Raw genomic sequence first — 115343 nt, 5'->3', positions numbered from 1 at the left:
CGAAGGAGATCTGCGAGGGCTGGGTGGCGACGACGTCGGCGACGCGTCCGGAGGCGGCGATGCGGCCCTCGTGCATGATCGCGAGGCGGTCGGCGAGCTGCTCGGCCTCCTCCAGGTAGTGCGTGGTGAGCAGCACGGTGGTGCCGTTGTCGCGCAGGGCGCGCACCAACTCCCAGGTCTCGCGGCGGCCTTCGGCGTCGAGTCCGGTGGTCGGCTCGTCGAGGAACAGCACCTCGGGGTCGCCCATGAGCGCCATCGCGAGGTCGAGCCGGCGCTTCTCGCCGCCGGAGAGCTGTTTCACGCGGGTCTCGCCGCGCCTGCTGAGCCCGACGGCCTCCAGGGCCTCGCCGACGGGACGTGCCCCGCTGGTGCACCCGGCCCACATGCGCGCGGTCTCGGTGACGGTCAGCTCGGAGGGGAAGCCGCCCTCCTGGAGCATCACGCCGATGCGCGGGCGCACCACGGCCCGGTCGCGGTAGGGGTCGTGCCCGAGGACGCGGATCTCGCCCGCGGCCGGTTCGGTGAGGCCTTCCAGGAGTTCGACGGTGGAGGTCTTGCCCGCGCCGTTCGTCCCCAGGAGGGCGAACAGCTCGCCCCGCCCCACGGTGAACGAGATCCCCCGGACCGCTTCGTAGCCGCCCGCGTAGGTCCGCCGCAGGTCGGTGACGTCGATCACGTGCTCAGTCATGACTCAAGCGTTCCGTGGCCGGGGGCGGTCCGGCAGTGCGGCCTGTCATCGGCACCCATGACAAATGTCAGATCGCCGCGCCGCGGGCCGTGGTCCGGAATCGGCCTGTGGACTGGAATCGGCCCGTGATCCGGAAGCGTCCGGGGAACAGCAAGAAGCCCGGTACCTGGGGTACCGGGCTTCTCCTTGTGGAGCGAACGACGAGGTTCGAACTCGCGACCTCAACCTTGGCAAGGTTGCGCTCTACCAACTGAGCTACGTTCGCATCTTGCTCCCGACCGGCTTTCACCGATCGGTGCGAGCACCAGCCTACCGCACCCGGAAGGGTGGTCGGTCACTGGTGTGGAGCGGGTGACAGGGATCGCACACTGCGCCTTCCCCCTGGAAGGGGGATGTTCTACTACTGAACTACACCCGCACGCTGCTGTGGGATTCGGCCTTTCGGCCTGGCCCCTCGGCGTGCTCCAGACTTTAGCTGATCACCAGGGGTGCCGCGCAAGTCGGCTGCGCAGCACCCCTGGAGAGGCCGGCCGGCCGGGGTCGGCGGGGACCCGGCCGGAGGTCAGTTGGCGGCTTCGAAGGCCTCGTACACCTTCTTCGGGATGCGCCCCCGGGGCGGCACGTCGAGCTGGTGGGAGCGGGCCCAGGCGCGCACGGCGGCGGGGTCGGCCGTCACCGCCGTGTGCCGGTAGACCTTGCCGGACTTCGACTTCTTGCGGGCCGCCTGCAGGTAGGGAGCCAGCACCTTGCGAAGTTTCTCGGCATTGGTTTCGTTGAGGTCGATCTCGTACGACCTTCCGTCGAGACCGAAGGCGACCGTTTCCGCCGCTTCTGAGCCGTCGATGTCGTCATAGAGAGTGACCACGACACGCTGCGCCACGAATATCGGTCCTTTCGTGCGACGCCACCGCATATGACATGCGCTGATGCCGACTGTCCGGCAGTTTTGGGACAAAGTATCGGCTATTGCCAATTCCTTTGTACAGGGCCCGGCAATGAAGGGGGAAGTCGGCTAAATCTCACCGCGTGTTCCGGCGCCGTGGAGCCGGGAATGTCGCCCCTGGGCGCACGTCAGCAGACTGTCCGGGCGGGGGCGCCCGGCGCAATGGTGAACTGTGATCTTTTCCGGGATTTTTCGCGCACGCGACGGCCGCGACACCCGGATGACCAGCCGAGCCCCGCGTCGAAGTGACTGGCGTCACGTATGTTGCTACGAATCTACGCGGGTAGAAATTTTGTGCGGGTAGTCTGAAGGAACCTGCTGAGCACCACGCCTGGCAGCACACGCAAGCACCACACACCGGGAGTGCCAGTGGCACGCGTCGTAGTCGACGTCATGCTCAAGCCGGAGATCCTCGACCCCCAGGGACAGGCGGTGCAGCGTGCACTGCCGCGCCTCGGATTCCAGGGCATCTCCGATGTACGTCAGGGAAAGCGCTTCGAACTCGAAGTGGACGGGCCGGTGGACGACGCCGCGCTCGCCCGTATCCACGAGATGGCGGAAACCTTCCTCGCCAACACGGTGATCGAGGACTTCGTCGTAAAGGTGGAAGCCGCCGAGGGATCCGCGGGGGCCCAGAAGTGACTGCCCGAATCGGAGTCGTCACATTTCCGGGAACCCTGGACGACCGTGACACGCAGCGCGCGGTGCGCCTTGCGGGCGCGGAGGCGGTGCCGCTGTGGCACCGGGACAAGGACCTCAAGCAGGTCGACGCCGTGGTGCTGCCCGGCGGTTTCAGTTACGGCGACTATCTGCGGGCCGGCGCGATCTCGCGTTTCTCGCCCGTCATGGAGTCGGTCATCGACCAGGCCAAGGCGGGAATGCCGGTCCTCGGGATCTGCAACGGCTTCCAGGTCCTGACCGAGACGCACCTGCTGCCCGGCGCGATGCTGCGCAACAACCACCTGCACTTCATCTGCCGCGACCAGAAGCTGCGGGTCGAGACGGACAAGACCGCCTGGACGGCCGACTACGAGCCGGGCCAGGAGATCTCCATCCCGCTGAAGAACATCGACGGACGCTACGTCGCGGACGAGCGCACCCTCGACATGCTGGAGGCCGAGGGCCGCGTCGCCTTCCGCTATCTGGACATGAACCCGAACGGCTCGCTGCGCGACATCGCGGGCATCACGAACGAGGCCGGGAACGTGGTCGGCCTCATGCCGCACCCCGAGCACGCGGTCGAGCCGCTGATCGGGACCGGCCGCACGGACGGCCTGGGGTTCTTCACCTCGATCCTGAAGAAGCTGGTGGACGCCCGATGACCCTCGACACCGTCAAGCACGCGACGGAGAACCCCGAGGCCGCGCAGCCCTGGAAGGAACTCGGCCTCAAGGAGGACGAGTACGCGCGGATCAGGGAGATCCTCGGCCGCCGCCCGACCGGCGCCGAGCTCGCCATGTACTCCGTCATGTGGTCCGAGCACTGCTCGTACAAGAGCAGCAAGGTCCATCTGAAGCAGTTCGGCGAGAAGGTCCCCGAGAACGACGCCATGCTCGTCGGCATCGGCGAGAACGCGGGCGTGGTCGACGTCGGCCAGGGCTACGCGGTCACCTTCAAGGTCGAGTCGCACAACCACCCCTCGTACATCGAGCCGTACCAGGGCGCCGCGACCGGCGTCGGCGGCATCGTGCGCGACATCCTCGCGATGGGCGCGCGCCCGGTCGCGGTCGTGGACCCGCTGCGCTTCGGTGCCGCCGACCACCCCGACACCAAGCGCGTGCTTCCCGGCGTGGTCGCGGGCATCGGCGGCTACGGCAACTGCCTCGGCCTGCCGAACATCGGCGGCGAGGTCGTCTTCGACCCCTGCTACCAGGGCAACCCGCTGGTCAACGCCGGGTGCATCGGCGTGATGAAGCACGAGGACATCCACCTCGCGAAGGCCTCGGGCGCGGGCAACAAGGTCATCCTGTACGGCGCCCGCACGGGCGGCGACGGCATCGGCGGAGTCTCCGTGCTCGCGTCCGAGACCTTCGAGTCGACCGGTCCGGCGAAGCGCCCGGCCGTGCAGGTCGGCGACCCCTTCCAGGAGAAGCTCCTCATCGAGTGCACCCTGGAGATCTTCAAGGAGAAGCTGGTCGACGGCATCCAGGACCTCGGCGGCGCCGGGCTCTCCTGTGCGACCAGCGAGCTGGCATCCGCCGGTTCCGGCGGCATGCGCGTCGAGCTCGACACCGTGCCGCTGCGCGACGCGACCCTCTCGCCCGAGGAAATCCTCATGAGCGAGTCGCAGGAACGCATGTGCGCGATCGTCGAGCCCGGCAAGGTCGAGCGCTTCCTGGAGATCTGCGAGAAGTGGGACGTCATCGCGACCGTCATCGGTGAGGTGACGGACGGCGAGCGCCTGGAGATCTTCTGGCACGGCGAGCAGATCGTGGACGTGCCGCCGCGCACGGTCGCGCACGAGGGCCCGGTCTACCACCGCCCCTACGCGCGCCCCAGCTGGCAGGACGCCCTCCAGGCCGACGACGCGGCGAAGCTGCCGCGCCCGGCGACCGCCGAGGAGCTGAAGGACCAGGTCCTGAAGGTCGTGGCGTCCCCGAACCAGGCCTCCAAGGCGTGGATCACCGACCAGTACGACCGCTTCGTGCAGGGCAACACGATCCTCGCGCAGCCCGAGGACGCGGGCATGGTCCGCGTCGACGAGGACACCAACCTCGGCGTCGCCATGGCCACCGACGGCAACGGCCGGTACGCGAAGCTCGACCCGTACGCGGGCGCGCAGCTCGCGCTCGCCGAGTCGTACCGCAACGTCGCGGCCTCCGGCGCCAAGCCGCTCGCCATCTCCAACTGCCTGAACTTCGGCTCGCCCGAGGACCCGGACGTGATGTGGCAGTTCGCCGAGGCCACCCGCGGCCTCGCGGACGGCTGCCTCCAGCTCGGCACCCCGGTCACCGGCGGCAACGTCTCGCTGTACAACCAGACCGGCGAGACGGCGATCCACCCGACCCCGGTCGTGGCCGTGCTCGGCGTCATCGACGACGTCACGCGCCGCACGCCGATCGCGTTCAAGGAAGAGGGCCAGCTCCTCTACCTGCTCGGCGACACGGCCGAGGAGTTCGGCGGCTCGGCCTGGTCGGGGGTCGTCCACGACCACCTCGGCGGCCTGCCGCCCAAGGTCGACCTGGAGCGCGAGCGGCTGCTCGCCGAGATCCTGATCTCGGCCTCGCGCGACGGCATGATCGACGCCGCGCACGACCTGTCGGACGGCGGCCTGGTCCAGGCGGTCGTGGAGTCCTGTCTGCGCGGCGGCAACGGCGCACGCCTCGTCGTGCCGGACGGCCTCGACGCGTTCACGTTCCTCCTCTCCGAGTCGGCGGGCCGCGCGGTCGTGGCCGTGCCGCGCAGTGAGGAGCTCCGCTTCACCGACATGTGCGGCGCCCGGGGCCTCCCGGTCACGCGGATCGGTGTCGTGGACGGCGACGCCGTGGAGGTGCAGGGCCAGTTCGCGCTGCCCCTGAGCGAGCTGCGCACGGCCCACACGGAGACGATCCCCGGGCTCTTCGCCTAGGACGTCACTTCGCTCGCGGAGCCCCCGCCCGGACCTGGTCCGGGCGGGGGCTCCGGCGTTTCCGGACGCGGCCGCGGCTTCTCCACTTGTTTGGAGTTACGTAATTACGTAACCTACGATCATGGAGTTGGAGGAGCGCGTCGCCGAGCTCGAACGGCGCATGGCGGCACTGGAGAGCGCGGGCCGTGACCGCGAAGGGGCCGCGCCCGTCGTGAGCGAGAGCGACTTCTGGGCCCTGGAGGGCCTGAAGGCGCAGCTCGCCGAGCACGGGGCCGCCGACGGCGGTGTCCTGTACACGGGGGCGGTGCGGCTGCCGACCGGGGAGCGCTACGACTGGCAGACCGGCCAGTTCACCGAGGTGCTCCTCGACGGCGACTGGTCCGAAGCCGCCGAGTCCTTCGCCGCGCTCGGCCACGCCGTACGGCTCCGGCTGCTGCGCGAGATCCTCGGCGGCCGCCGCACCGCCGCGGAGCTCGCCGCGCTCGACGGCGTCGGCACGACCGGCCAGATCTACCACCACCTGCGCCAACTGACCGGCGCGGGCTGGCTGCACACCACGGCCCGGGGCCGCTACCAGGTGCCCGCGGACCGGGTGGTGCCGCTGCTCGTCTTCGTCGCGGCCGCCCGGCCCTGACCGCACCGCATCCGCCAGGGGGAAACCACCGTGTCCATACGCAAGTTCGCCGCCGTCCTCGGCCGCTTCCTGTGGCTGGTCTTCATCGTGCAGGCGACCGCCGGGTTCTTCGTGGACCTGCCGTACAACTACTGGCTGGGCTGGCTCCCGGCCGTCGCCGCCATCGGCCTGCGCCTGCTGCCGGGGCGCAAGGCGCGGCAGCAGATCGTGAGCGACCCGCCGGAGCCCGTCGAGGTGGAGGCGCCGGTCACCGGCCGCTGGTCCGCGCTCAACAGCCCGGCCGACAAGGTGCCGAGCCACGGCACGCACAGCCTCGGCCAGACGTACGCCATCGACATCACGGCCGAGGGCGACGAGTCCGGCAAGGACGCCCGGCCCGGCTTCTCCTGGCTCTGGCCCGTGGCCCGGCGCAACCGCGCCTACCCCGCCTTCGGCGCCCCGCTGCTCGCCGTCGCCGACGCGACCGTCGTGCACGCGGAGGACGGCCAGCGCGACCACCTCAGCCGCACCTCCCTCCTCGGGCTCCTCTACTTCTTCTTCGTCGAGGCCGCGGTGCGCGGCGCGGGCCCGGTCCGCCGCGTCGTCGGCAACCACGTCGTCCTGGACCTCGGCGACGGCACCCACGCCATGTACGCGCACGTGCGGCGTGGCTCCCTCGCCGTGCGCGTCGGCGACCGGGTGCGCGTGGGCCAGGCCATCGGACAGTGCGGGAACTCCGGCAACACCACGGAGCCGCACGTCCACTTCCAGCTGATGGACGGCCCCGACATCGACACGGCGCGCGGCGTCCCGTTCCGGTGGCGCGGGGTGGGTGTGCCCGCCAACAGGGAGGTGTTCACGGTGGCTCCCGAAGGGGCACCTGCGGCCAGCAAATCCCTGACCCGGTAAATCTTTGATCTCAGCCAAAAATCATCCGCATACAATGCGGAGCATGGCACAGAGAGACGCGCTGGCCGCCGCTGAGGCGCCCCAGGCCCGTCGGCCCGGGTTGCGCGAGCGCAAGAAGCGGCAGACCGCCGAGCGCATTTGGCGGGCCGCGGTGGACCTCTTCGTCGAGCGCGGCTTCGACAAGGTGTCCGTCGCCGAGATCGCGGAGGCCGCCGACGTATCGAAGATGACCGTCTTCAACTACTTCGGTACGAAGGAGGACCTGGTCCTCGGGCCGATGGAGGAGCACGTCGCCGACGCCGCCGACGCGGTGCGCGGCCGTGCCCCCGGCGAGTCCGCCGTGGACGCCCTGCGCCGCCAGCTGCTCGGCGCGATCGCGGAGCGCTCCCCGGCCGTCGGGCTCAGCGACGACCAGCGCTCGCTCCGGACGCTGCGCCTCGTCCTGGAGACACCCGTCCTTCTCAAGCGGGCGCACGACTTCCACCTGCGCGGCCAGACCCTGCTCGCCGACGTCCTCGCCGAGGAGATCGACGAGCCGGTGCTCGCCCACGTCGCCGCCGCCCAGCTCATCGCCGTACGCAACGCCGTCTGCTCGGACGCCATGCGCCGCCGCATGGCGGGAGAACCCCTTGAGGCGATCGCGGCGGACGCCGAGCGGCATGCCCGAGCGGCCTTCGACCTCCTGGAAAAAGGACTCAGCGAGTTCGCGGTGAAGGCTTAGGCTCCCGCTATGCCACCGGCCAAGAAGCGTGCGCGCGCCTACGACCCGACGAAGATCCGCACCGCCGTCCTCGCCCAGTACGCGACCGTGCGGGAAGCGGTCGCGGGCCTCACGGACGAGCAACTGGCCCGGCCCACACGGCTCGGCGACTGGACCGTGTGCGAACTGGCCGCGCATTTGACGATGTCGCTCGGCGCGGTCGCCCGCTCCCTGGCCGCGCCCGAGCCGGACAAGGCCGATGTCACCCTGCGGAACTGGGCGTTCCAGACCTCCGCGGCCGCGGGCCAGGTCGACGAGGACGTCCGTGCCGTCGTGAGCGGGGGCGCGGACCTCGACGCCCTGTTCGGCCAGGCCGCCGACCGGCTCGCGGAGGCGCTGCCCGGCGTCCCCGGCACCCGGCTCGTCCAGATGCGGTTCGGCGGCATGACCCTCGCCGACTTCATGGTCACGCGCACCGTCGAACTCGTCGTCCACACCGACGACCTGAACGACGCCGTGCCCGGCCTCGACGTCCCGTACGATCGCCAGGCCCTGGCCGCCTGCACCCGGCTCCTGGCCGACACCTTGGCCCTCAAGGCCCCCGGCGGCTCGGTGGAGGTGCGGATTCCGCCGTACGCCGTGGTGCAGTGCGTCGAGGGGCCCCGGCACACCCGCGGCACCCCGCCGAACGTCGTCGAGACCGACCCGCTGACGTGGATCCGGCTCGCGACCGGGCGGACGACGTGGGCCGCCGCGCTCGACGCGGCGAAGGTCGGCGCGAGCGGCGAACGGGCGGACCTGGGCGGGCTCCTGCCGCTGATGTCGTAGCCGCTGCGGGGAGGGAACCGGTCCGCTCGTCGCCCCGTCACAGTGACATGTACAAGCAGCGCGTTACCCAGACCCTCACCGTCCTCGCCGCCGCCGGTCTGCTCGCCGCCTGCGGCTCGGAGTCCGGCTCCGGCGACTCCGACACGTCAGGCAAGAAGGACTCCGGCTCCGTCGGTTCCAAGACGTCCCTGACCGGCGTGCGCTGGAACGTCGAGAGCCTCACCGTCGACGGCAAGAAACAGAAGGCGCCCGACGACGTCTACGTACGGCTCGGCGGAAAGGGCGGCACCGGCGGCCACTTCGGCTGCAACGGCTACGGCGCCGACGTCTCCGTGAAGGGCGACACCGTCCGCTTCAAGCCCGGCGTGCACACCCAGATGGCCTGCGAGGCGCTCGACTTCGAGAACAGCCTCGCCCGCGCCATCGACGGCAAGCTCAAGGCCAGCGTCGACGACGACCGCCTCACCCTCACCAACGCCAAGGGCGACCGGATCGCCCTGACCTCAAGGCCCGTGGCCCCCGGCGCCCCGCTCCAGGGCACCACCTGGACCGTGGACTCCGTGGGTACGGGCGACTCGGCGCGGCCCCTGCCGAAGCAGGTGGCGGGCAAGGCCAAGCTGATCTTCGGCAAGGACGGCACCGTCCGCGGCAACCTCGGCTGCAACGACGTCACCGGCAAGGCCGAGGCGCACGACGGCGCCCTCGCCCTCGGCGCGCCGAAGCTGACCCGCATGATGTGCGTGGGTCCCAAGGCGAAGACCGAGAGCGACCTGCTCAAACTGTTCGACGGCAAGGCCGAGTACGAGGTCAAGGACGACGGCCTCACGCTCACGGCCGAGGACGGCACCGTGGTCAGCGCGACCGCGACCCTGTCCGCCGACGCGAAGAAGTAGCCCGCCCGCTCCGCGCCGCGGCCGCCCGGCAGCGGCCCGCCGCACCCCCGCGCGGAGCCGGCCCTCACGCCGTCGGATACGGCAGCAGTCCCGCGTCCGTCCGCTCCCACGCCGTCCGCAGCTCCGCGAGGAGCGCCGGCTCCCGGCGCGCCAGGTCCGCCTGTTCCCGCTGGTCGCGGCCCAGGTGGAAGAGCTGGTCCGCGCCGCCCTTGCCGCGGTAGTACTTCCACGGCCCGCGCCGCAGCGCACGCTCGCCGCGCACCCGCCAGAACAGGTCCCGCTCGCCCGGCTCCGTACCGCGCAGCAGATAGCGGGCGAGGCTCGTGCCGTCCAGCGGACGGGCCGGGTCCGGCCGGGCCCCGGCGAGTTCGAGCAGCGTCGCCGTCCAGTCGGGCGTGTACACCGGCTCCTCGCTGACCTGCCCGCCGTCCAGTCGGGCGGGCCAGCGCAGGATCGTCGGCACCCGGATGCCGCCCTCCCGCAGCGAGCCCTTGTTCCCGGAAAGCGGCCAGTTGTAGGAGAAGCGTTCGCCGCCGTTGTCGGAGGCGAAGAAGACGAGGGTGTCGCGCTCCTGGCCGGACTTCTTCAGGGCGTGCAGCACGTGCCCGATCGACCGGTCCAGGTCCTGCACCATCTCCGTGTACTTGGCGATCGACCCGCCGTCCTGGTGCCTCAGGGCGCCGCGGTCCCCGGCCTTGATCCGCCGCACGACCTCCGCGCTCGCCTCGGTGTCGCCGTCGGCGATCCACGGCCAGTGCGGCGTCGTGAAGTTGAGGTTGAGCAGCCACGGCCGGTCGTGCTCGCGCCGCACGTAGTCGCTGGCCCGCTCGGTCAGGATGCGGGTGTAGTAGCGCAGGTCCTTGTGGGTCGCGTCGCCCTCGTACAGGTCGTACTCGCCGCCGAGGCCGAGCTTGGAGTAGTACTCCAGGGCCCCGCCGAAGTTCCCGAAGAACTCGTCCCAGCCCGACCTGGTGGGCGAGTAGTCCGGCAGGTAGCCGCAGTGCCACTTGCCGATCAGGGCGGTCGCGTACCCGGCGTCGCGCAGCAGCGAGGCGAGCGTGGGGTGGGTGGGCTCCAGGCCCACTGACTTGTCCGCGATGGGCTCGGCGAGCCCGCCCTTCGTCCGCCCGGGGAAGCGCCCGGTGTACAGGCTGAAGCGGGTCGGGGAGCAGGTCGCGGAGCCGGAGTAGGCCTGGGTGAAGCGCACGCCCTGGCGGGCGAGGCGGTCCAGGTGCGGGGTTCTGATGTGCGGCGAGCCGTAGGACGACAGATCGGCCCAGCCGAGGTCGTCGCCGAGGACGAAGAGGATGTTGGGCCGTCGGCCGGCCTTGCCGTCGTGCCGCTCGCGCGCCGCGAAGGGCCGCTCGGCGGGTCGCTCGGCGGGCCGCTCGAAGGGCGCGGCGACGGCCTCGCCCGCCCCGACCCCGACGGCAGCGGCGGCCCCCGCCACCCCTCCTGCGAAGGCACGCCGGGACAGTGGACTCTCGTACGAAGACACAAAGGGCTCCAGGAGCGGAGAAGGCCCCCGTCGCGGGGGCGTGCGGATGCCTCCGCGACGAAGCGGCGGGGCACGGCCCGCGGGGGCGGAGGAGCGCCCCGGGCGGGGCGGAAGAAGCGCGGAGGAAGCCGGACGACCCGGGCGGAGAGGCACCGAAGTGACCCGAAGGGGGAACGTTTCAGCGTGACAAACGTCCCATGGGCCAGTGGGGCAAACCGCCCTGAAACAGGGCAAAGTAAAAGACCGGCTCAGACGCCGAAACGACAGATCGCGCTCGCGACGCGGGCCAGATCGACATGGCGGCGCCACACGAGCGGGACCGTCAGCGGGTCACCGAAGGGCTGCATGAACCAGGAGCCTCACGGAGCCCGCTGAGGCCTGTCAATGCACTGTCGTGCCTGTTCACGAGCCGTTCGCACGGTCGAAGCAACCCGGCCGGGACACGATCGGGAAGGGCCTCGCCAGGAGATCCGCAACCGGGCTCCTTGGCGGAACGTACATATTCAGCCGCGGCCCTCCGAGCCCCCGTAAAGGCCGCGCCTACGCTCCGTACAAGACCCGCATCCCCAATTCGGACCAGTGGTCGATCTCGCCTACACTCGGTGCCGTGCCACGTGGTGACGGTCGACTCAATCACGATCTGCTCCCCGGCGAGAAAGGCCCCCAGGACGCTTGCGGCGTCTTCGGTGTCTGGGCTCCGGGCGAAGAGGTCGCAAAGCTCACGTACTTCGGGCTCTACGCCCTCCAGCATCGGGGTCAGGAATCCGCGGGAATCGCGGTCAGCAACGGCTCCCAGATCCTCGTCTTCAAGGACATGGGCCTCGTGTCCCAGGTCTTCGACGAAACCTCCCTCGGCTCCCTCCAGGGTCACATCGCGGTCGGACACGCCCGCTACTCGACCACCGGAGCCTCCGTCTGGGAGAACGCCCAGCCCACCTTCCGCGCCACGGCCCACGGCTCCATCGCCCTCGGCCACAACGGCAACCTGGTCAACACGGCCCGTCTCGCCGAGATGGTCGCCGACCTGCCGAAGGAGAACGGCCGCGCGACCCAGGTCGCCGCGACCAACGACACGGACCTGGTCACCGCGCTGCTCGCGGGCCAGACCGACGCCGACGGCAAACCGCTGACCATAGAAGAGGCCGCCGCCGCGGTCCTGCCGCAGGTGCGGGGCGCCTTCAGCCTCGTCTTCATGGACGAGCACACGCTGTACGCGGCCCGCGACCCGCAGGGCATCCGCCCGCTGGTGCTCGGCCGCCTGGAGCGCGGCTGGGTCGTCGCCTCGGAGTCCGCCGCGCTCGACATCTGCGGCGCCAGCTTCGTCCGCGAGATCGAGCCGGGCGAGTTCGTCGCCATCGACGAGAACGGCCTGCGCACCTCCCGATTCGCGGAAGCGAAGCCCAAGGGCTGTGTCTTCGAGTATGTCTATCTGGCTCGGCCCGACACCGACATCGCGGGGCGGAACGTCTATCTCTCGCGCGTTGAGATGGGTCGAAAACTGGCCAAGGAAGCGCCGGTCGACGCGGACCTGGTCATAGCGACGCCCGAGTCCGGCACCCCCGCCGCGATCGGCTACGCGGAAGCCTCCGGCATCCCCTTCGGCGCGGGCCTCGTCAAGAACGCCTATGTCGGGCGGACCTTCATCCAGCCCTCCCAGACCATCCGCCAGCTGGGCATCCGGCTGAAGCTGAACCCCCTCAAGGAAGTCATCAGGGGCAAGCGCCTGGTGGTCGTCGACGACTCGATCGTCCGCGGCAACACCCAGCGCGCCCTGGTCAAGATGCTCCGCGAGGCGGGCGCCGCCGAGGTGCACGTGCGGATCTCCTCGCCGCCCGTGAAGTGGCCGTGCTTCTTCGGCATCGACTTCGCGACCCGCGCCGAGCTCATCGCCAACGGCATGACCATCGACGAGATCGGCACCTCGCTCGGCGCCGACTCCCTGTCGTACATCTCCATCGACGGCATGATCGAGGCGACCACCATCGACAAGCCGGACCTGTGCCGCGCCTGCTTCGACGGCGAGTACCCGATGGAGCTGCCCGACCCCGAGCTGCTGGGCAAGCAGCTCCTGGAGACGGAGCTGGCCGCGGGCCCGGCGGCCACGGCCGCCGCCGACGCGATCCGTCGCCCCTGAGCCCCATCGTCAACACCGAAAGATCCCGGGCAATGTCTGAGACAACTGCTGGTACTGGTGCCTCCTACGCCGCGGCGGGCGTCGACATCGAAGCGGGCGACCGCGCCGTCGAGCTCATGAAGGAGTGGGTCAAGAAGACCCAGCGTCCGGAGGTGGCGGGCCTCGGCGGCCTCGGCGGCTTCGCCGGGCTCTTCGACGCCTCCGCCCTCAAGCGCTTCGAGCGGCCGCTGCTCGCCTCCGCGACGGACGGCGTCGGCACCAAGGTCGATCTCGCCCGGCAGCTCGGCGTGTACGACACCATCGGCCACGACCTGGTCGCCATGGTCATGGACGACATCGTCGTGTGCGGCGCCGAGCCGCTGTTCATGACCGACTACATCTGCGTCGGCAAGGTCCACCCGGAGCGCGTCGCCGCCATCGTCAAGGGCATCGCCGAGGGCTGTGTGCTCGCGGGCTGCGCGCTCGTCGGCGGCGAGACGGCCGAGCACCCGGGCCTGCTCGGCCCGGACGACTTCGACGTCGCGGGCGCGGGCACGGGCGTCGTGGAGGCGGACCGCGTGCTCGGCCCCGATCGCATCCGCAAGGGTGACGCCGTCATCGCCATGGCGTCCTCCGGTCTTCACTCCAACGGGTACTCGCTGGTCCGGCATGTGGTCTTCGACCGCGCGAAGATGACCCTGGGTCAGCAGGTCGAGGAGTTCGGCCGCACCCTCGGCGAGGAGCTCCTGGAGCCCACCAGGATCTACTCCCTGGACTGTCTGGCGCTCACCCGCACCACCGACGTGCACGCGTTCAGCCACGTCACCGGAGGCGGCCTCGCGGCGAACCTGGCCCGGGTGATCCCCGAAGGGCTGCACGCCACCGTCGACCGCTCCACATGGGCGCCGGGTGCCGTCTTCGACCTCGTCGGCAAGGCGGGCCGGGTCGAGCGCCTGGAGCTGGAGAAGACCCTGAACATGGGCGTCGGCATGATCGCCGTCGTGCCCGAGGACTCCGTCGACGTGGCCCTGGCGACGCTCGCCGACCGCGGCGTCGACTCCTGGGTCGCGGGTGAGATCACCGACCGCGGTGACCACGCCACCGGGGCCGAGCTCACGGGCGACTACGCCAAGTAATCCACGCCGCACAGCACGAAACCCGGTCCGGCAAACTGCCCGGACCGGGTGAAGTGCGTTGTCGCGCTGCCTGCGAGAGGTCGCGGACGTTTCCGCGCGAAGTACCGAACTACGAGGTCAAGCGCCGCGGCGCTGCTGTGACGGGCCGGACTCGTCCGCCTCGTCGTCATCGTCGTCGGTGTTGTACAGATCCGCGTACTGCGCGTACGGGTCTTCTTCGTCTTCGTCATCCTCGAACGGCTCGCCGTTCGGCGGCTGCTGCGAAGTCGAAGCGCCCAGCTCATTGGCCAGACGCGACAGGTCAGTCCCGCCGCTGTTGTACTTCAGCTGGCGGGCGACCTTTGTCTGCTTGGCCTTGGCCCGGCCGCGCCCCATGGCTCGACCCCCTCGGTATCGGGGCTCATGGCCCCAGAGTCTTGACACGCGTTCATGATCCGGAACGGGCTCTCCGTGGAGAGACCGGTCCGTAGGGCTTCCACGGTACCTGTTCCTGCGGCCATACGGTACGTCGCCCGCAGGACGCGCCTCGGCGCACGACCGGCGAGGAGCCCTTTCCTCGCTGGTCAGCTGCGATTTTAACCTCTTCTTGGCGGGCGACCCGCCGACGGGCGTGAGTCTTCTCTCCCGATGACGCCGGCGGGCCCCGACGGGGGCCTTGTCAGGGCCCGATCAGGCCGTTCTGGAGGCCGTATTCAGTTGTCCACGGGCTGCGTTCCATTGCCTTTCGGACACTTTGCGCAGCCTTTCGCCCGGTACGCGTCAGCCGCGACGGGCCTCCGCGATGCGCTGCTCGGCGATCCTGTCGGCCGCGGCGGCCGGCGGAATCCCATCCGCCTTCGCGCGAGCGAATATGGCGAGCGTGGTGTCGTAGATCTTCGAGGCCTTCGCCTTGCAGCGGTCGAAGTCGAAGCCGTGCAGCTCGTCGGCGACCTGGATGACACCGCCCGCGTTGACCACGTAGTCCGGGGCGTAGAGGATGCCGCGGTCGGCGAGGTCCTTCTCGACGCCGGGGTGCGCGAGCTGGTTGTTGGCCGCGCCGCACACGATCCGCGCGGTGAGGACCGGCACGGAGTCGTCGTCGAGCGCGCCGCCGAGGGCGCACGGCGCGTACACGTCCAGGCCCTCGGTGCGGATCAGGGCCTCGGTGTCGGCGACCGCGCCCACCTGCGGGTGCTTGTCCGTGATGCGGCGCACGGACTCCTCGCGCACATCCGTGATCACGACCTCGGCGCCGTCCTCGATGAGGTGCTCGACGAGGATGTGGCCGACCTTGCCGACGCCCGCGACGCCGACCTTGCGGCCGCGCAGCGACGGCTCGCCCCACAGGTGTGCCGCCGACGCCCGCATGCCCTGGAAGACGCCGAAGGCGGTCAGCACGGACGAGTCGCCCGCGCCGCCGTTCTCGGGGGAGCGGCCGGTCGTCCAGCGGCTCTCGCGCGCCACGACGTCCATGTCCGCCACGTACGTACCGACGTCGCAGGCCGTCACGTAGCGGCCGCCGAGGGAGGCCACGAAGCGGCCGTAGGCCAGGAGCAGCTCGTCGCTCTTGATCTTGTCCGGGTCGCCGATGATGACGGCCTTGCCCCCGCCGTGGTCGAGTCCGGCCATGGCGTTCTTGTACGACATGCCGCGGGCGAGGTTCAGCGCGTCGGCGACGGCCGCTTCCTCGGTGGCGTAGGGGTAGAAGCGCGTGCCGCCGAGGGCGGGGCCCAGGGCGGTGGAGTGGATGGCGATGACGGCCTTGAGTCCGCTGGCGCGGTCCTGGCAGAGCACGACCTGCTCATGACCCCCTTGTTCCGACTGGAACAGGGTGTGCAGGACGCCGTCGGTTACATCGGTCACGGTGGTGACTCCCGGTTACGTAGCGGCGGTTGGACGGGTGGCCCGTGCGGGTGGCGGGTCCCGTTGTGGCATGAGAGTAGAGCCTCGGAGGGACCCGCCGCCGCACGGAGGTCGGCAAGACTCTGTCCCCTCCTCGCGGGGGTCACTCTCCCGGGCTGAGAGACGGAGTACGACGGTGTTCGGCCATGGCACGATCTGCAGTGTTTTCCAGCCGGTACGCGGGGGAGGGGAGGAGCCGTGCCCAAGGTGTCCTCGGTGGTCGTCCCGTATGCGTCGTACTTGCGCGTGTACGAGCCCCTCGCCGCCTTCCCCGAGCCCGAGCGCACCCACTGGGCGCGCTACGCACGCCGCTCGGAGCGGCCCTCCTACCAGGACGAACTACGGGCTTCGCTGGCCGATCTGGCGCCCACGCCGCCGATCCCGGTGCCGGTGCACGAGAGCCGCGACGCGTTCGTGGTGGAGGCGGACGGCGTGGTGTGCGTCTGCCCCTGGCGCACCCGGCTGCGCGGCTGGCAGGCCCTCGGCGATCTGGCCGAGCAGCTGCCCGCGCCGGTCCTGGACGCGGTCATCCCGCCGGTGGTGCGCCGGCAGGCGACCGCGGACTACGAGGCCTGGCTGGCCCGCAACCCCGACGCGCGCCCCTGGATCCGCACGGCGACCTGGCACGTCCCGCTGAACTGGTTCGTCCTGGTGGCGGACGAGGAGCGCTTCTACGACACGGGGTACGCCGACGCCGCCGACGAGAGCGAGCCGCCCGGGGCCGCGGCGCCCGTCCTGCGGTACCGCACGCCGATGGTGCAGGCCCGCCGCCGGGTCGCGCGGGGCCTGAAGGCGCTGCGCGACGCCATGGACGAGGGGCCGCTCATCGACGGCCTGGTGGACGTGGGCCGGTGGCTGGAGGAGTTCCATCCGCGCTCGCTCGTCGAGCTGGACTACGGCGGTCTGGTGCACACGCTGTCGCGGGAGACGCTCGACGAGGACCACTCGGCGGCGGACGTGGCCGCGGGCATCGAGGCGCTGCGCGACGGTGACGGGGTGGGCGCGAGTGAGGCGTACGCCCGGCTCGTCGAGCGCTGGCGCGCGGTCCGGGAGCGGCAGTTCTCGAACTGACGTCGCGTTCCTTGACGAAGCCGTGACCACGAGCCGGTGGTTTTCCCCTGGAAGTAGTGCATCCTGGGCTTTCCTTGTCCCGGCGCCGGGACGTAGGTCCCGATCCGGGCCTTTGCCTCAAGCGTGATGGACCGCACTTAACTGACCCTTGCGCCGATCGGCCTTCCTCATGCCAAAATAGGACAAGGAGTCCGGACAGGGCTCCTTCCGTCCAACTACGGGCGGAATGCTCAGCATTGCACGCTATGGGGGGTCTGTTGACTCCTGATCGCTCTGTGACTGATCGTCACTGTGGCGTGACTGTCCGCTATGGCATGGTCCATCGGCTTCCGTCGCTGATGGACACCTGGGAGGGCAATTCCATCGGTTTGGCCGACGCGGCTGGACGGATGGTGTAGTTGTAGTGCCGAGGACAAGCCGTTCGTCCTATAACCGACTCGACTCGCGTCCGCCATTTCGGGCAACGCGGGTCAAGGTGCAGAATTTAGAGGAATGAACCGAGAAGGTTCGGTTCTCCCGAGGAGGCCGCTCATGACCGCTCGCACCCCTGATGCCGAGCCGCTGCTGACCCCGGCTGAGGTTGCCACGATGTTCCGCGTCGACCCCAAGACGGTCACGCGCTGGGCCAAGGCTGGCAAGCTCACGTCGATTCGCACGCTCGGCGGGCACCGCCGTTACCGCGAGGCCGAGGTCCGCGCACTGCTCGCGGGCATTCCGCAGCAGCGCAGCGAGGCCTGACGCAGGGCGTTATCGCAGCAAGCAGTACACATCGGACGAAGAGCACCATCGCTGCTGGGTCCCCCAACCCGGCCGCACCGTCCGACCCATAGCTCCACACGACGCGGGTCCTGCCCCAACGGGGCCCCCGCCCGAGCCGCTTGGGTGCGTCGTCGATCGCGCTGGACTCCGCCGGGTCCAGCGCGATCTTTTTTGTGCCCGGGCTCGCGCGCCGGGGCCGCTCGCCCTACACGCTCTCCCAGGCTTCAACAAGGCGGCTCACAGGGCCACTCAACAGCGCGCAGCGTGCGGCTCTACTCGTAGGTGCAATTGCACATATTAGATTGACCTGTTGTAGGACGGGTGTAAGTTCAACGGTTTCTGAAACTCATTCGGTGACTACCGTCACACGCACCGTGGCTTGTTGCCTTCGCCGCCCTTGCGCTAATGGGGCGTAGCGCCCGGGCGGAGGCGTTCGCTCCCGCTTCCGTGGCTCTCAGCCTCCCACCGCGCGGCCGCCGCGCGCGGCGGCTTTGGTCATGCCTTGGGGGGACTTTCGTCCTCGCATTGCCCGGAGTGCCGCTCGGCGGCCTCGGGCGCCTCTGTGGCCTCGTGCGCGTCGTCGGCGGGCTCCATCGCGAGGCGCAGCAGCCGGTGGCAGATGGGGCAGTGCCGCGTCAGATGGCGGTAGCTCGACGCCGCGGCGAGATGGGCGCGCAGCAGGGCGCGCGTCTCGTGCCGTGCGGATGCGGGGACTGGCGTCATGCGTCACCTCCGGGGGGCGGGGCTGCCCCTGGGCCCCAGGGTCCTGCTGATTGGGGTACCGGGGGAATGTGACGCCGTCAAGAAGGGCAGCGCGGAATCGGGCCGGGGGCCTTGGGGGGCGTTGTCGCCCTTCGGGCTCGTCCTCGGGCGCCGGACGGGCTTGATTGTCGCGCTGGCGCGCTCGTCCTCAAACGCCGGACGGGCTTGATGGGTGCTGCTCGCCGTCGGCCGTGCACGCGAAAGCGGGCCGCACCTTGAGGGTGCGGCCCGCTTTCCTACTGCGGTCCTGACGGGATTTGAACCCGCGGCCTCCACCTTGACAGGGTGGCGAGCACTCCAAACTGCTCCACAGGACCAGGTTTCGCGGCGCTCGTACTGCGTTGCGCTGCGAGAAGGACTGTACAGGAGTGCAGGCCAGCGGTCGAACTCACCCTGGGTGTCCGGTCGGTTACGGCACCGCCGCGTCGATGGCCTTCACGATGCGCTTGTCCGAGACGGGGTAGGCCGTGCCGAGCGCGTGGGCGAAGTAGCTGACGCGCAGCTCCTCGATCATCCAGCGGATGTCCAGGACCTCCTGCGGCACCGGGCGGCCCCCCGGCAGCTGCTCCAGGAGCCAGGCGTACTCGTCGCGCATCTCGCGGACCTTCTCCATGCGCGTGGTGTCCCGCTGCGCGTTCGCCGGCATCTGCTGCAGCCGGCGGTCGGCGGCGACCATGTAGCGCATCAGGTCCGGCAGCCTGCGGATGCCCGCCTCGGTGACGAAGCCGGGCTTGATGACGGCGTCCAGCTGCTCCCGTACGTCCTTCAGGTTGGCGAGCAGCGCGGGGCTTCTCGTCGACTTCAGGCGCCGCTCACAGGCCTGCCAGGCGGCGAGGACCTGCTGGACCTGTGCGACCGTGCGGACCGTCGTGTCGACGATCTCGGCGCGCACCTTCTCGTAGAGCTTGCGGTACGACTCCTCGTCCCATACCGGGCCGCCGAAGTCCGCGATCAGCTTGTCCGCGGCGGCGGTCGCGCAGTCGGCGAACAGGGCGGGCATGGAGCCGTGCGGATTCGCCGACAGGGCGAGCTTCTGCTGGTTGGTCAGCCTGTCCTGGGCGAACTTGGCCGGATTCACCGGGATGTTGCGCAGGATGAGGCGGCGCGTTCCCTTCCACATGGCCTGGGCCTGCTCCGCCTCGGTGTCGAAGAGGCGTACGGAGACCGTGTCGCCGTCGTCGACCAGGGCCGGGTAGGCCTTCACGGGCTGGCCCGCCCTGCGTGTCTCGAAGACGCGGGTCAGGGTGCCGATGCTCCAGTCCGTGAGGCCGGTGCGCTCGATGGTGGCGCCGCCCGTGCGCTCGGCCGTCGCGGCCGCCGCCTGCGACAGGGCCTTGCGGGCCTTCGGCTTGAGCTGGAGCTTCAGCGCCTGAAGGTCCTTGTCCTCGGCGAGCTTGCGACGCCGCTCGTCGGTGATCCGGAAGGTGATCTTCAAGTGGTCGGGTACGCGCGTCAGGTCGAAGTCGTCCGGCGAGACCGGCACCCCGACCATCCGCTGCAGCTCGCGCGCGAGCGTGACGTGCAGCGGCTCCTGCAGCGGCACCGCGCGCTCCAGGAACGCCTTCGCGAAGTTGGGCGCCGGGACGTAGTTCCGGCGGATCGGCTTCGGCAGGGAGCGGATCAGCTCGATCACGACCTCCTCGCGCAGGCCCGGGATCTGCCAGTCGAAGCCCTCGTCCGTGACCTGGTTCAGGACCTGCAGCGGGACGTGGACCGTCACGCCGTCCGCGTCCGCGCCCGGCTCGAACTGGTACGTCACCCGGAACTTGAGCTGCCCCTGGCGCCACGAGTCGGGGTAGTCGTCCTTGGAGACGTCCCCCGCCTTCTCGTTGATGAGCATCGACCGCTCGAAGTCGAGCAGCTCCGGCTCGTCGTGGCGCTTCTTCTTCCACCAGGAGTCGAAGTGCGCCCCCGACACGACGTCCTCGGGCACGCGCTGGTCGTAGAAGTCGAAGAGCGTCTCGTCGTCGACGAGGATGTCCCGGCGCCGCGCCCGGTGCTCCAGCTCCTCGACCTCGGTGAGCAGCTTGCGGTTGTCGGCGAAGAACTTGTGGTGCGTGCGCCAGTCGCCCTCGACGAGCGCGTTGCGGATGAACAGGTCGCGGGAGACCTCGGGGTCGATCCGCCCGTAGTTCACCTTGCGGTCGGTGACGATCGGGACGCCGTACAGCGTCACCTTCTCGTACGCCATCACGGCCGCCTGGTCCTTCTCCCAGTGCGGCTCGCTGTACGTGCGCTTGATCAGGTGCTGGGCGAGCGGTTCGACCCACTCCGGCTCGACGCGCGCGTTCACCCGCGCCCACAGGCGTGACGTTTCGACCAGCTCCGCGGACATCACGAAGCGCGGCGGCTTCTTGAAAAGCGCCGAGCCCGGGAAGATCGCGAACTTGGCGCTCCGCGCCCCCAGGTACTCGTTCTTGGCGCCGTCCTTCACGTCCTTCATGCCGACGTGGCTGAGCAGCCCCGCGAGCAGCGAGATGTGCACCTGCTTCTCGGCGGCGTCGCCGTCGTTCAGCTGGATGCCCATCTGCTTGGCGACCGTGTGCAGCTGGGTGTAGATGTCCTGCCACTCGCGGATGCGCAGGAAGTTCAGGTACTCCCGCTTGCACATGCGGCGGAAGGCGGAGGAGCCGAGCTCCTTCTGCTGCTCGCGCACGTACCGCCACAGGTTGAGGTACGCCAGGAAGTCCGACGTCTCGTCCTTGAACCGGGCGTGCTGCTGGTCGGCCTGCGTCTGCTTGTCGGCGGGGCGCTCGCGCGGGTCCTGGATGGACAGGGCGGCGGCGATCACCATGACCTCGCGCACACAGCCGTTCAGGTCCGCCTCCAGGACCATGCGGGCCAGGCGCGGGTCCACGGGCAGCTGCGCCAGCTTGCGGCCCTGCGGGGTGAGGCGCTTGCGCGGGTCCTTCTGCGCCGGGTCGAGCGCGCCGAGCTCCTGGAGGAGCTGGACGCCGTCGCGGATGTTGCGGTGGTCCGGCGGGTCGATGAAGGGGAACTTCTCGATGTCGCCGAGGCCCGCCGCGGTCATCTGGAGGATGACCGACGCCAGGTTCGTCCGCAGGATCTCCGCGTCCGTGAACTCCGGGCGGGCCTCGAAGTCGTCCTCGGAGTACAGACGGATGCAGATGCCGTCGGACGTACGGCCGCAGCGGCCCTTGCGCTGGTTGGCGCTGGCCTGGCTGATCGCCTCGATGGGCAGGCGCTGCACCTTCGTGCGGTGGCTGTAGCGCGAGATGCGGGCCGTGCCCGGGTCGATCACGTACTTGATGCCCGGGACGGTCAGGGACGTCTCGGCGACGTTGGTCGCCAGGACGATTCTTCGGCCGGTGTGCTGCTGGAAGACGCGGTGCTGCTCCGCGTGCGAGAGCCGCGCGTACAGCGGCAGGACTTCCGTGAACCGGTACTTCTTCTTCTCCAGCGCGTCCGCCGTGTCGCGGATCTCGCGCTCGCCGGAGAGGAAGACGAGGATGTCGCCCTTGCCCTCGGCCTGGAGCTCCTCGACCGCGTCCGTGATCGCCGTGATCTGGTCGCGGTCCGGGTCGTCGCCCTCCTCCTCCAGGAGCGGGCGGTAGCGCACCTCCACCGGATACGTACGGCCGCTGACCTCGACGATCGGGGCGTCGCCGAAGTGCCGCGAGAAGCGCTCGGGGTCGATGGTCGCGGAGGTGATCACGACCTTGAGGTCCGGGCGCTTGGGCAGGAGCTGGGCGAGATAGCCGAGCAGGAAGTCGATGTTGAGCGAGCGCTCGTGGGCCTCGTCGATGATGATCGTGTCGTACGCGCGCAGCTCGCGGTCCGTCTGGATCTCGGCCAGCAGGATGCCGTCCGTCATCAGCTTCACGTACGTGCCGCCGCTGACCTGGTCCGTGAAGCGGACCTTCCAGCCGACGGCCTCGCCGAGCGGCGTGTTCAGCTCGTCGGCGACGCGCTCGGCGACCGTGCGGGCCGCGATGCGGCGCGGCTGCGTATGGCCGATGAGGCCGCGCACGCCCCGGCCGAGCTCCAGACAGATCTTCGGGATCTGGGTGGTCTTGCCGGAGCCCGTCTCACCCGCGACGATCACGACCTGGTGGTCGCGGATCGCCTCCAGGATCGCGTCCTTCTTCTGGCTGACCGGGAGCTGCTCGGGGTAGGTGATCGCGGGCACGCCGTCGGCGCGGCCCGCCATCCTGGTGGCGGCCTGGTCGATGTCCGTCGCGATCTCGGCGAGGACGGTGGCCCGGGCTTCGGGTTTGCGGATCCGGCGCGCACCTTCGAGCCGCCGGCCGATGCGGTGCTCGTCGCGCAGCGACAGCTCCGACAGGCGGGGGGCGAGGGCGTCGAGGGTGAGGGCGGGCTGCGTAGACATACGCGGTCCAGGATCTCACCCGGTGCTCACAGGTGGCCAACCGATTTCCCGGGGCGCGCGCCGCGGCACGTACCATTCCGGGCATGTCGTCCCGTGTGCGTACGCCCTGGTGCCCCCTGGTGGCGGTGCTGCTCGTGGTGCTCGGGGCGTTCTGCGGGCCCGCCTTCGCGGACCGGCCCGCGCCGCCCGTCGAGCAGGCGGCACACGTCTTCGCCCAGGACGCCGACGGGCGCGGCGTGCCGGGGTGCGGCCGGAGCGACGCCTCCGACCTGGGGCAGCGGCCCGCGGTGCCGCCGCGCCAGGGGCCCGGGTACGAGCTGCCGCCGTCGGCGTTCGCGGTCCGCGTCGTCGACGACTGCGGCTCCTGGAGCGGTGAGCTCGCCGTGCGGGCCGTCGCGTCGCTGCGCGCGCCGCCGCCGCTCACGCCCCCGTCACCGGTGGATCTCTCCGTACTGCGCGTGTAGGAGGCCCCTGTCTCAGGGGCCCCTTCAGCTACGCACGCAACAGGAGAAGCGCATCACCATGTCCACTGCCCGCAAGAAGAAGAACATCGCCGTCGTCGCCGCGGTCGCCGTCGCCGCCGGGGCGCTCGGTCTCGCCTCGTACACCGCCACCAAGCCGGACGATTCCGGGTCCAAGGGGTCCTCCGCGGCTGCCGCGAAGGGCTCGGACTCCGCCGCGCCGGAGGCGGGTGTCTTCCCCGAGCTGGAGGCCCTCGCGCGCCGCGACGCCAAGGACGCGCTCGCCCAGGGCAAGGCCGACGCGCCCGTCGTCATGATCGAGTTCGCCGACTTCAAGTGCGGCTTCTGCGGCAAGTTCGCCCGGGACACCGAGCCCGACCTGGTGAAGAAGTACGTCGACAACGGCACCCTGCGCATCGAGTGGCGCAACTTCCCGATCTTCGGTGAGGACTCCGAGCGGGCGGCGCGCGGCGCCTGGGCCGCGGGCGAGCAAGGCCGGTTCTGGCAGTTCCACGAGGCCGCGTACGCGGACGGCGCCAAGGAGAAGGGCTTCCGTGAGGGACGGCTCAAGGAACTGGCGCGCGAGGCCGGGGTCAAGGACGTCCCGCGCTTCCTGCGGGACGCCGAGAGCGACGCGGCCAAGGCGGCGGTGAAGAAGGACCAGGACCAGGGCTACAAGCTCGGCGCCACGTCCACCCCGTCCTTCCTGATCAACGGGCGGCCCATCGCGGGCGCGCAGCCCCAGTCCGTCTTCGAGGAGGCGATCGAGAAGGCGGCGGCGAGCCGCGCCAAGGGCGGCAAGGGGGGTTCCGGCAAGTGACGGCCGACGTCGGATACTTCGCCGCCTTCCTCGCCGGTCTCCTCGCCCTGGTCAGCCCGTGCAGCGCACTGCTGCTTCCGGCGTTCTTCGCGTACTCGATCGACTCCACGTCGCGGCTGCTCGCCCGGACCGGGATCTTCTACGCCGGGCTCGCCACGACCCTCGTGCCGCTCGGCGCCGCCGGGTCGACGGCCGGGCGGTTCTTCTTCGGGCACCGGGAGCAGCTGGTGTTCTGGGCGGGCTGGACGATCATCGCGCTCGGGATCGCGCAGGTGGTGGGGCTCGGCTTCGCCTCCCGCCGCCTCGCCGAGCTTTCCGGGCGCATCCGGCCCACCACGGCGGTATCGGTGTACGCGCTCGGCGCCGTCTACGGGCTCGCCGGGTTCTGCGCGGGCCCGATCCTCGGCAGCGTCCTGACGGTCGCCGCGGTGAGCGGCAGCCCGGTGTACGGGGGCGCGCTGCTCGCCGTGTACGCGCTGGGGATGGCGGTGCCGCTGTTCGTCCTCGCCGCGCTGTGGGAGCGGTTCGACCTGGGGCGGCGGCGGTGGCTGCGCGGCCGTGCCTTCCGCGTCGGCCGCCTTGAGCTGCATACGACGTCCCTGCTCTCCGGCCTGTTCTTCGTGCTGCTCGGCGCCCTGTTCCTCGCCTACGACGGCGCCGCCGCGCTGCCCGGCCTCCTCGACGTGGACGACTCGTACACGGTCCAGGAGCGGGCGAGCCGCATCGGTGACGCGGTCCCGGACTGGGCGGCCCTGCTCGGCCTCGTCGCCGTGGCCGCCGCGGTCGCCCTGGCGGCGGCGGTCCGCGGCCGCCGCACGGAGTCCGGCGCGGGCCGTCGCGCGGAGTCCGGCGTGGCACCGGACGCGGAGTGACTCCTGCTCTGGGCGGGCCTGCCGGGCCCGCCCAGAGCGGACGCCAACTGGCGCGCGGGGCAAGGTGTTTCACGTGAAACATCACCCGGCCGGACCACGGCCCGGGAAACGACGAAACCCCCGTCCGGAGACGAGGGCTTCTGGTGGTGGCTGGGGCCGGGATCGAACCGGCGACCTATCGCTTTTCAGGCGATCGCTCGTACCAACTGAGCTACCCAGCCACGCAGCTCACCGGGGTGATCTGCAAGCGGTCCTGACGGGATTTGAACCCGCGGCCTCCACCTTGACAGGGTGGCGAGCACTCCAAACTGCTCCACAGGACCTTGCGTTGTGCGAGCACTAGTCTCGCACAGGGTGGTGCGTGCCCCCAACGGGATTCGAACCCGTGCTACCGCCTTGAAAGGGCGGCGTCCTAGGCCGCTAGACGATGAGGGCTATCGACCCGCCTGGGCGCTTCGCAGCGCGTCGGGGACGTGAGAAGCATATGGGATGCGGGGACCGATCGCCAAAACGGTTTACGGAGGAGGGCCCGGCGGAGGTGTCGAGGGCTTGGCCCCGGGCTGGTTCTCCTTGGGCAGATGGCGGCTGACCTCGGCTTTCGTGAGGCCGAGCCCACCGAGCTTGATCTCGTCCCAGGCCTGGAGCCGCTTGGTGGCGCGGTCCAGATAGAGCACGGAGGTCTCGACGGGGTCCGGGTGCTCGCCCTCGACGGCGCGCAGCCCGCTGCCACCGGTGGAGCCCTCGATCCGCAGCCGGGTGCCCTTGTCCATGACCTCCATCTCCTGGTGGTGCAGATGCCCCGCGAGGACCAGGGGCACCGTGCCGTCCGTCTCGCGCGCGGCCACCGGGTTGTGCGCGACCGCCACGTCGACCGGGGTGCGCGCGGCGGCCTGGGCGCGCAGGGACGAGGCGAGCGTGATGCCCGCCACCTCCTCCGCCGGGTCGCCCTCCGCCTTCGTGGAGCGGTCGGGCGTGAACTGGGGGTCGCCGATGCCCGCGAACCGCAGGCCCGCGACGTCCACGGGCTTCCCGTCGTCCAGCACGTGCGCGTTCTTGAGCTTCTTCAGATAGCGCTGCGTGGTCGTGGAGTCGTGGTTGCCGCGCACCCACACATAGGGCGCGTCGAGGTCCTCGATGGGGTCGAGGAAGCCGTTCTCGGCGCTGGTGCCGTGGTCCATGGTGTCGCCGGAGTCGACGATGACGTCGATGTCGTACTGCTCGACGAGCGAGTTGACGATCTTCCAGCTCGCCGGGTTGAGGTGGATGTCGGAGACGTGCAGGAGGCGGATCGTGGAGGGGTCCGGCTCGTACGCGGGCAGCGTGGACGTCACGTCGTACAGCTTGGTGACGTTCGTCACCAGACGGGCCAACTCCCGCTGGTAGACGTCGAATTCACTCACGATGTTGCGGGCGTTGCCGACCACGGAGGGCGCGCTGCTGAGCAGGCCCGAGAACTTCGGCTCCAGGACGGAGCGGGGGTTCCAGGTCGCGAACGCGGCCACGCCGGACGCGGCGAGCAGGGTCAGGGCGAGGCCGCCCGCGGCAAGGGCGCGGCGGGGCCGGCGGTAGACGGCGAGGCCGAGCGCGGTCGCCCCGGCGACCACCGCGGCGCAGGAGCGCACCGCCAGGTTCAGCGTGCCGCCGGCCACGTCGCTCGCGACCTCCTCCTGGAGCCCGTTGATCCGCTCGGGGTGGTTGACCAGGGCCTCGGAGCGCACCGGGTCGAGGCGGTCCACGTCGACGTCGAGGCGGATCGGCGCGGTGTGCGAGCGCAGCTCCAGGGCGCCGAGCGGCGACACGTCGATCTTCGTGCCGCCGGTGAGCGAGGGCCGCAGCGCCATTCGGGTGTCCATGGGCCCCACGGACGTACGGACGCTGCCGACGACCAGCAGGCCGAGCCAGGCCCCGAGCACCACGACGGTGATCAGTCCGAGGGAGCGGGCGAAAGGGTGCGGGGCCTTGCCCAGCTCGGGCAGGGCACGCCGCTGACGTGCGGTTTCGCGGGCGCTCCGGTGCCCGTGCCACCGGGTGCGGGCGCGGTCCAGGAGAGCGGAGGGGGCACCGCGCAGGCTGCGCAGGTGCCGCAGAACGACCGTGACGTCGCGCCCCATTGGGCGCGTATGCCCATGCGGGGAGGTGGCTATGCCTGCCGGTGATCGACGGTCGACAATGGACGTGTGCTGGAGATGACGCGCGAGGAGTTCGAGGAACTGGTGGCCGAGGCGCTCGACCGGATCCCGCCGGAGCTGACACGGCTCATGGACAACGTGGCGGTGTTCGTCGAGGACGAGCCGCCGAGCGACGACCCCGAGCTGCTCGGGCTCTATGAGGGCACGCCGCTGACCGACCGCGGCGAGTGGTACGCCGGGGTCCTGCCGGACCGGATCACCATCTACCGGGGCCCGACGCTGCGGATGTGCGTCTCGCGCGAGGACGTCGTGGCGGAGACGGAGATCACCGTGGTGCACGAGGTGGCGCACCACTTCGGGATCGACGACGAGCGGCTGCACGCGCTCGGGTACGGCTGAGCCGCGCTCGGGTACGGCTGAGCCGCGCGCGTGTCCTCTTGCCGGGCGCGGGAGTTGGGCAGGGCGTCTCTCTCCCCCTGCGCCTCGGAGGTGCTCGGCCGTGCGCCAGTTCTACGTTTCCGTCCGATGGGCCGCGACCGTGGTGGCCGTCGCGGCGACCGCGGGCTGCATGAGCATCGGCGACGACGGGAGCGGCGCGCCCGTACCCGGGAAGTCGGCCAAGGAGCGCGGGGGCGCCGCCGCGCCCGACGGCGGCACGGTGCTGCCCGGCGGTGAGCGCGGCCGCGGCGACGACGGGGGCCGCGGGGGCGGCGACGGCAAGGGCAAGAAGGGCAAGGGCAAGCGCGGCGCCAAGGACGAGGCGTCGCCGGAGGCCGACGGCGACGACAAGCCGGGCAGCAAGCCGTCGCGGGCCGGTTCCGGCACCACCCCCGCGTCGGTCGAGCCGACGAGGAACGGGCGGCCGACGCCGACGCGCACGAAGCCGGGGCCCCGCCCCACGAAGACCACGCCCACCCCGGACCCGCCGTCGCCCGAGCCGCCCGCGCCGACGCCGGACCCGACGACCCCGGAGCCCTCGTCGTCGGCGCACGGCGAGGCGGAGGGGCCGGTCAAGGAGCAGGGGGAGCCTTCGCCTGAGGCGGGCCCGGCGTAGCCCGGGGCGGGTGGGGCGCGGCTTGATCGGCCTTCGGCCTCGTCCTCAAACGCCGGACGGGCTTGATCTTGAGCGCGGGGCGGCCGTGACGCTCCGCCGCGCCGTCGCCACCCCGGTCGGTACAGGGCCTCTGTGGTGCACATTTGCCAATGTGGGGGGTGGGTGCGTATGGTGGTAGATCGTTTGATCCCATTTGCCCGGCGCCGACACAGAAGAGCGCCGCGTGGCGCGTACTCTCCCCTTGCCGTGGCTGACCGCATAGAGGCGGTCCATTGCGAAATCACGGAGTTGACGGGCGCGTGCCGAGACTCCGGAAGGTTTCGCATTTCGCATGTCCATTTTCAGTTCTGACCACGCCGTCCTGCCCGAGAACGAGTCCGCCCTCGACGCGGCCGAGGCCGTCGTAGAGGCCGCCGCGGTCGTCGAGACCGAGGCCGTCGTGACCGAGGCCGTGGAGCCCGAGGTCGCCGAGACCGCGGAGCAGGTCGTCGAGGCCGACGCGGAGGCCGTCGAGGCCGCCGACACCGACGCCGACGCCGAGCCCGAGATCACGTTCGGTGACCTCGGTCTGCCCGACGGTGTCGTCCGCAAGCTCGCGCGCAACGGCGTGCACACCCCGTTCCCGATCCAGGCCGCGACCATCCCGGACGCCCTGGCCGGCAAGGACATCCTCGGCCGTGGCCGCACCGGCTCCGGCAAGACCCTCTCCTTCGGTCTGCCGACCCTGGCGCGCCTCGCCGACGGCCACACCGAGAAGAAGAAGCCCCGCGCGGTCATCCTGACCCCGACCCGCGAGCTGGCGATGCAGGTCGCCGACGCCCTCCAGCCCTACGGCGACGTCCTCGGCCTGAAGATGAAGGTCGTCTGCGGCGGTACGTCCATGGGCAACCAGATCTACGCCCTGGAGCGCGGCGTCGACGTCCTCGTCGCCACGCCGGGCCGGCTGCGCGACATCATCAACCGCGGCGCCTGCTCCCTGGAGAACGTCGAGGTCGCCGTCCTCGACGAGGCCGACCAGATGTCCGACCTGGGCTTCCTGCCCGAGGTCACCGAGCTGCTCGACCAGGTCCCGGCCGGCGGCCAGCGCATGCTGTTCTCGGCCACGATGGAGAACGAGATCTCCACCCTGGTCAAGCGCTACCTGACCAACCCGGTGACGCACGAGGTCGACAGCGCCCAGGGCAACGTCACGACGATGACGCACCACATCCTGATCGTGAAGCCCCGCGACAAGGCGCCGGTCACGGCCGCCATCGCCGCGCGCAAGGGCCGCACCATCATCTTCGTCCGCACCCAGCTGGGCGCCGACCGCATCGCCGAGCAGCTGCGCGACGCCGGTGTGAAGGCCGACGCGCTGCACGGCGGCATGACGCAGGGCGCGCGCACCCGCACCCTCGCCGACTTCAAGGACGGTTACGTCAACGCGCTCGTCGCCACCGACGTCGCCGCCCGCGGCATCCACGTCGACGGCATCGACCTGGTCCTGAACGTGGACCCGGCCGGCGACCACAAGGACTACCTGCACCGCTCGGGCCGCACCGCCCGCGCGGGCCGCTCCGGCACGGTCGTGTCCCTCTCCCTGCCGCACCAGCGCCGCCAGATCTTCCGGCTGATGGAGGACGCGGGCGTCGACGCCTCGCGCCACGTCATCAACGGCGGCGGCGCCTTCGACCCGGAGGTCGCCGAGATCACCGGCGCCCGCTCCATGACCGAGGTGCAGGCCGACTCCGCCAGCCAGGCCGCGAGCCAGGCCGAGCGCGATGTGCAGGGCCTGACCAAGGAGCTGGAGCGCGCCCAGCGCCGCGCCGCCGAGCTGCGCGAGGAGGCCGACCGCCTCACCGCGCGGGCCGCGCGCGAGCGGGGCGAGGACCCGGCGGAGGCGCTCGCCGCTGCCGCCGCGGAGACCGTCGCCGAGACGGCCTCGGCCGAGGCCGAGCCGGTCGCCCTGCCGGAGCAGACGGACCAGCCGCAGGCCGAGCGCGCCGAGGGCGACCGCCCGTCGTACGACCGTCGCCCGTCCCGCGACGACCGCGGTGGCCGCTCCTTCGACCGTGACCGTCGTGACGACCGCGGCAACTTCCAGCGTCGTGACGACCGTGGTGACCGTGGTGGCTTCCAGCGTCGTGACGACCGTCGTGACGACCGTGGCGGCCGTTCCTTCGAGCGTCGTGACGACCGCGGTGGCCGCTCCTTCGACCGTGACCGTCGTGACGACCGCGGCAACTTCCAGCGTCGTGACGACCGTGGTGACCGTGGTGGCTTCCAGCGTCGCGATGACCGTCGTGACGACCGCGGCGGCCGCTCCTTCGACCGCGACCGCCGTGACGACCGTGGCGGCCGCTCCTTCGAGCGTCGTGACGACCGCGGTGGCCGTCCCTTCGAGCGCCGCGACGACCGTGGCGGCTTCCAGCGCCGTGACGACCGTCCGTCCGGCCACCGGGGCAGCGACCGTCCGTTCAACCGCGACCGCCGCGACGACCGCCCCGCCGGCGGCGGCTACCGCTCCGGCGGCCACGACCGTCCGTCGTACAACCGTCGTGACGACCACCGCTCCGGCGGCTCCTTCGGCCGCCGCGACGAAAAGCCGCGCTGGAAGCGCAACGGCTGACACACCGGCCCGGCGCACAGCCGGTAGCCGATAGCCGATGACCAACGACAGCGGGCACATCTCCGGATGTGCCCGCTGTCGTCTGTACGCGCTCTGTACGCGGTCGGCACGCGGATCGAGCAACTGCCACGGCCGCGCCGCCGATACCCGATCGGACTGCGGGGCCGGGCGGGCTATGCTCATGGGTGCGCCGACATCGCGTCGGCGAGGACCGTTAGCTCAATTGGCAGAGCAGTGGACTTTTAATCCATTGGTTGTGGGTTCGAGTCCCACACGGTCTACCGGGAGCGGGCGAGGGAAGCCCCTCCGAGCTGTTGCGCGGCGCCCGGGTTCACTTCGGTGGGCTCGGGCGCTTCGTCGTTCTTCGGCGGGTGCTACAGGGCGCGTTGGTACTCGTGGGCGGTGTGCGTGGGCACGTAGCCGAGTTCGTCGTTGACGCGCCGCATGTGCGGGTTGTTGTCGGCGGTATCGGTGAGCAGGCCGTCGAGCCGGGGGTGGTGTGTGCGGGCCCGGAGGATCGAGGCGGCCTTCATGCGGCGGGCGAGGCCGTGGCCGCGGTGCTCGGGCAGGACCGCGGTGCCGTAGTGCTGGGCGTCGCCCGTTCCGCTGCCGGGGATCACGAGTTCGGTGAAGCCGACGACGGAGCCGTCCGACCGGTCGACGGCCGCCACGGTGTGCAGGAGGTCGCCGCGCGCGGCGACGGCCGCTGCCGCCGCCCGTACCCGGTCGAGGTCCCAGAGCACCGTGCCGTGGTCGACGGTGCCCATCGGCATGTCGTCCATGGCCCGGCGCGAGGCGACGAAGGTGGCGGCGAGTGCGTCGGGCACCGTGCCCTCCCAGGCCGTCAGGCGGTAGTCGGCGTGGGGTGCTTCGGCGACCTCGGTGAGCGCGGCGAGGTCGACGGCGGCGAGCGGCAGCCGGGCGTAGGTCAGGGCCAGCGCCGGGCGGAAGTCCCGCGCGGTCAGGAAGGCGGCGCCGGGGGAGTCGGCATCGGCCTGGGCGACGACGCTGCGGCGGCCGTCCTCGCGGGCGGCGGCGAGGGCCGCGTCGAGCAGCAGGGAGCCCGCCTGACGGCGCCGGCCGGACGGCTGGACCTGGATGTCCAGTTCGGCGAGGTGGCGCTGGCCCTCCTTGGTGAACAGGCGCAGGGAGGCGCGGCCGACGGGGTCGCCGTCGGGGTCGGAGGCCAGCCAGGCCAGGCGGCGGCCGGAGGCGGTCTCCTCGGGGTCGGCCAGGGCGGTGATGCGCAGGGTCAAGTCGTCTCCGTCACGAGGGCACGTGGGCACGAGGGAAGGGGGCGGGGGAGGAGCCTGGGGAGTGCTTACTGGGCCCAGGGCAGGGGACGGGTGCCCTCGGTGCCGGGCACGGAGGCTACGCCGTCCGCACGCATCGCGACGTGCGCCTCGGCGGTCTGCGGCGCGTGGACCTGGCGGACCACGTCCGGCGGGAGCACGAAGGTCTGCCCGGCCGTGACCTTCTCGGTGCGGCCCGCGCAGGTGACGTCGAGGGCGCCCGCGGTCACCGTCCAGACCTGTTCGCGGCTGACGGCGTGCTCGGGGCCGGTCCGGCCCGCCTCCATCGCGACGGTCCAGGTGCTGAGTTCCGCGGCGCCCCGGCTGGGGGCGGCCAGGCCGGTCATGCGGGCGTTCGGGGACGCGGTGACGTCGTCCTCGGTGGGGCTGATCACGCGCAGGGCGGGCTCCTCTGGCTCGTCGGACCCGGCGGCGGGCTCCTCGGCGGCGGCCCATTCGACGAACTGGACGACGATCCCGTTCGGGTCGGTCAGCTGGAACAGCCGCTCGCCCCAGGGCTCTTCGCGCAGCGGCATGGTGATCGGGGCGCCCGCCTCGCGAAGCCGCCGCTCCTCGGCCTCGATGCCGGTGACGGTGAGCGCGAGGATCAGGCCCGTGGCCCGCTGGTCGCGCTGCTCGGGCGGGAGGACCTCGGTGCCGCGGCGCAGCAGCACGATGTCGGCGGCGGCGTCGTCGCGGGTCAGGGACGCGAAGCCGTCGGCGGCCATGGCGACCTGGTAGCCGAGGTGGGTGCGGAAGAAGTCGAGGGAGGCGTCCACGTCGGCGACGGTGAGGGACAGGGTGGAGGTGGTGACGCGCAAGGGGGCTCCTGAGGTTCGCGTGCAGAGGTTCGAGTGCAGAGGTTCGCGTGTCGATCCGTTCTCCGGGGAGAACTTTGCGACGGACGTAACTTTAGGCCGAGCTCGATCAAAGGTCAAGCATATTTTTGCTACGAGGGTAAGATTGCTCCATGGCTAATGAGATGGGGCTCCGCGAGTCCAAGAAGCAGGAGACCAGGCAGCTGATCTCCGACTGCGCCACGAGGCTCTTCATCGAGCAGGGCTTCGAGCAGACGACGATCACCGAGATCGCGGCAGCGGCCCGCGTCGCCAAGAAGACGGTCACCAACTACTTCCCGCGCAAGGAAGACCTGGCCCTCGACCACCACGAGGCGTTCACCCAGGGCCTGGCCTCGGTCGTCGCCGGGCGCGAGCCCGGGGAGGAGCCGCTCGCCGCCCTGAGGAGGACGTTCCGCGCGGCGCTGCTCGAGCACAGCCCCGTCGTCGGCTTCACCGGCCCCGCGTTCGCCCGCATGGTCGCCGACAGCCCCACGCTCAGCGCCCGGCTGCGCGAACTGCACGAGCAGCGGGAGGAGGCGCTCGCCGCGGCGCTGGCCGACGCGGCGCTGGCCGACGCGGCGCCGACCGACGCGACGCCGACCGGCGCGACGTCCGATCCCGCACCGGCCATCGCGCCCCGCGCCGCCGCCGCCCTGATCGCCGCGGCGGACCGGCTGCTGTTCCGGCGCATCCAGGAACTCACCCTGGCCGGGTACTCCAACGACCGGATCGAGGCCGCGCTGCTTCCGGAGGCGGATCACCTGCGCGCCCTGCTCGCCGCGGCCCTCGGCGGGGCGCCCTCATGACCTGGGGGCCGGGCCGGGCTCAGTCGCCCAGGCTCTAGCTCTCGCCGCTCCGGCCGTTCTTCCGGGCCTTCTTCTGGTAGCGGTCCGCGGCCTCGCCCGCCGCTGAGGTCAGCCGGGCCGCGGCGCGGACGCCGCGCGGTGCGTTGCCGCGTACCGTCCAGACGACCGCGCCGAAGCCCGCGAGCACCAGTACGAGCAGCACGATGAGCAGTACGAGCATGGGCTCACCCTTCGGTCTCTCGGTCGGATACCGCTGTGGCCCCGATCCTCTCAGGCGCGCTGAGAAAGCCGGGCGAGGTCCGCTGCGCGAACGGCCACGGCGCTCCCGCGGACGATCCACGGTGGGTCGGCGCCGCGGAACCGGCGGAGCGTTCAGCCCGCCCAGCGGCCCGTCAGGAACGTCAGCGCGCAGAGGGTCATGAGGGGCGCCACCAGACAGACGTACGCCGTACGGACGCGCGGTGCGCGCAGGCTCCAGGAGGCGAGGACGATCCACAGCGGCCACCACAGGAGGGTGGCGCGCGGGAGGGACATGTACCAGTACGACGTGCCGAGGGCCACGAGGGCCAGGCCCGTGTACGCCGCCTCCGCCCAGCGGCGGCGGAAGAGGAGGAAGCCGGTGAGCACCAGGCCGAGGACCATGGCGAGCAACTCGGCCTGGAACTCGATGGCGTAGCCGGTGGACGTGGTGTGGTGGAAGGCCGCTTCCCAGGTGTTGCGCCAGGCCTCCCACGGCGTGTGGAAGTCGCGGTACCAGCCGCGCTCCTCGGCGTGCTTCCACGCCATCCAGTCGCCGGTACGGGACTTGAGGTACCAGCTGTACGCCAGCGGCGGCAGCGCGGGAAGGAGCAGCCAGGGCAGGGCGCGGCCGTCGCGGTGGGCGCGGACCGTGGTCAGGAAGTGGACCGCGAGGGCGGCGGCGAGAAACAGGCCGCTCACCCGGACCGTGGTCGCGAGCGCGGCGAGCGTCGCCGCGAGCGGCCAGGCGCGGCGCCGCGCTGCCAGCCACGCGGGCAGGGCGAAGGCGAGGAAAAGCGCCTCGGTGTAGCCCGCCGCGAGGAAGACCGCGCACGGCGACAGGAGGAAGAACAGGACGGCCCGGCGGCCCGCGTCCGGATGGGGGACGTGGTCGCGGGCGATGCGGGCCAGGGCCAGGACCGCGACCGCCCCGGCCACGAAGGAGACGAGCAGCCCCGCCGCCGCCCAGTCCGGTACGACGGCGTGGACGGCGCGCAGGGTGAACGGGAAGCCCGGGAAGAAGGCCTCCCGGTTGTCCCAGCCCTCCATCCCGGGGCGCAGGTCGCCGGGGAAGTAGCCCTCCTGGGCTATGCGCAGGTAGTGCCACCAGTCCCACTGCTGCCAGGCGGACAGCGGGGACGCGGCGTGGTGGGTGCGGGAGTCGGGCGGGAACAGCCAGGTGGCGCCGTACGCCGTCGTCCACAGGCCCGCGCGCGTGAGGACGTAGAGGAAGAGGACGTCCGCGTCCTCCTTGCCGAGGACGCGCCACCGGACGTGCCACCGGGCGCGCCGCGGGGCGCCGCGCCGCCGGGGAGCGGAGGCGACCGCCCGGGGCCGGGGCGGCGAGGAAACGGACAAGACGGGTGCCTCCGTGGGTGGTCGGGGACGTTTTGGGGCGCGCGGGGGCGCCGCGTGGCGCACTGCGTGCGTGCGAGCGGGGCGGTGGGTGGGATCGGGGAGTGCGGGGCGGCGGTGGGCGGGTAACGGGTCCGGGGCGTTAGCCCCGTGGGGTCAGGGCCGTGCCCAGCGTCCCCGTGCTCTCCGGCGGATACGTGGGCGGCGCACTCCTCTCCGCTTCGCCCAGCTGCGTCTCCGTACCCGAGGTCTCCGTGGGCGGGAAGCTCGCGCTCGGCGGGGGCGGCGAGCCGGAGTCGGTCGGCGGGGGCGACGGAGAAGGGGAGGGCGACAGCGGGGGCGACGGCGACTGCGGGCCCGAGGGGACGGTGGCGGGCGGCGTCGGCTCGGAGCTGTACGAAAGCGCCAGCGCGCCCGCGCCCGCGACGACCAGGCTCGCGGCGACGGCGACCGCCGTGACGAAGACGCGGTGGGCCCGGCGGCCGCGCCGGACGACGGCGGAGACGGGCGGCACGTCCGCACGGGAGCGGCCGGCGTCGGCGGCCTCCTGGAACAGCGAGCGCAAGGGGTCGTGCGGTTCAGACACCGTGGGCCTCCTCGGTACGCGGGTCTGTCAGACGGAGGGCGAGCGCGGCACGGCCGCGGGACAGATGGGTCTTGACCGTGCCGGGGGAAAGGCCTGTCTCCCCCGCGATCTGCTCGACGGTGAGGTCGCACATGTAGTGCAGGGCGAGCGTCCGGCGCTGCTGCGGCGGCAGTTCGCGCAACGCCTCGACCAGGGCGACCGACTCGGGGCCAGGACCCTCGGCGTGCGGCGGCGCGCCGCTGCGCTGCCAGGCCGACGCCGAGCGGCGCAGGCCGCGCCACCGGCTCACCGCGAGCCGCCAGGCGACGGTGCGGATCCACGCCTCGGGGCGGCCGTCGCGGTCGAGCCGCGCCCGGCGGCTCCAGCCCTTGACGAACGCCTCCTGCACGACGTCCTGCGCCTCGTGCAGGTCACCGAGCATCACGTACAGCTGACCTGTCAGCCGCGCGGCCGCTTGCGCGTAGAACTCCTCGAACTCCTCGACGGTCAACTGATCGCTCCCGGATCTCCTTGGTCTCACCGTGCTTACGCCTGCCGAGCCGCATCCGGATGACACGGAAGGCGAAAGATCCTGGTGACGACGGTCACAGCCCCCGCGGCCGCCCACCCGGGGCGAGGGCCCCTGCGCCCCACGACCGGCCCATCAAATCCTGCGCCCCCGCCGCCCCCGCGGCACGCTGCCAGTGAACGTGATCCGGAGGTGCGGCATGGCGGCTCAGGCACAACCAGGGGCCCGGTCCCTCGGGCCCCGCGCGGGCATACGCGGCCGCCGCATCCGCGTGGCGGTGGTCGCCCTGCTCCTCGCCCTCACCGCCCCCGCCTGCGGCGGCTCCGACGAGCCCGGTGACGCGGCCACCGGCCCGGCCCGCAGAGCCGATCTGCCCTTCACCCACCCGGGCGTGCTCGTCAGCAAGGCCCAGCTCGACCGGGTGCGCGCCCACGTCGCGGCCCGCGAGCAGCCCTGGCTCAAGGCGTACGAGCAACTGCGCGCCAGCAAGTACGCGGCCGCCGACTACCGCCCCAAGCCGTACGCCGTGGTCGCCTGTCCGCCGGGCGACGAGCCGGGCCGGGGCTGCGTGGAGGAGCGCGAGGACGCCCTGGCCGCGTACACCCAGGCGCTGCTCTACAACATCACCGGCGACCGCGCCCACGCCGTGAAGGCCACCGGGATCATGGACGCCTGGGCCCGCGTGGTCACCCGGCACACGGAGGCCAACGCTGGGCTCCAGACCGCCTGGGCCGCCACCTCCTGGGCCCGCGCGGCCGAGGCCGTGCGCTACACGTACGACGGCTGGGCCGACGGCGACCTGCTGCGCTTCGAGCGGATGCTCCGCAACGCCTATCTGCCCCAGGTCGTGGCCGGCTCGGTCGAGTCCAACGGCAACTGGGACCTGGTCATGGCCGACGCCGTCATCGGCATGGCGGTCTTCCTCGACGACCACGCGGCCTTCGAGGAGGCGGTGCGCCACTTCCGCGGCCGCGTGCCCGCGTACTTCTATCTGAAGTCCGACGGGGCGCTGCCCGTGGCGCCCAAGGGCAGCGAGCTCGACACGGCGGACGAGCTGAGCCGGTACTGGTTCGGGCAGCGGCGGTTCGCGGACGGGCTCGCGCAGGAGACCTGCCGCAACTTCAAGCACGCCGGGTACTCCCTCGCCGCCACCGCCCACATCGCAGAGACCGCCTGGCACCAGGGCGTCGACCTGTACGGCGAGGTCAAGGACCGGCTGCGGGCCGCGTTCGAGTTCCACTCCGGCTACCAGCTCGGCGCCACCGCGCCCGGCTGGCTGTGCGGCGGCAGGCTCCAGCGCGACCTCGGGCCCGACACGGAGGTCGGCCTGAACCATCTGCGCGGGCGCCTCGGCATGGAGCTGCCGCACACCCGGAAGCTCACCCTGGAGCGGCGCCCGGAGGGCACCGACGACCTCTTCGTGGCGTGGGAGACGCTGACGCACGCGGAGAACACATGAGGCGCGCGGAGGCGTCTCGGGAACCAGTTCGCGTTCGGTGCCCCTGATGGCGTACTGTTGGGTTCACCGACGCGGGGTGGAGCAGCTCGGTAGCTCGCTGGGCTCATAACCCAGAGGTCGCAGGTTCAAATCCTGTCCCCGCTACTGAAACCGAAGGCCCGGAATCCGAATGGATTCCGGGCCTTCGGCATTCCCCAGGGGTCCGGGGGCGCGCGCCGCCCGCGCCACCGCCCCGCGCCAGGGCGCGCGCTGCCCGCCGGGTCACCCACTCGGAGCACGCCGGGTCGCCCCGGGGCCCCAACGCGGGAAGCCTTGGGCCGATGCGGCGGGTCTGCGGCGGGAGTGGAACGGTGGTTGCTTCGGGCGGTGGGGGCCTCGGCGCCGGGGGCGGCGGGGGCCTCCGTGCCGGTGCCGGGCCGAAGGAGCGCCATGTCCGCTGAGGGTCCCGGCCTCCCCCGTGAGCGGGCCCTCGCCCGGGTGCTGCCCCCGCTCCTGCTCGTGGTCGGGGTCGTCTTCGACGCGCTCACGCCGCCCCAGTTCACCGCGTCCCCGCTGTTCGCCGCCGCGCCCCTGATCGCGGCCCCGTTCTACTCGCTCGCCACCACCGTGGCGACGGCCGCCGTGTCCTGCGTGGCCGTGCTCGCCCTGCGCATCGACAACCACTCGGGCGTGGACGTCCAGGTCGTCACCTCCTTCGTCACCATGCTCACCGTCGGCGCCCTCGCCGTCGTCATCAACCGCGTCGTCCGCCGCGGCGACGTCCGCCTCGCCTCCGCGCGCTCCATCGCCGAGGCCGCGCAGCGGGCCGTGCTTCCGCAGCCGGACCCGCGCATCGGCGGTCTCGACGTCGCCGCCCGGTACGAGGCCGCGCAGGCGGGCGCCTTCATCGGCGGCGACCTGTACGCGGTGCAGGACACCCCGCACGGCGTCCGGCTCGTCGTCGGCGACGTACGCGGCAAGGGCATGGGCGCGGTGGCCGCCGTCGCCGTCGTCATCGGCGCCTTCCGCGAGGCGGCCGAGCAGGAGGCCACCCTGGAGGCCGTGGCGCAGCGCCTGGAGCGGGCGCTCGCGCGCGAGGGCACGCGGCGTGACGGGCTCGACGCCTTCGAAGGGTTCACCACGGCGGTCCTCGCGGAGATCCCGCGCGGCGACGGGACCGTACGGCTCGTCAACCGCGGCCACCCCGAGCCGCTCCTGCTGCGCGCCGACGGGCGCCTGTGCGTGCTCTCGCCCGCCGAACCCGCCCTGCCGCTGGGCATGGGCGACCTCGGCGCATGGCCCGACCGCGCGGACGAGACCGACTTCCCGCCGGGCTCCACGCTGCTGCTCTACACCGACGGGCTCAGCGAGGCCCGGGACGCGCGGGGCGTCTTCTACGACCCCGCGATCCGGCTCGGCGGCCGCGTCTTCTCGGGCGCGGACGCCCCCGACGCGCTCCTGTCCACCCTCGTCGCCGAGGTCCTCGACCACACCGGCGGCGGCGCCAACGACGACATGGCGCTTCTCGCCGTACGCCGCCCCGTCACGCCCAGTGACTGAATGGAGCCCCAGTGCAGCGCGACTGACGACCCGTCACCCGCAGGCGAAGATCGATCCGGCTGCGCAGCGTCATGGCGCGCGCTCAACTCGCCCCGTTCCCCACGCTGATGTCCCGTTGTGTTCGTGGCGTAAGCGTTAACGATCAACCCGAACAGCTTGGAATACCGACCCGCTGTCTATTAACGTTCGATAACGCAGCGCGGTCGTCCCAGCCGTCACACCCGGCGGCTCCGCGCGCACGCGCCTAATCCCGCAAGGGAGCCGGGGAACCACCACATTGGGGTGAATCGGACGCCTTTCACGTACGCGGACCCGTATCCGCCGTACCCGAGAAGCGGCCGTAGGAGACCTTCCTGCTCCGAACCCGTCAGCTAACCCGGTAGGCGAGAAGGAAGGAAAGGAGTGCGCCCCCGTGGCGTCCAACCGGCCTGCCCCAGAAGCGCTCTGCATACCGAACGACGGTCTCATCGAGGGTGCCGACGGCGGTGACGGCCCCGGCGGATCCACCGCGTACGCCGCGCACTCCGAGTACTTCGATCCCTCCGCGACCTCCGCGGCCTCCGCGCCCGCCGGGTACGCCGGTTACGCCGCCCAGGAGCCCCCGGCTTCCTGGGAGGAGTGGAACCCCACCGCGGACACCGTCCGCCCCGTGCGCGGCAAGCACCGCATCCACAAGAAGGGCGGCGGCGGCCTCGCCCGCAGCTCCACCGTCCTCGGCGTCGGCGTCATCGCCGCGGTCGGCGCGGGTGGCATCGCCACCGCGCAGGGCGGCAAGCCGCCCGTCTCCATCTCCCTGCCGGACATGGCGTCCGTCGCGGACTCGCTGCCCGGCGTCGGCTCCCTGATCGACGGCGACGACACCGCGGAACCGGCCACCGCCGCGGCCGCGGCGCCGCTCAGCTCCGCCGGTGTCACCGGCGTCGACGCCGAGCGGGGCACCACGGACGCGGGCGAGGCCCTGCGGGCCCGCATCCTCCAGCAGGCCGAGAACCAGCGCCACCAGGCGGACGACGCGCAGCGCAGGCAGGCCGAGGACGCGGCCGTCACGAAGGCCGCCGCGACCGCCAGGAGCCAGCAGGGCAAGGCGGCAGCCGAGGCCAAGGCGAAGGCCGCCGAGGAGAAGCGCGAGAAGGAGGAGGCGGCCCGCAAGAAGCGCGAGGCCGAGCGCCTCGCGAAGCTCGCCAAGAGCTACACGCTGCCCGCCTCCTCGTACGTCCTCACCTCCCACTTCGGCGACTCCGGCTCCATGTGGTCCTCCGGCCAGCACACCGGCCTCGACTTCGCGGGATCGAGCGGCTCCCCGCTCAAGGCCGTCCACTCCGGCACCATCACGGAGGCGGGCTGGGCGGGCGCCTACGGCTACCGCACGGTCCTGAAGCTCGATGACGGCACCGAGATCTGGTACTGCCACCAGTCCTCGCTCTCCGTCAGCGTGGGCCAGAAGGTCAGCACGGGCGACGTCATCGGCCGCATGGGCGGCACGGGCAACGTCACCGGCGTACACCTCCACCTGGAGGTCAGGACCAGCGGCGGCGGGGCCATCGACCCGCTGTCCTGGCTGCGGGGCAAGGGCCTGACTCCCTGATCCCGCTGAACTCCGGCGGCCCTGGCGACGACCCCCCGACGCCAGGGCCGCCGGTCATGTCTTTCAGCCGAAAACAGCCGTCTCCTGCCGGAATTCCCAACTCCGTAAGGATGTTGGCCTCCGTATGACCATTCTTCGCCCTCTGGGCTCGTCCGACCTCGAAGTCTTCCCGCTCGCCCTCGGCGGCAACGTCTTCGGCTGGACCGCCGACCGGGACCAGTCCTTCGCCGTCCTCGATGCCTACGCCGCCGCGGGCGGCAACTTCATAGACACCGCCGACGCCTACACGTTCTGGGTGCCCGGCAACAAGGGCGGCGAGTCCGAGACCGTCCTCGGGCAGTGGATGGCCGCGCGCGGCAACCGGGACGACGTCGTGGTCGCCACCAAGGTCGGCGCGCTGCCCGAGTACAAGGGCCTGTCCGCGAGCACCATCAAGGCCGCGGCCGAGGAGTCGCTGCGCCGCCTCGGCACCGACTACATCGACCTGTACTACACGCACTACGACGACCCGTCCGTGCCCGTCGAGGAGTTCATCACCGCCCTCGACGAGCTGGTGCGGTCCGGCAAGGTGCGCGCGATCGCCGCGTCGAACATCACCGCCGAACGCCTCCAGGAGTCCCTGGACTTCTCCGACCGCGAGGGCCTCGTGCGGTACGTGGCGCTCCAGCCGCACTACAACCTCGTCTCGCGCGACACCTACGAGGGCCCGCTCCAGGAGATCGCGTCGCGCTCCGGGCTCGCCGCCGTCCCGTACTTCGGGCTCGCCTCCGGCTTCCTGACCGGCAAGTACCGCCCCGGCACCGAGGTCGAGAGCGCCCGCGCGGAGAAGGCGGGCGAGTACCTGGCCACCGAGCGCGGCCGCCGCGTCCTGGCCGCCCTCGACGAGGTGGCGAAGGCACACGACGCCGAGGTCGCCACGGTCGCCCTCGCCTGGCTCGCCGCCCGGCCGACCGTGGCGGCGCCGATCGCATCGGCCCGCACCCTCGAGCAGCTCCCGGCGCTCCTCGCGGTGGCCGACCTGGAGCTGACCGGGGCGGAGCTCGCGGCGCTCACGGCGGCCTCGGCCTGACGTCAGGGCCGATAGGGGTTGTGGCAGGGGGGAAGCACCGGGCCGTACGCCCCGACGGGCCCGTACGCGGCGTGCGGCAGCGGCACCAGGACCGGGGCCGTCGCCCGCGCCGCGTACCCGAGCGCGGGCGCCGCGACGGCCCTGCGCTCCCACAGCGCCTCCAGGAGCTCCCGCTCGCGCGCGACGAAGTCGGCGCAGGACCGGCCGTGGCGGGCCCGGTGCCGCAGCAGCGCGAGCAAGGTCGCGCACGTCTCGTACTCGACGACGGTGCGGCCCGCGGGCTTGCCCAGGTGGAAGGCCGCGTAGTCGCGGGCGAGGGTGCGGGCGGGCATGGAGCCGAGCGCGTGGGGCTCGGGCGCGGTGAACCAGCCGGCGGCCACGTACACGGGCAGCTCATCGCGCACCAGGCGCAGCTCGCGCTGGCGCAGCCAGACGGCCAGCCAGGTGAGAAGGCCGAAGACCGGCAGCATGAAGGCCGCGTACACGACGAAGAAGCCGTACTCGCCGAAGCCCGCGGAGCCGTTCCAGAAGGCGTGCAGGCCCATCGCGAGGAGCAGCCCGGCACAGGGCAGCAGCGTCCGCCGTGCGGTGCGGTGCTCGGCGGTCACGGCGGCGGTGCCGAAGCCGATGCCGGTGAGCACCGTGAAGAGCGGATGCGCGAACGGTGACATGACAACGCGCACGAAGAAGGTCGCGGCGGTCACCGAGGCGAGACCGCTCTCGCCGCTGAGCTGGTCGGTGCCGAAGGCGTTGCCGAGGTAGAGGATGTTCTCGGTGAACGCGAAGCCGGTGGCGGTGACGCCCGCTATCACGAACCCGTCGACGACCCCGGTGAAGTCGGCTCTGCGGAACAGGAAGACGAGCAGCACGGCCGCGGCCTTCGCCGTCTCCTCGACGACGGGGGCTATGACGGTCGCGCCGAGGGTGTCCGCGCTGGTCGGGTCGGCCGTCGCGGTGGCTATCCAGCGGGTCGCGAAGCTGTTCGCCACGATGGCGATGAGCGCGGCCGCGCAGGCTCCCCAGGAGAAGGCGAACAGCAGGTTCCGCCAGGGGCCCGGCGCCACCCGGTCCAGCCAGCGGAACGCGGCGATCAGCAGGGGAACGGGGAGCGTGGCGAGGCCGAGCCCCACCAGGAAGCCCTCGGTGCCGGTCTGCTCGCGCACCAGGGCGAGGATCACCAGGCCGGAGAGCGCGAGGAGGATGACGAGCCCCGTGGCCCGGATGGCTCCGCGCTGCCACCAGTGCGGATGCCGGGGTCCGGGTGCTCCGGCGCACCCGGCGGGCCCGCCGGGCGGCGTCGGGTGGCTCGGGAGTGCGGGGCTGGTGGCCACGGATCGACCCTAACGAGGGTTGGGGCGGCCCGCGACGGTGCCTCGGGCCGCGCGGCTCGCGGAGCGCCTCAGCCTTGGGCGAGCGTGGCGGCCCGGCGGAACAGCAGGTCGTTCACCACGTGCCCCTTCCGCAGGCCCTGGCCCTCGAAGCGGGTGAGCGGCCGGAAGTCGGGACGCGGCGCGTACCCGCCGTCCGCCCGGGTGTTCTCGAAGTCGGGGTGCGCGCCGAGCACCTCAAGCATGTGCTCCGCGTACGGCTCCCAGTCCGTGGCGCAGTGCAGGACCGCGCCGGGCTTGAGGCGGGGCGCGAGCAGCGTCAGGAACTCCGGCTGGATCAGGCGCCGCTTGTTGTGGCGGGCCTTGGGCCAGGGGTCGGGGAAGTACACGCGCGCGCCGTCCAGGCTCTCCGGGGCCAGCATCTCCCGGAGCAGGATCACGGCGTCGCCGTTGGCCACCCGGATGTTGGACAGGCCGTTCCGCTCCGCGAGATTGAGCAGGTTGCCCTGGCCGGGGGTGTGCACGTCCACGGCGAGGATGTTCGTGTCCGGGTCGGCGGCGGCCATCTGCGCGGTGGCCTCGCCCATGCCGAAGCCGATCTCCAGGACGACGGGGGCGTCGGAGCCGAACAGCTCCCCGAGGTCGAGCACCTTCGCCCCGTCGATGTCGAAGCCCCACTTGGGCCACAGCCGCTGCAGGGCGTCGCCCTGCGCGGTGGTGACCCGGCTGCGGCGCGGCGTGAAGCTGCGGATCCGCCGCTCGAACCGGCCCCCGGAGGGGTCGGGCACGGGACCTTCGGGGAAGCGGGGGGCGCCCTTCGGGCGGGAGTTCTCAGACACAGTGCCCCGATTTTAGTGCGCCCGGCACCGGCGGGGCCTCCCGAGCCGCCCCGCCCCCGGTCCGCGGGTCAGCCGAGCGTGGCGAGCACCCGGCGGGCGACCTCCCGGCCGATGGGCAGCGAGGCGGTGGCCGCGGGCGAGGGCGCGTTCAGCACGTGCACGGCCCGGGCTCCCTCCTTGATCAGGAAGTCGTCGACGAGCGTGCCGTCCCGCAGCACGGCCTGGGCGCGCACGCCCGCCGCCGCGGGCACCAGGTCGTCCGCGCGCACGCCGGGCAGCAGCCGCCGCACGGCCTCGGTGAACGCCTCCTTGGACAGCGAGCGGCGCAGCTCCCCCGCCCCGTACCGCCAGTGGCGCCGGGCGATCTGCCAGGAGCCCGGCCAGGCGAGCGTCGCGGCCAGCTCGCGGGGGCGCACCACCGACCAGTCGTACCCCTCGCGGGCCAGTGCGGGCACCGCGTTCGGTCCGACGTGGACGCCGCCGTCGACGCCGCGCGTGAGGTGCACGCCGAGGAAGGGGAAGGCCGGGTCGGGCACGGGATACACGAGCCCGCGCACGAGCTCGGGCCGGGCGAGGGTGAAGTACTCCCCCCGGAAGGGCACGATCCGCATGTCGGGCTCGTCGCCGGTCATGCGGGCGATCCGGTCGCAGTGCAGCCCGGCGCAGTTGACCAGGACCTTGCCGCGCAGGACGTCCCCGCGCGCGGTGCGCACGGCGACGCCGAGGCCGGGGCGGCGGTCGACGTGGACGATCTCCGCGTCGTACCGCACCTCGGCGCCCGAGGCGTGGGCGAGGTGCTCGGCGACCGCGCCGTAGTCGCAGATCCCGGTGGTGCCGACGTGGATGGCGGCGATGCCGCGCACGTCCGGTTCGTACTCCGCGATCTGGGCGGGGCCGAGCTCGCGGACCGGGATGCCGTTCTCCCGGCCGCGCTGGACGAGGGAGTGCAGGCGTGGCAGCTCGGCGCGGTCGGTGGCGACGATGAGCTTGCCGGTGACCTCGTGCGCGATGCCGTACTCGGCGCAGAACTTGACCATCTCGGCGGCGCCGCGGACGGCGAAGCGCGCCTTCAGGGAGCCGGGGCGGTAGTAGATCCCGCTGTGGATCACGCCGCTGTTCCGCCCGGTCTGGTGCCGGGCGGGGCCCGCCTCCTTCTCCAGGACGGTCACCCGGGTGCCGGGCGCGGCACGGGTGAGGGCATGGGCGACCGAGAGCCCGACGATCCCGCCCCCGACGACGAGCACGTCACAGTCATACGCCACGGCACCCCGACCCATCGCTCTGCACCTCCCACCCCGATAGTGCCCTGCACCACTGACAACGCCGTTAAACGTGGTCCTGGGCACCGGTGGTGCGAAGGCCCCGTGGCGCCGCTCACGCCGGGGCGACCAGCAAGGGGCGCGCCCGCTCCCGCAGCTCCACCACACGGGGCTCGTCGCCGTAGGGCTCCAGGCGGTGCAGCAGGTCCTTCACGTACTCCGTGGTGCGCGCGGAGGAGATGCGTCCGGCGACCTCCACCGCCCGTACGCCCTGCTCGCAGGCCGCGTCCAGGTTCCCGGACTCCAGCTCGGCGACGGCGGAGACGACGAGCCGCAGGCCGTGGGAGCGGACGAACTCCTCGGTGGGCCGGGACAGGGCCTGCTCCGTGAAGCGCCGGACCTGGCGGGGCGCCTTCAGGTCGCGGTAGCACTCGGCGGCGTCCGCGGCGAAGCGGTCGTAGCCGTAGAAGCCGAGCCAGGAGGGGTCGTGGTCGCCGTCGCGGGCCCGCTCCAGCCAGCCCTCGGCGGCCCGCAGGGCCGCGCCCGCGGCCTGGGCGTCGTGGGCGCGCGCGTGGGCGCGGGCCTCGACGAGCCGGAAGAAGCTCATGGTCCGGGCGGTGGCGAGCCCGCGGTTGCGCTCCAGGGCGGCCTGCGCGAGGTCGACCCCCTCGTCGCCGAAGCCCCGGTAGGTCGCCTGGAGGGACATCGACGCGAGGACGTACCCCCCGAGCGGCACGTCGGCGGCGGCGCGGGCGAGGCGCAGCGCCTGGATGTAGTACCGCTGGGCGGCCTCCTGCTGGCCGGTGTCGAACGCCATCCACCCGGCGAGCCGGGTCAGCTCGGCGGTCGCGCCGAACAGGGCGCGGCCCACCTCGTCCGAGTACGAGCCGAGGAGCAGCGGCGCCGCCTCGACGCGCAGGCACTCCGGGACCATCGACGAGCGCCAGTCGCCGCCGCCGTACTTGGAGTCCCAGCGCCGCGCGTCCTCGGCGGCCTCGCGCAGTTTCAGAACGTCGCTGTGGCCGACCTTCATCGGCGCGCCGCCGTCGTCGGCCTTGGCCGCGTCGCGCGGCCCCTCGCGGCTGACGTCGCGGGCGACGGAGCTGTCGGCCGGGGTTATGAGCCAGCGGGACGCGGGCGTGGCGTACGCGCTGACGGCGAAGGAGCCGGCCAGGGACTGCCAGATGCCGCCGCCCGTGCGGCGGCCCGCGAGGTCGAGGCGGTACAGCTCGGTCGCCGACTTCACCGCGGCGCCGACGTCGCGCGGGAAGGCGAGGCCCACTTCGGGCGCCGGGTCCGCGTCGGCGAGGCCGATCTCGTGCAGGGGCACGGGGCGGCCGAGCTTCTGGCCGATGGCGGCGGCGATGAGGTGCGGCGCGGCGCCCTGCGGCACCATGCCCTTGGACACCCAGCGGGCCACCGAGGTCTTGTCGTACCTGAGCGTCAACCCGCGTTGCGCGCCGAGGTCGTTGACCCTGCGGGCGAGGCCCGCGTTGCTGATTCCCGCGAGGGCGAGAACGGTGCCGAGCTTTTCGTTCGGCCCGCGTTGCTCCCTGGACATGCGCCACCCCTCGGACACAGACGGCTGCCGGGCAGTGGCGTGACCGCGCGGCATTCGTGCTGTCTTCCCCCCGGGGGCGGCTACCGGGGGGCGTCGGTGCGAACGGCGTGTCACGCGCCGTTTCCCGATCCCCGGCCGCAAGAGCACGTGGCCGAGCCCCCAGGTATATGCCTCCGCGAAAACAACAGCACACCCAGCGTAGTTCGATGAATCCCAAGCGTTAAGAGGCGTAGTTCCGTATGGCGAGATTGTTGTCCGTACGGGCGTGCGGCACCGTCCCGGCGTGCTCCGGGTGTGTGGCCGTGCGCCTGTGCGTGCGCTCTTCTACGGCCAACGGGGGAGCGTTTCCATGGATGACGCGTGGGTCGGCCCGCTGCGCTGGAGTCAGCGGGCTGGGGGACACCGCCGCCTCCATCCCCGCGGGCGGCGGACCGGTCCGGGAGGCGAACACCGCCTCCCGGGCTGTGCGTTGGCCGGAACGGCCCTGGGGGGCGTGTTCGGCCATGGCTGATTTGGCCGAAAATCGCCCCCGCCTGCCCGCTCTCCGGCCGCCCTACGTCCCGGTGTTGATGTCGTTGCGGCCTCAACCATAGATCGCCCGGGGCGTGTTCGCGCCGGTACGGGCGCCGTCGTAGCCCCTCTTGCGCGCCTCCTTCGTGGCAGCATGGGTCCCCAGTCCCCCGGTTCCAGGGGTGCACTGGATTGCCCACAGGCTGTGGAGGCGGCGATGCGGTGGTTGGTGGGGTGGAGCAGTACCACCGCGAGGCCCTCGGCAGCCCCCGGCACGGCGGGTGCCTCGGGGGACGACGGCGAGACCGTCCACCCCGTGGGGTCCCAGCTCCTGTGGGGCGACCCCGATCCCCTGTGGGCGGTCGGTGACTGGCGCCCCGACGAGGTGCGCACCGTCCAGGCCGACGACGAGACCCGCATCGCCGTGCTCGGCACCTGCGGGGCGAGCGACGAGGAGCTGAGGGCCAGCCTGTTCGCCGCCCGCGGCGGCGCGCTGCGGCACCTGACCGCGTGGCCCGGCAGCTACACCGCGGTCGTCCGGGTCGGGCGCCGCGTGATGATCGCGGGCGATCTGGCGGGCGCCCGGCCCGTGTTCTACACCCCGTGGGCGGGCGGCACGGCGTACGCGACCGCCGCCCTGCCGCTGGCCGACCTCATCGAGGCCCACCTGGACATCGGCCACCTCGCGGCGCTGCTCGCCGCCCCCGACGTCCCGGAGGCGCTGCACGACTCGACGCCGTACCAGGGCGTGCGGCGCGTGCCCCCGGGGCATGCCCTCATCCTCCGCGCGGGCGCGCGCGAAGTCGCCGGGTACGAACCCGTCGCGTCGCTCGCCGTCGCGGCCCCGCCGACCGACGAGGCCAGCGCGGTGGCCGGCGTCCGGGACGCCCTCGTCGAGGCCGTCCGCGCCCGCCTCCGGGCCCCGCGGCACGTCCCCGGCACCGACATCGACCCCGGCCCCGTCCCCGGCATGGGCCCCGCCGAGCGGCGCGCCGCCCGCGGCATGCCGGTGCCCGGCATCGGCGCCGACCTCTCCGGCGGCCCCGCCTCCGGCACCCTCGCCCTGCTCGCCGCGGGCCTGCCCGGGATGCCGGGCACGGTCCTCGGCCACGGCACCGGCGCGGGCGAGCGGCTCGTCGCCGTCACCTTCAACGACCTCGCCACGGGCGGCCGCGAGGCCGAGCTGGAGCGCGCGGGCACCATCGCCGCCAACCCCCGCCTTCACCACGTCGTCGTCACCGGGGGCGAGGAGACACTCCCGTACGCCGATCTGGAAGGGCCGCTGACCGACGAGCCCAGCGGCGTGCTCGTCGCCGCCCAGCGCCACCGCGCCCGCCTCGCGTCGGGCAGCGCGGACCACTTCACCGGCTACGGCGCCCGGCAGGTGCTCGACGCCCATCCGGCGCGCCTCGCCGACCTCCTGATGGACCGCAAGCGACGCCACCTGGTGCGCCCGGTGACCGCCCTCGCCAAGGCCGAGGGCTCCGTCATGGTCCCCGCGCGCGTGTACGGCGCCGCCCGCCGCCTCGCCCGTACGGCACACCGCGCGGGGGTCGAGGCCCTCGCCGACCGTCTGCTGCACCGGCACTTCGAGGAGCCGGGCGGTGCCGTGGGGGCCTCGCTCGCCGCCCTCGCGTGGGCCAGACCCGGGCCGGCCGCGCGCTGGCTGACCGGTGAGGCCCTCGCAGAAGTATCGGTTCGTCTCCAGGAGACGACGACCCGCCCCGGGCCCGGCCCCGGGCAGCGCCCCGGCGAGTTCCGCGCGCGGGCCGCCCTCTTCCGGCACGCGGCCGACCTGCGCGTCCTGGAGCAGGCGGCGGAGGTCCGCTTCCAGCGCCTGCACGCGCCGTTCCTGGACAACCAGGTCGTCCGCGCCTGCCGGGCCCTCCCGGAGTCCGTACGGGTACGCCCCGGGGCACGGGCCCAGATCCTGCGCACGGTGCTCGAAGGCGCGGGCGTCAGCGAACTCCCGCCCGGCTGGGGCGCCCCGTCCCACGCCTCGAACGCGGCGGCGGCCCGCACCGGCCTCCGCACCGCGGTGGACGGCCTGGTCGCCCTCTTCGACACGCCCCTGCTCGCGCAGGCGGGCCTCGTCGAGGCCAGGGTCGTCCGCAAGGCGCTGCGGTCGGCCGCCGAGGGCGAACGGGTGCCGCTCGACGGCCTCGCCGACCTGGTCGCCACGGAGGTGTGGCTGCGCCGGCTGCTGTCCCGCCGGGGCACCTGCTGGACCGGAACGCCCGCCCGCCAACGGGCCGTTCCCACCGGGACGGTGGTCCCGCAGCAGGGCGCTCTGGGAGGGGCCCGGACACCGCACTCGCTGCCGCACTAGGTGTGACCTTCAGGACGGGCCCGCACCGAGCCCTTTCCCCCGGAGCGGGAAGGGGCGGGCCTGGGGCGCCCCGCGAGGCCCCCCGGAAAACGCGACGGCACTCGCGCCCCCGACGAGCCAGAATGACCCCGTGCGGTATCGAGTCCTGGGCGCCACGGAGGCGTACGACGATCAGGGAGCCCCCGTCCCGGTGGGCGGCCCCCGCCTGCGCGCGCTCCTCGCGGCCCTGGCCGCCCGCGCGGGCCGCACCACCCCCGTCGACGCCCTCGTCGACGACGTCTGGGCGGACGCCCCGCCCGCGGACGCCCCGGCCGCGCTCCAGGCCCTCGTGGGCCGCCTCCGCAGGGCCCTCGGCAAGGACGCCATCGCCTCGGAGCCCGGCGGCTACCGCCTCACCGCCGCCCCCGACGACGTCGACCTCCACCGCTTCGAACGCCTGGCCCGCGCGGGCACCGCCGCCCTGGACCGGGGCGAGCACGAGGCCGCCGCCCGCACCCTGCGCGAGGCGCTCGCCCTGTGGCACGGGCCCGCGCTCGCCGACCTGCCCGACCGCACGGCGGCGACCCGCCCGGAGGCCCGGCGCGCGGAGGCCGCCCGCGCGCGGATCGAGGCGGACCTGCTGCTCGGCCGGGCCGCGGACGTCGTACCGGAGTTGCGGGAACTGACCATCACCCAGCCGTACGACGAGGCGCTGCACGCCCTGCTGATCCGCGCGCTGCGCGACGCGGGCCGGGGCGCGGACGCGCTCGCCGCGTACGAGCGCGCGCGCCGCACCCTCGCCGACGGGCTCGGCGCCGACCCGGGGCCGGAACTGCGGGCGCTGCACGCGGAGTTGCTCGCGGGTTCCGGGCCGCCGGGGGAGGCCGCACCGGGAGAGGGGCGTGCCCCGCGGCCAGACGCCCCGCAAGCGGACGCTTCGCGAGGCGGGCACGCCGGGCGGGCACGGCACCACCCCGCCGAGCGGAAGGGGAACATCCGTCCCCGTTTGACCTCTTTCGTCGGCCGGGAACCCGAACTCGTCGCCATCCGTTCGGACATGCGGAGGGCCCGACTGGTCACACTCACCGGACCGGGCGGCTCCGGCAAGACCCGCCTCGCCGAGGAAGCCGCCGCCGGGCATCCCAGCGCATGGCTGGCCGAGCTCGCCCCGCTCGACCGGCCGGAGGCGGTCCCCGGTGCCGTCGTCAGCGCGCTCGGCCTGCGCGAGACCGTGCTGATCACGAGCGAGCTGACCGCCCCGCAGGACGACCCCGTCGCCCTGCTCGTCGAGTACTGCGCCCCGCGCAGCCTGCTCCTGCTCCTTGACAACTGCGAGCACGTCATCGGCGCCGCCGCCGAGCTGGCCGAGACCCTCCTCACCCACTGCCCGGGCCTCACCATCGTCGCCACCAGCCGCGAACCGCTGGGCGTGCCGGGCGAGTCCGTGCGCCCCGTGGAGCCGCTGCCGCCGCACCCGGCACACCGCCTGTTCGCCGAGCGGGCCGCGGCCGTGCGCCCCGGCTTCGACGCCACCGCCGACGCCGAGGCAGTCGACGAGATCTGCCGTCGCCTCGACGGCCTGCCCCTCGCCATCGAGCTGGCCGCCGCCCGCCTCCGCCTGCTCACGCCCCGGCAGATCGCCGACCGCCTCGACGACCGCTTCCGCCTGCTCACCAGCGGTTCCCGCACGGTGCTGCCCCGCCAGCAGACCCTGCGGGCGGTCGTCGACTGGTCCTGGGACCTCCTGGACGACGCCGAGCGCACGGTCCTGCGCGAGGTGTCCGTCTTCGCGGGCGGCTGGGACCTGGAGGCCGCGGAGGCCGTGTGCACAGGACCCGCCGCCGACCTCATCGGCGCCCTCGTCGACAAGTCCCTCGTCGTCGCCACCCCCGGCGTCGGCCCCGACGGCCCCGACATGCGCTACCGCATGCTGGAGACCATCCACGAGTACGCGACCGAGCGCGCCGCCGAGACCCCCGCCCTGCGCGCCGCCGCCGAGGACCGCCACGGGGCGTACGTCCGCGCGCTCGTGGAGCGCGCCGAGCCGCTGCTGCGCTCCGCCGAGCAGCTGCCGTGGATCCGCCGCCTGGAGACCGAGCTCGACAACATCCGCGCGGCCATGCACCGCGCCGTCGAGCACCGCGACGAGGAGCGGGCCACCGCCCTGGCCCTCGGCATGGGCTGGTTCTGGTGGCTGCGCAACTACCGCACGGAGGGCGCGGACTGGATCGGCCACATCCTGGACCGGGAGCGCGCGGCGGGCGCCGCAGAGCCGCCGCCCGGCGCCTCGCCGCTCGCCGCGGGGGCCGCCGGGTTCGAAGCCGACCTCGCGGACGAGGACCACCCGCTGTACTGGTCCCGCATGGGCCTGCGGATGCTGCACCTGTTCCTGACGGTGGAGGCGCGGCCCTCGGAGGTGCTCGCCGACGACCAAGCCCGGCAGTACATCTTCCGGGTCCGGGACGTCCTGGCCCGGCCCCTGCCCGCGAGCGGCCGCTTCCCGGGGCTGCTCTGGCCGTTCACGATGTACTTCCTCGACGAACCGCAGAACGTGGTGCCGTCCCTGGACGCCGCGGTCGCCAACTGCCGCCGCTTCGGCGGCGACTGGGAGGTCGCGATCACCCTGATGTTCCGGGTGCACACGGTCATCGACCGCCCCGGCCACCTCGCCGGAGTCGACGAGGACCTCCTCGAACTGCGCGAGCTGACCAGGCGGGTCGGCGACCGCTGGCTGCGCGCGCAGGTGAGCAGCGCGGCGGGGGAGGCCGCCATGGTCCGCGGCCACCACGCGGACGCGCGCGGGGAGTACGAAGAGGCGCTGCGCCTCGCGGACGAGGTGGGGGCGCACGCGGAGACCCCCTTCCTGCTCGCTCGTCTCGCCGAGATCGCCTACCGCGACGGCGACCGCGAACGGGCCCTCAAGGGCCTGGACGAGGCGAGCGCCGAGGCCGACCGGTTCGGGCTCATGGAGTCCCGTGCCTTCGTCTCCCTGATGCGCGCCTACCTGGCGATCGACGACGGTGACGCGGCGCGGGCGCGCGCCCTGTGCGACGCGGCCCGCGCCGAAGGGGAGCGCGGCACCATGCCGCCGCAGTTCGCGGCGGGCCTCGGCCATGCGGAGGCCCGGATCACCGCCGCCGAGTCGGGTCCTGGAGCCGGGCTCGCCGTGCTCGCCGATGTGCTGCGCGCGGCGCTGTACCACCGCTGCTCGGAGCCCGTCACGGCGAGCCTGGTGGATGCCGGTGCCGTGCTGTTCCTGCGCCTCGGCGACCACGTCCGAGCGGTCCGGCTGCTCGCCCTCGCCACGCGCTGGCGCGGCAGCCACGAGCGCCCCGCGCCGGACCGCGCCCAGGCCGAGCGCGTCGAGGCCGAGGCCCGCGAGGCCCTGGGCCCGCGGGCGTACGAGCGGGAGCGTGCGGCGGGCGACGCGCTGACCGTCGACGAGGTCCTGGCGGAGCTGGCCCCGCCGCACTGACCGGCGCGCGAGCCGCCCGGTGCCGCCGCCCTCAGGTGCAGCGGAGGCGGGACTGCGCCCAGTCCGCGAGGGCCACCGAGTCGAAGTGCGTATGCGGCTCGACCACCAGACGGATCGTCTTGCGGCCGGTCAGATCGACCCGTACGGGCACGGCCTGATCCCCGCCCTTGACCAGCTGCGACCGCCACAGGCGCACCCCGTCGGCGTACACGGAGAACCGCACCTGGCCGAGCCGCATCGTCATGTCGTCGACACCGACGAGCGCCTCGTACGAGGTGCACTTGCGGTTGAGGTCGATGGTGACGGAGGAGGTGCCGTGCACGGTCACGCCGTGGCCGTACCGCTTGTCCGCGATGGACATGCCCCAGCGCTGCCACACCCAGCTGCTCTCGCCGAGCCGCATCTCCGGCTTGGTGCCGTCGCCGGTGAGGCCGTACTCCAGCTCGTTCCACTGGTAGACGACCGGCGCGGGCGGCGGTGTCGGGGTGGGGGTCGGCGTGGGCCTGGGCGGGGTCGGCCGCGGCGGCGGGGGCGGCTTCGGCGCGGGCTTCGGCGGCGGAGGCTTCGGCTTCGGCGACGGCTTGGGCGCGGGCTTCGGCGGCGGCTTCGGCTTGGGCTCGGGCGTCGGCTCGGCCTTCGGCGGAGGAGCGGGCTTCGCCGGGGGCGCGGGCGGCGGAGGCGGCTTCGGCAGCGGCTTCGAGGGCGGCGGATTGCGCGGGATCACGGGCGGCTGGGCGGACGCGGTCGGCTTCGGCTTCGCCTGCGGCGGGTCGTCCTTGTCCGGGCCACCGGCGAGCGCGACCGCCACGGCCACCCCGGCCGCGACGACGCCCGCCACGATGCCGACCTTCGCCGGGGTGCCGAGGCCCTCGGCCGCGGCACCGCCACCGGCGGCCCCGGCGCCGCCCGAGCCGCCGCCCGCGGCCGCGCCCGCGGCACCCGCCGCGCCCGCGCCCGCGACGCCGCCCCCGATGAGGGCGGCCACCTTGCCGTACCCGGCGGCGCCGAACCAGCCGATGACGGCCACCGGCACGACCGCCGGGATGCCGCTGGCGACTTCCTTGATCTGGCCCGCCGCGAGACGGCAGTTGGCGCACTCCTCCAGGTGCTTGCGCAGGCCCCGCTCGGCGCGCGTGCGCAGACCGCCGCGGGCGTAGGCGCCGAGCCGGTCGGCGTAGCGCGCGCACTCCTCGCTCTCGGTGAGCGTGGCGCTCACATGGGCCTGGAGATAGGCCTGCTTGAGGCCTTCGCGGGCGCGGCTGGCCAGCACGCGCGTGCCGTTGGCGTCCAGACCGAAGAGCGTGGCGACGTCGCTCGGCGACTCGTCCTCGACCTCCGTGTGCCACAGGACCGCCTGCCAGCGCTCGGGCAGGCTGCGGAAGGCCTGCATGGCGAGCGACTGCTCGGCCTCGTGCATGGCCCGCACGTCCGCGCCCAGGTCCAACGTTTCGTCGTCCGACACTTCGGAGCCCCGGGCCGCCTGGGCGGCGAAGACCGCGAAGTCGTCGACCAGTTGCTCCCGCTTCGCCGACTTCGTCCACCCCGCCGCGACGCGCCGCACCGTGGTCAGCAGATAGGCGCGCACCGCGTGCTCGGGCCCGGAACCGGACCGCACGGCCTGGAGCATCCGCGCGAACACCTCGGCCGTGAGGTCGTCCGCGGTGTGTGCGTCCCGGCAGCAGGTGCGGGCATAGCGGCGCACCGCTTCGGCGTGCCTGCGGTACAGCTCCTCGTACGCGGAGTCCTCGCCCGCCCGCATCCGGGCGATCAGGTCGGCGTCCGGCGGCGGGGCGTCGCCGCCGCGGGTGCCGGGCGTCCCGGCTTCCGTGCCCGATGCGCCGGCCGAGCCGCTGCCGCGCTGGAGCGGCACGCTGGGGTCGGGTGCGGCCGCGCCGGAACCGGCGCCGGACGCGGAGCCGCTCGTGCCCCCGCCGCCACCGCTGCCGCCGGGGCCGCCCTGGCTCGGAACCTGCCGGGAGGGCAGTCCGCCCGACTCGCCACCGGTGGAGCCGGGCTCGTCCCGTCCGTCAACACTCATCGCGGAAAGCCTCCGCATGCACACTCAGACCCGGACACCGGGAAAGAGTGCCACACGGCCGCGCCCCGTCGAATAGGGACGACGAGCAACCACCCGTCCGGGGCGAGTTACCGGAACCGAGCACTATCGTTCACCCATTCGGGGAATGCTCAACTACCCAGGGTCTGGGGGCAGTTGAGCATCCCTGGCCCCTGAGGGCCCGAACGGGTGTTTACGAAGGCCGCGACCTGAGCCCCTCGAGGAGGATGTCGAGCAGCCGCGACGAGGCCGCCGCCTGCTGTGCGGCATCCGGCAGCGAAGGCGCCGCCGTCGCTATCACGAGCAGCACGTCGGACACCGTCACGTCCGCGCGCAGCTCACCTGCCGCCCTGGCCCGCTCCACGAGCCGTCCGACCACGTCGAGCAGCGCCGCGGCACCTGCGTCGTCGCTCTCCCGGGCCGGCGCGGGCCGCTGCTCCACGAGCCGCAGCTCCGGCGAGAGCGTCGGCGGCACCTGTCGCTGCTGCGGCACCCGGACCTCGGCGGCGTCCGCCACCCTGGGCCCGTCGACCGCGTCGGCGACTTCGGCTCCCTCGCCCTCGTCCACGCTCACGCGCAGCACCTGGGGCGGCAGCAGCCGCCCCGCGCCCGAGGCCACGGACGTCCGCAGGAAGCGCGAGAGCGCCGACCACGGTTCGTCCTCCTGCCCGAGCGCCGCGCGGGCCTGTTCGGTCAGCCGGGAAGTCTCCTCCTCGGCTATCCGTCGCACCAGTACGTCCTTGCTCGGGAAGCGGCGGTAGACCGTGCCGACGCCGACACGGGCCCGCCGCGCCACGTCCTCCATCGGCGCGCCGTACCCCAGCTCGCCGAAGACCTCGCGCGCCGCGCGCAGGACGTGCTCGAGATTCCGCTGCGCGTCCACGCGCAGCGGCGTCGTACGCGCTACGTCCCCCACTTCCCGTCCGTTTCCGCTCGAGGCGACGGCGGGTGCCGACGCTGTCGCGGAAGTCCAGTGAGAGTCCTGAATGTGCATATGCGTTCCCCCGGTAATGACGTCTCCCCCCGGAGACACTCCCCGCCATTGATGACCGGCGTGTGAGGAGCGAGCTGCGCACGAACCCGGCAAACCGGACTCGACGAGCGCATCCCCCGACACCCCGACGTCACACGAACATAGTTGAGCCAGAGTCAATTCAGAAGAGGTGGGTTCCGCACAGGGTGCCCCCCGATCGGAGTACGCACCGGTTCCCACCCGATTGCACCCACCGCCACCACCCGGCCACCACCCTCTGACCTGCACACATTCCATCCGGTCTGCCAAGCGGAGCGGCTGCCGCCACCCGAGGCTTCCAGTCATACAAATTGCCGAGCCTGTGGACAAACGAGAAGTGCGGGTGCGTCATGGGATGGTGACGGAACCTGTGCGCATTCTCGTTGTCGGCGGTGGCTACGTCGGGATGTACACCGCGCTGCACCTCCAGCGGAAACTCAAGCCGGAGCTGAGGCGGGGCGAGGTGGAGATCGTGGTGATCTCGCCCGATCCGTATATGACGTACCAGCCCTTCCTGCCCGAAGCCGCGGCCGGCTCGATCTCCCCGCGCCACGTCGTCGTCCCGCTGCGCCGCGTCCTCGACCGGTGCCGCGTGATCGTCGGCGAGGTCACCGCGGTCGACCACGCCAAGCGCACCGCGTCGTTCAAGACGCTCGCCACCCAGGAGGAGGGCACGGGCCCCCTCGACCTCACGTACGACGAGATCGTGCTCGCCCCCGGGTCCATCTCGCGCACCCTGCCCGTGCCCGGCCTCGCCGACTACGGCATCGGCTTCAAGACCGTCGAAGAGGCCATCGGGCTGCGCAACCACGTCATCGAGCAGATGGACATCGCCTCCTCGACGCGCGATCCCGCCGTCCGCGACGCCGCCCTGACCTTCGTCTTCGTGGGCGGCGGCTACGCCGGTGTGGAGGCGCTCGGCGAACTGGAGGACATGGCGCGCTACGCGGCGCGCTACTACCACAACGTCAAGGCCGAGGACATGAAGTGGATCCTCGTCGAGGCCTCCGGCCGCATCCTGCCCGAGGTCGGCGAGGAGATGGGCAAGTACACGGTCCGCGAGCTGCGCCGGCGCAACATCGACGTACGCCTGGAGACCCGCCTCGACTCCTGCGAGGACCGTGTCGCCGTCCTCAGCGACGGCGCCCGCTTCCCCACCCGTACGGTCGTGTGGACCGCGGGCGTCAAGCCGAATCCGCTGCTCGCCGCCACGGACCTGCCGCTGACCGAGCGCGGCCGGCTGAAGTGCACCGCCGAGCTGACCGTCGACGGCGCCCCCCACGCGTGGGGCGCCGGTGACGCGGCCGCCGTCCCGGACGTGACCGCCGAACAGCCGGGCACCGAGTGCGCGCCCAACGCCCAGCACGCCGTGCGCCAGGCGAAGGTCCTCGGCGACAACATCGCCGCCGCGGTGCGCGAGCGGCCCCTCCAGGAGTACCGGCACAAGTACGTGGGCTCCGTCGCCTCCCTGGGACTGCACAAAGGCGTCGCGCACGTCTACGGCCGCAAGCTGAAGGGCTACCCTGCCTGGTTCATGCACCGCGTCTACCACCTCAGCCGGGTGCCCACCGTCAACCGCAAGTCCCGCGTGCTCGCCGAATGGACGCTGTCCGGCCTGTTCAAACGCGAGATCGTCTCCCTGGGGTCACTGGAACACCCGCGCGCGGAGTTCGAACTCGCGGCCGGAGGCCGGCGCCCGAAGGAGTCCTGATCACCTCCGGCCGGAACTCCCCGGGCAGGACCGGCGTCTGACGGATGTCAGTCCGGTCGGCCAGACTGGACGTGTGACCATGAGCGGGCCCACAAGAGGGCACCTGAGAAGCAAGGGTCCGCTCCACGCCATGCTGTGTCTTCCCGGGAGGCGGCGCCGCACGCCGCACCGCCACCGGCCGAACGCCCGGCCGTACACCCCCGCCCGATCCAGAAGCGACACCACGAGGCCTACCGCAGTGAACTTCACGCGCTGGAGCGCCCGGCTCCCCGGAACACAGCGCCGCGCCGCGGCGCGCACCGAGACCGGCGGCTCCCCGGCACAGCGAGGCGAGAGCTCCGTCCCCGCGGCCCGCGCCGAGCGCACCGCGGAGCACTCCACCGACAGCGCCGACGGCCCCGGAGGCGTCGACGGACTCCCCGCCCGCGAGGTCCTCGACAGCGTCCCCGCCCTCGTCGCGCTCGTGCACGGCCCCGACCACCGCATCGCGTACGTCAACGACGCGTACGCCACGGCGTTCGGCCCCCGCCCCACCGGCGCCCCCGCGCGCGAGGCGCTGCCCGAGCTGGAGGAGGTCGGGCTCCTGCCGCTCCTGGACCAGGTGCTGCGCAGCTCCAAGCCGCGCACGGTCAAGTCCCGCAAGGTGCCCGGCGGCCGCTCGTACACGTTCACGTGCACCCCGGTGTCGCTGCCCCTGGGCGGGCCCGCGACGGGCGGCCAGGACGGCGGGGTCCTCGTCTTCGCCGCCGACGTCACCGACCACGCGGACGCCGCCGAGCGCCTGCGCGCCAGCGAGCGCAGCCAGCGCGAGACCGCGGTGACGCTGCAACGCTCACTGCTGCCCCAGGAGTTGGAGCAGCCCGACGACCTGCGCATCGCCGCCACGTACCAGCCCGGCGGCACCGAGGCCGCGGTCGGCGGCGACTGGTACGACGTGATCACGCTCGGCGGCGGCCGCACCGCCCTGGTCATCGGCGACGTCATGGGGCGCGGCGTGCGCGCCGCCGCCGTCATGGGCCAGCTCCGCACGGCCGTGCGCGCGTACGCCCGTCTGGACCTGCCGCCGCACGAGGTCCTGCAGCTCCTCGACGGCCTCGCCGCGGAGATCGACGCCAGCCAGATCGCCACGTGCGCGTACGCCGTCCACGATCCGAACGAGGGCAGCCTGACGTACGCGTCGGCGGGCCACCTGCCGATCCTCGTCCGCGACGAGAACGGCACGATCCACCGCGCGGACGAGCCCACGGGCCCGCCGCTCGGCACCGGCGGCTGGCTGCACGCCTCCGGCTCCGTGCCGCTCGGCCCCGGCTCCACCGCCGTGCTGTACACGGACGGCCTGGTGGAGCGCCGCAGCGAGGACATCGACGAGGGCGTCGCCTCCCTGGAGCGGGCCCTGGGCGGCGCCACCGGCACGCCCCAGGTGGTCTGCGACCGTCTGATCCGCGCCCTGGGGGTCACCGCCGACCACGACGACGACGTCGCGGTCCTCGTCCTCCAGCAGCCCGCCCGCACCGGCGCGGACGCGGAGCTGTTCCGCAACGCGGCCTTGGAGCTCCTTGGCGGTGTGGAGGCCGCCCCACGCGCGCGTGCCTTCGCCACCGGCGTCCTCGCCAGCTGGCGGTTCCCGCCGGACCTTCTCGACCTGGGCGTCCTGGCCGCCAGCGAGCTCGTCGCGAACTCCCTCCAGCACGGCACCCCGCCGATGCGCCTGCGTCTGCGCCGCACCGACCGCCGACTGATCATCGAGGTCACCGACGGCGACGACCACCTGCCCAGGCGCCGCCGCGCCGAGCCCGCGGACGAGTCGGGCCGCGGCATCGCGATCGTCGCCACGATCGCCTCGAACTGGGGCTCGCGCCGCACACCGGGCGGCGGCAAGGCCGTGTGGTGCGAGTTCGCGCTGCCGCGGCCCTAGGGGCCGATACGACGACGCGCGCGTGGGCGATGCCCACGCGCGCGTAGCTGACGATTTCCCCGACCGGCCTCTTAGGAGTGGGCGGTCACGGCTTCCTCCGGTGCGCCCTGGGCGACGACCCGGCTCTTCTGGGCGTACGGGTGGTTCTGCGCCGGCGTGAGGTGCTTGCCGAGCCGCAGCGCGAGCACCGTGATGCCCAGCGAGAAGAGCAGGAACGTCACGATGTACGGCGCGTGCAGCGTGGCGCCCATGGGGCCGCCCACGGCCGGGCCGACCGCCAGGGCGAGCTGCTTGACCAGGGCGAAGGCCGAGTTGTACCGGCCGACCATCGACTCCGGCGCCAGATCGGCGACCAGCGGCGCCACGGTCGGCGCGAGCATGGTCTCGCCGATCCCGAAGAGCGCGTACGTCGAGATGAAGGCGGCGGTGGCCATGGCCTGGCTGCCGTGGCCGACGCCCGCGTAGCCCGCGGCGATCCACGCCACGGCCCAGATGAGGCCCACGGCCGCGATCACCTGCGAGCGCTTGCGGCGCTCGACGAACCGCAGGACGGCGAACTGGGCGATCACGATCGCGCCGGTGTTGGCGGCGAGCGCGATGCCGAGCGTCGACGGCGAGATCCCCGCGGCCTCCACGCCGTACGCGGACAGGCCGGACTCGAACTGGCCGTAGCAGGCGAAGAACAGCACGAAGCCGAGGACGCACAGCTGGAGCATCACCGGGTTGCGGAAGACGTCCTTCATGCTGCCCCGGGCCTGCGGCGCGGCGTCCGCGATACGCGGCGAGCGGGGCAGGCGCGCGGTCAGCATGACGCCGACGAGCACCAGGAAGATCACGGTCTCGATGGCGAAGAGCAGGGTGAAGTCACTGGGCCGCTCGTGCTTGACGAGCTGGCCGCCGATGAGGCCGCCGACGCCGAGGCCGAGGTTCTGCAGGAAGAACTGAGTGGCGAACGCGCGCGTGCGGGTGTCCGGCGTGGAGCACTCGACGATCATCGTCGCGAGCGCGGGCTGCATGACGGCCTGACCCGCGCCGAGCGCACCGGCGGACAGCAGGACCAGGGGAGCACTGCTGGCCAGGCCGAGGCTCATCGCGCCGACCGCGGCGGTGAGCAGGGCGGCGACGAGGACGGGCAGCGGACCGCGCCGGTCGATGGCGCGGCCCGAGAACGGCAGCACGATGAGCGCGGCCACCGCGAAGGCGGCGAGCACGAGGCCCGCCGTCACGGCGCCGAGGTCCCGGACCTGTGCCACGTACACGTACAGGAAGGGGACGGTAAAGCCGAGGCCGAACGCGCTCAGTGCGTTGCCCACGTGGATCCGGCGCATCGCGGCGCCCATCGCCATGGTCACTTTCACCTGCCTTAGGAGTGAAGACTTCGAAGCTAAAGTTAGGATCTAAACAATACACACCGAAGGACTTCGATGCCAACCACTGCCGTGCCATACTGCGCCCATGGGTGACACCCCCGGCCCCTCAGAGCCGACACTCGAAGAGCAGATCGCCGCGTACCAGCGCGAGTTCCAGGACCTCGATCCCCAGGTCGAGAAGATCGTCTCGGCCCTGGGCCGCCTCAACCGGCGGATGAACGTCGCCTACGGCCGCCAGACCGCGACCCTCGGCATCAGCAACGCCGAGTGGGAGGTCCTCAAGGCCCTGGTCCTCTCCGGCGCGCCCTACCGGATGGGCCCCGGCGAGCTGGCCAAGCGCCTCGGCCTCACGCCCGCCGCCATGACCCACCGCATCGACCGCATGGTGAGCGAGGGCCTGGTCACCAGGGAGCGCGACGAGTCCAACCGCGTACGCGTGATCGTGGAGCTCACCGGCGAGGGCCGGGAGAAGTGGCTGGAGGCGATGCGCCTGGCCACGGTCTTCGAGGAGGACCTCCTCCAGGACCTGTCCGCCTCCGAGCGGGGCGTCCTCGGCGAGGTGCTGACCCGGCTGCTGCGCCGCGTGGAGCACGCCCAGCCGGACGCGGGCGGGCGCCTCAACGACCTCGACTGATGTTCACGGATCCAGGGGTTGACACCGCCTCGCCGGATCCGTAAGGTTCTTCGAGTTGTCGCGGGGCCGTAACGGTTCTGCGACAGCGACTCTCGCCGCTCACGCGGCACCCAAACACCAGCACGACCTCCCCACGGGACTGATTTCGGCATGTCCGAATTCAATTCCAAGGGCGCGATTATGAATCGCCGGGAGAATCCGCTAAAGTTTGGGACGTCGGAACGGCCCAACAGCCGCGAAGACAAACCCGGTTGACTGGGAATCAGGCCCGAAAGGATCTGATAGAGTCAACACCGCCGGAAGGCCGAAAGGCCGGAAAGCACCGAGGAAGTCGGAACGGACCGGGAAGCCGGAAAGAGTCTGATAGAGTCGGAAACACGAAATACCGAAGGGAAGCGCCCGGAGGAAAGCCCGAGAGGGTGAGTACAAAGGAAGCGTCCGTTCCTTGAGAACTCAACAGCGTGCCAAAAGTCAACGCCAGATATGTTGATGCCCCGTCTGCCGGACATCAGTCCGGTGGCGAGGTTCCTTTGAAAAAGTCCTCCCGCATTGAGTGGGAGGCGCACAGCGAGGACGCTGTGAACGACCGGGATTATTCCTCCTGGTTGTTCCGCTCTCGTGGTGTTGCACCCGATTACGGGTACACATTCACGGAGAGTTTGATCCTGGCTCAGGACGAACGCTGGCGGCGTGCTTAACACATGCAAGTCGAACGATGAAGCCCTTCGGGGTGGATTAGTGGCGAACGGGTGAGTAACACGTGGGCAATCTGCCCTGCACTCTGGGACAAGCCCTGGAAACGGGGTCTAATACCGGATATGACACGGGATCGCATGATCTCCGTGTGGAAAGCTCCGGCGGTGCAGGATGAGCCCGCGGCCTATCAGCTAGTTGGTGAGGTAATGGCTCACCAAGGCGACGACGGGTAGCCGGCCTGAGAGGGCGACCGGCCACACTGGGACTGAGACACGGCCCAGACTCCTACGGGAGGCAGCAGTGGGGAATATTGCACAATGGGCGAAAGCCTGATGCAGCGACGCCGCGTGAGGGATGACGGCCTTCGGGTTGTAAACCTCTTTCAGCAGGGAAGAAGCGAAAGTGACGGTACCTGCAGAAGAAGCGCCGGCTAACTACGTGCCAGCAGCCGCGGTAATACGTAGGGCGCGAGCGTTGTCCGGAATTATTGGGCGTAAAGAGCTCGTAGGCGGCTTGTCACGTCGGTTGTGAAAGCCCGGGGCTTAACCCCGGGTCTGCAGTCGATACGGGCAGGCTAGAGTTCGGTAGGGGAGATCGGAATTCCTGGTGTAGCGGTGAAATGCGCAGATATCAGGAGGAACACCGGTGGCGAAGGCGGATCTCTGGGCCGATACTGACGCTGAGGAGCGAAAGCGTGGGGAGCGAACAGGATTAGATACCCTGGTAGTCCACGCCGTAAACGGTGGGCACTAGGTGTGGGCGACATTCCACGTCGTCCGTGCCGCAGCTAACGCATTAAGTGCCCCGCCTGGGGAGTACGGCCGCAAGGCTAAAACTCAAAGGAATTGACGGGGGCCCGCACAAGCGGCGGAGCATGTGGCTTAATTCGACGCAACGCGAAGAACCTTACCAAGGCTTGACATACACCGGAAACGGCCAGAGATGGTCGCCCCCTTGTGGTCGGTGTACAGGTGGTGCATGGCTGTCGTCAGCTCGTGTCGTGAGATGTTGGGTTAAGTCCCGCAACGAGCGCAACCCTTGTCCCGTGTTGCCAGCAGGCCCTTGTGGTGCTGGGGACTCACGGGAGACCGCCGGGGTCAACTCGGAGGAAGGTGGGGACGACGTCAAGTCATCATGCCCCTTATGTCTTGGGCTGCACACGTGCTACAATGGCCGGTACAATGAGCTGCGATACCGCGAGGTGGAGCGAATCTCAAAAAGCCGGTCTCAGTTCGGATTGGGGTCTGCAACTCGACCCCATGAAGTCGGAGTCGCTAGTAATCGCAGATCAGCATTGCTGCGGTGAATACGTTCCCGGGCCTTGTACACACCGCCCGTCACGTCACGAAAGTCGGTAACACCCGAAGCCGGTGGCCCAACCCCTTGTGGGAGGGAGCTGTCGAAGGTGGGACTGGCGATTGGGACGAAGTCGTAACAAGGTAGCCGTACCGGAAGGTGCGGCTGGATCACCTCCTTTCTAAGGAGCACTTCTAAGCCGGGCTTGCCCGGTTCAGAGGCCAGTACATCGGCGAATGTCCGATGCTGGTTGCTCATGGGTGGAACGTTGACTACTCGGCACACTCGGCCGTCTTGTCCTGCTAGTACTGCTCTTCGGAGTGTGGAACGCGGAGGGAAGCGGTGAGGGTGTCGGGCACGCTGTTGGGTATCTGAGGGTACGGAACTTGTTCCCGACCTCAATGCCGACCCCGGTAAAGGCCTGCTTTGGTGGGTTGTGACGGGTGGTTGGTCGTTGTTTGAGAACTGCACAGTGAACGCGAGCATCTGTGGCCAAGTTTTTAAGGGCGCACGGTGGATGCCTTGGCACCAGGAACCGATGAAGGACGTGGGAGGCCACGATAGTCCCCGGGGAGTCGTCAACCAGGCTTTGATCCGGGGGTTTCCGAATGGGGAAACCCGGCAGTCGTCATGGGCTGTCACCCACCGCTGAATATATAGGCGGTGTGGAGGGAACGCGGGGAAGTGAAACATCTCAGTACCCGCAGGAAGAGAAAACAACCGTGATTCCGGGAGTAGTGGCGAGCGAAACTGGATGAGGCCAAACCTCAAGCGTGTGAGACCCGGCAGGGGTTGCGCTTGGGGGGTTGTGGGATCTCTCTTTCACAGTCTGCCGGCTGTGAGACGAGTCAGAAACCGTTGATGTAGGCGAAGGACATGCGAAAGGTCCGGCGTAGAGGGTAAGACCCCCGTAGTCGAAACGTCAGCGGCTCGTTTGAGAGACACCCAAGTAGCACGGGGCCCGAGAAATCCCGTGTGAATCTGGCGGGACCACCCGTTAAGCCTAAATATTCCCTGGTGACCGATAGCGGATAGTACCGTGAGGGAATGGTGAAAAGTACCGCGGGAGCGGAGTGAAATAGTACCTGAAACCGTGTGCCTACAAGCCGTGGGAGCGTCGGACATCAAGCTTGCTTGGTGTCTCGTGACTGCGTGCCTTTTGAAGAATGAGCCTGCGAGTTTGCGGTGTGTTGCGAGGTTAACCCGTGTGGGGAAGCCGTAGCGAAAGCGAGTCCGAATAGGGCGAATGAGTAGCGCGCCCAAGACCCGAAGCGGAGTGATCTAGCCATGGGCAGGCTGAAGCGGAGGTAAGACTTCGTGGAGGGCCGAACCCACCAGGGTTGAAAACCTGGGGGATGACCTGTGGTTAGGGGTGAAAGGCCAATCAAACTCCGTGATAGCTGGTTCTCCCCGAAATGCATTTAGGTGCAGCGTCGTGTGTTTCTTGCCGGAGGTAGAGCACTGGATAGGCGATGGGCCCTACCGGGTTACTGACCTTAGCCAAACTCCGAATGCCGGTAAGTGAGAGCGCGGCAGTGAGACTGTGGGGGATAAGCTCCATGGTCGAGAGGGAAACAGCCCAGAGCATCGACTAAGGCCCCTAAGCGTACGCTAAGTGGGAAAGGATGTGGAGTCGCAGAGACAACCAGGAGGTTGGCTTAGAAGCAGCCACCCTTGAAAGAGTGCGTAATAGCTCACTGGTCTAGTGATTCCGCGCCGACAATGTAGCGGGGCTCAAGCGTACCGCCGAAGTCGTGTCATTGCAGTACATACCCCCAACGGGGACTGTGATGGGTAGGGGAGCGTCGTGTGCCGGGTGAAGCTGCGCCGGAAGGCAGTGGTGGACGGTTCACGAGTGAGAATGCAGGCATGAGTAGCGATACATACGTGAGAAACGTGTGCGCCGATTGACTAAGGGTTCCTGGGTCAAGCTGATCTGCCCAGGGTAAGTCGGGACCTAAGGCGAGGCCGACAGGCGTAGTCGATGGATAACCGGTTGATATTCCGGTACCCGCTTTGAAACGCCCAGTATCGAGCCCATTAATGCTAAGGCCGTGAAGCCGTTCCGGACCCTTCGGGGAAAGGAAAGTGGTGGAGCCGCCGACCCAAGGTGGTAGTAGGTAAGCGATGGGGTGACGCAGGAAGGTAGTCCAGCCCGGGCGGTGGTTGTCCCGGGGTAAGGGTGTAGGCCGTGTGATAGGCAAATCCGTCACACATTGAGGCTGAGACCTGATGCCGAGCCGATTGTGGTGAAGTGGATGATCCTATGCTGTCGAGAAAAGCCTCTAGCGAGTTTCATGGCGGCCCGTACCCTAAACCGACTCAGGTGGTCAGGTAGAGAATACCGAGGCGTTCGGGTGAACTATGGTTAAGGAACTCGGCAAAATGCCCCCGTAACTTCGGGAGAAGGGGGGCCACACCCGGTGACGAGTTTTACACTCTGAGCTGGGGGTGGCCGCAGAGACCAGCGAGAAGCGACTGTTTACTAAAAACACAGGTCCGTGCGAAGCCGTAAGGCGATGTATACGGACTGACGCCTGCCCGGTGCTGGAACGTTAAGGGGACCGGTTAGCTCCATTTCGGTGGGGCGAAGCTGAGAACTTAAGCGCCAGTAAACGGCGGTGGTAACTATAACCATCCTAAGGTAGCGAAATTCCTTGTCGGGTAAGTTCCGACCTGCACGAATGGCGTAACGACTTCTCGACTGTCTCAACCATAGGCCCGGTGAAATTGCACTACGAGTAAAGATGCTCGTTTCGCGCAGCAGGACGGAAAGACCCCGGGACCTTTACTACAGTTTGATATTGGTGTTCGGTTCGGCTTGTGTAGGATAGGTGGGAGACTGTGAAGCGGGCACGCCAGTGTTCGTGGAGTCGCCGTTGAAATACCACTCTGGTCGTGCTGGATGTCTAACCTGGGTCCGTGATCCGGATCAGGGACAGTGTCTGATGGGTAGTTTAACTGGGGCGGTTGCCTCCCAAAGGGTAACGGAGGCGCCCAAAGGTTCCCTCAGCCTGGTTGGTAATCAGGTGTTGAGTGTAAGTGCACAAGGGAGCTTGACTGTGAGACTGACGGGTCGAGCAGGGACGAAAGTCGGGACTAGTGATCCGGCGGTGGCTTGTGGAAGCGCCGTCGCTCAACGGATAAAAGGTACCCCGGGGATAACAGGCTGATCTTCCCCAAGAGTCCATATCGACGGGATGGTTTGGCACCTCGATGTCGGCTCGTCGCATCCTGGGGCTGGAGTCGGTCCCAAGGGTTGGGCTGTTCGCCCATTAAAGCGGTACGCGAGCTGGGTTTAGAACGTCGTGAGACAGTTCGGTCCCTATCCGCTGTGCGCGCAGGAGTCTTGAGAAGGGCTGTCCCTAGTACGAGAGGACCGGGACGGACGAACCTCTGGTGTGCCAGTTGTCCTGCCAAGGGCATGGCTGGTTGGCTACGTTCGGAAAGGATAACCGCTGAAAGCATCTAAGCGGGAAGCCTGCTTCGAGATGAGGACTCCCACCCACTTGATGGGGTAAGGCTCCCAGTAGACGACTGGGTTGATAGGCCAGATATGGAAGCCTGGTAACGGGTGGAGTTGACTGGTACTAATAGGCCGAGGGCTTGTCCTCAGTTGCTCGCGTTCACTGTGTTGGTTCTGAAACCACGAACAACCCCACACCTTCAATGCGTGTGGTGCGGTAGTTCACAGTTTCATAGTGTTTCGGTGGTCATAGCGTGAGGGAAACGCCCGGTTACATTCCGAACCCGGAAGCTAAGCCTTACAGCGCCGATGGTACTGCAGGGGGGACCCTGTGGGAGAGTAGGACGCCGCCGAACAAATTGTGAGGGAAACCCCCGTGCCAGTGGGCACGGGGGTTTTCTGCGTTCCGGGCCAGAAAGCCAGGCCGGAAAGCCAGGCCAGGCAACTCGGGCCGGACAATTCAGGCCGGGCGTACCAGCTTCGTGTCGTACGCCAGAATCACCGCCTGCACCCGGTCGCGTGCGCCCGTCTTCGCGAGGATGCGGCCCACATGTGTCTTCACCGTCGATTCGGCGAGGTGCAGCCGCGCGGCGATCTCCGTGTTCGTCCAGCCCTGGCCGATGACCGTGAGGATCTGGCGTTCGCGGTCCGTCAGCGAGGCGAGCAGTGGATGGCTGGCCGGGTCGACCGGGCTCTCGCCGTTCGTCGGCAGCTGGTCCGCGAAGGCGTCCAGGAGGCGGCGGGTGAGGCGCGGTGCCACCACCGCGTCGCCGGTGGCGACCGCGCGGATGCCGGACAGGAGCTCCTCCGGCAGCGCGTCCTTGATGAGGAAGCCGGAGGCCCCCGCGCGCAGACCCGCGTACGCGTACTCGTCCAGGTCGAACGTCGTGAGGATGAGGACGCGGGAGGACGAGCCCGACGCGACGATGCGGCGGGTGGCCTCGATGCCGTCCATGTCGGGCATGCGGATGTCCATCAGGATGACGTCCGGGCGCAGGCCGGCGGCCATGCGGACCGCGTCGGCACCGCTGCCGCCCTCGCCCGCCACTGTCATGTCGTCCTGGCTCTCCAGGAGCATGCGGAAGCCGAAGCGTTGCAGGGGCTGGTCGTCGACTATGAGGACGCTGGTCACTGAGCGGTTTCCTTCGGGGCGGTGGCGTGGGGAGGGGCGGTGGTCCCGGGCAGGTGGAGGCGGACCTCCCAGCCGGTGGCCGGGAGGGGGCGCGGGCCGGTCTCAAGTGTGCCCGCGTACAGGGCCGTTCGTTCCCGCATGCCGGTGAGGCCGCGGCCGTCGCGGGCCGAGGCCGAGGGCGGCGGGGCCGCTCGGCCCGTGTCGGTGACGGTGACCGTCACTCCGTCGTCGGCGTAGGAGAGCTCGACGGCCGCCGTCGCGCCCGGGCCGCCGTGCTTGAGGGTGTTCGTCAGGGCCTCCTGCACCACGCGGTACACCGTGAGCTCCTGACCCTGGGGCAGGGCGTCGGGGCGGCCGCGGACCGTGGTGCGGACGGGCAGGCCCGCGGACCGTACGCCGTCGATGAGGCGGGTCAGATCGGTGAGCGCGGGCTGCGGCGCCAGGGCCGCGGCCTCCGGGGCGTCGTCGCGCAGGACGTCGAGGAGGCGGCGCAGCTCGGCGAGGGCCTGGCGGCTGGTGGAGCCGATCGCGTCGAGGGCCTTCGCGGCGTGCTCGGGGGACTTGGCGGCCGCGTACTTGCCGCCGTCGGCGAGGCCCGTGATGACGGACAGGTTGTGGCCGATGATGTCGTGCATCTCGCGGGCGATCCGGGTGCGTTCGGCGGCCGCGGCGAGCTGGGCCTGCTGGTCGCGCTCGACCTCCAGCTGCCGGGCGCGCTCCACGAGGGCCTGGGTGTAGTCCTGGCGCGAGCGCACGGCGATGCCGAGGAGCGCGATGAGCGTATACGCCCACACCTGCGGCACGATCTGCTGGTCCCAACTGCCCTTCGGGTAGCGGACTGTCCCCACGAGCAGCGGCACCAGCATCAGCGCGCCCGCCCCGCCCAGCGTCCGCAGCGGCAGCCGCAGCGCGATGTTGAACAGGACGATGAGCTGCACGAGGGAGACCTGGAGCATCGCGCCGGTGCCCGAGTTGAGCGTGCCGAACGCCACCATGACGGCGAGGGCCGCCATCGGGTGGCGGCGCCGCCACAGCAGCGGAAGGGCCAGGCCGAGGCTCGTCGTGAGGACGAGCCAGCCGGGGACGTCCTGGTTGTGCGCGACGTTGCGCCAGCCGCCGCCCGCGAAGTCGATGCCGCCCGCCGTCACGAAGAAGCCGGTCACCAGCAGGTCCCAGACCAGCGGGCGGCGCTCGTCGACGGCGCGCACCCGCTGGACCAGGCGCTGGACGTACTGGGTGAGGGGGTGCGGAACGTGGGCCACGGACTCATCCTCGTACAGGAGTTCCCCGAGTGGGGCGGTGCGGTGGGGGTCAGACGTCGCGGCGCTTCAGGAGGAGCGAGGCCGCGGTCAGGACGGCGAGGGCCCACAGGGCGAGGGTGAACAGGGCGGGTCCCGGGGCGATCGTGTTCTCCACGCGGGTGATCGAGCCGAGCGACGAGGCGGCCTGCGCGGGGAAGCAGCGTACGACGTCGTCCACGGCGTCGAACGGCAGCGTCGTGATGATCTCCGGCAGGACGAGCACGGCGCCGACGAACGCGCCGATGCCGCCGGGCACCGAGCGCAGCAACGCACCGAGCCCCAGGGCGATCAGGCTCATCAGGGTGATGCCCGTCGCGTTGCCCGCGAGGGCGCCGAGGACGCCGGAGTCGGTGAGCGTCAGCTCCTTGTCGGTGTCCGCGAGCCAGATCTGGGCGGTGAGGAAGGTGACGACGTTGGTGACGAAGGACAGCGTGAACGCCACCGCTGTGAAGACCGCGGCCTTGGACCACAGCACGGGCAGCCTGCGCGGCACGGCGGTCAGGGAGGCGCGGATCATGCCCGTCGAGTACTCGCCCGCGGTGATCAGGATGCCGAGGACGGCGAGGCAGATCTGGGAGAGCTGGGTGCCGAACAGGGTGAGGACGACGGTGTCGATCTCGGAGTCGTCGCCGTCGTACGTGCTGCCCATGGTGATGCCGACCGCGAGGACCAGGGCGCTCGCCGCGAGCAGGGTGATCCAGGTGGTGCGCAGCGTCCACAGCTTGTGCCACTCGGAGCGCAGGACGCGGGCCGGGGTGACGCGGTGCGGGGTGACGCGGTGCGGGGTGGGGGCGGCCGTGGTCATGCCGCTGCTCCTTCCAGGTGCGCGCCGTCCGGGGTCACGTACTCGACGGAGTCGTGGGTCAGGTCCATGAAGGCCTGCTCCAGAGAGGCGGTGTGCGGGGTGAGTTCGAAGAGCGGGATGGCGTGGGCGGCTGCGGTGCGGCCGATGTGCTCGGCGTCGGTGCCGCGCACTTCGAGGGTGCCGGGGGTGTCGCCGCCGATGGTGACGCCGGGGCCCGCGAGCAGCTCGGCGAGGCGGGCCGCCGCGGGGGAGACGACCTTCACGGAGCCGGTGCCGGACTCGCGGACGAACTTCTCGACCGTGGTGTCCGCGAGCAGCCGGCCCCGGCCGATGATGATCAGGTGGTCGGCGGTCACGGCCATCTCGCTCATGAGGTGGGAGGAGACGAGGACCGTGCGGCCCTCGGCGGCCTGCGCCTTGAGGAGGTTGCGGATCCACAGGACGCCCTCGGGGTCGAGGCCGTTGACCGGCTCGTCCAGGACGAGTGTCGCGGGGTCGCCGAGGAGCGCCGCCGCGATGCCGAGGCGCTGGCCCATGCCGAGGGAGAAGCCCTTCACCCGGCGGCCCGCGACATCGGTGAGGCCGGTGGTGGCGAGGACGTGCTCGACGCGGGAGCGGGGGATTCCGTGGGTGTGCGCGAGGGCCGTCAGATGGTGGTACGCGGAGCGGCCGGGGTGCAGCGAGCGGGCCTCCAGGAGCGCGCCGACCTCGGTCAGGGGCGCGCTGTGGGCGGCGTAGGCGCGGCCGCCGACGGTGCAGTGGCCGCTCGTCGGGGCGTCGAGGCCGAGGAGCATCCGCATGGTGGTGGACTTGCCCGCGCCGTTGGGGCCGAGGAAGCCGGTGACGGTGCCGGGGTGGACCTCGAAGCTGAGGCGGTCGACGGCGGTCTTGGCGCGGGCGCCGCCGCCGTAGCGTTTGGTGAGTCCTTGTGCGCGAATCATGGGTCGATGGTCGCGGCGGCACGGGTCCGTGCGCGTCGGACCGGGGGCCTCTGCTCGGGCGGCGAGTAGTACCGGGGTACGACGGCGGGTGGTCCCGCCGGACCGCCGCGGGAAAACCGGGGGGCTTCGAGCCGGGGTGCTGCCTAGGATCGGTGTATGGAGCACCTCATACGCCCCGTGCGTGGCGACGAATGGCGGCAGGTCCGGGCGTTGCGCCTCCTGGCCCTGCGGGATCCGGCGGCCTCGGTCGCCTTCCTGGAGACGTACGAGAACGCCGTCGCGAAGCCGGACGCCTACTGGCAGGACCGGACCACGAACGCGGCGCCGGGCGGGCCGTTGCGGCAGTTCATCGCGGAGGGCCCGGACGGCGGCTGGGTGGCGTCGGTGACCGTGCTCGTGGAGGAGCCGGGGGCGCAGAGCGCGCTCGGGGACGCCGTCGAGGTGCGGCAGGCGCATCTGGTGGGCGTGTACGTACGGCCCGAGCACCGGGGCACGGGGCTGACCGAGGCGCTGTTCGACGCGGCGGTGGAGTGGGCGCGGGCGCCGGACGGCGCCGGGGTCGAGCGGGTGCGGCTCTTCGTGCACGAGGGCAACGGCCGGGCCGAGGCCTTCTACCGGCGCTTCGGCTTCGCCCGCAGCGGCCGGTCGGCGTCGGTGCCGGGGGATCCGTCGGCGCTCGAGTACGAGATGGTGCTGGCGTAGGCCTCGGGGCCTGCCGGTGGGCTAGCCGATCAGTTCGTCGTGGGGCCAGCGGGCGCGGCCCTGTTCGCGGGAGCGCAGCAGGGCCAGGGTGGGCATGCCCTGGTCGGCTCCGGCGGCGAGCAGCTCCGGCAGCTGGGGGAGCGGGGCGACGGCCGCGACGTCGTCGAGTACGAGCGTCAGGGGCGGGTCGAGGCGTCCGGCGGGCGAGCGCTCTGCGAGGCCCCGGCCGCGCTCGACCATGCTGGAGGCGAGCGCCGTGAGCAGCGGCATCGCGCCCGGGTTCGCCTTGGGGTCCTCGATCGACTCGCCCACCACGAAGAGGGTGCCGCCTTCGTCGACGAGGGATTCCAGGCCGAGGGCGTCCGCGCGGTTGGGGGTGCAGGACTCCCGTACGTTCAGCGTGAACAGGCAGGACAGGGCGCGGGCCGTCAGCTCCTGGGCCATGTCGCGGCGCTCCGCGTACGCGGTGAGCGCGGACTCCAGCTCGCCCGCGGCGCCCGGGGCGGCCTTGGGGTGGGTGCGCAGGACCCGGACGGCGTCCTGGACCTGGGTGCCCTGGGCCCAGCGGTGGACGTGCTTCACGGAGCGGCCGTCCACGGCGGCGGCGTGCAGGAAGCTCCGCAGCAGGAGTTCGGCGGTGTCCGCCACGGCCGTGTCGAGTTTGGCGGTGGGTCTTATGGGGGCGAGCAGGGCGCGGGCGCGGTGGGTCGCGGTGGTCTTGTCCTCGCAGCCGGTGGTGGGGGACCAGTGGAGGCGGGCGGGGGTGTCGCAGAGGTGTGAGGGGTCGTAGACGAGGACGGGGCCCAGTTTGGCGCGGGCGTCCTTCGTCTCCTCCCACAGGGTGGGGTCGGAGGTGATGACCAGGGTCGCGGACTCGGCGTCCGCGATGGCCTCCGCGGCCAGGGGGCGACGGGTTTCGGGGGTGCCGAGGACCAAGGGGGTGCGGGGGGTGGGGACGGTGGGGGGTCGCTTGGCCAGCGTGGGGGGAGCGGGCTCCGGCTCCGGTTCGGGCTCTGCTTCGCGCGGTTGCTCGGTGGTCGGGGCTGTGCCCACGCGTTCCGCCCTCTGGGCGGACCAGCTGCCCACAGCGGGGGCGGGGGCGGTGGTGGGCGCGGCGGCGGGGGCCGGAGTCCCCGTGCGGCGGGCCCTGCGGACCGCTCGGAAACGCGTCAGGGTGCCCATGACGAAGATCGTCAGGACGATGAGGACCATCACCTGGCCGATGAGGAAGCCCCAGAAGAGGCCGTAGCCGGAGAGCTGGTCGCGGGGGGTGGCGGGCCAGGCGCCCGCGACGTCGTGGGGTTCCTGGACGAGGTGGCGTACGGCGGGCGGCGTGTTGTTGAACGTGACGTGGTCGGGCCACTCGCCGTGGGCCCACCAGGCCGCGATGCCCGTGGCCGACCACATGAGGAAGACCATGCCGACGACGAAGGCCAGGACGCCCACGAGCAGGGCGTCCGGGACGCCGCGCTCGCGGCCGCGCTGGTCCTGGCGGTCCCGGTAGCGGTCCTGCTCCATGTCACGCCACCGTCGACCGGGAGGACCCCGCGGGGCCTTCGCCCATCTGCTGTTCCATGTACGCCGCCCTTTCCTCCGCCTCCCGTTCGGCCGCCGCGAGGACGTCGTCGGTCGCGAGCAGGTCGCTCGCGGACTCCGTCATGGCGCGGTCGGTGAAGACCAGGGGGCGCTCCGTGTCCGTGATCAGGTGCTTGACCACCTGGACGTTGCCGTTGACGTCCCAGACCGCGATGCCGGGCGTCAGGGTGGGGATGATCTCAACCGCCCACCGGGGCAGGCCGATGACACGGCCCGTGGCGCGCGCCTCGTCCGCCTTCTGGGCGTAGATCGTGCGCGTGGACGCCATCTTCAGGATGGCGGCGGCCTCCTTCGCGGCCGCTCCGTCGACGACGTCCGAGAGGTGGTGGACGACCGCCACGAACGACAGGCCGAGGCGGCGGCCGAACTTCAGCAGGCGCTGGAAGAGCTGGGCCACGAACGGCGAGTTGATGATGTGCCAGGCCTCCTCGACGAGGAAGATGCGCTTCTTCCGGTCGGGGCGGATCCAGGTGTGCTCCAGCCACACGCCGACGATCGCCATGAGGATGGGCATGGCGATGGAGTTGCGGTCGATGTGGGACAGGTCGAAGACGATGAGCGGCGCGTCCAGGTCGATGCCGACGGTCGTGGGGCCGTCGAACATGCCGCGCAGGTCGCCGTCCACCAGGCGGTCGAGGACGAGGGCCACGTCCAGGCCCCAGGCCCGGACGTCGTCTATGGCCACGTTCATGGCCTCGGCCGACTCCGGTTCGGGGTGGCGCAGCTGCTCGACGATGTCGGTGAGGACGGGCTGGCGGTCGGTGATGGTCTCGTTGACGTAGGCGTGCGCGACCTTGAGCGCGAAGCCGGAGCGCTCGTCCAGGCCGTGCCCCATCGCCACCTCGATGATGGTGCGGAGCAGCGCGAGCTGGCCGGTCGTGGTGATCGCCGGGTCGAGCGGGTTGAGCCGGATGCCCATGTCAAGGGCGGCCGTCGGGTCGAGCCGGATGGGGGTTATCCCCAGCTCCTGGGCGATGAGGTTCCACTCGCCGACGCCGTCCTCGCCCTGGGCGTCCAGGACGACGACCTGGCGGTCCTTGAAGCGGAGCTGCCGCAGGACGTACGTCTTCTCCAGGGCCGACTTGCCGTTGCCGGACTCGCCGAGGACGAGCCAGTGAGGGGCCGGCAGCTGCTGGCCGTACAGCTGGAACGGGTCGTAGATGTAGCCCTTGCCGGAGTACACCTCGCGGCCGATGATCACGCCGGAGTCGCCGAGGCCGGGCGCGGCCGTCGGCAGATAGACCGCCTGGGCCTGCCCCGTCGACGTGCGCACCGGGAGGCGGGTGGTCTCCACCTTCCCGAACAGGAAGGACGTGAACGCGTCCGTGAGGACGGTCAGCGGATCCCGCATCGCACCTTCACACCCCTACCGTTGTGGTTCATCGCCGGATGCCGGTCGCGAACGGCAGCGTGTTCACAAATGCCCGGTGGTGCTCGCGGTCGCACCACTCCAGTTTCAGATACGACTTTCCGGCCGACGCCCTTATCGTCCGCTTGTCGCGGGCGAGGGCTTCGGGGGAGCGCGAGGAGACGGTGATGTAGCCGACGAGGTTGACGCCCGCGGCGCCGCTCGCCAGGTCCTCGCCGCGCTGGTCGAGGCGGGAGTGCGACGCGATGTCGCGGGGGTCGACGGTGCGGTTCATCTTGGCCTGGCGGCTGGCCTCCGCCTCGTCGTTGGTCTTCTCCGTGAGCATGCGCTCGATGGCGACCTCGGTGGGTTCGAGGTCCATCGTGACGGCCACCGTCCTGATCACGTCCGGGGTGTGCACGAGCAGCGGCGCGAGGAAGTTGACGCCGACCGGCGTCATCGGCCACTCCTTGACCCAGGCGGTGGAGTGGCACCAGGGGGCGCGGGTCGAGGACTCGCGGGTCTTCGCCTGGAGGTAGGTGGGCTCCATCGCGTCCAGCTCGGCGGGCCAGGCATTACGTTTCGTCATCGCCTGGATGTGGTCGATGGGGTGGTCCGGGTCGTACATGGAGTGCACGAGGGAGGCGAGGCGGCCCTGGCCGAGCGGCTGGCGCACGCGGATGTCGGCCTCCTGGAGGCGCGAGCAGATGTCGGTCAGCTCGCGCGCCATGACGACGGCGAGCCCGGCGTCCCGGTCGAGCTTCTTGCCGCCGTGCGGGCGGGCGGCGCGCGCCATGGCCTGCGCCTCCGCGGCCAGTTCGCGGGAGTAGTGCATGCAGGCCACGAGGTAGGCGCGGTGCTGCTCGCTGCTGGTGGACACCATCGACTGGAGCTGGTCGTAGCTGTGCTGGAGCCAGGGCAGCGCGCGGTCGTCGCCGCGCGCGGCGACGTCCTTGGCGTGCGCGTCCGGGTCGGCGGGCAGCGTGCGGGCCAGCATCTGGAGCCGCGTCACGAAGCCGTCGCCGTTGGCGACGTGCTTGAGGAGCGTGCCGAACCGGTCGACGAGGGCCTCCTGGTCCTCGCTGTCGCGCAGGCCGACGCCGGGGCCCTCGATCTCGATGGCGGCGGTGACGGTGCGCCGGTCGGCGTGCAGCAGGACGGCGATCTCGTCGGGCCCGAAGGGCGCGGCGAGCCAGCTGATGCGGCCGATGCCGGGCGGCGGCCCGATCTCCACCTCGCGCCCGTCGAGCCGGATGCCCGCCTCGGCGACCGACGAACGGTAGGCGGTGCCGCGCCGCAGGGACCGCTTGTAGCTCTTGTTGATCTCGAACCACTTGTAGAACGTACGTCCCTTGTACGGGAGGTACACGGCCGCGATGGCGATCATCGGGAAGCCCATGAGCAGCACGATGCGCAAGGCCAGGAACGGGATGAGGATGCCGCACATCATGCCGAGGAACGCGCCGCCGATGATCAGCGCGATCTCGCCGGTCTCGCGGTTGCGGCCGATGATGGCGTTCGGCCGGGCCCGGCCGATCAGATAGGTGCGGCGGGGCGTGACCGGTGGGGACACATGGGACTGGGTCGTCAACGCCCTTCACCTCCAGTGCTGTTCGTACCGCCGCGGTTGCCCGCGTGCGGGGTGTTCGACGGGCTCGTACGGGGTGGGGGTGCGGCGGAGGGGACAGTTCCGCCGCCGTTCTGGGCGGGCCCCGGCTGCCGGTGGGCGTGTGAGGACATGCCGCTGCCGACGGCGTTGGCCGTGGCGGCCTGCGGCGGGCTGTCGCCGCCGCCTGCCTGGCCGCCGCCCGCCTTGCCGCCCGGGCGTGCGCTGTGGGTGCGGATGCCCTGGGCGACCCAGGCGGCGGGCGAGTTGAGGGCGGTGGCGGCGCGGTTCTCGGCGCCGCGCATCAGGCGGTTGTTGCGGGTGGCCATGATGTCGTCGCCGAAGCCGGGGATGAACCGGTAGATGGAGGCGCTGGCGAAGATGGCGAGGAGGATGACGGAGAGCCCGGAGACGACGGCCGACAGGGAGTCGGGCCCGTCCTCGCCCTGGAGGGCTCCGGCCACGCCGAGCACGATCACGATGATGGGCTTCACCAGGATGATCGCGACCATCAGGCCGGCCCAGCGGCGGATGCGGCCCCAGGTGTTCTTGTCGACGAGGCCCGAGTACACGACGGTGCCGAGCAGCGCGCCGACGTAGAGCATCGCGGCGCGGATCACCAGTTCCAGGCAGAGGATGCCGGCGGCGGCGATCGACACGGCGGACACGACGATCAGCATGATCGGGCCGCCGCCGATGTCGGTGCCCTTGTCGAGGGCCTGCGAGAACGTGCCGAAGAACCGGTCGGTGTCGCCGCCCACCGACTTGGCGAGCACCTCGGACACGCCGTCCGTCGCGGAGACGACGGTGGACAGGATCAGCGGGGTGAACGCGGACGCGAGCACCGTCAGCCAGAGGAAGCCGATCGCTTCCGACAGCGCGGTGAGCAGGGGTACGCCGCGCACGGCCCGCTTGGTGACCGCGAGCAGCCACACGATCAGGGTCAGGATCGTCGAGGCGGCGAACACCACGGCGTACTGCTGCAGGAACTTCTCGTTGGTGAAGTCCACGGCCGCGGTGTCGTTCACGTACTCGGTGAGCTTGTTGACGATCCACGAGGCGGCGTCGCCGAAGCCGCGCGCCAGCGAGCTGAGCGGATCGAGCTCGGACAGGGCCCCGTTCTCGGGCACCTTGGGCCGATCCCCACCACCACCTCCGCCTTCGCCTTGTTCGCAGTACTTCTTGGCGGGGCCGTGGATGAGCGCGCACGGGTCGTCGTCGGGTTCGGCGGCGGCGCGCGTCGCGAAGAGGAGCACCGCTGTCTGGATGGCCGCCAGGGCGGCGGTGAGCTTCAGTACGGGGCGACTACCGCGCATACGTGAACCCTCCGTACCCCTCGACGGCGTCCGCGATCTCTTCGGAGCCGGACGCGCGGTCGTCGCCCGGGACCGGGGCGGGACCGTCCTTCTGGGTGTGCGTGGTGATCTTCCAGTCGCCGTCGGTCCACGTCAGCTTCATGGTGATCGTGAACCAGCTGCTGGTGACCGGCTTGGTGGACCGCTCGCCCGCGAGGCCGAGGAGGCCGCCGCACCAGGTGGCCACGGTGGCCTTGCCGTCGGCGAAGGCGGTGACGCGGGTGCCGATCGGGCTCGTGCGGGAGACGAACTGGTAGCCGCTCGGCGTGGACCCGTTCGCGTTGAGCCCCACGTTCTTGAAGAAGTCCGCGCTGTACGCCTTGTCCAGGTCCGCCTTGAACTTGGGCACGCTGGAGGGGGCCATGATGGCCTTGAGGATGCCGTCCCGCTTCGACTTGTCGAACATCTCGGCCGAGCCGAGCGCCACCGCGTAGTTCGCGGCCGCGCTCTGCGCACCCTGCTCCGTCTTCGCGTACCCCGCCGGGATCCCCCCGTTCTTCCCGCTCACCGGCTTCTCGCCGGTCGGGGCCGTTGGCTGGACTCGATACATCCGGGTCGAACCCCGACGTCAGCCTGCTCTACGACATCAACGGCCTGGCGGAGGACTCCCCAGGCTGGTTCGCCCGCGCCATGGAGTTCGTCGGCGAGTACGGACTGCTGCTCGCCCTGGTGCTGCTCGTCCTCTGGTGCTGGTGGGGCGCCCGCAAGCGCGGCACGCTCGACGACGCGGCCGGCTCCGTCGCCGCGGTCGTCTGGGCCCCGCTCGCCGCCGCGATCGCCGTCCTCGTGAACGTGCCGATACGGAACTTCGTGGAGCGCCCCCGCCCCTTCAAGGACCACCAGGGCCTGGAGGTCCTGGTCGACGGCAAGAACGACTACTCGTTCGTGAGCGACCACGCGACGCTCGCCATGGCCATCGGTGTCGGCCTCTTCGTCGCCCACCGCAAGTTCGGCTTCGCCGGGATCGCGCTCGCCGTCCTGGAGGGCTTCTGCCGCGTCTTCATGGGCGTGCACTACCCCACCGACGTGATCGGCGGCTTCGCCCTCGGCACCGCCGTGACGCTGCTGCTCTCGCCGCTCGCGATGGCGCTGCTCACGCCCGTCACCAAGGCGATCGGGCGCTCCGGGAAGGCCGCCCGTCTGGTGTGGGCGCCGCACCGCGGCGCCCGGCCGGTCGCCACCCTCCCCGAGCAGGAGGCCGCCGGGGCGGACGAGAAGGGCCTCGCCGCGTAGAGGCGCCGGGCGCCACCAGGCGCCCGCGCACGGCCCGTCCGCCGCGGCGGCACAGCAGCCACACGCCGGTGCCGCCCGAGAGGGCGCCCGCCACGGCCATGCGTATCCGGGTACGTGTCATGCCCCCAGGCCAGCGGTCCCGCGCCCGCCGGGCCACCCGGGGGCGGTCCGGGCGGGGCCGAACGGGTGCGGGCCGGGGCCGTCGGAGTGGTCGGCGCCGGTGCCCCGGCCGGTGCCCTACAGGGCCTGCGGGAAGCTGAAGAAGCGCGTCGGGTCGTAGGCCTTCTTCACCTTCTTCAGACGGGGCGCGGCCGGGCCGTAGTACGCCTCGCGCCAGTTGGTGAGCGTCGGGTCCGTGTAGTTCTGGTACGCCGCGCCCGAGGCGTGGCGCCGCATCGCGCCGTGGGCCCCCGTCAGCCAGCCCTGGGCGCCGGTCCCCGAGGTGCCCGCGCGCCAGGAGGCGATGTACTGGGCGAGCATCCGGGAGCGGCGGTGCACGAACGCCGTGGCCGTCGGGTCGACGCGGTTGATGGCGCCGCCGAGCGCGGTCAGGGCGATGCTGCCCGCGGTGCCGCGCTCGCCGCGCACGTGCTCGATCTGGCCGAGCAGCGCGCGGATCCCGGCGGCGGACAGGGAGCGGTCGAAGAAGTCCGAGCGGGCCGCGTACGTCTCCCGGCCGAGCGCGCCCGTCGGGGTGCGGCCCGGCGTCCTGCCCGGCAGATGGCACTGGGCGTCCGTCGCGAACGACGAGCAGCCCGCGTACACCTCCATGGCCTCCTCGTAGCCCCTGCGCTTCAGGGAGACGCTGCGGGCGGGCGCGCCCACCTTGTCGGCGAGGCGGTCGACGGCGTTCTGCAGCGCGCCGTACGTGCCGAGCGAGAAGGCCGCCACGGAGACGGTGGGGGTGCCGCCGGGGACGGCCGCGAGGTGCAGCGAGGACCAGATCTCGTCCGGCTGCGAAGGGCCCCACTCCTGCCAGGCCTTCACCACGGCGGCGGCCTTCGCCCACGGCCAGGTGAGGTACGCGGAGACCGCCTGCGGGGCCGGGTGGGTGCGGAACGTCAGCTCCGTGACGACGCCGAACTGGCCGTTGCCCGCGCCGCGCAGCGCCCAGAACAGGTCCTTGTGCTCGGACTTGTCGGCCCTGATCACCTTCCCGGCCGCCGTGACGAGCGTCGCGGAGGTGAGGCTGTCGCAGGTCAGGCCGTACGCGCGGGAGACGACGCCGTGGCCGCCGCCGAGCGTCAGACCGCTGATGCCGACCGTCGGGCAGGAGCCCGCGGGGATGGTGACGCCCTTCGCGGCGAGGGCGCGGTAGACGTCGATGAGCTTCGCGCCGCCGCCGATGGTGGCGGTGGAGCCGGAGACGCGGGTGCGGTTGAGGCGGGATACGTCGAGGATCAGCCGGCCGGTGCCGGAGGACCAGCCCGCGTACGAGTGGCCGCCGTTGCGGACCGCGACGGGGACGTCGTGGGCGCGCGCGTAGGCCAGCGTGGTGCGGATGTCGTCGGGGTGCGCGACGTACGCGACGGCGGTCGGCCTCAGGTTGTCGAAGCGGGTGTTGTACAGCTGGCGGGCCGTGGCCCACTGGCTCTCGTCCGGCCGGACCAGGGAGCCGTCCAGATCACGGGCGAGCGCGGTGAGGTTGGCGGCGGCGGACGCGGCGGCCGTCCTGATCGGGGTGGTGGCCGTGGTCCCCGCCGTGGTACTGGCCGACGCGCTGCTGCTCGCCCTGCCCGAGCCGCCGCCTCCGCCGGTGCAGGCGGCCGTGCCGGCCGCCGCGACCGCGGCGGCCGCCGTCCCTATGAACGTACGTCGTGCCAGCCGTTCCATGAGCCCTCCCGTTGCTTTCCCGCACAACGAGACGACAGCGGGGCCCGTGGGGTTCCGGGGCAACGACCGTACCGGGCCGAGGGATCAGGGGCTCTCGCCGTGGGCGGCGGCGTCGGCGCGGGCCTTGCTGCGGGCGCGGCGCGCGGGGCCGCGCCAGCCACAGCTGCACCGAGCGGCGCAGAAGCGGCCGGTCTCCACGGTGGTCGTACGGTGCGGCGGTTCGGGGCGATGCTGCTCGGGCACGGCCCCACGGTACGCCGGGAGAGTGAACGCGCTGTCGCGTGACAACACCCCGTACCGGTCGTTATGGGGAACAGGGGGCTTGGCCCGGTGGGCGCCGCACGGCGGGCACCGACGCGTGGAAAGGCTTGGGGGTCGGCAGGGCGATGGGGCAGCAGCGCAGGCACACGGGCACGGCGGCCGTCGCGGCCGCGGTGGGTCTCATGACGCTCGCCACGGGCTGTTCGGGCGGCGGTGCCGCCGCGAGCGACGACCCCGCCAAGGAGGTGCGGGACGCCGCCGACTCGCTGGTGCGCGCGGGCACCTCCAAGGCGCGCACGTCCATGGAGATGGCCAGCGGCGGCACCCGGGTGACCATCCGGGGCCACGGCGTGTACGACTACCGGCGGCGGCAGGGGCGGCTCGACGTCGTGCTGCCGCAGGACCCGGCGGACCGCGGCCGGCGCAAGCCGCCGGTCACGGAGCTGCTGGCGGGCGGGGACCTCTATATGAAGAACCGCGGCGCCGGAGTGCCCGCCGACAAATGGGTGCGGGTCGAGACCTCGTCCCTCTCGGACGGGAACCTCGTCACGGGCGGAGCCACCGATCCGCTCGTCGCCGCCGAACTCCTGCGCGGGGCGCGGCAGGTGACGTACGTGCGCGAGACGCGCGTCGACGACGTCGCCGTGCGGCACTACCGGGGCGTGGCCGATCTGGCGGACGCGGCGTCGGCGGCGTCCGCCCAGTACGGGGACGCGCTGCGGGCGGCGGTGGCGAAAGGGTTCAGCAAGGGCGGTGTTCCGTTCGACGCGTACCTCGACGACCGGGGGCGGCTGCGCAAGCTGCGCCACCAGTTCCAGGTGGCCAATGCCGAGGTCGCGTCGACGACGTTCCTGTACGGGTTCGGGGCGCCGGTGCGGGTGCGGCTGCCGCCACGGAAGGACATCTACGCCGGGAAGATCGCCGAGCGGTAGCGGTGGCCGCATATCGATGGCCGATAGTCGCAATATGGCCCGTCCGTGCCATGCGCGGTACGTAGGCCGCTCCCTACTCTAGGAAGCCGGTACCGGCACAACCGTGGTCAGGAAGAGGTGGTGAACGTGGCTCTGGTGCGCGGCACGGCGGTTCAGGACCACGTTGCCCTCGCCGAGATCGAGCTGTGCGGCGAACTGATCATCGCGGCGTCCGCTGCGCGTGGTGAGCGGCTCAGTGCGGACCGGATCGACGAGGTGCTGCGGGTCTCCGACAGCCAGCAGGACGACGGCCCGCCGCCCCCGGGCCCGGGGGCGTAGCGCCCTCCCGGGGGGCGGGCGGGAAGCAGCAGGGCCCGGGGCGGCGCTCCGTGGGGGTCAGGTGCGGAGCATGCGGGCGATGGCCTTCGTGGCCTCCTCGACCTTCGCGTCGATCTCGTCGCCGCCCTTGACCGCCGCGTCCGCGACGCAGTGCCGCAGGTGCTCCTCCAGGAGCTGCAGGGCGAAGGACTGGAGCGCCTTCGTGCCGGCCGACACCTGGGTGAGTATGTCGATGCAGTAGACGTCCTCCTCGACCATGCGCTGCAGGCCGCGGATCTGGCCCTCGATGCGGCGCAGCCGCTTGAGGTGCTCGTCCTTCTGCTTGTGGTACCCGTGCGTCTGGTGGCCCGCGCTCTGCTCGGAACCGGAGGGCGCTTCGGTGCCCGTGGCCGCCGCGGCCGCCTCTGTGGTCGTCATCGCGTCCTCCTGTGCATACCCCTGGTGGGTATATGGTACTGGATTTCTCGGGTGGTGTGCTGATAACTGTGCCTGATGGGCGACACTGGGGTATGGCCGGTTAGCCGTGGCCAGATGATGCGCCTAGCATCAGCCTGACCGCATCCAAAGCACCCCGAGGACCCCACGTGCGATTTCGTCTGACCCCCAGGGAGACGAGCTTCTACGACATGTTCGCCGCATCCGCGGACAACATCGTCACTGGCTCGAAGCTCCTGATGGAACTGCTCGGGGCCGACGCCTCGGCCCGAGCCGAGATCGCAGAGCGTATGCGGGCCGCGGAACACGCGGGGGACGACGCGACGCATGCGATCTTCCACCAGCTGAACTCCTCGTTCATCACGCCGTTCGACCGCGAGGACATCTACTCCCTCGCGTCCTCGCTCGACGACATCATGGACTTCATGGAGGAGGCCGTCGACCTGGTCGTCCTGTACCAGGTCGAGGAGCTCCCCAAGGGCGTCGAGCAGCAGATCGAGGTGCTCGCCCGGGCCGCCGAGCTGACGGCCGAGGCCATGCCGCACCTGCGCACCATGGACAACCTCACCGAATACTGGATCGAGGTCAACCGCCTGGAGAACCAGGCCGACCAGATCCACCGCAAGCTGCTCGCCCACCTCTTCAACGGCAAGTACGACGCCATCGAGGTGCTGAAGCTCAAGCAGATCGTGGACGTCCTCGAAGAGGCCGCCGACGCGTTCGAGCACGTGGCGAACACCGTGGAGACCATCGCGGTCAAGGAGTCCTGAGTCACTTCATGGACACCTTCGCTCTGATCGTGACCATCGGTGTCGCGCTCGGTTTCACGTACACGAACGGCTTTCACGACTCCGCGAACGCCATCGCCACCTCGGTCTCCACGCGTGCGCTGACGCCCCGCGCGGCGCTCGCCATGGCCGCGGTGATGAACCTGGCCGGTGCCTTCCTCGGCAGTGGCATCGCCAAGACGGTCAGCGAAGGGCTGATCGAGACGCCGCACGGCACCAAGGGGATGTGGATCCTCTTCGCCGGTCTGGTCGGCGCGATCGTCTGGAACCTGGTCACCTGGTACTTCGGCCTGCCGTCCTCCTCGTCCCACGCCCTTTTCGGCGGGCTCGTGGGGGCCGCGCTCGCCGGTGGCATCGGGGTCATCTGGTCGGGCGTCGTCGAGAAGATCGTCATCCCGATGTTCCTGTCGCCGCTCGTCGGGCTCCTGGTCGGCTATCTCGTGATGTGCGCGATCATGTGGATGTTCCGGAAGTCCAACCCGCACAAGGCCAAGCGGGGCTTCCGGATCGCCCAGACCGTGTCGGCCGCGGGCATGGCGCTCGGTCACGGTCTGCAGGACGCGCAGAAGACGATGGGCATCGTGGTGATGGCCCTCGTCATCGCCGACGTGGAGAACCCGGGCGACCCGATCCCGGTCTGGGTGAAGATCTCCTGCGCGGTGATGCTGTCGCTGGGCACGTACGCCGGTGGCTGGCGCATCATGCGGACGCTCGGCCGGAAGATCATCGAGCTCGATCCGCCGCAGGGCTTCGCGGCGGAGACCACGGGCGCGGGGATCATGTTCACCACCGCCTTCATGTTCCACGCGCCGATCTCCACGACCCATGTGATCACCTCGGCGATCATGGGTGTGGGTGCCACCAAGCGGGTCAACGCCGTGCGGTGGGGGGTCGCCAAGAACATCATTCTCGGCTGGTTCATCACCATGCCCGCGGCCGCGATCGTCGCCGCGGTCAGCTTCTGGATCGTGAACCTGGCGTTCCTCTAGGACTGGAACGGACAAGCGCGCGGGCCCGCCCCTGGGAGCCAGGGGCGGGCCCTTTTGCGTCCCCCGCGGTGGCACCGCCATGCAGCACCGCGGGGAGTCGGGGTGGCTCAGCCGAAGCGGCCGGAGATGTAGTCCTCGGTGGCCTGGACCGACGGGTTGGAGAAGATGCGCTCGGTGTCGTCGATCTCGATGAGCTTGCCGGGCTGGCCGACCGCCGCGAGGTTGAAGAACGCCGTACGGTCCGAGACGCGGGCCGCCTGCTGCATGTTGTGCGTCACGATGACGATCGTGAAGCGTTCCTTCAGCTCGCCTATCAGGTCCTCGATGGCGAGGGTGGAGATCGGGTCGAGGGCGGAGCAGGGCTCGTCCATGAGGAGGACCTGCGGCTCCACCGCGATCGCCCGCGCGATGCACAGCCGCTGCTGCTGACCGCCGGAGAGACCGGAGCCGGGCTTGTTGAGGCGGTCCTTGACCTCGTTCCAGAGGTTGGCGCCCTGCAGGGACTTCTCGACGACGTCGTTCAGCTCGGACTTCTTGTACGAGCCGTTGAGCTTCAGACCCGCCGCCACGTTGTCGTAGATCGACATCGTCGGGAACGGGTTCGGGCGCTGGAACACCATGCCGATGGTCCGGCGCACGTTCACCGGGTCGACGCCCGAGCCGTACAGGTCGTCGCCGTCGAGGAGGACCTTGCCCTCGACGCGGCCGCCGGGCGTGACCTCGTGCATGCGGTTCAGGGTGCGCAGGAACGTGGACTTGCCGCAGCCGGAGGGGCCGATGAAGGCCGTCACCGAGCGGGGCTCGACCGTCATGGAGATGTCTTCGATCGCCTTGTGCGAGCCGTAGAAGGCGTTCAGGCCCGATACGTCGATTCGCTTGGCCATGGGGATCACTGCTTTCGAGAAGTCTGCTGTTGGTCGCTGATGGCCCCACTCGGCGGAGCCGAATGATGTCGCCTTAGCGACCGGTCTTCGGGGCCTTCCAGCGGGCGATGCCGCGGGCCACGAGATTGAGGATCATGATGAAGGCGATCAGGGTGAGGGCCGCTGCCCAGGCACGGTCGTAACCGGCGTTCGTGCCGGACGAGTACTGCTGGTAGATGTAAAGCGGCAGTGAGCCCTGGGCGCCGTCGAACGGGTTCGTGTTGATGAAGGGCGTCGTCCAGACGAGGAGCAGGACGGGCGCGGTCTCACCGGCGATGCGGGCGACGGCCAGCATGACGCCGGTCGTGATGCCGCCGATCGCGGTGGGCAGGACCACCTTCAGGATGGTGCGCCACTTCGGTACGCCGAGGGCGAGCGACGCCTCGCGCAGCTCGTTCGGGACGAGCTTCAGCATCTCCTCGGTGGAGCGCACGACCACCGGCATCATCAGGATCGACAGCGCCATGGCGCCGGCCCAGCCGGAGGGGTCGAAGTCCAGGATCAGGATCCAGAAGCTGAGGACGAACAGACCCGCGACGATGGACGGGATGCCCGTCATCACGTCGACGAAGAAGGTGACCGCCTTGGCGAGCCTGCCGCGTCCGTACTCGACGAGGTAGATCGCGGTGAGCAGGCCGATCGGCACGGCGATCAGGCAGGCGAGCCCCACCTGCTGGAGGGTGCCGACGATGGCGTGGTAGATGCCGCCGCCGGTCTCGTCGTCGGCGACGACGCCCATGGAGTGGGTGAGGAAGTAGCCGTCGAGGACCTTCACGCCGCGCTTGACGGTCTCGTAGATCAGCGACGCCAGCGGGACCACGGCCAGCAGGAACATCACCCACACCACCGAGGTGGCGAGGCGGTCCTTGGCCTGGCGCGTGCCTTCCACCCGGGCCGCGAGGGCGTAGGAGACGCCGACGAACAGCAGGGCCGCGATCAGGCCCCACTGGGCGCGGGAGCTCAGGTCCGCGGCGAGGCCGACACCGCTGGCCACGGCGAGGGAGCCGGCCGCGACGACGTAGGGCGTCCAGCGGGGCAGGCGCGCGGCCTTGAGGTCGGCGGGGGCGGGCTTGATGGTCGTGGTGCTCATGCGTTGGCCCCCGAGTACTCCTTGCGGCGGGCGATGATCATCCGGGCCGCGCCGTTGACAAGAAGAGTGAGAACGAAGAGGACGAGACCGGAGGCGATGAGGGCGTCCTGGCCGTACTCGCTGGCCTCACTGAACTTGCTGGCGATGTTCTGCGCGAACGTGCCGCCGCCGTAGTCGAGTACGGAAGCCTGGATCACGAAGGTCGGGGAGAGCACGGTGGCCACGGCGATCGTCTCGCCGAGCGCGCGGCCGAGGCCCAGCATCGAGGCGGAGATGACGCCCGAGCGGCCGAAGGGGAGGACCGACATGCGGATGACCTCCCAGCGCGTGGCGCCGAGGGCGAGCGCGGCCTCCTCGTGCATCTTCGGGGACTGGAGGAAGACCTCGCGGCTCACGTTGGTGATGATCGGCAGGATCATGATCGCGAGCAGGATGCCGACGGTCATGAGGGAGCGCGGGGCGCCGCCCTGGTACTCGAAGATGCCGGTCCAGCCGAAGTAGTCGTCGAGCCAGCTGTAGAGCCCGGTGAGCTTCGGGGCGACCACGAGGGCGCCCCACAGGCCGTAGACGATCGAGGGCACGGCGGCAAGCAGGTCGATCACGAAGGCGAGGGGGGCGGCCAGCCTGCGCGGCGCGTAGTGCGAGATGAACAGGGCGATGCCGATGGCCACGGGCACGGCGATGGCGAGCGCGATGATCGAGCTCACGATGGTGCCGAAGACCAGGACGGCGATGCCGAAGTAGGGCTTGCCGTCGTGCAGGGCGCCGGCGGGGTCCCACTCGAAGGTGGTGAGGAAGCTGCCCTCGTTGTCCGCGAGCGCGATGGACGCGCGGTAGGCGAGGAAGGCCGCGATGGCGGCCATGATCAGCAGCAGCACGATGCCGGAGCCCCGCGAGAGCGTGAGGAAGATCCGGTCACCGGGGCGGGTGGCGCCGCGTGCGGCGCGCTTCTGCTCGGTGGTCGTGGGCTTGATGTCCTCGACGGGCGAGGGCGGGGGAGGGGTGTCGGTGGGTATGTCCATGGGGTTCTCCGGTCTGCGGAGCCGGTCGCGCGGTGGGCGCGGACGGTTCCAGGCGGCGGTGCACCGGACGGCGCGGCCCGCCGGGGAGGCGGGCCGCGCTCAGGTTCAGCTCAGGCCCTTGACGGTCTCGCGGACCTTGGTGATGATCTCGGTCGGCATCGGGGCGTAGGACTCGTCCTTCAGGACGGACTGGCCGTCGTCGCTCGCGATGTAGTTCAGGAAGGACTTCGCGGTGGCGAGGGTGTCCTTGTTGTTGTTCTTCTCGCAGACGATCTCGTACGTGACCAGGATGATCGGGTACGCGCCCTCGGCCGAGGGCTTGTAGTTCAGCTCCATGGCGAGGTCCTTGCCCTTGCCGACGACCTTGGCCTCGGAGATGGCCTTGGAGGCGTTGTCGACGGTGGCCTTGACCGGCGCCTTGGCGCCCGTCTTGATGTCGACGGTCTTGATGCCCTCGCTGGCGTACGACAGCTCCATGTAGGAGATGGCGCCCTCGGTCTGCTTCACCTGCTGGGCGACGCCGGAGGAGCCGCTCGCGGACTGGCCGCCCTTGGCGGCCCAGATCTTGGCGGGCTCGTGCGGCCAGGCGGAGGGCGCGGCGCCCTTCAGGTACTTGGTGAAGTTGTCCGTGGTGCCGGACTCGTCCGAGCGGTGGAAGGCCTGGATCTTGGTGCTGGGGAGCTTGGCGTCCGGGTTGAGCTTCTGGATCGCCTTGTCGTCCCAGGTCTTGATCTTGTCGTTGAAGATGTCGGCGACGGTCTTGGCGTCCAGGGTGAGGCTGTCGACGCCCGGGACGTTGTAGCCGATCGCGATCGGGCCGCCGACCATCGGCAGGTCGATGGCCTGGCTGCCCTTGCAGACCTTCTTCGACTTGGCGATCTCCTCCGGCTTCAGGGCCGAGTCGGAGCCCGCGAAGGCGGTCTGGCCCTGGAGGAAGGAGGTGATGCCGGCGCCGGAGCCGTCGGGCTTGTACTGCAGCTGCACTTCCTTGCAGGCCGCGCGGTACTGCTTGACCCAGGCGTCGATGGCGCCCTTCTGCGCGGACGAGCCGGAGGCCATGAGCTGGCCCTTGGCCCCCTCGCAGTCGATGTTGCTGTTGGCGGTGGTCTTCTTGCCGCCGTTGCTGCTGCCGTCGTCGTCCGAGCCGCACGCCGTGAGGGCCAGGGCGCCGGAGACGGCGAGAGCACCGAGGGTGAGGGCCCGCCGGTTCATGCGCTGAAGCTTCACTTTCGGGAGTTCCTTCCGGGAGCCGCCGGCCGTGAGCTGGCCTGTCGTGGCGGCGTGCGAAGTGGTTCGGGTGGCCGTGGTGGCCGCTGGTGCGAGTACGCGGGCGGGGCTTCTCGACGATCACGCCGTCGCACCGCGTAAGGCCGAAATTAGGCAGAACAGGTGAAGCCGCCAATGGGCATAAGTGAACGAGCGGTGAACCTACGCGGACTTTGTGGTTAGGTCACGGGCCGATTACATCGACGAGCGCGTGAAAGCTTCGGTGGGCGCGCATTCGTGAGCGGGCGCTGGGTAGTGCACGCCCCCCGGTGAAGGCGGGGCCGCAGGTGGGCGCGGGGTCAGAGCGTCCCGAGGGCGTGCGGGGCCGCCAGGAAGGCGTCGAGGAGCTCGCGGTCGCGGAGCTGGGTGAGGCGTGCGCGGGCCTCTCCCGGGGCGAGCCAGCGGACGCGGTCGACCTCGCGGCTGGGCGTGAAGTGGCCGCCGAGGGCCTCGGCGGCCCAGTAGTGGACCTCTTTGGGGCGGCCGTTCGCGAGGTAGCGGGCCGTGGGGAGCGGCGGGCCGGGGGCGCAGCGCTGGCCCGTCTCCTCCTCGACCTCGCGCAGGGCGCAGGCCAGGAGCGTCTCGCCCGGCTTGATCTTGCCCTTCGGCCAGCTCCAGTCGTCGTACTTCGGCCGGTGGACCAGGCAGAGGACCAGGCCGTCCGGGACGGTGGAGCGGCGCCACAGGACGCAGCCCGCCGCCCTGACCGGCTCCGGTGCGCCCGTCATCGGACCGCCCTTCGGCTCACGGTGCCGTGACCGCCTCCCGCAGCCACGCCTGCTGGAACGCGAACCTCGCCGCCTCCACCTCGTGGCGCTGGTCGGCGTGCAGGACGCCGAGCGCGTACGCGGTGGCCGGGGCGATGCGCGGGGTGCGGGCGGCGGCCGCGGCCGCCGCGGCGGCCTCCGCGGCCTCGCGGTGGCGGTCCAGGGCCGCACCCGCCGCGGCGAGCCGGGCGTCCGGCGGGGCGGCGCCGAGCAGGACCTCCTGGGCGTAGCGGTGCAGGCGCAGCAGCGAGCGGACCTTCAGCCAGGGGGCGTCCTGGGCCTCCGGCGCCGTGTCGGCGGCCAGGCCGTGGACGAGGGCCTCGGCGTTGTACGGGTGGCCCGCGCGCAGCAGTGGCAGGGCGGCGACGGCCTCCGTGAGGTGGGCGTCGGCCGCGGCGGCCAGGGGCTTCAGGTCCGTGTCCGGGGCGGGGCGCAGGGGCACCTCGCTGGCCATGACGGCGACGTTGTCGGCGACGGCGTGGAAGCGGGAGGAGCCGAAGGCCTGGAGGGCGGCGGAGTGGGCCCTGGTGCGGGCCAGGGTGAGCTGGCGCTCCAGGAGGGCTGCCGCCTTGGCCGCCCCCACGGCGAGCTGCCCTGCGGGCTTCCTGGCGCCTGCCTTTGCTTCGCCCGCGCGGGGCGCCGGGGGCTGTGCCCGATTGCCCACAGCGGGAGCAGCCGGGGTCGACAAGCGGTGCAAGGCGCCCAGGAGGCGGTCGAGCCGGGCGGCGTAGGCGTGCTCGCGCGCCAGCGTGCCCGAGAGCCAGGCCAGCTCCGGCCGGAGCCCCTCCGTCCACTCCTGGTCCAGGAGCGGGCGGAAGGTGTGCAGGGTGGCGCCGACGCGGCGCGCGGCGCGGCGCAGCGAGCGGGCCGCGGCGAGCGCCTCCTCGGCCCCTTGTGCGTCCGTGGAGGACTCGCGGTGCAGCCGCAGCGAGCGGAGGAATTCGGTCGCCTGGTCCTGCAGGTAGACCGACAGGGCCTCGCCCGCCGTCATCTCATGGTGTTGCTGTGCCACGCCGGCGCCTCCGGGCGTCTATGAGCATCTCCTGTACGTTCCGCAGGGGCTGGCCTTCCGGGTCCGTGGAATGCCGCGTCCAGTTGCCGTCCGCCCCCAGGTGCCACGAGGCCGTGGTGTCCGACATGCCGGTCTCGAGCAGCCGGTTGAGGGTGGCCCGGTGGGCCGGGGCCATGACCCTCACCATCGCCTCGATGCGGCGGTCGAGGTTGCGGTGCATCATGTCGGCGCTGCCGATCCACACCTCCGGTTCGCCGCCGTTGCCGAAGGCGAAGACCCGGGAGTGCTCCAGGAAGCGGCCGAGCACGGAACGCACGCGTATGTTCTCGGAAAGCCCCGCGACGCCGGGCCGCACCGCGCAGATGCCGCGCACCCACACGTCCACCGTGACGCCCGCCTGCGAGGCGCGGTACAGCGCGTCGATGACGGCCTCGTCCACGATCGAGTTGACCTTGATGCGGACGTAGGCGGGGCGGCCCGCGCGGTGGTGCTGGACCTCCCGGTTGATGCGGGTGATCAGGCCGTCGCGCAGGGAGCGCGGGGCCACGAGGAGCCGGCGGTAGGTCTCGCGGCGCGAGTAGCCGGAGAGCCGGTTGAACAGGTCCGAGAGGTCCGCGCCGACTTCCTGGTTGGCGGTGAGCAGGCCCAGGTCCTCGTACAGGCGGGCGGTCTTGGGGTGGTAGTTGCCGGTGCCGACGTGCGAGTAGCGCATCAGCTGGTCGCCCTCCTGGCGGACGACGAGCGACAGCTTGCAGTGGGTCTTCAGACCGACCAGGCCGTAGACGACGTGGCAGCCCGCCTCCTCCAGCTTGCGGGCCCACTTGATGTTGGCCTGCTCGTCGAAGCGGGCCTTCAGCTCCACCAGGACGAGGACCTGCTTGCCGGACTCGGCGGCGTCGATGAGCGCGTCCACTATCGGCGAGTCGCCGGAGGTGCGGTACAGGGTCTGCTTGATGGCGAGCACGTTCTCGTCGGCCGCGGCCTGTTCGAGGAAGGCCTGCACGGACGTGGAGAACGAGTCGTACGGGTGGTGCAGGAGCACGTCGTGGCCGCCGCGCAGGGCGGCGAAGATGTCGGGCGCGGACGCCGACTCGACCTCGGCGAGGTCCCGGTGGGTGCCCGCGACGAACTTGGGGTACTTCAGCTCGGGCCGGTCCAGGCCCGCGATGGCGAACAGACCGGTGAGGTCGAGCGGCCCCGGCAGCGGGTACACCTCGGCCTCGCTGATCTTCAGCTCGCGCACCAGCAGGTCGAGGACGTCCTTGTCGATGGACTCCTCGACCTCCAGGCGCACCGGCGGCCCGAAGCGGCGCCGCATCAGCTCCTTCTCCAGGGCCTGGAGGAGGTTCTCGGCGTCGTCCTCCTCCACCTCCAGGTCCTCGTTCCGGGTGAGCCGGAACATGTGGTGCTCCCGGATGTTCATCCCCGGGAACAGCTCCTGGAGGTGCTTGGGCGCGGCGATGACGTCCTCGATGGGGACGTACCGCTGCGGCGAGGCCTCCAGGAAGCGGGACAGGAGCGGCGGGACCTTGACGCGGGCGAAGTGCTCGTGGCCCGTGACCGGGTTCTCGATCACCACGGCGAGGTTCAGGGACAGGCCCGAGATGTACGGGAAGGGGTGCGCGGGGTCCACGGCCAGGGGAGTGAGCACCGGGAAGATGCGCTGCATGAACAGCGTGTAGAGCCGGGACTGCTCCTTGTCGGTGAGCTCGTGCCAGCGCACCACGTGGATGCCCTCGTCGGCGAGGGCGGGGGCGACCTCTTCCTGGTAGCAGGCGGCGTGCCGGGCCATGAGCTCGCGGGAGCGGTTCCAGATGAGTTCGAGGACCTCGCGGGGCTGGAGGCCGGAGGCCGATCGGGTGGCGACGCCGGTCGCGATGCGGCGCTTGAGCCCCGCGACCCGGACCATGAAGAACTCGTCCAGGTTCGAGGCGAAGATCGCCAGGAAGTTCGCCCGCTCCAGGAGCGGGGTGCCCGGGTCCTCGGCGAGCTCCAGGACGCGTTCGTTGAAGGCGAGCCAGCTGCGCTCCCGGTCCAGGAAGCGGCCCTGTGGAAGGGCGGCGCCGCCGTGGCCCGCCTGGGCGTCCTCGTCGTACGCGTCGAGGTCGGCGTCGATGTCCGGATCGAGGTCGGAGACGGCGGCCGCGATGGTGTGCGGCCGGTGCGCGGCGAGGGCGCCGACGGAGGGCTGGACGTGCCGGATGCCGTCGGCGTCCGGGCTCGGGGCTTCGGTCTGCGCGGTGGGCTCGCTCATGGTCTTATTCTTCCGTGCGTCACCCCCGGCGGGCGCGCCGGAGAGCGCGGGCGCGGGACGGGCCCGGCCGTTGTGGCGCGCACGGTCCTGCACCGGTTCGGGCACGGTGGGGGGCTGCATTGCCTGAGCGTCGCAAGCCTGTCTGAATCATTGGTTACGCCGACATGACGCCTGGGAGTGCGCATGGGGACCCCCAGGCGTCTACACGACGCCTCGGCCAGGGAAACGGCCTGAACGAACTCGTGCCGCCCCACTCCGAGTTCGCCGCGGACGAGCGGTGCGGGCCAGGCCACATTCAGCCCGTACGCCAGGTCCGCCTCAAGGGTGCGGACGAGCGGTGCGGCTCAGCCCACATTCAGCCCGTCCGGCGTCTGAGGACGAGCGCGGAGCGCGACAAGCGGTCCCGGAGGCCCCCCGTCAGGACGCGGTGCGGCTCAGCCCACTTTCAGCCCGTCCGGCGCTTGAGGACGAGCGCGGAGCGCGACAAGCGGTCCTGGAGGTCCCCCGTCAGGACTCCGTGCGGTACATCAGGTCCGTCTCGTGGATGCTGAACCCCATCCGCTCGTACACGCTCACCGCCGCCTTGTTGTCCGCGTCGACGTACAGCATCGCCGTCGGGAGGCCCGCCGCGGCCAGGTGGCGGAGGCCGATCGCGGTGAGGGACTTGCCGAGGCCGCCGCCCTGGGCGCCGGGCCGTACCCCGAGGACGTACACCTCGCCGAGCCGCTCCGCCGCGTGCGTCTTCGTCCAGTGGAAGCCGATCAGCTCGGCGCCGTCCGGGGAGACGCGCTCGGCCAGGAAGAACCCGGCCGGGTCGAACCACGGCTCCGCCTTGCGGTCGTCGAGGTCCCGCTGCGTCAGCGAGCCCTGCTCCGGGTGGTGCGCGAACGCCTCCGCGTTCACCGCGAGCCAGGCGGCGTCGTCCGCGCCGGGGACGAAGGCGCGTACGCGCACGCCCTCGGGCAGCGCCGGCTCGGCGAGGTCGAGGCCGTCCAGGGGCCGGCGCATCTGGCGCAGCTCGCGGAACAGGGTGAGGCCGAGCACCTGCGCCAGGTGCCGGGCCGCGGAGTGCCCGCCGTGCGCCCACACCCGCAGCCGCCTGCCCGACTCCGCGAGCAGCGCGGCGCCGAGCGCACGGCCGTGCCCGTGGCCGCGGTGCGCCGGGTGCACCACCAGCTCGGCGGCCGGGGCCTCGACGGGGTCGTTGTCCTCCAGCTGTGCGTAGCCGACGAGTTCGCCGTCGACCGTCAGGAGCAGATGCCGCACGCCCTCCCGGGCGCCGCCGCGCAGCTGGAGGCGTCCCTGCTCGGACACGGCCTGCTGGCCGTCGGTGCGCGCGGCCTCCGTGAGGAGCGCGAGCACGGCGGTGGCCTGCTCGGCCGTGAGCACGTCGTACGTGTCGATCTGACGGAGGGCGGCGGGTGTCCTGGCGGGCGTCTCGTCTGTCATGCGTCGAGGGTAAGTCGGCTTCCGCCGACGGCGGCACCTTGGGCGGCGTCGCGCTGCGCGCTCGCCCCCGGCCCTCCGGGGAGGGGCCGGTCTTCACCCGGCGTTCCCGTGAATGGCTATCAGGCTGTAACCAGCGGGACTCTGTTGCGCTACGCGCGTTGACCATAGGCTTCCGCACGGCCCCAGTCGTCCACACCACCCCAGGGGAACACGTGTCAGCCACATCCCAGCCACGCAGGCCGAGGCGCAGAGCCGCCCGGGTGCTCGCCCTCACGGCGGGCCTCGCCACCGTCGGCGCGCTCGCCGCCGCGCTGCCCGCGGCCGCGGGCCAGGAGCAGGGTCAGGACCGGATGGCGGCCGTGGGGCACCACGGCAAGAAGCGCACGGTCGATGTGCAGCTGCTCTCCTTCAACGACTTCCACGGCAACCTCCAGGCACCCGCCGGTTCCTCGGGCCAGGTCACCGAGAAGCAGCCGGACGGCACGGAGAAGAAGATCGACGCGGGCGGTGCCGAGTATCTGGCGACGTCCCTGCGCACGGCCCGCAAGGGCCACCCGTACTCGATCACGGCGGCGGCCGGCGACCTCATAGGCGCGAGCCCGCTGCTCTCCGGGCTCTTCCACGACGAGCCGAGCGTCGAGGCCCTGAACAAGATGGACCTGGACGTCTCCAGCGTCGGCAACCACGAGTTCGACGAGGGCGCCGCGGAACTGTCGCGCATCCAGAACGGCGGCTGTCACCCCAAGGACGGCTGCTACGAGAAGGACAAGCACGGCAAGGCCAAGGAGTTCAAGGGCGCCGACTTCCCCTACCTCACGGCGAACGTGACCAAGGAGAAGACCGGCAAGTCCCTCCTCAAGCCCTACTTCGTGTGGAAGCACAAGGGCGTGAAGATCGGCTTCATCGGCCTCACCCTCGAAGGCACCCCGGACATCGTCTCGGCCGACGGCATCAAGGGCCTGAAGTTCCACGACGAGGTCGAGACGATCAACAAGTACGCGAAGGTCCTCGACAAGCAGGGCGTGAAGTCGATCGTCACCCTCATCCACGAGGGCGGCTCCCCGGCCAGCCAGGCCTACAACTACGACTGCGACTCGCCGGGCGCGGGCGACGGCATCTCCGGCCCCATCGCCGCGATCGCCAAGAACGCCTCGCCCAAGGTCGACGCGTTCGTCACCGGCCACACGCACCAGGCGTACGTGTGCACCATCCCCGACCCGGCGGGCAAGCCGCGCATGGTCACGTCGGCGTCCTCGTACGGCAAGCTCTACACCGACACCACGCTGACGTACGACCGCAAGACCAAGGACATCGTGCGCACCGGCGTGCAGTCCGCCAACCACGTCGTCAGCCGCACGCAGCCCAAGGCCGCCGACATGACGCGCCTGATCGACCGCTGGAACAAGCTGGCCGCGCCCATCGCCAACCGGCCCGTCGGCTACATCTCCGGCGACATCCCCGGCCGGGGCGCCGGAACGCCCGAGTCGCCGCTCGGCGACCTCATCGCCGACGCGCAGCTCGCGCACGCCAAGTCCCTGGACCCGAAGGCCGCCGTGGCCCTGATGAACCCGGGCGGCATCCGCTCCGACCTCGTCCACAAGGCGAGCGGTAGCGAGGGCGACGGCGTCGTGACGTACGGCGAGGCGTTCACCGTGCAGCCGTTCGCCAACACCGTGAACCTCGTCGACCTCACCGGCGCGCAGCTGCTCACCGCCCTGCGCCAGCAGGTCAGCGGCTCGAACGAGGCCTCCCCGAAGATCCTCCAGATCTCCGACGGGCTCACGTACACGCTGGACATGACGAAGACGGGCGCGGACCGGATCGTCACCGACTCGGTGCGCCTGAACGGCAAGCCGCTGGACGCGAACGCCACTTACCGCGTCGCCCTGAACTCCTTCCTCGCGGGCGGCGGCGACGGCTTCGCCGAGCTGGGCAAGGGCACGAAGCCGCTGGTCGGCGCGGACGACCTGAAGGCGCTCAACGACTACTTCGCCGCGAACTCCTCGGCGGCCAAGCCGATCGCGCCGCCGAAGGCGGACCGCATCACGGTTGTGAAGTAACTCTCCGCAATGAGGCTTGGGGTGGGGTGTGAACGTATGGTGAGATCACCGGATGCGTTCCCCCCACCGCATAGCCCCCACGACTGACCCCCCGACTGACCCCCCGAAGAAGCCCAATCCGTACGACGAGCTGGCAGAACTCGCGCCGAACCCGCTGGACGACTTCCTTGAGGAAGACGGCGGAGCTGCCGACGACGAGCCCTGGGCTCCGCCCAACCACCGGCGGGGCAGCCGTCGCCGTCGCAACCGGTTCGCCGGGCTTCCGTTCGCCGTGAAGACGCTCGTCGCGCTTGCCGTCGGCGCCGCCTTCTTCGTCCTCGCCGACCGCTGGGCCCTCCTCTACGCCGAGCACGAGGCCGCCGACAAGCTCAAGGACCAGCTGAACCTCAGCGCGGCGCCCGAGGTCGACATCGAGGGCTTCCCCTTCCTCACCCAGGTCCTCGACCAGCGTCTCGACCAGGTCCGGGTCACCGTCCCCGACGTCGCCGCCGACCGGGTCTCGCTCGCGAAGGTCTCGGCGACCGCGACGGACGTGACCCTCAAGGGCGACGGGCCCACCTCCCTCACCGGCGCCGTCATCGACAAGATGCACGGTGAGGTGCTGCTCTCCTTCGACGATCTGAACCGTGAACTCGGCGCCTCGCAGGTCACGTTCACCGGGCACGGCCGTGACCAGGTCCTCGCGCGCGGCACGCTGCCCGTCGCCGGGCACGACCTGAAGGTGCGCGCCGACGCCCACATCGAGCGCGTCGGGGTGCGCGGCGTGGCCACCGACATCGACCGGATGCGGCTCGACATCGGCGACCTGGCCACGTACCGGCCCGGGGCGCGGGCCTCCGAGGGGCTGCATCTGAGCCGGAAGTCCGCCGGGCGGGTGGCCCGGGAGTCGGACCGGGCCAAGGCGCTCCTCGCGGTGCCGACGATCGCCCACCGCCTCGGCCTGCCCGACGCGGCCGTGCGCGAGGCGCTGCGCAGCGACGCCAAGCTCAACGACCTCACGGGCTCGCCGCGGTTCGTCGACGACGTGATGCGCCTGAACCTCCTGGACGTGGCCATGGAGCACCCCGAGCTGCTCCGCCGCCTCGGCCTCGACCCCGCCCTCCTCAAGGGTCTCGACGGCCTCACCCGCCCCGTCCTCGCCGACCGCCTCTCCCTAGCCTTCCAACTGCCCCGGCTGCCGGGCGAGGGAGCGGTGGGCCTGCGCGACGTCACGGTCCGCAGGGACGGCATCCGCGCGGAGGTACAGGGCTACGGCATCGGCTTCGGCTAGCCCCGGTGCGGCGGCGGGGCGGCAAGGCGGGCGTGCGGTGTCAGCCGAGGCGCAGGGTCTGGCCCGGGAAGGCCTCCCGGAGTCTCCTGTCGTGGCTGACCACGACCACCGTGCCGGGGTAGGCCGCGAGCGCCGCCTCCAGGTCCTCCACCAGGGAGGGCGCCAGATGGTTCGTCGGCTCGTCCAGGAGCAGCAGGTCGTACGGCTCGCTGACCAGGCGGGCCAGGGCGAGCCGCCGCCGCTGCCCGGTGGAAAGGTCGCGCACGGGCCGGACCAGGTCCCGCTCCCGGAAGAGCCCGAGCGCGAGCAGCTCCTCGGCGCGCTCCGCGCCGAACGCGGCGAGCACCGAGCGGTTCCCGCCGGGCCGTGACAGCGGCTCCTCCACCTGCCGCAGCAGCCCCACCCGCGCGGGCCTGCGGACCGTGGCGCCCGGGTCGGGGGCCAGCTCGCCCGCGAGCACGCGCAGCAGTGTGGACTTGCCCGCGCCGTTGGGCCCGGTGACGAGCAGGCGCCCGCCCGCGGGCACGTGCAGCTCGTCGAGCGCGAGCCGCCCCGGCACGCGTACGTCGGCGAGTTCGACGGCGCGGTCCGCGGTCCCGGCGATGGCGGCGGTGAACCGCAGGGGTTCGGGCGGCCGGGGCGCCGGGTTCGCGGCGAGCCGCGCCAGGCGCTCGCGCGCGTCACGGATGCGGCTCATCGCGCCGTGCGCCCGCGACCGGGCGCGGAAGGCCCCCGCGCCGCTGAACGCCGCAGGCGCCTTGCGCGGAATCGCGTCGAGCCGCCCGATGTGGGAGTCGGCGAGCCGCGACCTGCGGGCCACCTCGGCGCGCCACTCCTCGTACTCCCGCGCCTGCCGGGCCCGTTCGGCGGCCTTGGCGGTCAGGTATCCCGCGTAGCCGTTGCCGTAGCGGCGCACGGAACGGGTCTCGTGGTCGACCTCCAGGATGGTGTCGGTGACGCGGTCGAGGAACGTCCGGTCGTGGGTGACGGCGACGAGCGTGCCCCGGTGGGCGCGCAGCCGCTCCTCCAGCCAGGCGACGGCCTCGTCGTCGAGGTCGTTGGTGGGCTCGTCGAGCAGCAGCAGCTCGGGCGCGGCGGCGAGCGTCGCGGCCAGGGCGAGGCGGGAGCGCTGCCCGCCGGAGAGGGTGCCGAGCCGCCGCGCGCGGTCCAGGCCCGTGTGCTCGCCCAGGTGCCGCAGGGCGACGTCGACGCGCCGGTCCGCGCCGTAGCCGCCGCGGGCCTCGAACTCCTCGACGAGGGCGGCGTACTCCTCGTACGAGGACGGTTCGCGCTCGTCGAGCCGCGCGGCCGCGGCCCCGATCCGTCGCTCCAGGGCGCGGAGTTCGGCCAGGGCGAGGTCGACGGCGTCGCCGACGCGCGCCGAGTCCGGCAGGTCCAGGGTCTGCGCGAGGTGCCCGACGCCGCCGGGCGCGACCACGGTCACCGTGCCGTTGTCGGGCCGCTCCGCCCCGGCGAGCAGCCGGAGCAGGGTGGACTTGCCGGAGCCGTTGTCCCCGATGACCCCGGCCTTCTCGCCGGGCCGGACGCTGAGCGAGACGCGGTCGAGGACGACGTGGTGCGGATGGCGCTTGGTGACGTCGGCGAGCGTGAGCTGCGAGGAGGCGGCGGCAGGGGCGGCGGGTACTGCGGGTGCACGGAACAAATGAGGCTTCTTTCGTGGACGACAGGGGAGCTATGAGACGAGACGGTTCGTCTCTCAGTAGTGCAACCGTAGCGCCCGCTCGCCGTCCACGCAAGACGCTGCGTCTCGTTTGTTTTCCGTACGGGGGTCAGGGCGCGGCAGGCGGTGGCGCGGGAGCCCCGGGGAGCGTCACGGTCGCCACCGTTCCGGCGGTGGGGGCCGGGCCCAGGGTCACCTCGCCGCCCGACTGGCGGACCGCGCGGGCCACGATGGACAGACCGAGGCCGGAGCCGGGCAGGCTGCGGGCGGTGGGGGAGCGCCAGAAGCGGTCGAAGACGTGGGGCAGTTCGTCCGGCGGGATGCCGGGGCCGTGGTCCCGTACGGTCAGGACGCCGTGCTTCAGGGCGACCTCGATGGCCGTGCCCGGCGGGCCGAACTTCACCGCGTTGTCCAGGATGTTGACGATGGCCCGCTCCAGGGCGGGCGGCTCCGCGCGGACGTACCACGGCGTGAGGTCGGCCTCGAAGGTCAGCTCGGGGCCGCGGAGCCGGGCCCGCTGGAGGGCCGTGTCCACGATCTCGTGCAGGGCGACGACCTGCACCTTGCTCTCGCCCGCCGCGTCCGGCCGGGACAGCTCCTGGAGGTCGCCGATGAGCGAGGCCAGCTCAGTCATCTGCGCCTTGACCGACGCGAGCAGCGCCCGGCGGTCGTCGGGCGGGATGGCGCGGCCCGTCTCCTCGCTGCGGGCGAGCAGCTCGATGTTCGTACGGAGCGAGGTGAGCGGGGTGCGCAGCTCGTGCCCCGCGTCGGCGATGAGCTGCTGCTGGAGGTCGCGGGATGAGGCCAGGGCCGACGTCATCGCGTTGAAGGACCGGGAGAGCCGGGCGATCTCGTCGTCGCTGGCCTCCTCCGTCGGGATGCGCAGACTCAGGTCCTCGGTACGGGCCACGTGCTCGACGGCGGCCGTCAGCTCGTCCACCGGGCGCAGCCCCGTGCGCGCGACCCACAGACCCGCGGCGCCCGCGCCGACGATGCCCACCCCGGCCACCAGGGAGAGCACCAGGACGAGGTTGCTCAGGGTGTCCTGGACCTCGTTGAGGGGGCGGGCGATGGAGATCGCGAAGGGCTGACCGGGCATCGGGTAGGTGTAGACGCGGTACTTCTTGCCGTCGGACGTGGTGGCGTCGTGGAAGGCCTCGTCGCGCTCGCGCAGGGCGACCTCGGTGTCCGACTTCTTCAGTTGAAGGGTGACGTCCGGCCGCCCCAGGACGACGCAGCTGTTGCCGCCCTGGTCGACCACCTGGAAGATCTGCTCGTACAGGTCCGGGCTGTTGGTCCGCGCGAGCGACGCGCGGCCGCACCGGCCGGTGTCCTTGTCGATCAAGGCGCTCACCGCCTCGTCGAGCCCGCTGGTACGGCGCTCGCTCAGGGCGGAGTCCAACGAGCTGACCAGCACGTTGCGCACCACGAACCAGCACGCCACCGCCGCGGCGGCGACCGCGAAGGCGACCGCCGCGGCGACGAGCAGCGCGAGCCGCGACCGCAGCGGCAGCGCCTTCAGACGGTTCGGCAGGCCCCTCACTCGCGGCCGCCGGTCCCCGCGGCGTCCGCGCGCAGCACGTACCCCACGCCCCGCACCGTGTGCACCAGGCGCGGCTCGCCGCCGCCCTCCGTCTTGCGGCGCAAGTACATGACGTACACGTCGAGGGAGTTGGACGACGGCTCGAAGTCGAAGCCCCACACCGCCTTCAGGATCTGCTCCCGGGTGAGCACCTGGCGCGGGTGCGCCAGGAACATCTCCAGGAGCGTGAACTCGGTGCGGGTCAGCTCCACGGTGCGCGTGCCGCGCGTCACCTCACGCGTGGCGAGGTCCATCCGCAGGTCGGCGAAGGAGAGCACCTCGCTCTCCGTCGTCTGCCCGGCGGCCACCGCGTACGAGCTGCGCCGCAGCAGGGCGCGGATGCGGGCGAAGAGCTCGTCCAGCTCGAAGGGCTTGACCAGGTAGTCATCCGCACCCGCGTCCAGGCCCGAGACGCGGTCGCCGACCGTGTCCCGGGCGGTGAGCATCAGGATCGGGGTCGTCGAGCCGGTGGCGCGGAGCCTGCGGGCGGCCGTCAGGCCGTCCATGCGGGGCATCTGGATGTCGAGCACGACGAGGTCGGGGCGGTACGCGGCCGCCTTCTCCAGGGCGTCCGCGCCGTCCACGGCCACCTCGGTGCCGTAGCCCTCGAAGGCGAGGCTGCGCTGGAGCGCCTCGCGTACGGCGGGCTCGTCGTCCACGATCAGGATCCGCTGCGGGTCGCCTTCGGCGGGGCTCATGGGTGTTCGTCTTCCTCGGGGTGTACGGGGTGGTCGGGGCCAGTATCAGCGTCGCACGGGCCCTCGCGGGGCGCCCCGGGCCCGCCCCTTCCCGATCCGGGGGCTCCGCCCCCGTACCCCGTTTGTCGGCGCTCCGCGCCTCGTCCTCAAACGCCGGACGGGCTGGATCTTCCAGGGCGTCCCACGCGGGCTCAGCCGTCCGCGCCCGCCCGCAGCTTCGCCAGGTCCGCCTTCACCGTGTTGACGGGAATCGCGAAGCCGAGGCCGACGCTGCCGGAGTCGCCGGACCCCCCGGCCCCACCGCTGCCGGAACTGGGCGCGTACATCGCGGAGTTGATCCCGACGATGTTCCCGTTCATGTCGATGAGGGCACCCCCGGAGTTCCCGGGGTTGAGCGACGCGTCGGTCTGCAGCGCCTTGTACGTCGTCTTCGACGACCCCGTGTCGCCGTTGAACTCCTGGCCGCCGAACTCGAAGGGCCAGCCGCCGCCGGGCCCCTGCTGCTCCTGGCCGCCGCCCTTGCCGGGGTCCGCGGACACGGTCACGTCCCGGTCGAGCGCGGAGATGATGCCGCTGGTGACGGTCCCGGTCAGCCCCTCGGGCGAGCCGATCGCGACGACCTCGTCGCCGACCTGGACCTTGTCGGAGTCGCCGAGGCTCGCGGCCTTCAGACCCGAGGCGCCCTCCAGCTTGATGAGCGCGAGGTCCTTCTTGCTGTCCGTGCCCACCGTCTTGGCCCGGTACGTCTTGCCGTCGCTGGTCCGCACGGTGATCGACGTGGCGCCGGAGACGACGTGGTTGTTGGTGACGATCTCGCCGTCGGACGTGATGATCACGCCGGAGCCGGTGGACTTGCCCGCGTTGCCGGAGGCGTTGATCTCGACGGTGCTCGGCGTCACGGCGGCGGCGACGCCGGAGACGGTGCCCTTGCTGCCCGCGGAGACGCTCGTGCCGTTGACGTTCCTCGCGCCGGTCCCGCCGTCGTCGCCGGTGAGGGTCTGCACGGCGTACGCGGTGCCGCCGCCGACGGCCGCGGCGGCCAGCGCGACCGCGGCCAGGAGGGCGACGGGCCCCTTGGCGCGGCGCCGGTGCGCGGCCGCGGGCGCCCCGGCGGGCTCCGGCTCGTAGGCGGGCGGGGGCGGGTACGCGCCCTGCGTACCGCCGTGGTGCCCAGGGGAGGCCTGCTGCTGGTGGTACTCGCCGCTGTGGCGGAAGCTCTCGGTCATGTACCTGAGCATCACGGCCGTAGATGAGAGCCCTCTGAGCGCGCTCTGAGAAGCCCGGCAGAACCCTGTTTGCCCGACATAAAGGCCCGGCGCCGGGGCTTCGGCGCCGGGCCCCGCTCACAGGTCGCGGTGGCGTTCGTCGCTCGCGAAGAAGAAGCCGAAGGCCGCGCTGGCCAGGGCCACCACGGGGGTGAAGACGAGGCTCAGCTCGCGGTAGTTGTCCGCCTTGAAGTGCGTCCAGTGGCTGAAGACCAGGGCGAGGCTGGGGACCACCGCCAGGACGCAGACGAGCCAGAAGAGCCCGAGGGCGAGCGTGCGCCGGGTCTCGTTCATGTGCCGCTGTTTGCTGATCTTGAGCCAGTTCTCGGTGTCGAGCCCCGCGGGCGACGGCGGCTCGTCCTCGATGAGGGCGGGCCCCGCCGCGGGGCCCTCGGCGCCGGGGCCGCCGGGCTGGATGTGCTCGCGCAGGAAGCCGAGGTCGAGCCCGTCCCGCGAGGGCGGTTCGGTCTCACTCAGGTCGTCACCGGGTCCGGTGGTCACAGCGCCCTCCCGTGTGCGGCGAGCAGGGTGCCGGCGGCCCCGGCCGCCACGTCGGTGCGTCCGTCAACGGTTGCTCGTCCTCCCGGGTCGGGTCGGGTCCGGCGCCGACGGCGGGGGCGCCTGCCGTCGGCCCCGCCCGCCGTCTCGTGACTCGTGCCATTCGATGCGCGTTACTCGTGTGCGGGGCACCCCTGGCCCCCCGCGACGCAGGGCTCCACCGGAAGAGGAGGGCCGATCCGGCAGATCTCGCCGTCCGGCAGGGGCAGTTCATCCTCGCGCAGCAGCACTTCGCCGACGAGGGCGGGGTCTTCGTCGTCGGTGTCGATGAACTCCCCGAAGGGGGCCGGGAGTTCAGGCACCTCGGTGAGCTGCTGCTCGTTGTGCCATTCGCGGTAGGGAGTGAGGTGTCCCACCTTCGTCGCGCAGCAGAGCTGCACGGCCACGGGCCGGGTCTTCCCGCGCGCCCCATGCGCAGGTGTCGGCTCATTCATCCGTGGTGCCCCCTCCGGTGATCGCCCTGTGGGCGAGGGAGCCGTGCCACAGCTCAGGACCCCCAAGCTTCACCTGAGCGAGGCTAGCACATTGCATGTGATCTATTTCAACATCCGACGCACATTCGATGTGGATTTGATGCACACTGGAAGTGTACTGAAAGCGCATCGGGTACGGATTTGCTTGACATGATGTGTGCGGGAGGGCAACATGGAAGCCACGTTCCGACGGGCACGGCTGGGAGGAGCAAGTCATGGGTCGCTTGACCGGCCGCTTACCGGCCCCATGAGATCCAGCGCGTGAGCCGGTGGGACCGCCGGCGTCGGCACGCGCTGACCTGGCTTTCTGGCGCACGGGGTGCGCCGGCGCGGACCTGTGAGAGGTAGCGCCCATATCCGCGGCACCGGGGTCGGCCCCGATGCCCGCGATCGCTCGGGGAGCGTTCAGGGAATTCCCTGGACAGAGCTGCCCGGCCGCCGTGTGTCCGGAGCTCCCGCGACATCTTTGCCTACTGAGGATCTGAGGGGAACTGGCATGCCTGCTGACAACACGACCGAGACGCCCACCACGGCGGCAGACACACAAAGCACCCGCCTCAGCGTGAACATCAACGCGGAGACGGCCGCGAAGCTGCGCTGGTACAAGGAGCAGAAGGGCATCTCGATCACCGAGACCATCCGGCGAGCGGTGGCGCTCCTGGACCTCGTGGAGCGAGAGTCGGCCGGTGGCAACGAGGTCCTGCTCAAGTCCCGCGACGGCAAGTCGGTCCGCCAGCTCTGGCTGGTCTGACCCGCGCTCGCGCCGCCCCCGGCCGGGGGCTCCGCGTCAGCCCTCGCAGCCGCAGGAGCTGCGTATCACCAGGCGGGAAGGGAAGACCCTCAGCCGCTCGCGCCGCGACCCGGCGACCCGCAGGCCGTCGTCGAGGACCAGGTCGACGGCCGCGCGGGCCATCGCCGGGCGGTCGGAAGCGACCGTCGTGAGGGGCGGATCGGTGAGCGCCGCCTCCTTCACGTCGTCGAAACCGGCGACGGCCAGCTTGCCCGGCACATCGATCCGCAGCTCGCGCGCGGCCCGCAGGACGCCGATGGCCTGGTCGTCGGTGGAGCAGAAGATCGCGGTGGGCCGGTCCGGGCCGCTCAGGAAGCCCAGCGCCAGCTGATACGCGTCGTAGCGGTTGTACGGCGCCTCGAAGAGGCGGCCCTCGGTCGACCGGCCCGCCTCGCGCATCGCGCGCCGCCAGCCCTCGACGTGGTCGGAGACCGGGTCGCCGACGGTGGGGGTCTCCGCCATGCCGCCGACGCAGGCCACGTACTCATGGCCGTGCTCCAGGAGGTGCCGGGTGGCGAGCTGGGCGCCGCCCACGTCGTCCGTCACCACGGCCACGTCGTCGATGGCCTCGGGCCGCTCGTGCAGCAGCACCACGCGCGCGTCCCACGCGTCGATCTCGGCCGCCGCCTGGTCCGTCAGACCGTGGCTGACCAGGATCAGGCCGGAGACCCGCATGCCGAGGAAGGCCCGCAGATAGTGGGTCTCGCGCTCTTCCACGTAGTCGGAGTTGCCGACCAGGACCATCTTTCCGCGCTCGGACGCCGCCTGCTCCACGGCGTGCGTCATCTCCGCGAAGAACGGCTGGCGCGCGTCCGGCACGATCATGCCTATGAGGTCCGTGCGGCGGGACGCCATGGCCTGGGCGACCCGGTCCGGGCGGTAGCCCAGCTCCTTGATCGCGGCGAGGACACGCTCGCGCGTGGCCGGGGCGACCGGCCGGGGTCCGTTGTTGATGACGTAGCTCACGACCGCGGTCGAAGTACCCGCCAGTCGCGCCACATCGTCCCGCGTCACCTTGGCCACGCGCGCAGTCTACGCGGATGGAGTCAGCCCTGAGCAGGCCGTGCGGCGGCTTCCTCGGGCGTCCGGGCCACGGGCCCGGGCGCCCGCCGTGACGAAGCGGACGAAGGGGGCGTCCGCTTGCTCTCGGCCGTCTCCGCCTTCTCCGTCCGCTCCGGCTTCTCCGGGACGACGAAGCGGTAGCCCACGTTGCGCACGGTGCCGATGAGCGACTCGTGCTCGACGCCGAGCTTCGCCCGCAGCCGCCGTACGTGCACGTCGACCGTGCGCGTGCCGCCGAAGTAGTCGTAGCCCCAGACCTCCTGAAGCAGCTGGGCGCGGGTGAAGACCCGGCCCGGGTGCTGCGCGAGGTACTTGATCAGCTCGAACTCCTTGAAGGTCAGGTCGAGGACCCGGCCCTTCAGCTTGGCGCTGTACGTCGCCTCGTCCACGGACAGATCGCCGTTGCGGATCTCCATGGGGGAGTCGTCGGCGGTGATCTCCTTGCGGCCCATGGCCAGGCGGAGCCGCGCCTCGACCTCGGCCGGGCCCGCGGTGTCAAGGAGGACGTCGTCGATGCCCCAGTCCGCGGTGACGGCGGCGAGGCCGCCCTCGGTCACGACGAGGAGCAGCGGACAGCCGGGTCCGGTGGAGCGCAGGAGCTGGCACAGGCTGCGGACCTGCGGCAGGTCGCGGCGCCCGTCGACCAGGATGACGTCGGCACCGGGGGTGTCCACGAGGGCCGGGCCCTCGGCGGGGGCCACCCGCACGTTGTGCAGGAGCAGTCCGAGGGCGGGGAGCACCTCCGTCGACGGCTGGAGGGCGTTGGTCAGGAGCAGCAGAGAACTCATCGCGCCCCACCTGCCTGGGGGGACGGGGCCTGCTGACTGCCGTGCACGTTTCGCTCGCCCATTACGTCGGTTCCTCCTCGGGTCCCGTGCGAGGACGTGGGGGCACTGCTTCGTACGTTGCTACACCTCCCGCGCCCGGGGAGGCGTCCGTGCTCGCCGGTCTTGAGGCTACGTTTACCGACCGCGTTGCGCGCGGTCCGTACCAACGGGCCCGGAAAGCACGAAAGGACCCGGGGGCTGCGTTGCCCGGATCCTCTGCGCAGCAGAATAGCCCACATGAGTTCCGGTCCGGCAGGTCAGACGGCGCGATCTTCTGTGCCCCCGATCACTCGCGTTCAGCGGAGCGCAACGCTGCGTACGACGCTCCGTAGCGCGGACGGGGTACGCCTCGACGCCGCGTACGACCCGGGCCCGGGGCCGGTCGGCGGGCCCGCGATCGTGGTGGCGCACGGCTTCACGGGGGACCGGGCGCGACCCCACGTGCGGCGGGCGGCGCGGGCGTTCGCGCAGCGTGCGGCCGTGGTCACGTTCTCGTTCCGGGGGCACGGGGCCTCCGGCGGACGCTCCACGGTCGGCGACCGCGAGGTGCTCGACGTGGCGGCGGCCGTCGCCTGGGCGCGCTCGCTCGGGCACACGCGCGTGGTGACCGTCGGTTTCTCCATGGGCGGCTCCGTGGTCCTGCGCCACGCGGCGTTGCACAGGGGGCGCACGGAAGCGCGGGTTGACGCCGTCGTCGCGGTCAGTGCCCCCGCCCGCTGGTTCTACCGGGGCACCGCGCCGATGCGGCGGCTGCACTGGCTGGTCACCCGCCCCGCGGGCCGGGCCGTGGGCCGCCTGGGTCTACGCACCCGCATCCATCCGCGCGAGTGGGACCCGGTGCCCCTGTCGCCGACGGAGGCGGTGCCGCTGCTCGCGCCGACGCCGCTCCTGATCGTCCACGGCGACCGGGACCCGTACTTCCCCGTCGACCATCCGCGGATGCTGGCGGCCGCCGCGTCCGGCGCGGCCGAGCTGTGGCTGGAAGCGGGCATGGGCCACGCCGAGCACGCGGCGGACGACGCGCTCCTGGGGCGGATCGCCGACTGGGCCACGGCATCATGGACGTCGGCAACCGCCGAGTGACGAGTGGCAGGAGGGGCACCATGGCAGCCGGGACGATCCGGTACTGGGCCGCGGCGAAGGCGGCCGCGGGCCTTGCCGAGGAGCCGTACGCGGAGGCCACGCTGGCCGACGCGCTGAGCGCGGCCCGCGTGCGACACCCCGGGGAGCTGGAGCGCGTCCTGCTCCGCTGCTCGTTCCTCGTCGACGGCGACCCCGTGGGCACGCGCGCCCATGAGACGGTACGTCTGGCCGAGGGCGGCACGGTCGAGGTGCTCCCGCCGTTCGCAGGAGGATGACGTTGAGCGACCAGCCGCACCAGGGGTACGACCCGTACCAGGCGCAGCAGGGGCAGCAGGGGTACGACCCCTACGACCCGTACCAGCAGCAGGTGCCGCAGGCGCAGCCGCAGCACGCCGATGCGCAGTACCAGCAGCAGTGGGGGTACCAGGACCCCTACGCGGGGCAGCAGGACCACCAGGACTACACCCAGCAGTGGCAGGGGCAGACCTGGGAGACGCAGATCCAGCCGATGCCGATGCCTGTCGCCGACGTCACCGAGACCGCGTACCTGCCGCAGCAGTCCGCCGACCAGTGGGCCCCGGCTCCTGAGGCCTCCTACGCCCAGGCCCCGTACCAGCAGCCCGCGGGCGGCGCGGGCGGCGGGTACGAGCCGCCCGCAGAGGTGCCGGAGGAGCCCGCGCCCACCTACGGCCCCGCCACCACCACCGGGAACGCTCGGATCACCGATGCCCAGCGGGCGCGGGCCGAGGGGCGGTCACCGATCATCGAGCCGGGGATGCAGCCCGCCGCGCTCACGGCGGTGCTCGGCCTGCTGCTCGCCGGGGGCGCGGCGATGGGGCAGTACGCGCTGCTCGTACCGCTGGTGATCCTCCAGGCCGTGACGGCCGCGGGCTGGTTCCGCCTCAACGGCATGTGGCCCGCCCGGCAGGGCATCGCGCTCGCCTTCCTCGGCGGGCTCGTCGCCGACGCCGCGCTGCTCGCCACCGGCGAGGGCAACGCCCCGGCCGCGATCCTGGGCACCCTCGGCGTCTGGGTGCTGCTCGTCCTCGTGCTCCAGCTGCGCAGCCACGCCGGCGCCGACGAGCGGATGTACGGCCTGATGGCGACCGTCGCCTCCAGCGCGCTCACGATCATCGCGGCCGGGCACCTGGCCGCCGCGCACGAGGCGGCGACCGTCGGCGGCATCGCGGTCGCGGCGGCCGTGCTCGCCCGCGCGCTGCCGCTGCCCACGGCCGCGTCCGTGGTGGTGGCGCTGCTCGCGGCGGCCGGTGCGGGCATCGCGGTCGGCGGCCCCACCGACTTCGGCTCCAAGGGCGCGCTGCTCGGCCTCGCCGCCGGTGTGTGCGCGCTCGTGGGGCACCGGGTGGCCAGCTACGACTACCCGTCGCGGTTCGTCCACTTCACGGCCGGGGTCGCGCTGCCGCTGGCCGCCGCGGCGCCCGCCGTGTACCTCCTGGGGCGTGCCATCGGCTGACGCGCAGGCCGCGCGCGTCCGCTTCGTACGGGTGCGGGGCGATCGTCACAGCTGTTCGACAGGTCCCCGCCCTGCCGCTCCCGCCGGGGACCTGTCCTTTAGGCTCGCGGCAACTGACTCTGAGGCGGGGGAACGGGAATCCAGGCATGAGCAAGCGCGCGATACGCATACTCCTGATCGTCGTCGTGGTCCTCGGCGGCCTGTTCGTCGCGGCCGACCGCTTCGCGGTCTCGTACGCGGAGAGCGAGGCGGCCGACAAGATCAAGAGCCAGGAGGGGCTCAGCAGCACGCCGGACGTGTCCATCAAGGGCTTCCCGTTCCTGACCCAGTTCCTCGGCGGCAAGCTCGACGACGTCGAGATCACGATGAAGGACTACGACGCCAAGTCCGACGGCGACACCATCCGCGTCGCCGACCTCAGCGCCACCATGCACGGCGTCGACTTCTCCAGCGACTACAGCTCTGCCACCGCCGACCGGGCCGCGGGGATCGCCCGGATCTCCTACGACGAGCTGCTCAAGACCGCGAAGGCCGAGCCGGTCGAACTGCCCCTCGGCGCCAAGGGCGAGGTGGTCGGCCTCTCCGACGGCGGCGACGGCAAGATCAAGGTCTCGGTCGAGGTCAGCAAGGGCGGCACGAAGCTGCCCGAGCCCGTGGACGTGCTGAGCACGGTCAGCGTCGAGGGCGACACCATCCGCGTGCACGCCGACAAGATCCCGGACAAGCTGAACGTGCTCGGCGTCAGCGTGCCGCTGCCCGAGGGCCTGGTCCGCGACGTCACCGACTTCCAGGAGAAGGTCTCGGACCTGCCCGGCGGCATCCAGCTCGACACGGTGCAGGCCGCGCCGGACGGGGTGGACGTGGCGGTGAAGGGCGAGAACGTGGACCTGGTGTCCTGAGCTCCGGCCTCCGGCCCCCCGGTCCCTGGCCTCCGGTTTCGTCCGGCGCGCCGGTTTTGCCGCGCGTGCTGTCCGTAGTACGAGACGCGGATGTCCGTACTTCAGATGGCGGGCGTGCAGTCCTCCGGCGGGGACGGGGCGGCGCGCCCTCGGCGGCGGCCGGAAAGCGGCACTCCGCTCACATGCTGGACGAAATCGTCTCACCATCCGACATGCCGGTGACACGGTCGTGCCGTCGTCCCTACGATCGGACCCATGCACCGACAGGCGGACCTCACGAAGCGGCGGGCAGTGGACCTGTGCCGCGTCGCCGCCATGCTCTGTCGCGCTCTCTGAGCGGGATGCCCGACTCCCGTATCTCCCCGGCCCGTTGACCACCGTCAGGGCCATCACGTGCCGTACGCCCGTGCCTCCCCGCACCCGCGTGACCGCACCTCACCGTTCAGCTTCGCCGCACCTGCTCCGGAGGAGAAACGCATGAGCCGCAGCGACGTCCTGGTAGACGCCGACTGGGTCGAGGCCCACATCGACGACCCGAAGGTCGTCCTCGTCGAGGTGGACGAGGACACCTCGGCGTACGACAAGAACCACATCAAGAACGCGATCCGGATCGACTGGACCAAGGACCTCCAGGACCCGGTCCGCCGCGACTTCATCGACCAGGAGGGCTTCGAGAAGCTCCTCTCCGCCAAGGGCATCGCGAACGACTCCACCGTCGTGCTCTACGGCGGCAACAACAACTGGTTCGCGTCCTACGCCTTCTGGTACTTCAAGCTCTACGGCCACCAGGACGTGCGCCTCCTCGACGGCGGCCGCAAGAAGTGGGAGCTGGACTCCCGCGACCTGGTCGACGGCTCCCAGGTCCCGAGCCGCCCGGCCACCGCGTACAAGGCCAAGCCGCAGGACTCCTCCATCCGCGCCTTCCGCGACGACGTCGTCGCCGCGATCGGCACGCAGAACCTGGTCGACGTCCGCTCGCCCGACGAGTTCTCCGGCAAGCTGCTGGCCCCGGCCCACCTGCCGCAGGAGCAGTCGCAGCGCCCCGGCCACGTGCCCAGCGCCCGCAACATCCCGTGGTCGAAGAACGCCAAGGACGACGGCACCTTCAAGTCCGACGACGAGCTCAAGGCGCTGTACGCCGAAGAGGGCGTCGACCTGGCCACGGACACCATCGCGTACTGCCGCATCGGTGAGCGCTCGGCCCTGACCTGGTTCGTGCTGCACGAGCTGCTCGGCGTCGAGAACGTCAAGAACTACGACGGCTCCTGGACCGAGTACGGCTCCCTCGTGGGTGTGCCGATCGAGCTCGGCGCCGGCAAGTAGTCCGCCGCCCCTTCCCCCTCATTCCTAGGAGTACCCATGTGTGGAGCCAAGGCCGGCGGCCCCGACGCCTCGACGGCGAAGTCCGGTGAGACCACCATCCAGGGCCAGGTGACCCGCGACGGCGAGCCGGTGACCGGCTACGTCCGGCTGCTCGACTCGACCGGCGAGTTCACCGCCGAGGTGCCGACCTCGGCGACCGGTCAGTTCCGCTTCTACGCGGCCGAGGGCACGTGGACGGTGCGTGCCCTCGTGCCGGGCGGCACGGCCGACCGCACCGTGGTCGCGCAGAAGGGCGGGCTCGCCGAGGTGGCCATCGCCGTCTGAGCCCTTCACCGGCCGGGGGCCGCATCCCAGGGGTTGGACGCCACGGGGTGCGGCCTTTCGGCCTGTGCGGGCGCTCATCGGCGCTCCGCGCCTCGTCCTCAAACGCCGGACGGGCTGGAAGCTGCCGCAAGTGGCACGTCTCAGCCCGTCCGGCCTGTGCGGGTGTTTATCGGCGCTTCGCGCCTCGTCCTCAAACGCCGGACGGGCTGGAAGTCTCCGGCTCGGGCCGTGGGTATTCAGCCTGTCCGGCGTTTGAGGACGAGGCCGAAGGCCGATCAACCGTTGGGCACCCGCTAGGGCCGGCGCTTGCCGTCTAGCTCGTCCCACCACTCGTCCGATCTGGGGTCCCCGGACGGGTCGTCCCACCAGCGGTCGTCGGGGCCGCGGCGGTTCGCCACGATGGCCGCGAGCGGGGGGATCACCATCGCCACCACGCACATGCCGACCGCGGCCGGGACCGACCAGAGCCGTACGACGCCCCAGGCCAGGACGAACAGGGCCAGGCACGTGCCCATCATGGCGAAGTACACCTGACGCCGTCGCGCGTACATACGTCCAGCGTACGGCGGACCTCGCCGAGAAGCGGCCGCGCGGCCCCACTACAGTGGAGCCTGGCTCTGTATACCGCTCACCACAGCTCACCGAGGAGCACCCCGTGCTTGAGGCCTTCTTCTCCGCACTCCTTGTCCTGGTCTGCGTCGGCGTTCTCGCCTTCACCGGTCTGGCCGTGAAGAAGCTGTACCAGGGCCAGCGCTGACCCCCCACCGGGACCCCCACGAGAGACTCCTGAGCAACCCATGATCCAGATTCCGTCCGACCTGCACCCCGACCTCGTCCCCCTCGTCTGGCTCCTCGGCACCTGGGAGGGCGCGGGCGTCACCGACTTCCCCGGCTCCGCGAAGGCGAACTTCGGCCAGGAGGTCACCTTCACGCACGACGGGCGGGACTTCCTCGAGTACCACTCGCACACGTGGGTGCTCGACGCCGAGGGCAAGAAGACCGAGCCCCTGGAGTCCGAGTCCGGCTTCTGGCGCGTCGACAAGGACCGCAAGGTCGAGGTCGTCATGGTCCGCCAGGACGGCGTCGTCGAGGTCTGGTACGGCGAGCTCGCCGACCAGAAGCCGCAGATCGACCTGGCCACGGACGCCGTGGCCCGCACCGCGGCCTCCGGCCCGTACAGCGGCGGCAAGCGCCTCTACGGCTATGTGAAGAGCGACCTGATGTGGGTCGGCGAGAAGCAGACCCCCGAGGTGCCGCTGCGCCCCTACATGTCGGCTCAGCTCAAGAAGGTCGTGTCCCCCGAAGAGGTCGCGGAGATGGCCCGCAACCTGGGCGACCTGCCCGACGACGGCATCGCCTTCTTCAAGTAGTCCCTAGACTCGGGGGTGTGGTGACCACGGACCCGGACGCGACGACGGACTGGAAGAGCGACCTGCGGCAGCGCGGCTACCGCCTGACACCGCAGCGCCAGCTGGTGCTCGAAGCCGTCGACAAACTGGAGCACGCGACCCCCGACGACATCCTCTGCGAGGTCCGCAGGACGGCGTCGGGGGTCAACATCTCCACCGTCTACCGCACCCTGGAGCTCCTGGAGGAGCTGGGTCTCGTCTCCCACGCCCACCTCGGGCACGGCGCGCCCACCTACCACCTCGCGGACCGCCACCACCACATCCACCTGGTGTGCCGGGACTGCACGGCGGTCATCGAGGCCGACGTCGAGGTCGCCGCCGACTTCACCGCGAAGCTGCGCGCGACGTTCGGCTTCGACACGGACATGAAGCACTTCGCGATCTTCGGCCGGTGCGGTACGTGCGCGACGGACGGCCCCGCCGCAGCCCGCGACGACTCCGACGAGGCCACGGGGGCGGCTTCGCGCAAGACCTCCGGCGAGAGCCCGGGGGAGAAATAAACACGGGCCCGCGCGGGTCGTAGTCTTTGTGAACATGAAGAGCCCCCTGCTGTCCCTGCCCGGCGCCGTCCCCGCCGAGGGCGTGGACGAAGGCGTCGCGGCCCACTACGGCGACCTGTTCCGCGAGCAGCGCGCCCTCGCCGACGGCACCGGATTCGTCGACCTCTCGCACCGCGGCGTGGTCACCGTGACCGGTGCCGACCGGCTGAGCTGGCTGCACCTGCTGCTCACCCAGCACGTCAGCGACCTCCCGGCGGGCCGGGCCACCGAGGCGCTGATCCTCTCCGCCAACGGGCACATCGAGCACGCCCTCTACCTCGTCGACGACGGCGAGACGATGTGGGCGCACGTCGAGCCCGGCACCCAGGAAGCGCTGATCGCGTACCTGGAGAGCATGAAGTTCTTCTACCGCGTCGAAGTCGCCGACCGCACCGAGGACTTCGCGGTCGTGCACCTGCCCGCCGGGTCGATCGCCGCCCTGCCCGACGGTGTGGCCGTACGCGAGACCGCGCACGGCCGCGACGCCTTCCTGCCGCGTGCGGAGCTGCCCGCCTTCGCCGGGACGCACGGCCCAGCCGCCGGGCTCCTCGCCCACGAGGCGCTGCGCGTCGAGCACCACCTCCCCCGGCTCACCTTCGAGACCGACCACCGCACCATCCCGCACGAGCTGGGCTGGATCGGCACCGCCGTGCACCTCCAGAAGGGCTGCTACCGCGGCCAGGAGACCGTCGCCCGCGTCCAGAACCTGGGCAAGCCGCCGCGCCGCCTGGTCTTCCTGCACCTGGACGGCAGCGAGGTGCACCTGCCGGCGCACGGCACGCCGATCCACCTCGCCGCGGATGGCCCTGACGGGCGGAAGCTGGGGTTCATCACGACGTCCGTACGCCATCACGAGCTGGGGCCGATCGCGCTCGCCCTGGTCAAGCGGAACGTGCCCGTGGACGCGGAGCTGATGGCGGGCACGACGGCCGCCGCCCAGGAAACGGTGGTCGAGCCGTAGGCTCCCCTCCCGCCCACCCGCCCCTCCATCGCGCTGGCGCGCTCGTCCTCAAACGCCGGACGGGCTGGATGGTTGCCGGTGCGGACCGGATCTCGTCTGCGGCCCGCACCGGAGACTTTCAGCCTGTCCGGCGTTTGAGGACGAGGCGCGGAGCGCCGATCGACGGGGGGCCAAGGGGGCGGAGCCCTCACATTTCAAGGAGCACGGTGAAGGGCCCGTCGTTGGTGAGCCCCACCCGCATGGCCGCGCCGAAGCGTCCCGTGGCCACCGTCGCGCCCAGGCCACGGAGCTGAGCCACCACCTCGTCGACCAGGGGCTCCGCCACATCCCCGGGCGCG

98 protein-coding genes, 8 tRNA genes, 3 rRNA genes, 1 pseudogene and 1 riboswitch (2 of these 111 running past the window's edge) are annotated in these 115343 nt (G+C 71.5%); of the genes and pseudogenes, 52 read left to right on the top strand and 58 right to left on the bottom strand.

Annotated features, from left to right (window positions below):
* The 4 genes from CP982_RS20815 to CP982_RS20800 form a co-directional block, all read right to left on the bottom strand.
* Positions 1-688, bottom strand: partial view of an ABC transporter ATP-binding protein gene (locus tag CP982_RS20815; RefSeq protein WP_150511926.1) — the 5' portion only. Its footprint begins 308 nt before the window's first position; only the first 688 of its 996 coding nucleotides appear in the window; it begins with the start codon at positions 686-688; the stop codon falls past the left edge of the window.
* A 189-nt stretch (positions 689-877) separates the two neighbouring features.
* A tRNA-Gly gene (locus tag CP982_RS20810) sits at positions 878-953 on the bottom strand.
* A gap of 78 nt (positions 954-1031) precedes the next feature.
* A tRNA-Gly gene (locus CP982_RS20805) sits at positions 1032-1106 on the bottom strand.
* Positions 1107-1250: 144 nt separating this feature from the next.
* Positions 1251-1568, bottom strand: coding sequence for a histone-like nucleoid-structuring protein Lsr2 (locus CP982_RS20800; protein WP_030685668.1), 318 nt, complete (start codon positions 1566-1568; stop codon positions 1251-1253).
* 432 nt (positions 1569-2000) lie between these two features.
* On the opposite strand from CP982_RS20800, the gene purS reads away from it, so the two are divergent.
* The 8 genes from purS to CP982_RS20760 all read left to right on the top strand — a co-directional run bounded on the left by purS (position 2001) and on the right by CP982_RS20760 (position 9142).
* A complete protein-coding gene (gene purS, locus CP982_RS20795; protein ID WP_150511925.1) occupies positions 2001-2273 on the top strand; it encodes a phosphoribosylformylglycinamidine synthase subunit PurS in 273 nt (90 codons plus the stop codon).
* Complete coding sequence (gene purQ, locus CP982_RS20790) at positions 2270-2953, top strand: phosphoribosylformylglycinamidine synthase subunit PurQ (RefSeq protein WP_150511924.1); 684 nt, start codon at positions 2270-2272, stop codon at positions 2951-2953. Before purS ends, purQ begins: the two co-directional genes overlap by 4 nt.
* On the top strand, positions 2950-5199 hold the full coding sequence (gene purL / locus CP982_RS20785) for a phosphoribosylformylglycinamidine synthase subunit PurL (protein WP_150511923.1): 2250 nt from the start codon (positions 2950-2952) through the stop codon (positions 5197-5199). Before purQ ends, purL begins: the two co-directional genes overlap by 4 nt.
* Positions 5200-5320: 121 nt before the next feature.
* Positions 5321-5833, top strand: coding sequence for an ArsR/SmtB family transcription factor (locus CP982_RS20780; RefSeq protein WP_150511922.1), 513 nt, complete (start codon positions 5321-5323; stop codon positions 5831-5833).
* A gap of 30 nt (positions 5834-5863) precedes the next feature.
* Positions 5864-6721, top strand: coding sequence for a M23 family metallopeptidase (locus tag CP982_RS20775; protein WP_150511921.1), 858 nt, complete (start codon positions 5864-5866; stop codon positions 6719-6721).
* Between the two features lie 43 nt (positions 6722-6764).
* Complete coding sequence (locus CP982_RS20770; RefSeq protein ID WP_150511920.1) at positions 6765-7442, top strand: TetR/AcrR family transcriptional regulator; 678 nt, start codon at positions 6765-6767, stop codon at positions 7440-7442.
* A 9-nt stretch (positions 7443-7451) separates the two neighbouring features.
* Complete coding sequence (locus CP982_RS20765) at positions 7452-8249, top strand: maleylpyruvate isomerase family mycothiol-dependent enzyme (RefSeq protein ID WP_150511919.1); 798 nt, start codon at positions 7452-7454, stop codon at positions 8247-8249.
* Positions 8250-8296: 47 nt separating this feature from the next.
* A complete protein-coding gene (locus CP982_RS20760) occupies positions 8297-9142 on the top strand; it encodes an META domain-containing protein (RefSeq protein ID WP_150511918.1) in 846 nt (281 codons plus the stop codon).
* 64 nt (positions 9143-9206) lie between these two features.
* On the opposite strand, the gene CP982_RS20755 is transcribed toward CP982_RS20760, so the two are convergent.
* A complete protein-coding gene (locus CP982_RS20755) occupies positions 9207-10592 on the bottom strand; it encodes a sulfatase family protein (RefSeq protein WP_242785908.1) in 1386 nt (461 codons plus the stop codon).
* Between the two features lie 296 nt (positions 10593-10888).
* Positions 10889-10987, bottom strand: a complete 99-nt coding sequence (locus CP982_RS43125; RefSeq protein WP_311775231.1) for a putative leader peptide — start codon at positions 10985-10987, stop codon at positions 10889-10891.
* A gap of 260 nt (positions 10988-11247) precedes the next feature.
* On the opposite strand from CP982_RS43125, the gene purF reads away from it, so the two are divergent.
* Together purF and purM are read left to right on the top strand one after the other, a co-directional pair.
* A complete protein-coding gene (gene purF, locus CP982_RS20750; RefSeq protein WP_150511917.1) occupies positions 11248-12774 on the top strand; it encodes an amidophosphoribosyltransferase in 1527 nt (508 codons plus the stop codon).
* Between the two features lie 32 nt (positions 12775-12806).
* On the top strand, positions 12807-13889 hold the full coding sequence (gene purM / locus CP982_RS20745) for a phosphoribosylformylglycinamidine cyclo-ligase (RefSeq protein ID WP_150511916.1): 1083 nt from the start codon (positions 12807-12809) through the stop codon (positions 13887-13889).
* A gap of 117 nt (positions 13890-14006) precedes the next feature.
* Here purM and CP982_RS20740 read toward each other — a convergent pair whose 3' ends face one another.
* Entirely contained in the window at positions 14007-14264 is a 258-nt protein-coding gene (locus CP982_RS20740; RefSeq protein WP_150511915.1) for a DUF3073 domain-containing protein, read from the bottom strand.
* Positions 14265-14648: 384 nt separating this feature from the next.
* Positions 14649-15731 carry a Leu/Phe/Val dehydrogenase gene (locus tag CP982_RS20735; RefSeq protein WP_150511914.1) on the bottom strand — a complete coding sequence of 361 codons (1083 nt, stop codon included), beginning with the start codon at positions 15729-15731 and terminating at the stop codon, positions 14649-14651.
* Positions 15732-15968: 237 nt separating this feature from the next.
* Between CP982_RS20735 and CP982_RS20730 the strand changes: the two genes are divergently transcribed.
* Together CP982_RS20730 and bldC are read left to right on the top strand one after the other, a co-directional pair.
* Complete coding sequence (locus CP982_RS20730) at positions 15969-16841, top strand: DUF8083 family protein (RefSeq protein WP_150511913.1); 873 nt, start codon at positions 15969-15971, stop codon at positions 16839-16841.
* Between the two features lie 531 nt (positions 16842-17372).
* Positions 17373-17579 (top strand): developmental transcriptional regulator BldC, encoded by a 207-nt coding sequence (gene bldC / locus CP982_RS20725; protein ID WP_003949541.1) that lies wholly within the window; start codon positions 17373-17375, stop codon positions 17577-17579.
* A gap of 516 nt (positions 17580-18095) precedes the next feature.
* On the opposite strand, the gene CP982_RS20720 is transcribed toward bldC, so the two are convergent.
* From CP982_RS20720 to hrpA, 3 genes are all read right to left on the bottom strand, one after another.
* Positions 18096-18323: a DUF6274 family protein gene (locus CP982_RS20720; protein ID WP_150511912.1), complete on the bottom strand. Its 228-nt coding sequence runs from the start codon at positions 18321-18323 to the stop codon at positions 18096-18098.
* Positions 18324-18604: 281 nt separating this feature from the next.
* A tRNA-Asp gene (locus CP982_RS20715) sits at positions 18605-18679 on the bottom strand.
* Between the two features lie 92 nt (positions 18680-18771).
* Positions 18772-22713: an ATP-dependent RNA helicase HrpA gene (gene hrpA, locus CP982_RS20710; RefSeq protein WP_150511911.1), complete on the bottom strand. Its 3942-nt coding sequence runs from the start codon at positions 22711-22713 to the stop codon at positions 18772-18774.
* Between the two features lie 83 nt (positions 22714-22796).
* On the opposite strand from hrpA, the gene CP982_RS20705 reads away from it, so the two are divergent.
* From CP982_RS20705 to CP982_RS20695, 3 genes are read left to right on the top strand one after another with little or no spacing between them, the layout of a single operon-like run.
* On the top strand, positions 22797-23177 hold the full coding sequence (locus CP982_RS20705; protein WP_150511910.1) for a hypothetical protein: 381 nt from the start codon (positions 22797-22799) through the stop codon (positions 23175-23177).
* Between the two features lie 58 nt (positions 23178-23235).
* A complete protein-coding gene (locus tag CP982_RS20700; protein WP_150511909.1) occupies positions 23236-23994 on the top strand; it encodes a DsbA family protein in 759 nt (252 codons plus the stop codon).
* Complete coding sequence (locus tag CP982_RS20695; RefSeq protein ID WP_150511908.1) at positions 23991-24866, top strand: cytochrome c biogenesis CcdA family protein; 876 nt, start codon at positions 23991-23993, stop codon at positions 24864-24866. The genes CP982_RS20700 and CP982_RS20695 overlap by 4 nt, the downstream gene beginning before the upstream one ends.
* Positions 24867-25010: 144 nt before the next feature.
* Here the strand turns inward: CP982_RS20695 and CP982_RS20690 are convergent.
* The 4 genes from CP982_RS20690 to CP982_RS20675 all read right to left on the bottom strand — a co-directional run bounded on the left by CP982_RS20690 (position 25011) and on the right by CP982_RS20675 (position 26977).
* Positions 25011-25087: transfer RNA gene (locus CP982_RS20690), tRNA-Phe, on the bottom strand.
* Positions 25088-25114: 27 nt separating this feature from the next.
* Positions 25115-25189, bottom strand: a tRNA-Asp gene (locus tag CP982_RS20685).
* Positions 25190-25228: 39 nt separating this feature from the next.
* Positions 25229-25301 (bottom strand) — tRNA-Glu (locus tag CP982_RS20680).
* An 80-nt stretch (positions 25302-25381) separates the two neighbouring features.
* A complete protein-coding gene (locus CP982_RS20675; RefSeq protein WP_150511907.1) occupies positions 25382-26977 on the bottom strand; it encodes a metallophosphoesterase family protein in 1596 nt (531 codons plus the stop codon).
* A 66-nt stretch (positions 26978-27043) separates the two neighbouring features.
* Here CP982_RS20675 and CP982_RS20670 point away from each other — a divergent pair, with 66 nt between their 5' ends.
* From CP982_RS20670 to CP982_RS20655, 4 genes are all read left to right on the top strand, one after another.
* On the top strand, positions 27044-27394 hold the full coding sequence (locus CP982_RS20670) for a metallopeptidase family protein (RefSeq protein WP_184925157.1): 351 nt from the start codon (positions 27044-27046) through the stop codon (positions 27392-27394).
* Between the two features lie 100 nt (positions 27395-27494).
* Positions 27495-28049 (top strand): hypothetical protein, encoded by a 555-nt coding sequence (locus CP982_RS20665; protein WP_150511906.1) that lies wholly within the window; start codon positions 27495-27497, stop codon positions 28047-28049.
* 331 nt (positions 28050-28380) lie between these two features.
* Positions 28381-30657, top strand: a complete 2277-nt coding sequence (locus tag CP982_RS20660) for a DEAD/DEAH box helicase (protein WP_150511905.1) — start codon at positions 28381-28383, stop codon at positions 30655-30657.
* A 208-nt stretch (positions 30658-30865) separates the two neighbouring features.
* A tRNA-Lys gene (locus CP982_RS20655) sits at positions 30866-30938 on the top strand.
* Between the two features lie 93 nt (positions 30939-31031).
* Here the strand turns inward: CP982_RS20655 and CP982_RS20650 are convergent.
* Together CP982_RS20650 and CP982_RS20645 are read right to left on the bottom strand one after the other, a co-directional pair.
* A complete protein-coding gene (locus CP982_RS20650; protein WP_150511904.1) occupies positions 31032-31913 on the bottom strand; it encodes a GNAT family N-acetyltransferase in 882 nt (293 codons plus the stop codon).
* Between the two features lie 65 nt (positions 31914-31978).
* On the bottom strand, positions 31979-32770 hold the full coding sequence (locus CP982_RS20645) for a VOC family protein (protein ID WP_150511903.1): 792 nt from the start codon (positions 32768-32770) through the stop codon (positions 31979-31981).
* Between the two features lie 161 nt (positions 32771-32931).
* Between CP982_RS20645 and CP982_RS20640 the strand changes: the two genes are divergently transcribed.
* On the top strand, positions 32932-33594 hold the full coding sequence (locus CP982_RS20640; protein ID WP_150515602.1) for a TetR/AcrR family transcriptional regulator: 663 nt from the start codon (positions 32932-32934) through the stop codon (positions 33592-33594).
* A 34-nt stretch (positions 33595-33628) separates the two neighbouring features.
* Here the strand turns inward: CP982_RS20640 and CP982_RS20635 are convergent, their stop codons facing one another.
* The 4 genes from CP982_RS20635 to CP982_RS20620 all read right to left on the bottom strand — a co-directional run bounded on the left by CP982_RS20635 (position 33629) and on the right by CP982_RS20620 (position 36263).
* Positions 33629-33814, bottom strand: coding sequence for a hypothetical protein (locus CP982_RS20635; RefSeq protein WP_150511902.1), 186 nt, complete (start codon positions 33812-33814; stop codon positions 33629-33631).
* Between the two features lie 152 nt (positions 33815-33966).
* Complete coding sequence (locus CP982_RS20630) at positions 33967-35190, bottom strand: mannosyltransferase family protein (protein ID WP_150511901.1); 1224 nt, start codon at positions 35188-35190, stop codon at positions 33967-33969.
* 139 nt (positions 35191-35329) lie between these two features.
* Positions 35330-35773 (bottom strand): hypothetical protein, encoded by a 444-nt coding sequence (locus tag CP982_RS20625; RefSeq protein WP_150511900.1) that lies wholly within the window; start codon positions 35771-35773, stop codon positions 35330-35332.
* Positions 35766-36263 carry a SigE family RNA polymerase sigma factor gene (locus tag CP982_RS20620; RefSeq protein WP_150511899.1) on the bottom strand — a complete coding sequence of 166 codons (498 nt, stop codon included), beginning with the start codon at positions 36261-36263 and terminating at the stop codon, positions 35766-35768. Before CP982_RS20620 ends, CP982_RS20625 begins: the two co-directional genes overlap by 8 nt.
* Before the next feature lie 217 nt (positions 36264-36480).
* On the opposite strand from CP982_RS20620, the gene CP982_RS20615 reads away from it, so the two are divergent.
* The 5 genes from CP982_RS20615 to CP982_RS20595 all read left to right on the top strand — a co-directional run bounded on the left by CP982_RS20615 (position 36481) and on the right by CP982_RS20595 (position 41933).
* Positions 36481-37740 carry an alginate lyase family protein gene (locus CP982_RS20615; RefSeq protein ID WP_150511898.1) on the top strand — a complete coding sequence of 420 codons (1260 nt, stop codon included), beginning with the start codon at positions 36481-36483 and terminating at the stop codon, positions 37738-37740.
* 70 nt (positions 37741-37810) lie between these two features.
* Positions 37811-37884 (top strand) — tRNA-Met (locus CP982_RS20610).
* 285 nt (positions 37885-38169) lie between these two features.
* Complete coding sequence (locus CP982_RS20605) at positions 38170-39279, top strand: PP2C family protein-serine/threonine phosphatase (RefSeq protein ID WP_150511897.1); 1110 nt, start codon at positions 38170-38172, stop codon at positions 39277-39279.
* Positions 39280-39510: 231 nt separating this feature from the next.
* Positions 39511-39680: riboswitch (cyclic di-AMP (ydaO/yuaA leader) on the top strand.
* Between the two features lie 11 nt (positions 39681-39691).
* Positions 39692-40864 (top strand): M23 family metallopeptidase, encoded by a 1173-nt coding sequence (locus CP982_RS20600; protein ID WP_150511896.1) that lies wholly within the window; start codon positions 39692-39694, stop codon positions 40862-40864.
* 124 nt (positions 40865-40988) lie between these two features.
* On the top strand, positions 40989-41933 hold the full coding sequence (locus tag CP982_RS20595; protein ID WP_150511895.1) for an aldo/keto reductase: 945 nt from the start codon (positions 40989-40991) through the stop codon (positions 41931-41933).
* Between the two features lie 2 nt (positions 41934-41935).
* Here the strand turns inward: CP982_RS20595 and CP982_RS20590 are convergent, their stop codons facing one another.
* The 4 genes from CP982_RS20590 to CP982_RS20575 form a co-directional block, all read right to left on the bottom strand.
* Positions 41936-43264: a PrsW family intramembrane metalloprotease gene (locus CP982_RS20590; protein WP_150511894.1), complete on the bottom strand. Its 1329-nt coding sequence runs from the start codon at positions 43262-43264 to the stop codon at positions 41936-41938.
* A gap of 68 nt (positions 43265-43332) precedes the next feature.
* Positions 43333-44100 (bottom strand): tRNA (guanosine(46)-N7)-methyltransferase TrmB, encoded by a 768-nt coding sequence (trmB, locus tag CP982_RS20585; RefSeq protein ID WP_150511893.1) that lies wholly within the window; start codon positions 44098-44100, stop codon positions 43333-43335.
* Positions 44101-44168: 68 nt separating this feature from the next.
* Positions 44169-45377, bottom strand: coding sequence for an L-2-hydroxyglutarate oxidase (gene lhgO, locus CP982_RS20580; RefSeq protein WP_150511892.1), 1209 nt, complete (start codon positions 45375-45377; stop codon positions 44169-44171).
* A gap of 97 nt (positions 45378-45474) precedes the next feature.
* A complete protein-coding gene (locus CP982_RS20575; RefSeq protein ID WP_150511891.1) occupies positions 45475-46920 on the bottom strand; it encodes an NsdA family TPR-like regulatory protein in 1446 nt (481 codons plus the stop codon).
* 727 nt (positions 46921-47647) lie between these two features.
* On the opposite strand from CP982_RS20575, the gene CP982_RS20570 reads away from it, so the two are divergent.
* Positions 47648-49759, top strand: a complete 2112-nt coding sequence (locus CP982_RS20570) for an asparagine synthase-related protein (RefSeq protein ID WP_150511890.1) — start codon at positions 47648-47650, stop codon at positions 49757-49759.
* A gap of 130 nt (positions 49760-49889) precedes the next feature.
* Positions 49890-53213, top strand: a complete 3324-nt coding sequence (locus tag CP982_RS20565; protein WP_150511889.1) for an AfsR/SARP family transcriptional regulator — start codon at positions 49890-49892, stop codon at positions 53211-53213.
* Between the two features lie 31 nt (positions 53214-53244).
* On the opposite strand, the gene CP982_RS20560 is transcribed toward CP982_RS20565, so the two are convergent.
* Positions 53245-55251: a sigma-70 family RNA polymerase sigma factor gene (locus tag CP982_RS20560; RefSeq protein ID WP_150511888.1), complete on the bottom strand. Its 2007-nt coding sequence runs from the start codon at positions 55249-55251 to the stop codon at positions 53245-53247.
* 211 nt (positions 55252-55462) lie between these two features.
* Positions 55463-56263, bottom strand: coding sequence for a TetR/AcrR family transcriptional regulator (locus CP982_RS20555; RefSeq protein ID WP_150511887.1), 801 nt, complete (start codon positions 56261-56263; stop codon positions 55463-55465).
* Positions 56264-56636: 373 nt separating this feature from the next.
* Between CP982_RS20555 and CP982_RS20550 the strand changes: the two genes are divergently transcribed.
* Both CP982_RS20550 and CP982_RS20545 read left to right on the top strand, forming a co-directional pair.
* On the top strand, positions 56637-57992 hold the full coding sequence (locus tag CP982_RS20550; protein WP_150511886.1) for an NAD(P)/FAD-dependent oxidoreductase: 1356 nt from the start codon (positions 56637-56639) through the stop codon (positions 57990-57992).
* Between the two features lie 238 nt (positions 57993-58230).
* Positions 58231-59907 (top strand): ATP-binding SpoIIE family protein phosphatase, encoded by a 1677-nt coding sequence (locus CP982_RS20545; RefSeq protein WP_150511885.1) that lies wholly within the window; start codon positions 58231-58233, stop codon positions 59905-59907.
* Positions 59908-59978: 71 nt separating this feature from the next.
* Here CP982_RS20545 and CP982_RS20540 read toward each other — a convergent pair whose 3' ends face one another.
* Entirely contained in the window at positions 59979-61247 is a 1269-nt protein-coding gene (locus CP982_RS20540; protein WP_150515601.1) for an MFS transporter, read from the bottom strand.
* A 115-nt stretch (positions 61248-61362) separates the two neighbouring features.
* On the opposite strand from CP982_RS20540, the gene CP982_RS20535 reads away from it, so the two are divergent.
* From CP982_RS20535 to rrf, 4 genes are all read left to right on the top strand, one after another.
* Positions 61363-61911 carry a MarR family winged helix-turn-helix transcriptional regulator gene (locus tag CP982_RS20535; RefSeq protein WP_144004202.1) on the top strand — a complete coding sequence of 183 codons (549 nt, stop codon included), beginning with the start codon at positions 61363-61365 and terminating at the stop codon, positions 61909-61911.
* Between the two features lie 647 nt (positions 61912-62558).
* Positions 62559-64084 (top strand): 16S ribosomal RNA (locus CP982_RS20525).
* Between the two features lie 309 nt (positions 64085-64393).
* A 23S ribosomal RNA gene (locus CP982_RS20520) occupies positions 64394-67517 on the top strand.
* A 91-nt stretch (positions 67518-67608) separates the two neighbouring features.
* Positions 67609-67725: ribosomal RNA gene (gene rrf / locus CP982_RS20515) — 5S ribosomal RNA — on the top strand.
* Together the 16S, 23S and 5S rRNA genes form the textbook arrangement of a ribosomal RNA operon.
* Positions 67726-67829: 104 nt before the next feature.
* Here the strand turns inward: rrf and CP982_RS20510 are convergent.
* From CP982_RS20510 to CP982_RS20495, 4 genes are read right to left on the bottom strand one after another with little or no spacing between them, the layout of a single operon-like run.
* On the bottom strand, positions 67830-68501 hold the full coding sequence (locus CP982_RS20510) for a response regulator (RefSeq protein WP_150511884.1): 672 nt from the start codon (positions 68499-68501) through the stop codon (positions 67830-67832).
* The gene (locus tag CP982_RS20505; RefSeq protein WP_229879525.1) at positions 68498-69763 is read right to left on the bottom strand and encodes a sensor histidine kinase; all 1266 of its coding nucleotides are present in this window, start codon (positions 69761-69763) and stop codon (positions 68498-68500) included. The genes CP982_RS20510 and CP982_RS20505 overlap by 4 nt, the downstream gene beginning before the upstream one ends.
* Before the next feature lie 49 nt (positions 69764-69812).
* The gene (locus CP982_RS20500) at positions 69813-70607 is read right to left on the bottom strand and encodes an ABC transporter permease (RefSeq protein WP_150511882.1); all 795 of its coding nucleotides are present in this window, start codon (positions 70605-70607) and stop codon (positions 69813-69815) included.
* On the bottom strand, positions 70604-71548 hold the full coding sequence (locus tag CP982_RS20495) for an ABC transporter ATP-binding protein (protein ID WP_150511881.1): 945 nt from the start codon (positions 71546-71548) through the stop codon (positions 70604-70606). The genes CP982_RS20500 and CP982_RS20495 overlap by 4 nt, the downstream gene beginning before the upstream one ends.
* Before the next feature lie 156 nt (positions 71549-71704).
* On the opposite strand from CP982_RS20495, the gene CP982_RS20490 reads away from it, so the two are divergent.
* A complete protein-coding gene (locus CP982_RS20490; protein ID WP_150511880.1) occupies positions 71705-72250 on the top strand; it encodes a GNAT family N-acetyltransferase in 546 nt (181 codons plus the stop codon).
* A gap of 21 nt (positions 72251-72271) precedes the next feature.
* Here the strand turns inward: CP982_RS20490 and CP982_RS20485 are convergent, their stop codons facing one another.
* The 5 genes and pseudogenes from CP982_RS20485 to CP982_RS20465 form a co-directional block, all read right to left on the bottom strand.
* Complete coding sequence (locus CP982_RS20485; RefSeq protein ID WP_150511879.1) at positions 72272-73768, bottom strand: type IV secretory system conjugative DNA transfer family protein; 1497 nt, start codon at positions 73766-73768, stop codon at positions 72272-72274.
* 1 nt (position 73769) lies between these two features.
* Complete coding sequence (locus tag CP982_RS20480) at positions 73770-75197, bottom strand: ATP-binding protein (protein WP_150511878.1); 1428 nt, start codon at positions 75195-75197, stop codon at positions 73770-73772.
* 28 nt (positions 75198-75225) lie between these two features.
* On the bottom strand, positions 75226-76785 hold the full coding sequence (locus CP982_RS20475) for an SCO6880 family protein (protein ID WP_170316463.1): 1560 nt from the start codon (positions 76783-76785) through the stop codon (positions 75226-75228).
* A complete protein-coding gene (locus CP982_RS20470) occupies positions 76782-78116 on the bottom strand; it encodes a hypothetical protein (protein WP_150511877.1) in 1335 nt (444 codons plus the stop codon). The genes CP982_RS20475 and CP982_RS20470 overlap by 4 nt, the downstream gene beginning before the upstream one ends.
* Positions 78106-78693: pseudogene (locus CP982_RS20465) on the bottom strand (DUF8175 domain-containg protein); the annotation flags it as partial. The pseudogene CP982_RS20465 and the gene CP982_RS20470, both read right to left, overlap by 11 nt.
* Here CP982_RS20465 and CP982_RS20460 point away from each other — a divergent pair.
* Positions 78687-79388 (top strand): phosphatase PAP2 family protein, encoded by a 702-nt coding sequence (locus tag CP982_RS20460; protein ID WP_150511876.1) that lies wholly within the window; start codon positions 78687-78689, stop codon positions 79386-79388. The pseudogene CP982_RS20465 and the gene CP982_RS20460 sit on opposite strands and share 7 nt — an antisense overlap.
* Positions 79389-79625: 237 nt before the next feature.
* Here the strand turns inward: CP982_RS20460 and CP982_RS20455 are convergent, their stop codons facing one another.
* Together CP982_RS20455 and CP982_RS41810 are read right to left on the bottom strand one after the other, a co-directional pair.
* On the bottom strand, positions 79626-81212 hold the full coding sequence (locus tag CP982_RS20455) for an FAD-binding oxidoreductase (RefSeq protein ID WP_150515599.1): 1587 nt from the start codon (positions 81210-81212) through the stop codon (positions 79626-79628).
* Between the two features lie 93 nt (positions 81213-81305).
* Positions 81306-81464 carry a hypothetical protein gene (locus CP982_RS41810; RefSeq protein ID WP_170316462.1) on the bottom strand — a complete coding sequence of 53 codons (159 nt, stop codon included), beginning with the start codon at positions 81462-81464 and terminating at the stop codon, positions 81306-81308.
* Between the two features lie 143 nt (positions 81465-81607).
* Here CP982_RS41810 and CP982_RS20450 point away from each other — a divergent pair, with 143 nt between their 5' ends.
* Positions 81608-82414: an SCO4651 family lipoprotein gene (locus tag CP982_RS20450; RefSeq protein WP_184925559.1), complete on the top strand. Its 807-nt coding sequence runs from the start codon at positions 81608-81610 to the stop codon at positions 82412-82414.
* 126 nt (positions 82415-82540) lie between these two features.
* Positions 82541-82732, top strand: coding sequence for a hypothetical protein (locus tag CP982_RS20445; protein ID WP_150515598.1), 192 nt, complete (start codon positions 82541-82543; stop codon positions 82730-82732).
* A 57-nt stretch (positions 82733-82789) separates the two neighbouring features.
* On the opposite strand, the gene CP982_RS20440 is transcribed toward CP982_RS20445, so the two are convergent.
* On the bottom strand, positions 82790-83149 hold the full coding sequence (locus CP982_RS20440) for a metal-sensitive transcriptional regulator (RefSeq protein ID WP_150511874.1): 360 nt from the start codon (positions 83147-83149) through the stop codon (positions 82790-82792).
* A 167-nt stretch (positions 83150-83316) separates the two neighbouring features.
* Between CP982_RS20440 and CP982_RS20435 the strand changes: the two genes are divergently transcribed.
* On the top strand, positions 83317-83937 hold the full coding sequence (locus tag CP982_RS20435) for a DUF47 domain-containing protein (protein WP_016644813.1): 621 nt from the start codon (positions 83317-83319) through the stop codon (positions 83935-83937).
* Positions 83938-83945: 8 nt separating this feature from the next.
* Positions 83946-84944 (top strand): inorganic phosphate transporter, encoded by a 999-nt coding sequence (locus CP982_RS20430; protein ID WP_150511873.1) that lies wholly within the window; start codon positions 83946-83948, stop codon positions 84942-84944.
* 107 nt (positions 84945-85051) lie between these two features.
* Here the strand turns inward: CP982_RS20430 and pstB are convergent, their stop codons facing one another.
* From pstB to mshD, 8 genes are all read right to left on the bottom strand, one after another.
* The gene (pstB, locus tag CP982_RS20425) at positions 85052-85828 is read right to left on the bottom strand and encodes a phosphate ABC transporter ATP-binding protein PstB (RefSeq protein WP_150511872.1); all 777 of its coding nucleotides are present in this window, start codon (positions 85826-85828) and stop codon (positions 85052-85054) included.
* Positions 85829-85901: 73 nt separating this feature from the next.
* Positions 85902-86957 (bottom strand): phosphate ABC transporter permease PstA, encoded by a 1056-nt coding sequence (pstA, locus tag CP982_RS20420; protein WP_150511871.1) that lies wholly within the window; start codon positions 86955-86957, stop codon positions 85902-85904.
* Positions 86954-87979, bottom strand: a complete 1026-nt coding sequence (gene pstC / locus CP982_RS20415; protein WP_150511870.1) for a phosphate ABC transporter permease subunit PstC — start codon at positions 87977-87979, stop codon at positions 86954-86956. Before pstC ends, pstA begins: the two co-directional genes overlap by 4 nt.
* Positions 87980-88084: 105 nt before the next feature.
* Entirely contained in the window at positions 88085-89206 is a 1122-nt protein-coding gene (gene pstS, locus CP982_RS20410) for a phosphate ABC transporter substrate-binding protein PstS (protein ID WP_150511869.1), read from the bottom strand.
* Between the two features lie 338 nt (positions 89207-89544).
* Entirely contained in the window at positions 89545-89973 is a 429-nt protein-coding gene (locus CP982_RS20405) for an NUDIX hydrolase (RefSeq protein WP_150511868.1), read from the bottom strand.
* Positions 89974-89989: 16 nt separating this feature from the next.
* Positions 89990-91024 (bottom strand): CHAD domain-containing protein, encoded by a 1035-nt coding sequence (locus tag CP982_RS20400; RefSeq protein WP_372503388.1) that lies wholly within the window; start codon positions 91022-91024, stop codon positions 89990-89992.
* Positions 91005-93398, bottom strand: a complete 2394-nt coding sequence (locus CP982_RS20395; RefSeq protein ID WP_372503387.1) for an RNA degradosome polyphosphate kinase — start codon at positions 93396-93398, stop codon at positions 91005-91007. The genes CP982_RS20400 and CP982_RS20395 overlap by 20 nt, the downstream gene beginning before the upstream one ends.
* Positions 93399-93785: 387 nt before the next feature.
* Positions 93786-94727: a mycothiol synthase gene (gene mshD, locus CP982_RS20390; RefSeq protein WP_150511866.1), complete on the bottom strand. Its 942-nt coding sequence runs from the start codon at positions 94725-94727 to the stop codon at positions 93786-93788.
* 212 nt (positions 94728-94939) lie between these two features.
* On the opposite strand from mshD, the gene CP982_RS20385 reads away from it, so the two are divergent.
* Complete coding sequence (locus tag CP982_RS20385) at positions 94940-96787, top strand: bifunctional metallophosphatase/5'-nucleotidase (RefSeq protein WP_150511865.1); 1848 nt, start codon at positions 94940-94942, stop codon at positions 96785-96787.
* 52 nt (positions 96788-96839) lie between these two features.
* Entirely contained in the window at positions 96840-98057 is a 1218-nt protein-coding gene (locus tag CP982_RS20380; RefSeq protein WP_150511864.1) for an LmeA family phospholipid-binding protein, read from the top strand.
* Between the two features lie 40 nt (positions 98058-98097).
* On the opposite strand, the gene abc-f is transcribed toward CP982_RS20380, so the two are convergent.
* The 6 genes from abc-f to CP982_RS20350 all read right to left on the bottom strand — a co-directional run bounded on the left by abc-f (position 98098) and on the right by CP982_RS20350 (position 104227).
* Positions 98098-99720: a ribosomal protection-like ABC-F family protein gene (abc-f, locus tag CP982_RS20375; protein ID WP_150511863.1), complete on the bottom strand. Its 1623-nt coding sequence runs from the start codon at positions 99718-99720 to the stop codon at positions 98098-98100.
* Between the two features lie 127 nt (positions 99721-99847).
* The gene (locus CP982_RS20370) at positions 99848-101281 is read right to left on the bottom strand and encodes a sensor histidine kinase (protein ID WP_150511862.1); all 1434 of its coding nucleotides are present in this window, start codon (positions 101279-101281) and stop codon (positions 99848-99850) included.
* Positions 101278-102018 (bottom strand): response regulator transcription factor, encoded by a 741-nt coding sequence (locus tag CP982_RS20365; protein ID WP_150511861.1) that lies wholly within the window; start codon positions 102016-102018, stop codon positions 101278-101280. Before CP982_RS20365 ends, CP982_RS20370 begins: the two co-directional genes overlap by 4 nt.
* 191 nt (positions 102019-102209) lie before the next feature.
* A complete protein-coding gene (locus CP982_RS20360) occupies positions 102210-103244 on the bottom strand; it encodes a S1C family serine protease (RefSeq protein WP_150511860.1) in 1035 nt (344 codons plus the stop codon).
* Positions 103245-103361: 117 nt separating this feature from the next.
* Entirely contained in the window at positions 103362-103784 is a 423-nt protein-coding gene (locus tag CP982_RS20355; RefSeq protein ID WP_150511859.1) for a hypothetical protein, read from the bottom strand.
* A 170-nt stretch (positions 103785-103954) separates the two neighbouring features.
* Positions 103955-104227 (bottom strand): hypothetical protein, encoded by a 273-nt coding sequence (locus CP982_RS20350; RefSeq protein WP_150511858.1) that lies wholly within the window; start codon positions 104225-104227, stop codon positions 103955-103957.
* Positions 104228-104810: 583 nt separating this feature from the next.
* Between CP982_RS20350 and CP982_RS20345 the strand changes: the two genes are divergently transcribed.
* A complete protein-coding gene (locus tag CP982_RS20345) occupies positions 104811-105065 on the top strand; it encodes a ribbon-helix-helix domain-containing protein (RefSeq protein ID WP_150511857.1) in 255 nt (84 codons plus the stop codon).
* Positions 105066-105101: 36 nt separating this feature from the next.
* Here the strand turns inward: CP982_RS20345 and CP982_RS20340 are convergent, their stop codons facing one another.
* On the bottom strand, positions 105102-106127 hold the full coding sequence (locus CP982_RS20340; protein ID WP_150511856.1) for a LacI family DNA-binding transcriptional regulator: 1026 nt from the start codon (positions 106125-106127) through the stop codon (positions 105102-105104).
* Positions 106128-106150: 23 nt separating this feature from the next.
* Positions 106151-106954, bottom strand: a complete 804-nt coding sequence (locus tag CP982_RS20335; RefSeq protein ID WP_150511855.1) for a response regulator transcription factor — start codon at positions 106952-106954, stop codon at positions 106151-106153.
* A gap of 276 nt (positions 106955-107230) precedes the next feature.
* Here CP982_RS20335 and CP982_RS20330 point away from each other — a divergent pair, with 276 nt between their 5' ends.
* The 7 genes from CP982_RS20330 (at position 107231) to CP982_RS20305 (ending at position 112096) form a co-directional block, all read left to right on the top strand.
* Positions 107231-108076, top strand: a complete 846-nt coding sequence (locus tag CP982_RS20330) for an alpha/beta hydrolase (protein WP_150511854.1) — start codon at positions 107231-107233, stop codon at positions 108074-108076.
* Positions 108077-108096: 20 nt separating this feature from the next.
* Positions 108097-108351, top strand: coding sequence for a MoaD/ThiS family protein (locus tag CP982_RS20325; protein ID WP_150511853.1), 255 nt, complete (start codon positions 108097-108099; stop codon positions 108349-108351).
* A gap of 2 nt (positions 108352-108353) precedes the next feature.
* Positions 108354-109550: a hypothetical protein gene (locus CP982_RS20320; RefSeq protein WP_425329808.1), complete on the top strand. Its 1197-nt coding sequence runs from the start codon at positions 108354-108356 to the stop codon at positions 109548-109550.
* A gap of 146 nt (positions 109551-109696) precedes the next feature.
* Positions 109697-110449: an LmeA family phospholipid-binding protein gene (locus CP982_RS20315; RefSeq protein ID WP_150511851.1), complete on the top strand. Its 753-nt coding sequence runs from the start codon at positions 109697-109699 to the stop codon at positions 110447-110449.
* 255 nt (positions 110450-110704) lie between these two features.
* On the top strand, positions 110705-110785 hold the full coding sequence (locus tag CP982_RS43235; protein ID WP_361843195.1) for a putative leader peptide: 81 nt from the start codon (positions 110705-110707) through the stop codon (positions 110783-110785).
* 141 nt (positions 110786-110926) lie between these two features.
* Positions 110927-111772: a sulfurtransferase gene (locus tag CP982_RS20310; RefSeq protein ID WP_150511850.1), complete on the top strand. Its 846-nt coding sequence runs from the start codon at positions 110927-110929 to the stop codon at positions 111770-111772.
* 36 nt (positions 111773-111808) lie between these two features.
* Complete coding sequence (locus tag CP982_RS20305; RefSeq protein ID WP_144004170.1) at positions 111809-112096, top strand: DUF1416 domain-containing protein; 288 nt, start codon at positions 111809-111811, stop codon at positions 112094-112096.
* Positions 112097-112389: 293 nt separating this feature from the next.
* Here CP982_RS20305 and CP982_RS20300 read toward each other — a convergent pair whose 3' ends face one another.
* Positions 112390-112647 (bottom strand): DUF3099 domain-containing protein, encoded by a 258-nt coding sequence (locus CP982_RS20300; protein ID WP_150511849.1) that lies wholly within the window; start codon positions 112645-112647, stop codon positions 112390-112392.
* Positions 112648-112893: 246 nt separating this feature from the next.
* On the opposite strand from CP982_RS20300, the gene CP982_RS20290 reads away from it, so the two are divergent.
* From CP982_RS20290 to ygfZ, 3 genes are read left to right on the top strand one after another with little or no spacing between them, the layout of a single operon-like run.
* The gene (locus CP982_RS20290; RefSeq protein WP_030686685.1) at positions 112894-113466 is read left to right on the top strand and encodes a heme-binding beta-barrel domain-containing protein; all 573 of its coding nucleotides are present in this window, start codon (positions 112894-112896) and stop codon (positions 113464-113466) included.
* A 17-nt stretch (positions 113467-113483) separates the two neighbouring features.
* Positions 113484-114005: a Fur family transcriptional regulator gene (locus tag CP982_RS20285; RefSeq protein WP_229879527.1), complete on the top strand. Its 522-nt coding sequence runs from the start codon at positions 113484-113486 to the stop codon at positions 114003-114005.
* A 34-nt stretch (positions 114006-114039) separates the two neighbouring features.
* Entirely contained in the window at positions 114040-115005 is a 966-nt protein-coding gene (ygfZ, locus tag CP982_RS20280) for a CAF17-like 4Fe-4S cluster assembly/insertion protein YgfZ (RefSeq protein ID WP_150511848.1), read from the top strand.
* A 187-nt stretch (positions 115006-115192) separates the two neighbouring features.
* Here the strand turns inward: ygfZ and dtd are convergent, their stop codons facing one another.
* A protein-coding gene (gene dtd / locus CP982_RS20275; RefSeq protein WP_150511847.1) for a D-aminoacyl-tRNA deacylase crosses the window boundary here: on the bottom strand, positions 115193-115343 show its 3' portion. The gene runs 275 nt beyond the window's last position; the window shows 151 of its 426 coding nt (coding positions 276-426); the start codon falls outside the window, past its right edge; it ends in the stop codon at positions 115193-115195.

This window comes from Streptomyces spectabilis (assembly GCF_008704795.1).
Taxonomy (GTDB): Bacteria; Actinomycetota; Actinomycetes; order Streptomycetales; family Streptomycetaceae; genus Streptomyces; species Streptomyces spectabilis.
The sequence above is the reverse complement of the archived record's forward strand: the minus strand, read 5'-3'. Positions and strand labels throughout refer to the sequence as shown.

Bases quoted from the DNA above. Each gene is read 5' to 3' on its own strand.
- CP982_RS20675 (WP_150511907.1), bottom strand. From the start codon at position 26,977: ATGGGGCGCGACGTCACGGTCGTTCTGCGGCACCTGCGCAGCCTGCGC.
- CP982_RS20365 (WP_150511861.1), bottom strand. From the start codon at position 102,018: ATGAGCCCCGCCGAAGGCGACCCGCAGCGGATCCTGATCGTGGACGAC.
- CP982_RS20345 (WP_150511857.1), top strand. From the start codon at position 104,811: ATGCCTGCTGACAACACGACCGAGACGCCCACCACGGCGGCAGACACA.
- CP982_RS20335 (WP_150511855.1), bottom strand. From the start codon at position 106,954: ATGAGTTCTCTGCTGCTCCTGACCAACGCCCTCCAGCCGTCGACGGAG.
- CP982_RS20360 (WP_150511860.1), bottom strand. From the start codon at position 103,244: ATGACCGAGAGCTTCCGCCACAGCGGCGAGTACCACCAGCAGCAGGCC.
- CP982_RS20720 (WP_150511912.1), bottom strand. From the start codon at position 18,323: ATGACGCCAGTCCCCGCATCCGCACGGCACGAGACGCGCGCCCTGCTG.
- CP982_RS20780 (WP_150511922.1), top strand. From the start codon at position 5,321: ATGGAGTTGGAGGAGCGCGTCGCCGAGCTCGAACGGCGCATGGCGGCA.
- CP982_RS43235 (WP_361843195.1), top strand. From the start codon at position 110,705: ATGCACCGACAGGCGGACCTCACGAAGCGGCGGGCAGTGGACCTGTGC.
- CP982_RS20765 (WP_150511919.1), top strand. From the start codon at position 7,452: ATGCCACCGGCCAAGAAGCGTGCGCGCGCCTACGACCCGACGAAGATC.
- CP982_RS20700 (WP_150511909.1), top strand. From the start codon at position 23,236: ATGTCCACTGCCCGCAAGAAGAAGAACATCGCCGTCGTCGCCGCGGTC.
- CP982_RS20480 (WP_150511878.1), bottom strand. From the start codon at position 75,197: ATGCGGGATCCGCTGACCGTCCTCACGGACGCGTTCACGTCCTTCCTG.
- CP982_RS20705 (WP_150511910.1), top strand. From the start codon at position 22,797: ATGTCGTCCCGTGTGCGTACGCCCTGGTGCCCCCTGGTGGCGGTGCTG.
- CP982_RS20575 (WP_150511891.1), bottom strand. From the start codon at position 46,920: ATGTCCAGGGAGCAACGCGGGCCGAACGAAAAGCTCGGCACCGTTCTC.
- ygfZ (WP_150511848.1), top strand. From the start codon at position 114,040: ATGAAGAGCCCCCTGCTGTCCCTGCCCGGCGCCGTCCCCGCCGAGGGC.
- CP982_RS20660 (WP_150511905.1), top strand. From the start codon at position 28,381: ATGTCCATTTTCAGTTCTGACCACGCCGTCCTGCCCGAGAACGAGTCC.
- CP982_RS20450 (WP_184925559.1), top strand. From the start codon at position 81,608: ATGGGGCAGCAGCGCAGGCACACGGGCACGGCGGCCGTCGCGGCCGCG.
- CP982_RS20485 (WP_150511879.1), bottom strand. From the start codon at position 73,768: ATGGAGCAGGACCGCTACCGGGACCGCCAGGACCAGCGCGGCCGCGAG.
- CP982_RS20470 (WP_150511877.1), bottom strand. From the start codon at position 78,116: ATGCGCGGTAGTCGCCCCGTACTGAAGCTCACCGCCGCCCTGGCGGCC.
- CP982_RS20640 (WP_150515602.1), top strand. From the start codon at position 32,932: ATGGGGCTCCGCGAGTCCAAGAAGCAGGAGACCAGGCAGCTGATCTCC.
- CP982_RS20310 (WP_150511850.1), top strand. From the start codon at position 110,927: ATGAGCCGCAGCGACGTCCTGGTAGACGCCGACTGGGTCGAGGCCCAC.
- bldC (WP_003949541.1), top strand. From the start codon at position 17,373: ATGACCGCTCGCACCCCTGATGCCGAGCCGCTGCTGACCCCGGCTGAG.
- CP982_RS20330 (WP_150511854.1), top strand. From the start codon at position 107,231: ATGAGTTCCGGTCCGGCAGGTCAGACGGCGCGATCTTCTGTGCCCCCG.
- mshD (WP_150511866.1), bottom strand. From the start codon at position 94,727: ATGACAGACGAGACGCCCGCCAGGACACCCGCCGCCCTCCGTCAGATC.
- CP982_RS20560 (WP_150511888.1), bottom strand. From the start codon at position 55,251: ATGAGTGTTGACGGACGGGACGAGCCCGGCTCCACCGGTGGCGAGTCG.
- CP982_RS20740 (WP_150511915.1), bottom strand. From the start codon at position 14,264: ATGGGGCGCGGCCGGGCCAAGGCCAAGCAGACAAAGGTCGCCCGCCAG.
- CP982_RS20380 (WP_150511864.1), top strand. From the start codon at position 96,840: ATGCGTTCCCCCCACCGCATAGCCCCCACGACTGACCCCCCGACTGAC.
- pstC (WP_150511870.1), bottom strand. From the start codon at position 87,979: ATGGACATACCCACCGACACCCCTCCCCCGCCCTCGCCCGTCGAGGAC.
- CP982_RS20605 (WP_150511897.1), top strand. From the start codon at position 38,170: ATGTCCGCTGAGGGTCCCGGCCTCCCCCGTGAGCGGGCCCTCGCCCGG.
- CP982_RS20595 (WP_150511895.1), top strand. From the start codon at position 40,989: ATGACCATTCTTCGCCCTCTGGGCTCGTCCGACCTCGAAGTCTTCCCG.
- CP982_RS20760 (WP_150511918.1), top strand. From the start codon at position 8,297: ATGTACAAGCAGCGCGTTACCCAGACCCTCACCGTCCTCGCCGCCGCC.
- CP982_RS20395 (WP_372503387.1), bottom strand. From the start codon at position 93,398: ATGCAGCCCCCCACCGTGCCCGAACCGGTGCAGGACCGTGCGCGCCAC.
- CP982_RS20555 (WP_150511887.1), bottom strand. From the start codon at position 56,263: ATGCACATTCAGGACTCTCACTGGACTTCCGCGACAGCGTCGGCACCC.
- CP982_RS20615 (WP_150511898.1), top strand. From the start codon at position 36,481: ATGGCGGCTCAGGCACAACCAGGGGCCCGGTCCCTCGGGCCCCGCGCG.
- CP982_RS20550 (WP_150511886.1), top strand. From the start codon at position 56,637: ATGGTGACGGAACCTGTGCGCATTCTCGTTGTCGGCGGTGGCTACGTC.
- pstB (WP_150511872.1), bottom strand. From the start codon at position 85,828: ATGGCCAAGCGAATCGACGTATCGGGCCTGAACGCCTTCTACGGCTCG.
- hrpA (WP_150511911.1), bottom strand. From the start codon at position 22,713: ATGTCTACGCAGCCCGCCCTCACCCTCGACGCCCTCGCCCCCCGCCTG.
- purL (WP_150511923.1), top strand. From the start codon at position 2,950: ATGACCCTCGACACCGTCAAGCACGCGACGGAGAACCCCGAGGCCGCG.
- CP982_RS20305 (WP_144004170.1), top strand. From the start codon at position 111,809: ATGTGTGGAGCCAAGGCCGGCGGCCCCGACGCCTCGACGGCGAAGTCC.
- CP982_RS43125 (WP_311775231.1), bottom strand. From the start codon at position 10,987: ATGCAGCCCTTCGGTGACCCGCTGACGGTCCCGCTCGTGTGGCGCCGC.
- CP982_RS20535 (WP_144004202.1), top strand. From the start codon at position 61,363: ATGGGTGACACCCCCGGCCCCTCAGAGCCGACACTCGAAGAGCAGATC.
- CP982_RS20495 (WP_150511881.1), bottom strand. From the start codon at position 71,548: ATGATTCGCGCACAAGGACTCACCAAACGCTACGGCGGCGGCGCCCGC.
- pstA (WP_150511871.1), bottom strand. From the start codon at position 86,957: ATGAGCACCACGACCATCAAGCCCGCCCCCGCCGACCTCAAGGCCGCG.
- CP982_RS20325 (WP_150511853.1), top strand. From the start codon at position 108,097: ATGGCAGCCGGGACGATCCGGTACTGGGCCGCGGCGAAGGCGGCCGCG.
- CP982_RS20570 (WP_150511890.1), top strand. From the start codon at position 47,648: ATGCGGTGGTTGGTGGGGTGGAGCAGTACCACCGCGAGGCCCTCGGCA.
- lhgO (WP_150511892.1), bottom strand. From the start codon at position 45,377: ATGGGTCGGGGTGCCGTGGCGTATGACTGTGACGTGCTCGTCGTCGGG.
- CP982_RS20315 (WP_150511851.1), top strand. From the start codon at position 109,697: ATGAGCAAGCGCGCGATACGCATACTCCTGATCGTCGTCGTGGTCCTC.
- CP982_RS20490 (WP_150511880.1), top strand. From the start codon at position 71,705: ATGGAGCACCTCATACGCCCCGTGCGTGGCGACGAATGGCGGCAGGTC.
- purM (WP_150511916.1), top strand. From the start codon at position 12,807: ATGTCTGAGACAACTGCTGGTACTGGTGCCTCCTACGCCGCGGCGGGC.
- CP982_RS20770 (WP_150511920.1), top strand. From the start codon at position 6,765: ATGGCACAGAGAGACGCGCTGGCCGCCGCTGAGGCGCCCCAGGCCCGT.
- CP982_RS20440 (WP_150511874.1), bottom strand. From the start codon at position 83,149: ATGACGACCACAGAGGCGGCCGCGGCGGCCACGGGCACCGAAGCGCCC.
- CP982_RS20300 (WP_150511849.1), bottom strand. From the start codon at position 112,647: ATGTACGCGCGACGGCGTCAGGTGTACTTCGCCATGATGGGCACGTGC.
- CP982_RS20540 (WP_150515601.1), bottom strand. From the start codon at position 61,247: ATGGGCGCCGCGATGCGCCGGATCCACGTGGGCAACGCACTGAGCGCG.
- CP982_RS20430 (WP_150511873.1), top strand. From the start codon at position 83,946: ATGGACACCTTCGCTCTGATCGTGACCATCGGTGTCGCGCTCGGTTTC.
- CP982_RS20500 (WP_150511882.1), bottom strand. From the start codon at position 70,607: ATGACCACGGCCGCCCCCACCCCGCACCGCGTCACCCCGCACCGCGTC.
- CP982_RS20405 (WP_150511868.1), bottom strand. From the start codon at position 89,973: ATGACGGGCGCACCGGAGCCGGTCAGGGCGGCGGGCTGCGTCCTGTGG.
- CP982_RS20635 (WP_150511902.1), bottom strand. From the start codon at position 33,814: ATGCTCGTACTGCTCATCGTGCTGCTCGTACTGGTGCTCGCGGGCTTC.
- CP982_RS20290 (WP_030686685.1), top strand. From the start codon at position 112,894: ATGATCCAGATTCCGTCCGACCTGCACCCCGACCTCGTCCCCCTCGTC.